This window comes from Sphaerotilus sp. (assembly GCF_034519685.1).
Lineage (GTDB): Bacteria > Pseudomonadota > Gammaproteobacteria > Burkholderiales > Burkholderiaceae_C > Sphaerotilus.
Window position 1 is genome coordinate 224,022 of record NZ_JAXHOF010000002.1, and the last position, 115,343, is coordinate 339,364.

The window sequence follows — 115,343 nt, forward strand, 5'->3', positions numbered from 1 at the left end:
GCTGTCGTCGGCGCGGCGGGTGGTCGGCTCGTCGTCTTCGTCGGTGCCTTCGACCGGGGGGATGTCCACCGGCGAGGGCATGAAGTCGATGAGCGCGTCCAGCATGCGCTGCACGCCCTTGTTCTTGAACGCGCTGCCGCACAGCATCGGCTGGATCTCGCAGGCGATGGTGCGCGTGCGGATGGCCAGCTTGATCTCGTCTTCGGTCAGCTCGCCCGTTTCGAGGTACTTGTTCATCAGGTCTTCGGTCGCCTCGGCGGCGGCCTCGACCATTTTCTCGCGCCATTCGTTGGCGACGGACACCAGCTCGGCCGGGATTTCCGCGTAGTCGAACTTCATGCCCTGCGAGGCTTCATCCCACAGGATGGCCTTCATCTTGAGCAGGTCGACCACACCCTTGAAGCCGTCTTCGGCGCCGATGGGGATGACGATCGGCACCGGGTTGGCCTTCAGGCGTGTCTTCATCTGGTCGACGACCTTGAAGAAGTTCGCACCCGTGCGGTCCATCTTGTTGACGAACGCCAGACGCGGCACCTTGTACTTGTTGGCCTGGCGCCAGACGGTCTCGGACTGCGGCTGCACGCCACCGACCGCGCAGTACACCATGCAGGCACCGTCGAGCACGCGCATCGAACGCTCGACTTCGATCGTGAAGTCGACGTGCCCGGGGGTGTCGATGATGTTGATGCGGTGTTCCGGCAGGGAGCGGTCCATGCCCTTCCAGAAGCAGGTCGTGGCAGCCGACGTGATGGTGATGCCGCGTTCCTGTTCCTGCTCCATCCAGTCCATCGTGGCCGCGCCATCGTGGACTTCACCGATCTTGTGGTTCACGCCCGTATAGAACAGGATCCGCTCGGTGGTGGTGGTTTTGCCGGCGTCGATGTGGGCCGAGATACCGATGTTGCGGTACCGCTCGATGGGGGTCTGGCGAGCCATGGTGTCACTCCAAATGCAAAGACTGCCCCAGACGGTCGATCGGACCGAAGAGGGCAGTCAGGGGGTTCAAGGTCGGATGGACCGGATCAGTCTTGGTTTCTGATGCTGAATCAGAAACGGAAGTGCGAGAACGCCTTGTTGGCTTCTGCCATGCGGTGCACTTCGTCGCGCTTCTTCATCGCGCCGCCGCGGCCTTCGCTGGCTTCGAGCAGTTCGTTGCACAGACGCTGTGCCATCGACTTCTCGCTGCGCTTGCGGGCAGATTCCTTCAGCCAACGCATGGCCAGGGCCATCCGGCGGACAGGGCGAACTTCCACGGGAACTTGGTAGTTCGCACCGCCGACACGGCGGGACTTGACTTCGACCATCGGCTTGACGTTGTTCAGCGCGGTCATGAAGACTTCGAGCGGCTCCTTGCCGGCCTTCTTCTCCACCTGCTCCAGCGCACCGTAGATGATGCGTTCGGCGACGGCCTTCTTGCCCGATTCCATGACGACGTTCATGAACTTGGACAGGTCAACGGATCCGAACTTCGGATCAGGCAGGATCTCGCGCTTGGGTACTTCGCGGCGACGTGGCATTTCAATTCCTTTCGAGGCTTCAGTTGGCTGCCGGTGCTCACAGAGCGTGTTGGCGGCCTCGGATGTCACTCACAGCCTGGACATCCACTTACTTCCGTCGGTCAGCTGGTCAGCTTGCGACCGAACGGTGACGATTTGACGACCGGACCGGTGCGTCAGACCACTGAGGGGCAGAAGGGCTGCAGGGCAGCTTACTTCTTGGCGTTCTTCGGACGCTTGGCGCCGTACTTGGAGCGCGATTGCTTGCGGTCCTTGACGCCTTGCAGGTCGAGGGAGCCGCGCACGATGTGGTAACGCACACCCGGCAGATCCTTCACACGACCGCCGCGCACGAGCACGACCGAGTGTTCCTGGAGGTTGTGGCCTTCACCGCCGATGTACGAGATGACCTCGAAACCGTTGGTCAGGCGCACCTTGGCGACCTTCCGCAGCGCCGAGTTCGGCTTCTTCGGGGTCGTGGTGTAGACGCGGGTGCAGACACCGCGGCGCTGCGGGCAGTTCTGCATCGCAGGCGACTTGGACTTCGTGACTTCGACCTCACGGCCTTGGCGCACGAGCTGGTTGATGGTGGGCATGGGTAACTTGTTCCCGTTTGAAGTTACGATGGTTCCCGGTCGTTCCGATGACCACTTCGCATGGCGATTTGCCAATGGCGAGCGCTCGGAAATTTCCGAAAAGCCTTCGATTGTACGCGCCTTCATGCAGCAGGGGCAATGCGCAGTGGCATTGGGTGCGACAGCGGCGCGACAGGGGGGCTTCCGCTAGAGTCCGGGCATGCCGTTTCCTGCCGCCCCCGCCGATCCTTCCGACGTCCGTTTCCCTTCGATCGAGGGTCTGCGTGCGTTCGAGGCGGTGGCGCGGCTGGGCTCGTGCGAGCGGGCGGCCGATGAGCTGGCGGTCACGGCCAGCGCCATCTCCAAGCGGGTGGCCACGCTCGAAGACCTGCTGGGCACCCCGCTGTTCAGCCGCAGCCTGCGCGCCCTGTCGCTGACCGCCGCTGGCCGCGAATACCTGGAGCAGGTGCGCATGGCGCTCGGGCTGCTGGCGGCCGTGCCGCTGCACCGCCGCCAGGCGCAGCGGGTGCAGCGCCTGCGGGTGAGTTCGCCGCCGACCTTCGCGCGCCAGATTCTGGTGCCGGCGCTGGCGGACTACACCGCAGCCCACCCTGAGGTCGAGCTGGAGATCGTGCTGTCGATCCCGTACATCGACGGCGGACAGGCCGACGCGGACGTGGAGATCCGCAATGGCGATGCCACGGCCGCCGGTGTCGATCCGCTGATGGACGATGTGCTGGTGCCTCTGGCCGCCCCCGGCCTGCTGGCACGGCTGGCGCCGATCACGGTGCCGGCCGATCTGGCGCGGGCGCCGCTGTTGCGCACGCCGCTGGAGCCGTGGACCCCGTGGTTCCGCGCCGCAGGACTGGACTGGCATGAGCCGACGCAAGGCCCGCGCCTCGTCGATCTGGGCCTGACGCTGGAGGCCGCCGTCTGTGGGCAGGGCGTGGCGCTGGCACGGCCGTCCCTGGCGCGCCACTGGCTGCGCAGCGGGGCGCTGGTGCCGCTGTTCCGCATCACGGCCCGGCCGGCGCATCTCTACTACGCGGTGGCGCACAGCGCGCACGAACCCGCCTTCGGCTTCATCGACTGGCTGGCGGCGGTGGCCACCGAACTGGCCGACGAGGCGACGCAGGAACTTCTTTCCCGCGCGGCCTGACGAATCCTCCGTGCACGGGCCACGGGGCTGGCCTACGATTCCCGTCGTGCCCGACCCACAACGAGGAGACCCGCCGCCATGACCGTCATCACCTGCATCGAAGACCTGCGCCAGCTCGCGGAAAAGCGCGTGCCGCGCATGTTCTACGACTACGCCGACTCCGGCTCCTGGACCGAGGGCACCTACCGTGACAACGAGCAGGCCTTCCAGCGCATCAAGCTGCGCCAGCGCGTGGCGGTCAACATGGAGAACCGCAGCACCGCGGTGAAGATGGTCGGCATCGACGCGAAGATGCCGGTGGCGATCGCGCCGGTGGGCCTGACCGGCATGCAGCACGCTGACGGCGAGATCCACGCCGCGCGCGCCGCCGAGAAGTTCGGCATCCCCTTCACGCTGTCCACGATGAGCATCTGCTCGATCGAGGACATCGCCCAGAACACCACGGCGCCGTTCTGGTTCCAGCTTTACATGATGCGCGACCGCGAGGCGATGGCCCGCATGATCGAGCGCGCCCGTGCCGCCAAATGCAGTGCGCTGGTGCTGACGCTGGACCTGCAGGTGATCGGCCAGCGCCACAAGGATCTCAAGAACGGCCTGACCGCCCCGCCGCGCCCGACGCTGAAGAACATCGTCAACCTGATGACCAAGCCGCGCTGGTGCTTGGGGATGGCCGGCACCCGGCGCCACACCTTCCGCAACCTCGTCGGCCACGTCAAGGGCGTCAGCGACATGCGCTCGCTGTCGGCGTGGACCAACGAGCAGTTCGATCCGCGCCTGTCCTGGGCCGACGTGGCCTGGGTCAAGGAGCGCTGGGGCGGCAAGCTGATCCTGAAGGGCATCCAGGATGTCGAGGATGCGCTGCTGGCCGCCGACAGCGGCGCCGACGCGATCGTGGTCAGCAACCACGGCGGCCGGCAGCTCGACGGCGCGCTGGCGAGCATCGAGGCGCTGCCCGCCATCGTCGAGGCGGTCGGCTCGCGCATCGAGGTCTGGATGGACGGCGGCATCCGCAGCGGCCAGGACGTGCTCAAGGCCTGGGCGCTGGGCGCGCGCGGCACGATGATCGGCCGTGCCATGGTCTATGGCCTGGGCGCCATGGGCGAGGCGGGTGTCACCCGGGCGCTGCAGATCCTGCACAAGGAACTCGACGTGACGATGGCGTTCACCGGCCACACCCAGCTCACCCAGGTGGACCGCAGCATCCTCGTGCCCGGTACGATTCCTCGGTAACTATTGGTTTCTGGTGCGGGCAGCCGACAGGGGCTGAACAGGGGCTGAACGTCTCGGTAGCATCGACCGCAGTCGATCCTGCCCTCCTGCGTGAGCCCCACCCGTGCCGTTTGCCACCTCCATCGAAGACCTGCGCGCCCAGGCGCAGCGCCGCATCCCGCGCATGTTCTATGACTACGTGGACGCGGGCTCTTGGACCGAGGCCACCTACCGCGCCAACACCGACCGTCTGCGCGACATCCGGCTCTGCCAGCGCGTGGCGGTCAACCTGGACGGCCGCCATGTGCGTTCGACCATGCTGGGCCAGCCGGTGGCGATGCCGGTGGCACTCGGGCCGGCCGGACTGGCGGGGATGATGCACCCGGACGGCGAGATCCACGCCGCGCGCGCAGCCGAGGCCTTCGGCGTGCCGTTTGCGCTGTCGACGATGAGCATCTGCTCGATCGAGGATGTGGCCGCGGCGACCACGAAACCCTTCTGGTTCCAGCTCTACCTGCTGCGCGACCGCGGCTTCTCGGCCAGCCTGATCGCGCGGGCCAAGGCGGCGCGCTGCTCGGTGCTCATCCTGACGCTAGACGCGCCCGTGCTGGGCCGGCGCTACAAGGACGTGCGCAATGGCCTGAGCACGGCGCCGCAGTGGTACCGGCCGCGGGTGCTGATGGACTTCGTGCGCCATCCGCGCTGGTGCCTGGACATGCTCAAGACTCGGCGGCGCGTGTTCGGCAACATCGTCGGCCATGCCCCCGGCGCCGACGACATCCACCGGATGTCCGACTGGAAACACCTCGAAGTCGACTCCAGCCTGTGCTGGGACGACATCGAATGGGTGCGCCGCCTGTGGGACGGGCCGCTGGTCCTGAAGGGCCTGATGGACCCGGCCGATGCCCGCCGCGCTGCGCAGATGGGCGTGGCGGCCATCGTCGTCTCCAACCATGGCGGTCGGCAGCTGGACGGCACCCCCACCACCATCGACGCCTTGCCGCAGATGGTCGAGGCGGTGCGTGCCGTGCCGGGGGCGTGCACCGAGGTCTGGATGGACAGCGGCATCCGCAGCGGTCAGGACGTGCTCAAGGCGCTGGCCCTCGGTGCGCAGGCCACGCTGATCGGGCGGGCCTACCTCTACGGTCTCGCGGCGCAGGGCCAGGCAGGGGTGACCCGCTGCCTGGAGATCCTGGCGGAGGATCTGGAGCTGTCGATGGCGCTGTGCGGCCATGTGCGGGTGGGCACGCTGGACCGCAGCGTGCTGGTCGCGGCGACCTGTCCGGTCTGAACCGCGCGTCCAACAGCACAGCGAAATCCGGCTTTCTCCGCCGCTGACTCCGGCGGCATCGCGGACAGACTCGCGGACATCCTGCCGCGAGTCCGTCCACCATGTCCGCCCTGAGCCGTCCTGCTGCCATTGCCCGCCCGGTGTCCCACGACCCGGGGGATGGCGCCGATGTGGCCGCCGCCGGCCGCACGGCACTGGTGCTGCAGGCCCTGCTGCTGGAATGCACCGGTGCCGACGAAGCCTGCCGGGTCGCGGTGCGCACGCTGGCACAGCAGCTCGGGTTCGACCGGGTCTCGCTGGCGCTGGTGCAGCACGGCGTGCTGCGGCTGGTGGCCGTCTCCGACGGCTCCGATCCGCGGGTCGCCACGCCGGTGCAGGCACAACTGCTGGCCGCGCTGGGCGAGACCATCGACCAGCAGGCCAGTGTCGTCTGGCCCGAGCCACGTGGCCAGGCCGGCGCACCGCGCATCACGCGGGCGCACCGGGCGCTGCTGTCTTCGCGGGGCGATGCGGTGGCCGGCGTGCCGCTGGTGCGGCACGAGGAGGTGCTGGGGGCGCTGTGCTGCGAACGCCATGGCGGGCTGTGCGTCGATGCGCAGGCGCTGGCGACGCTGGAGGCGCTGGCCTGTTTCATCGCCCCGACGCTGGCGCTGCTGCGCGAACGCGAGCGGCCCTGGTACCAGCGACTGCGCACAGCGACAGCGGCCCGGTCCGTTGCCTGGCAGCGGGTGTCGCTGGCCGTTGCCGCGGCGGCGGCGGTGGTGGTGCTGGCCTGGCCTGCCGCGCTGCAGCTGAGCGGACAGGCACGGCTCGAAGGCGCCGTGCAGCGGGTGCTGTCGGTGCCGGCGGACGGCTTCGTGCAGCAGGTGCACGCCCGGCCTGGGGACAGCGTGCGCGCCGGGCAGGTGCTGGTGGAGCTGGCGGACCAGGATCTGCAGCTGGAGCGCCAGCGCTGGCAGAGCCAGCTCGCCCAGCACCAGGACGCCTGGGCCACCGCCAACGCCCGTGCCGACCGTGCCCAGCTGGTGCAGAACCAGAGCCGCGCCGACGAGGCACAGGCACAGCTCGACCTCGTCGAGGCGCGTCTGCAGCGGGGCCGGCTGGTCGCGCCATTCGATGGGCTGGTGGTCCAGGGCGATCTCAGCCAGCAGCTCGGCGCGCCGGTGCGCCAGGGCGATGCGCTGATGACGCTGGCGCCCGGTGACCGCTTCCGCGTCATCGTCGAGGTCGACGAACGTGACATCGCCCGGGTCACCGTCGGCCAGACCGGCACCGTGGTGCTGACCGCCTTGCCCTGGCAGGCGCTGGCGCTGCAGGTGACGCGCATCAGCCCGGTGGCGCGGGCGGTCGAAGGGCGCAATGTGTTCGAGGTCGAGGCGACCCTGCTGGAGCGCCCCGCCGATCTGCGCCCCGGACTGCAGGGCCATGCCCGGATTGATGCCGGGCGGGCCTCCAATGGCTGGCGCTGGACACGCCGGCTGGTCGAATCCGCCCGGGTGGCTTTCTGGGCCTGGTGGGGCTGATGGCGCCGCACGGCATGGACGACGCCCCGCTGCTGAGCGCCCGCTGGTTCCGCATGGCGGGCCTGCGGCCCTTGCTGGACCCGCAGGCCACCGTGCAGCGCATGGCCGTGCGGGGCGCTGTCTGGCAGGTGCTGACCCGCCCGGACGGCAGCCGCAGCGTGCGGCTGAACGCCAGTGCCTGGGCGACGGTCGGCCGTTGCGATGGCCAGCACACCCTGCAGCGCCTGTGGGACATCACGCTGGCCGAGCTGCGCGACGACACCCCGACCCAGGACGAGCTGATCGGCCTGCTGGCACGGCTGCACCAGAGCGGACTGCTGCGCTTCGACCGGGTGCCGGACTTCGATGAGGCGCCCTCCGCCACGTCCGTCCACGACCACCTTGCCACGGACGGGCCGCGCCAGTCGCTGCTGGCCTGGCGGTTTCCGCTGGGGTGTCCGGATGTCTGGCTCGCCCGGCTCGCGCGCCGCCTGCGCTGGCTGTTCACGCCGGTGGCGCTGCTGCTGTGGCTGTCGGGGATGGTGGCCGTCCTGTTCGCGGCCTGGCCGCAGGCGGAGGCGCTGTCGGCGCAGCTCCGCGAGGGACTGGGCACGCCGCGCTGGCTGGCCTGGGCCTGGCTGGTCTATCCGGTGATGAAGGTGCTGCACGAGGCCGCCCACGGACTCGCGATCCGGCACTGGGGCGCGCAGGTGCCGCAGTGGGGGGTGACGCTGCTGATGGGCACACCGGTGCCGTATGTGGATGCGGGTGCGGCGGTCGCCCTGCCGAGCCGCTGGCAGCGTGCGGCGGTGGCGGCCGCCGGCATCGTGGTCGAGCTGACGCTGGTGGCGCTGGGGCTGGGGGTGGCGCTGGCCGTGCAGCCGGGGGCATTGCGCGATCTGGCGCTGGTGGTGGTGGCCATCGGCGGGCTGTCGTCGTTGCTGGTCAATGCCAATCCACTGCTGCGCTTCGATGGCTACCACCTGCTGTGCGACCTGGCCGACCTGCCGAACCTGGCGCCGCGCAGCAGTGCGCATTGGCTGCACGCAATGCGCACCCGGGTGCTGCGCGTCCCGGGTGAATCGCCGGTCGTGCCCTTGCCGGGGGAGGCGCCGTGGCTGTGGGGCTATGCGCCCGCTGCGCTGGTGATGCGCTGGAGCGTGGCGCTGGGCGTGCTGCTGTGGCTGGAGTCGGTCCAGCCGCTGCTGGCGGTGCTTGCTGCGCTGGTGCTGGGCTGGACGCTGGTCGGGCAGCCGTTGCGGGCCTTCGTGCGCTGGCTGGGTGGCGGCGCGCTGGAGGCCGCCGAGCGGCGCCGTGTGGCGTGGTCGGTGGCTGCGCTGGCGCTGCTGGTGGGGGGGCCACTGGTGGCCCTGCCGATGCCGGATGCGGCCTTGGCGCAGGGTGTGCTCTGGCCGCCCGAGGACGCGCTGGTGCGCAACCCGACGGCCGGCTTCGTGGCGGAGGTGCTGGTGGCCGATGGCCAGGCCGTGCCGTCCGGGCAGCCGCTGCTGCGCCTGGAGTCGCCTGCGCTGCAGGCCGAGCGCGAGCGGCTGGCGGGGCGGATCGAGGTGCTGCAGGCCGAGCGTTTCCAGGCCTTGCGGCTGGACAAGGCGCAGCTCGCCGCGGTCGACCATGCGCTGCAGGCCGCCCAGGCGGAACTGGACCGCACCGACGGCCAGCTGGCCGGCCTCTTGGTGCGGGCGCAGGTCGCCGGACGGGTCCACCTCACCGGCATGGCCGATCTGCCGGGTCGCTGGCTGGCGCGAGGCGCCTTGCTCGGACACGTCGAGACGGATGCGCCGGGCCGGGTGCGCGTGGTGGTGGCGCAGGGCGATGCAGCCCTGGTCACCGCGCACCGCGGGCCGGTCGAGGTCTGGCTGCTGGGCACGCACAGCCCGGCGCAGCGGGGGGCGCTGCTGGGCACGCCGTCGGGCGGTGGGGCGCCGCTGCCAAGCGCCGCCCTGGGCGAGCGCCACGGCGGCGGCATCGCGACCGATCCCGCCGACCCGCAGGGGCTGCGGCCGGCGCAGCCCGTGCTGCAGGCCGATGTGCAACTGGAGCACGCCATCGGCGAGCGCATCGGCGCCCGCGCCTGGGTGCGCTTCGAGCGGCCACGCACACCGCTGGCCTGGCAGGCCGTGCGGGCGCTGCAGCAGCAGCTGCTCCAGCACCTGGGCGCTGCGCCATGAACCGGCCCACTGCCACCGTCCTGCCCCGACCGGGGCCGCTGCTCGGCGACTACCCGATGCGCCGGGACACGCCGCGTGCGCCCTGGGCCGGCTGGTGGCCGCGGGTGGCCGTGGTGCGGCCGGATCCGGGGCCGCGCCTGGCGGCGGTCCGCACGCAGCAGGCGCGCTGGGCCGCCCTGAGCGAGCTGGAGTTCCACGCCCATCTGCGCCGCCTGCGCGGGCGGCTGGCGCGGGACGGGTTTGGCGGTGCGCACCGGGTCCGCGCGCTGGGGTGTGTGGCCGCGGTGGCGCAGCGTGTGCTGGGCCGCAATCCCTACGACAGCCAGCTGCGCTGTGCCGAGGCCCTGCTCGACGACCAGCTGGCCGAGATGGCCACCGGAGAAGGCAAGACGCTGGCCGCGGCGCTGGCGGCGGCGGTCGCGGCGCTGGCGGGCGTGCCGGTGCATGTGATGACGGCCAACGATTACCTGGCCGCCCGCGACGCCGCGCAGCTCGGCCACCTCTACGCCGCGCTCGGACTGCGCACGGGCGTGGTGCTCGGCGGCACGGCGCCGGATGAGCGCCGCGCCGCCTACGCCTGTGACCTGACCTATGCCACCGCCCGCGAGATCGCCTTCGACCACCTGCGCGACCGTGCCCACCTCACGGCACAGGGCAGTGCGCTGCAGCGCTGTGCGGCCCGGCTGGCCGGCGACGCGCCGCCGCCGCTGCTACTGCGCGGCCTGTGCATGGCCATCGTCGACGAGGCGGACAGCCTGCTGGTGGACGAGGCGACGATGCCGCTGGTGCTGGCCGAAACCCAGGACGATCCCGGCCACCGCGCCGCCTGCTTCCAGGCCCTGGTGCTGGCCCGGCGCCTGCTTCCCGGCGAGCATGTCCAGCTGGACGCCGAGCGCCTGTCGGTGGGCTGGACCGACGCTGGCGCCGAGCACCTGGAGGCGATGGCCGAAGGGCTGGGGGGTGCCTGGCTGAACCGTCGGCACCGGCAGGATCTGGTCGGCGCGGCCCTGGTGGCGCTGCACGGGCTGGTGCGCGACCGCCATTACCTGGTGCGCGAGGCCCGGGTGGAGCTGCTGGATGCCGTGACGGGCCGTGCTGCGCCGGGGCGTGTCTGGGCGCGCGGCCTGCAGACCCTGGTCGAGCTGAAGGAGGGCTGCCCCGTGACCCCGCCCACCCGCACCAGCGCGCAGACCAGCTACCAGCGTTTCTTCCTGCGCTATCTGCGGCTGTCGGGCATCAGCGGGACGCTGGCGGAGTGCCGGGCCGAACTGTGGGCGGTCTATGGTCGGCGCACCGTGGCGGTGCCGCTGCGCTGTCCGTCGCAGCGGGTGCTGCACGCCCCGCGGGTGTTCGCCACGGGCCGGGCGCGCGCCGAAGCCGTGCCGGCGCGTGTGCAGGCGCTGCTGGCCGAAGGGCGTCCGGTGCTGGTGGGCGTGGACAGCGTTGCCGAGGCGCAGGCGCTGTCGGGGCTGCTGCAGGCGGCCGGCATCGACCACCAGGTTCTGGATGCGCAGCACGACGCCGACGAGGCCGCCACCGTCGCCATGGCCGGGCAGGCGGGCACGGTGACGGTGGCGACCCGCATGGCCGGGCGCGGCACCGACATCGAGCTGGGCGCCGACGTGGCCGCGCGCGGCGGTCTGCATGTGCTGTGCTGCCAGGACAACCCCTCTGCGCGGCTGGACCGGCAGCTCGTCGGACGGGCTGCGCGACAGGGCGATCCGGGCAGCGCCGAGGTCTGGCATGCGCTGGATGCCTCGATCTGGCAAAGCGCCGGGCCTTCAGTCGGCCTGTTGCGGCGCCGACAACCGGATGAACACGGTGCGCTGCACGTGCCCGCTGCGCTCGTGAGCGCGTGGACCCGGCGCTTGCAAGGCCAACACCAGGAACAGGGCATGCGGCAGCGACGCCGCCTGCTGGAGCAGGACAGAACATGGCAGACACCACTCGAATCCACACAGTTGCACGCCTGAGCGTGCCGGCCCTCCTCGCGCTGCTGGCCGCGCTGGCCTCGCTGGGTCCACCCGGCGCGGCTCGGGCGCAGTCGCCGTCGGCTGCGCGCACCTTGCCCGTGTCGCCCGCGGCATCCGCGCCTGCGCCCGCTGCGCCGCGCTCGACCAAGTCCACGCTGGGCTGCCTGATCAGCCCGGAGCGGGTGGCCGATGTCGGCTCGCCGGTGGTCGGCGTGGTGGCGGAGATTACGGTGGACAACGGCACGTCCGTGCAGGCGGGCCAGCCGCTGGTCGTGCTGCGTTCGGATGTCGAGCAGGCGGGCCTGCAGGCGGCCCAGGCCCGCAGCGCCATTGAGGCCGATGTCCACGCCGCCAAGGCCAACCTGATGCTGGCCCACCAGCGCCATGCCCGTGCGGTCGAGCTGGTGGGCGAAGGTTTTGTCTCGCCGCAGGCGGTGGAGCAGGCCCGTGCCGAACGCGATGTCGCCGACCAGAAGCTGCAGCAGGCGCGTGGACAGCAGGAGGTGAGCCAGCAGGAGCTGCGCGTCGTGCAGGCCCAGCTCGGCCAGCGCACCGTGCGCAGCCCCTTCCGCGGCGTGGTGGTCGAGCGCTTCGTCAACGCCGGCGAGCGGGTCGAGGACAAGCCGCTGCTGCGGCTGGCGATGCTCGATCCGCTGCGGGTCGAGATCGTCATGCCGGCCAGCCGCTGGGGCAGCGTGGCGGTGAACCACATGCTGTCCGTGGTGCCGGAGCTGCCCGGCGCCGGCCCGATGGCGGCCCGCGTCACCCATGTCGACAAGATCATCGACGCGGCGAGCAACACCTTCCGCGTGCGGCTGTCGCTGCCCAATCCGGGCAACCGCCTGCCGGCCGGCGCGCGCTGCAGGGTCGACGAGCCGGGGCTGTCCGCCACCTCGCTGCCGGCGCGCGGCAGTCTCTGAGCAGGCAGGTCGACCCGTCCATGCCTGTGTCCACCACCCGCCTGCGTGCCCGCACCCGTGCCTTGCTGGAAACGCTGGAGCCACGCATCCTCTACTCTGCCGATCTGGCAGCGGTCGTGGGGGCCGTGGGGACGGGCGGGGTCGACACGGCGTTGATGCAGGGGCCGGTGCAGGTGCAGGAGCAGGTGCTGCGCCTGGAGAGCGGCACCAGCACCAGTACCAGCACCAGCACCACCGTGACGGCACCCACGGCCGCCGAGATCGCCTTCGTCGACCTGGGCGTGCCGGACGCCGGCGGCCTGGTCAGCGGCCTGCTGGCGCAGCGCGCACAGGGGCGGCTGATCGAGGTGGTCACCTTCACCGCTGCAGAAGACGGCCTGGCGCGCATCGGCCAGACCCTGGCCGAGCGGCAGGCCGAAGGGGCGCGCTTCGATGCCGTGCATGTGTTCAGCCACGGCAGTGCCGGCGCCCTGCAGCTCGGCAGCGCCACGCTCGACGCCGACAGCCTGCTGCGCCGGGCGGGCGAGATCGCGGGCTGGGGCGGTGCGCTGGGCGCGCAGGCCGACCTGATGCTCTACGGCTGCGATGTGGCCGACGGTGCCGACGGGCTGTTCCTGGTCGAGGGACTCGCCGCACTCACCGGCGCCGACGTGGCCGCCAGCGACGACACCACCGGCAGCGCTGCACGCGGTGGCGACTGGCTGCTGGAGCGGTTCACCGGGGTGATCGAGTCCACCGTGGCGATCGATGCGCCGGTCCAGCGCGACTGGGTCGGCACGCTGGGCAACGAGATCCAGGTCAACACCACCATGGGCGGGAACCAGAACACCGCCGCCGAGACCCGCGGCAGCCAGCAGGCCGTGACGCTGGACGCCGCCGGCAACTACACCGCCGTGTGGACCAGTCCCGAAGGGGGTGGCGGTGGCAAGGGTGTCTTCGTGCGCCGTTTCGCCTACGACGGCACGGCGCTGACGGGCGAGATCCAGGTCAACACCACCACCAGCAAGGACCAGGAGAATGCCCGCATCGTCGGCGACGGCACCGGCCAGTTCGCGGTCGTCTGGACCAGCCAGGACCAGGATGGCACCACCGCCAGCGTCTACTTCCGCCGCTTCGCCGCCGATGGCACCGCCCTGAGCGGCGAGGTCCGTGCCAACGCCAGCAACACCGGTGACCAGCTCAACGCGGTCATCGGCATGAACGGCAGCAACGGCGATGTGGTCGTGGCGTGGCAAGGGGATGGACCGGGGGGACAGTCGGTCTTCTTCCGCCGTTTCGCGCAGGACGGGACGGCCCTGGACGCCACCGACCGGGTGGCCGGCAGGCTCAACGGCGGGCTGAACCCCGCCGTGGCGATGGACGCGACCGGACGTTTCGTGGTGGTCTGGAACGAGGGATCGCACCTGTATTTCCAGCGCTACGACGCCAGCGGCGCAGCCGCCGGCGGCATCACCCAGGCCGACAACAATCTCTCCAACAGCGTCGGGCCAGCCGTGGCGATGAACGACCAGGGCGACTTTGTCATCGCCTACCGGGAGCAGGACACCATCCCGGGCATCTGGGGGCGCACCTACAACGCCGACGGCAGCCCCCGAGGCTTCTGGTTCAACGCCGACACCGGTGTCTCCACCAGTCCGTCGATCGGCATGGCCGCCGATGGCAGCGCGGTCGTGGTCTACCAGAAGACCGGCGATGGCGGCGGCCTGGGTATCTATGGGCGCAAGATCAATGCGGCCGGTGCCGTGCAGGGAACCCCCTTCCTCGTCAACCAGAGCACAGCCAAGGACCAGGTCGCCGCTTCGGTTGCGGTCCGGGACGCCGACCGGTTCGTCGTGGTCTGGAGCGGCGACTCGGCCGCCGACAAGGATGGTGTGTACGCCCGGACCTTCGAGCCCGCCAACACCGCCCCGCTGATCACCACCAACGGCGGCGCCAGCACGGCCGCCGTCTCGGTCGCCGAGAACACCACCGCCGTCACCACGGTCGGTGCGAGCGACGCGGACTGGCCGATCCAGACGGTCCAGTACGCAATCGTCGGCGGCGCGGACCAGGCCCGGTTCGCCATCGACAGCACCAGCGGTGTGCTGCGCTTCGTGGCCGCGCCAGACTTCGAGCGGCCGGTCGATGCGGGGGGCGACAACGTCTACGAGGTCACGGTGCAGGCCAGTGACCTGCTGTTGTCCAGCAATACGCAGACCCTGGCGGTCACGGTCACGGATGTGGCCGATCAGGTGGTGGCGGTGGCGGACACGGCCAGCACGCCCCACGCCAGCGCGGTGACGGTGGATGTGCTGGCGAACGACCGGCTCGGCACAGGCGGCAGCGCATTGACCCTGCTGGAGGTCAGCCAGCCCGCGCATGGCAAGGCCACGGTGGTCGGCGGTCAGGTGGTCTACACGCCGGATGCGGGTTTCGTCGGGACCGAGACCCTGCAATACCGGATCGTCGATGGCAGCGAAGGACTTGCCGTCCATGCCCCGCTCGGCGACGACATCGGCCGTCTGGCGGGCGAGCCCAGCGCCACCGCGGGTGTCTTCGGCCAGGCGCTGCAGTTCGATGGGGTCGACGACCGGCTGGGATTGACGGGCGTCACCTACACCCGCGAGTTCACGCTGTCCTACTGGTTCAAGCTCGCCAGCAACAGCGGCACGGGGTACCAGTATCTGTATTCCCATGACACGGCCGGCGCCCAGAACAGCCTGAACACCTATTTCATCCAGGAGGCCACTGTCACCACCTCCGGAATCAACAACGTGCTGCGCACGGCGCTGGTCGATGGCAACGACGCCAATACCGTTGCCGACTTGGCAAAACTTGACATCCCCGTCGCCGGTCTGGCCGACAACCAGTGGCACCAGTACACGCTGACCACGACAGCGGGTGCCGGCTCGGCGGTCTACATCGACGGCCAGTTGCGCGCGTCCAGCGCCACCCAGGGCGGTGATGCGATCGCACCTGCCGGCCCGGTCTACCTGGGTGCCCGGAACGATCTCGCCAGCGCCCGCTTCCTGACAGGCGCACTGGACGACGTGGCGCTCTACCACCGCACGACCCCGGCCGCCGCTGTGACCACCCTGTACCGCGACGCCGGCCCGGGCACCACCGGCACCCTGACGGTCACGGTCGTCCCCGTCAACACCGCAACACCGGTCATCACCTCGGATAGCGGCGGCGCCGTCGGCACGCCGGCCGTGACCGAGAACACCACGGCGGTCACTACCGTCACCGCCACCGATGCCGATGTCGGCGGCCCGGCGCTCACCTACTCGATCGTCGGTGGGGCGGACCAGGCGCTGTTCAGCATCGACAGCGCCAGTGGTGCCGTCACCTTCCGCAGCGCGCCGGACTTCGAGCGTCCCGACGATGCCGACCGCGACAACCTTTACTACGTCGACGTCCAGGCCAGCGACGGTCTGCACACCGACACCCAGACACTCAAGATCGAGGTCACCGACGCCAACGAACACGCAGTCAGCCCGATCACGGACGAGGACGTCACCCGCGACGAGGTGGACGAAAACGCCGCCATCGGCACCCGGGTCGGCCTCACCGCCCGCGCCACCGATGCCGACGCCAGCCTCAACACCGTCACCTACGCGCTGACCGACACGGCCGGGGGCCGTTTCGCCATCGACGCGAACTCCGGCGTGGTCACCGTGGTCGGCCTGCTGGACGCCGAGGCCGCCACCGCCCACCGCATCACCGTGCGCGCCGCCTCCAGCGACGGCAGTGTCGAGATGCTCGTCTTCGTGCTGACGGTGCGCGACCTCGACGAGTTCGACGTGGGCACCCCTGCCGATGCGGATGCGGCGGCCGACCGCGTGCAGGAAAGCGCCGCGGTCGGCACCACGGTCGGCATCACCGCCGTGGCAAGCGACGCCGACCTCGGCGACAGCAGCATCACCTACTCGCTCACCGACGACGCGGGCGGGCGCTTCGCCATCGGTGCCAGCAGCGGCGTGGTGACCGTGGCCCGCACGCTGGATGCCGAAACCGCCCTGAGTCACCGCATCACCGTCCAGGCCCGCTCGACCGACGGCAGCCTGTCCAGCCAGAGCTTCACCCTCCAGGTGGAGGACGTGGACGAGTCCGACGTCGTGCCCCCGGTCGATGCCGACACGGCCGCCAACACCGTCCGCAACATCGACGCCGTCGGCACGGCCGTGGGCATCACCGCCTCGGCCAGCGACGCCGATGTGGGCCTGAACCAGATCACCTACACCCTGTCCGACGATGCGGGCGGGCGCTTTGCCATCGACGCCGACACGGGCGTGGTCACGCTCGCTCGCGCCCTGACGGGCGACGCCGACACCACCCAGTCCCTGGTGGTGGAGGCCACCTCGGCCGATGGCAGCGTGGCGACCAGCAGCTTCTCGGTGGCGATCACGCGGGCCAACCTGTTCGCGCCCGTCATCGGCTCCGGCGGTGGCGGCACCACGGCGACCCTGACCGTGCAGGAGAACACCTCCGCAGTCACCACCATCGCCGCCACCGACGCCGATGCGGCCCCCGGCCCGCTGGTCTACACGCTGATCGGCGGCGCTGACCAGGCGCTGTTCACGCTCGACGCCGCCAGTGGCGCGCTGCGTTTCACCACGTCGCCGGACGCGGAAACGCCGCGCGACGCCGATCTGGACAACGCCTACACCGTGGTCGTTCAGGTCAGTGATGGCCTGCGCACCGACACGCAGACACTGACCATCACGGTCGCGGACGTCGACGAGTTCGCCCTCGGCCCCCTGGCCGACACCGATGGCGCGGTGGATGGCGTGCAGGAAAACGCGGCGATCGGCAGCACCGTGGGCGTGCAGCTGCGTGCCGTCGATGCGGACGCCACCAACAGCCGCACCACCTACCGCCTCGACGACTCGGCGGGCGGGCGTTTCGCCATCGATGCCGACACCGGCGTGCTCACCGTGGCCGGACTGCTGGACGCGGAAACCGCGCTGGTGCACACCGTCGTCGTGCGGGCCGTGTCGGACGATGGCAGTGCCAGCACGCTGACGGTGACGATTGCCGTGCAGGACGTGAACGAGCACGGGCTCTCCGCCATCACCGACCGCAACGCCGGTGCGGAGGTGGTCCGCGAGGACGACCCGGTCGGCACCCTCGTCGGCGTGACCGCGCAGGCGCAGGATCCGGACGCCACCGACCACGACGTGCGCTACACGCTGCTGGACGACGCGGGCGGGCGCTTCGCCATCCATGCCACCACCGGCGTGGTCACCATCGCCCGCGCGCTCGATGCGGAAACCGCGCAGAGTCACACCTTCGTCGTGCAGGCGGTGTCCAGCGATGGCAGCGCGCAGACGCAGTCGTACACGGTCGCGGTGACGGATGTGGACGAGTTCGACCTGACGGCCATCACCGACACGGATGCGGCGCCCGAGGTGCTGGCCGAAAACGTGGCGATCGGCACCCGGGTCGGGATCACGGCCCGGGCGGTGGACGCCGACGTGACCAACAACGCTGTCACCTACAGCCTGCTCGACAGCGCAGGCGGGCGCTTCGCCATTGACGCCAGCACCGGCGTGGTGACGGTGGCGGCGGCGCTCGATGCGGAAACCGCGCAGAGCCACACCTTCGTCGTGCGGGCGGTGTCCAGCGATGGCAGTGCGCAGACGCAGTCGTACACGGTCGCGGTGACGGATGTGGACGAGTTCGACCTCACCGCCATCGCCGATGCCGATGCTGCGCCCGACACCGTGGCGGAAGACGCCGCGGTTGGCACCAGCACCGGTCTGCGCGCCCGGGCGATCGACGCGGACGCCACCACCAACGCCGTCACGTACGCGCTGCTGGACGATGCGGGCGGGCGTTTTGCCATCGACGCCAGCACCGGTCTGCTCACCGTCGCCGCCGCGCTGGACGCGGAAAACGCCCTCGGCCACACCGTGGTCGTGCTGGCCACCTCGGTCGACGGGAGTCGCTGGACCCAGGCCTTCGCGGTGGCGGTGACCGATGTGGACGAGTTCGACCTGACGGCCATCGCCGATGCCGATGCTGCGCCGGACACCGTGGCGGAAGACGCCGCGGTTGGCACCAGCACCGGCCTGCGCGCCCGGGCGGTCGATGCGGACGCCACCACCAACGCCGTCACGTACGCGCTGCTGGACGATGCGGGCGGGCGTTTTGCCATCGACGCCAGCACCGGTCTGCTCACCGTCGCCGCCGCGCTGGACGCGGAAAACGCCCTCGGCCACACCGTGGTCGTGCTGGCCACTTCGGCCGACGGGAGTCGCTGGACCCAGGCCTTCGAGGTGGCGGTGACCGATGTGGACGAGTTCGACCTGACGGCCATCGCCGATGCCGATGCTGCGCCCGACACCGTGGCGGAAGACGCCGCGGTCGGCACCAGCACCGGTCTGCGCGCCCGGGCGATCGACGCGGACGCCACCACCAACGCCGTCACGTACGCGCTGCTGGACGATGCGGGCGGGCGTTTCGCCATCGACGCCAGCACCGGTCTGCTCACCGTCGCCGCCGCGCTGGACGCGGAAAACGCCCTCGGCTACACCGTGGTCGTGCTGGCCACCTCGGTCGACGGGAGTCGCTGGACCCAGGCCTTCGCGGTGGCGGTGACGGATGTGGACGAGTTCGACCTCACCGCGATCGCCGATGCCGATGCTGCGCCGGACACCGTGGCGGAAGATGCCGTGGTCGGCACGCCGGTCGGCCTCCAGGCGCACGCGGTGGACGCTGACATCGGCCTCAGCGCCGTCACCTACGCACTGCTCGACAGCGCAGGCGGCCGCTTCGCGATCGACTCGGCCACGGGCGTCGTCACCGTGGCTGCGGCACTGGACGCGGAAAACGCCCTGGAGCACACCCTGGTCGTGCGTGCCACCTCGGCCGACGGCAGCACCACGACCCGCGCCTTCACCGTGGCGGTGACGGATGTCGATGAAGTCGATCTGGGTCCGCTGAAGGACGCCGACGGCCGCGCCGATGCCGTGCTGGAGACCGCGGCGGTCGGCACGGCCGTGGGGGTGCAGGGCTGGGCGGTGGACGGCGACGCCAGTGCCAACACCGTCATGTATGCACTCGACGACTCCGCCGAAGGCCGCTTTGCGGTGGACCCGGCCACCGGCGTCGTGACACTGGCGCGCACGGTGCACGAAGAAGGCGTCGCCGCGCGCAGCCTGGTGTTGCGCGCCACCTCGGCCGATGGCAGCACGGTGACCCGCGCCTTCACGGTGGCGGTCCTGGCCGTCAACGACCAGGCGCCGGTCATCGGCTCGGACGGCGGCGGTGCCACGGCCGCGCTGACCGTGCCGGAGGGCAGCGACACCGCCGTGACCCAGGTGCGGGCCACCGATGCCGACCTGCCGGCCGAGACGCTGCGCTACACGCTGGCCGGGGGCGCCGACGCCGCGCTGTTCACGCTCGACGCGGTGACCGGCGTGCTGCGGTTCGCCCGTGCACCGGACGCCGAACAGCCACTCGACCAGGGCGCGGACAACACCTACGACCTCACCGTGCAGGTCAGCGATGGCCTGTACACCGATACCCAGGCCTTGCAGATCACGGTGCTGCCCCTGAACGACCACATTCCCGTCCTCACCAGCGACGGCGGCGGCATCACTGCCGTGCGCCATGTCGACGAGAACACCCTGGCCGTCACCCGTGTGCAGGCCCGCGATGCCGATCTGCCCGCCGACACCCTGACTTATGCGCTGGCCGGCGGCGCGGATGCTGCGCGGTTCACCATCGAGGCAACCACGGGCGAGCTGCGCTGGCGTCTGGCCCCCGACCACGAGACCCCGGGCGATGCCGACGCGGATGGCGTCTACGACCTCATCGTCCGTGTCAGCGACGGGCTGCACAGCGTCTCGCAGTCCCTCGCGGTCGTGGTGGACAACGTGGACGAGGCCCCGGAACTGCTGGCGAACACGCTGGCGGTGAGCGAAGGCGGCATGGCCGTGCCCGTGCTGCTCGCCCGCGATATGGACACCGACGCGGCGCGGCTGGTCTACCGCGTGCAGGATCTGGCCGGCGGGCGCTTCGAGACCGTGGCGACGCCGGGCGTGGCGATCACCCAGTTCACCCAGGCCGAGGTCGACGCCGGTGCCATCCGTTTCGTCGCCGACGGGGGCGAGGCAGCGCCGTCCTACCGGCTGGTGCTGGCCGATGACCGCAGCACGCTGGCGGCGCAGCCGGGCGTGGTGGCCTTCACGCCGGTGAACGACGCGCCGGTGGTGAACCGGGTCGACCTTGGCACGCTGGACGAGGACACCCCCCGCGTCTTCACGGCGGCGGAACTGCTCGCCGGAGCCACCGACGCCGAAGGCGACCCGCTGACCGTGACCGGCCTGCAGGCCGTGTCCGGCGCGGGTACCCTGACCGATCTGGGCGGCGGACGCTGGCGTTTCGACCCGGCCGCGGACTGGCACGGCGCCGTGGCGCTGGCGGGCACGGTGGACGACGGCCAGGCCAGCACGGCGCTGCAGGCTGTGCTGCAGGTGCGTGCGGTCAACGACGCGCCGCGCTTCGTCAGCGGGGGCGGGGCTGCCACGGTGGCGCTCGACCAGCTGGAAAACACCGCCGTGGTCGGCACCCTCGTCGGCACCGATGTGGACATGGGTCCGGACACCGATCCGGGCGCCGTCACGCCGTTGCGCTACGCGGTGGTGGGCGGGGCCGATGCGGCGCGTTTCGTGGTCGATGCGGCCACGGGCGTGCTGTCCTTCCGCCAAGCGCCGGACCGCGAGCAGCCGACCGACGCCGATGCCGACCACCGCTACGACGTGACGGTCCAGGTCAGCGACGGGGCCTTGACGGCGCAGCAGGCGCTGCAGATCACGGTGACCAATGTGGACGAGGCTCCGGTGGTCACGCGCAATGTGCTGCTGCTCACCGATGGTGTGGTGACGCTCGTGCTGCAGGCGCGCGATCCGGACACACCGGCTTCGGCGCTGACCTACCGGGTCGACGTGGTGGAGGGCGGGCAATTCGAGCGTGCCGTGCAGCCCGGACAGGCGGTGCAGGTCTTCACGCAGGCGGAGCTGGATGCGGCGCAGGTGGCCTGGGTGGCGCCCGTCGGCAGCACGTCGGCGCGCTACGCCCTGCGGCTGAGCGACGGGGTGTCGGACGTGCTGGTCGGCTCGCCCGGGGTGGAGCGCCAGACGGCGCCGCGCACGGCGCTGGAGATGGCGCCGGTGGCCTTGCTGTCGGGTGACCGGCCGTCCGCGTCGTCCGACAGTGCCGAGTCCGGTGTGGCCGAGGCGGCGGTGGCCGACACCCGCCGCGCTGCGTCGCCGCCCGCTGCCTTGTCCGACGGCGGGGGCGATGCCAGCCTCGGTCTGGGGCAGGGGGGCGAGACCACCGCGGGCTCCGGACGTTCTGCTGGCACGAAGGCGGCCGAGGTGGGTGCGGCGGTGTCGCGCTCGGCGGCGGCGCGGGCCGGGCTGACGCCGGTCGCCGAGCGGATCGAAGCCGCGCTGGACTTGCCCTCCGAAAGCGCTGAGGCCCCCAGGCGGCTGGTGACCGAACTCGACCTGTGGGGCAGCCGCTCGGGCACCTCGCTGGCCGAGCAGCTCGACCGGCTGCGCCAGGAAGTCGCCGACGCGCAGCAGGCCGGGATGGTCACGCTGGCCTCGACGGCGCTGGTCTCGACCGGCCTGTCGGTCGGCTATGTCGTCTGGCTGGTGCGTGGCGGGGTGCTGATGACCAGCCTGATGTCGGTCGTGCCGGCCTGGGCGGGCATGGACCCGCTGCCGGTGCTGGCGGAAATCCGCCGCGCCGAGGGTGCTGCCGCCGGGTCAGAGGACACCGGGGACATGGACAGCAGTGGCGCCGAGGAGGACGACCCGATCGAGAAACTCTTCAGCAAGGCCCGCCGCCTGCTGGTCCGTCCGGCCGCCGGCGCCGCCGATGCCCCTGGATTGCCGGAGACACCCGCATGAAGTTCCGCTTCCAACACCTGTCCTCGCGCTTCCATCTGGCGCTGGGGCTGAGTTCGCTGGTGGTCAGCGTGCTGCTGATGGCGCAGTTCGCCGGGCTGGTGCCCGACCGCGACAGCGCACTGCGGGCCGGCCGTGTCGCGCTGGCCGAGACCGTGGCGGTCAGCAGCATGGCGATGCTCGACGAGGAGGACCGCGGGCGCCTGCAGCAGGTGCTGGACTTCGTGGTGCAGCGCAACCCGGCCCTGCGGTCGATTCGCCTGCAGCGGGCCGATGGGGTGCTGCACCTGCAGGCCGGCACGCCCGTGGCCGACCCCGCCACCGACCCTCCCGCCGACCACCCGACCCAGACCCCCGCCTCCACCGAGACCCGTCTGCGCCTGCAGCTGGTGCAAGGCGGCGCCCCGTGGGGCGAGGCAGAGCTGCAGTTCGACCCGCTGCACGACCATGCCAGCGTGCGCGGCTGGCTCGGGTCGACCGAGCTGCTGGTGGCGGCCACGGCGCTGAGCTGTTTTGTGCTGTTCTATGTCTACCTGCGCCGGATGCTGCGGCACCTGGACCCCTCCCGGGTAATCCCGGGCCGGGTGCGGACCGCCTTTGACACGCTGGCCGAAGGGCTGATGGTGCTGGACCCGGCGGGGCGCATCGTGCTGGCCAACCGCGCGTTCAGCGAAGTGGTCGGGCAGGACAGCGATGCGCTCATCGGCCGCAGCGCGAGCGGGCTGGGCTGGTCGCAGCCGGAGCAGGCCGGGGTGGCGGGGACGCCGTGGCAGCAGGTCTTCACCGACGGGCAGGCGCGGCGCAATGTGCTGATGCACCTGACCGACGCGCAGGGCCGCGCCCGCACCTTCATGGTCAATGCCTCGCCCGTGCCCGGCCCGGGTGGCCAGCCCGCCGGCACGCTGATCAGCCTGGACGATGTGACGATGCTGGAGGAGCAGGAGGTCCAGCTCCGGCTGGCCCGCGACGCCGCCGAGGCCGCCAACCGCGCCAAGAGCGATTTCCTGGCCAACATGAGCCACGAGATCCGCACGCCGATGAACGCCATCCTAGGTTTTGCCGAGCTGCTGCGCCGCGGCTGGCAGAACAACCCGCAGGACACGCGCCGCCACCTCGACACCATCCTCGGCAGTGGTCGCCATCTGCTGGCCCTCATCAACGACATCCTCGACCTGTCCAAGGTCGAGGCCGGGCGGCTGGAGGTGGAGTGCGTGCCGTGTGCGGTCCACGCGGTGCTGCACGAGGTGATCGACATCATGCGGCTGCGGGCCGACGAGAAGGATGTGTTCCTGGCCATCGAGTTTGCCGAGGCACTGCCGGCCACGCTGTTGACGGACCCCGGCCGGCTGCGCCAGATCCTCACCAATCTGGTGGGCAATGCGCTGAAATTCACCCGCGAGGGCGGCGTCACGGTGCGGGTCTCGCTGCAGCGCGGCGCGCCGGAGAACCGGCTGTGCATCGACATCGCCGATACCGGCATCGGCATCCCGGCCGACAAGCTCGATGCCATCTTCGAGCCCTTCGTGCAGGCAGAGGCCTCGACGACACGCCAGTTCGGCGGCACGGGGCTGGGGCTGGCGATCAGCCGGCGCTTCGCCCGTGCGCTGGGCGGGGATGTGACGGTGAGCAGCGTGCCGGGGCAGGGCAGTACCTTCCACGTCACGCTGGAGACCGGGCCACTGGACGCGCTGGATCCGGACGAATGGCTCAGCCCGCAGGCACTGGCTGCGGTCGCGCGGCCCCGGACGGGCGGCGGCACGGTGCACTGGCAGTTCGACGCCGGCCGCGTGCTGGTGGTCGACGACGGCGCCGAGAACCGCGAGCTGGTGCGGCTGGTGCTGGAGTCGGCCGGGTTGACCGTGGTGGAGGCCGAGGACGGCGCGGTGGCACTGGACATGGTCGCCCGCGAGGCGCCGGACCTCGTGCTGATGGACGTCAACATGCCCGTCATGGACGGCTACACCGCCACCCGCACCCTGCGCGAGCGCGGCTGCACGCTGCCCGTGCTGGCGCTGACGGCGAATGCGATGAAGGGCTTCGAGGCCCAGATCGAGACCGCCGGCTTCTCTGGCTACCTGACCAAGCCGGTCGACATCGACGCGCTGCTGGCCGAGCTGGGGCAGCGCCTCGGCGGACGCCGGGTCGCCGGCATGGCGCCGGAGGCCGCGCCACGGTGGGCGGACAGCGCGTCGGCAGACCCGGCGCGCGACGACGACACCCCCATCGTCTCCCGGCTGGCCGACCATCCGCGCCTGTCCCGCGTGGTCCAGACCTTCTGCCGCACGCTGCCGGACAAGCTGGTGGCCATGCAGGGGGCGCTGGACGATCGCCGCCTCGACGACCTGGCCGATCTGGCGCACTGGCTCAAGGGCGCCGGCGGCACGGTGGGCTTTGACGTCTTCTTTGAGCCGGCCCGCGAATTCGAGCGCCTGGCCCGTGCCGGTGACACCACCGAACTGGAGCGCGTGATGCGCCAGATCCAGGCGCTCGCCCGCCGGATCGAGATCCCCCACGGCGAGGCGGCAGCCGCCGCCACCCTTGCCTGAGACCCTGCGCATGTCTGCACCGCACACACCCGCCCCGTCCGTCCCGTCGGCCCCGGCCATCCCCGCGACCCCATCCGAGCCGGGCCTGTCGGATGTGACCGTGATGATGGTCGACGACGAGCCGATGATGACCGACGTGGCCCAGGCGTATCTGGAGGATGCCGGCTACACCCGCTTCGTCGCCGTCCACGATCCGCGCCAGGCGATGGAGACCGCCCGCACGCACCGCCCCGGCCTGATCCTGCTCGACCTGATGATGCCGGAGCTGAACGGCTTCGACCTGCTGCGCCTGATCCGCCTGGACGAGCGGCTGCGCTACACGCCAGTGATCGTGCTGACCGCGGCCAGCGACCCGGCCAGCAAGCTGCGCGCACTGGAGCTGGGCGCGACCGAGTTCCTCTCCAAGCCGGTGGACGCCAGCGAGCTGAAGATCCGCGTGCGCAACAGCCTGGCCTTCAAGGTCTACCAGGACCGCCTGGCCAACGACGACCCGCTCACCGGCCTGCCGAACCGGCGCGTCTTCGTCGAGCAGCTCAAGGCGGGGCTGGTGCGCGCCCGCTACAGCCGCGGCACGCTGGCGCTGCTGCACCTCAACCTCGACCGCTTCCGCCAGATCAACGACACCCTGGGCCACGGCACCGGCGACCTGCTGCTGGTGGCCGTGGCCGAGCGGCTGCGCCAGACCACCCGCGCCAGCCACAGCCTGCTCGGCCAGCGCCTGGGGGACGCGCCCTTCCTGGCGCGGCTCGGGGGCGACGAGTTCGCGCTGCTGATGCCCGACATCCCGTCGCCCGAGGCGGCCAGCCGGGTGGCGCGCCAGGTGCTGGAGGCCTTGTCGCGCTCCTTCCATGTCGATGGGCAGGATGTCTACCTCACGCCCAGCATCGGCATCTCGATCTTCCCCGACGACGGCACTGACGACGCCTCGCTGCTGCGCAACGCTGGTGTGGCGATGCTGCATGTCAAGGCCAGCGGGCGCAACGGCGTCGAGTTCTACAGCGAGAAGATCAACACCGTCTCGGTCGAGCGGCTGCTGCTGGAGACGCAGCTGCGCGGCGCCATCGAGCGTGACGAGCTGGTGCTGCACTACCAGCCCAAGGTCGATCTGCGCACCGGTTTCATCGTCGGGGCCGAGGCGCTGCTGCGCTGGCAGCATCCGCAGATGGGGCTGGTGCCACCGGGGCGGTTCATCTCGATCGCCGAGGAGTGCGGGCTGATCGTCGAGATCGGCGAATGGGTGATCCAGCGCGCCTGTGCGCAGCTGGCGCAGTGGCGGGCTGAACACCGGCTGGCCGTGCGCGTGGCGGTGAATGTGGCGCGCCACAGCGTGGTCTCCGGCACGCTGCTCGACACCACCCGCAACGCGCTGCAGCGCCACCGCGTGCCGGCGAAGCAGCTCGTGCTCGAACTCACCGAGAGCATGCTGATGGACCGCGTCGAGACCACGGCCGCCAAGCTGCACGATCTGCGCGCGCTGGGGGTCGAGCTGTCGATCGACGACTTCGGGACGGGCTATTCCTCGATGAGCTACCTCAAGCAGTTTCCGGTGCAGGAACTCAAGATCGACCGCTCCTTCGTCAAGGGCACCCCGGCCGACCGGACCGATACCGCGATCGTGCGGGCGCTGGTCGTGCTCGGCCACAGCCTGGGGATGCGCGTGGTGGCCGAGGGCGTGGAAACCGAGGACCAGCGGGCCGCCATGCAGGCGCTGCACTGCGACTGCTACCAGGGTTTCCTGTGCAGCCCCGCCTTGCCGGCCGAGCAGTTCATCGCCAAGGTCCGTGCAGTGAACGGGACACCTGTCCGCTCCTGAGGAAATTCCTGGGTTAATATCAGCGAACAGCGATATTTGGATTCCTTGGCGGATCCGCAGGAGACGCGACATGAGTTCCCCCAAGCTTTCCCCCCAGCCGCTGACACGCCGCGGGGCGCTGGGCCGGATGGGTCTGGGCCTCGGCGGTGTGCTGGGGGCCGGGCTGGCCGTCTTGCCCGAGGCGCGCCTGCTGGCCGCACAGGCCGGCGATTTCCTGACCGGCCCGCCCGTGGCCGACGTGAAGCCGCGCCAGCTCAGCCCGCACGTCTGGCTCCTCTACGCCCAGGACGGCTTTCCCACCCCGGAAAACCGCGGCCTGATGGCCAGCATGGCCTTCGTCGTCACGTCGGCGGGGGTGGTCGTGCTCGACACGGGTGCTTCGCTGCAGATCGGCGAGATGGCGATCCGCATGATCCGGACCGTGACACCGAAGCCGGTGATCGCCGTTTTCAACAGCCACTACCACGGCGACCACTGGCTGGGCAACCACGCCTTTGCGCAGACCTTCGGCGCCGACCTGCCCATCCATGCGCTGCCGCACACGGTCGCGCAGATCCGGGGTGCCGAGGGCAGCCTCTGGCGTTCGCTGATGGAGCGCTGGACCAACCAGGCCACCGTCGGCACCGAGGTCGTCGTGCCCAACCGCGAGGTCACGCCCGGCCAGCGTCTGCGCTTCGGCGACGTGACGCTGGTGATGCACCACCACGGCACGGCGCACACCCCGTCCGACCTGTGCGTGCAGGTGGTCGAGGATGGTGTCACCCATGTCGGCGACATCGCCATGACCAACCGCATCGCCAACCTGGACGACGGCTCCTACGCGGGCACCTTCCGCTATTACGCGGCGATGCAGGCGCTCACCGGCCCGCAGCTCTGGGTACCCGGCCACGGCGAGCCGGCGCGTGACCTGCTCGACGCCTACGGGCGCTTTCTCGCCGGCATCTGGGAGCCGTGTGTGCAGGCGGTCAAGGATGGGCGGGACGAGGCCGCCGCCAAGGCCATGGTGCTGCGGGATCCACGTGTGGCGACCCGTGCCAAGACGATGGCCGGCTTCGACAGCAACATCGGCAAGTACGTCAGCCTGGCCTACCTGGAGGCCGAGAAGGAAGCCTTCTGACACTGCCCTGCAGACTTTGCTTGCCATTGCCTTGATCCAGATCATGTGCAGCGGCGTGCAGGTGTGGCGTCCAGGTTGCAGTCGCCGGTCGACTCCGTGTTTCTACCAAGGTCCGGAAGCAGCAAACCCCATAACATCCGTTTGTGCTTATATCTAAATAGTCAAACGGACGGCAGGACGGAATTTTGTGGGTGCTTCAGGAAATTCCGACAGTGACCGGGTCTTCGAGCTGGCGGCCGAGCTGTTCGGGCTGCTCTCGGCGCCCATCCGCTTGCGCATCGTCTGCGAGCTGCTGGATGGCGAACAGAACGTCGGGCAGTTGACCGAGCGGGTCGGCGCAAGTCAGCCCAACCTGTCGCAGCACCTGGCCACGCTCTACCGCTGCGGCATCCTGGCCCGGCGGCGGGTCGGGGCGCAGGTCTGGTACCGGATTGCCAATGACCGTGTGCAGGTGCTATGCGAGGCCGTGCGCGACGGACCGAAGATTTGAAGAGGAGCTTTTGCGTGTCGAGCGATCCATCCCAAGCGTCCGGCCGCCTGATCAAGGCGCCGGAAAACTTCCTCGATCCCGCCGGGGTCAGGACCGTGTTCCAGGAGGCCAAGGCTGGCCGGCGTGATTTCATCCGCCGTGCCTTTGCCGGGGCGGCGGCGGCAGGTGCTGCACCCCTGGTGCTGGCCCAGGCCAACCCGGTGCCGGCCGAAGGCGGTGATCCGAACATCCTGAACCTGCCCGAGCACACGGTCGGACTGGGCCAGGGTGTGGCCACCGAGGGCTACGGCAAGCCGTCGAAGTACGAGACCAACGTCCAGCGCCGCCAGAGCCCGGGTCTGACGCAGACCACGCAGGCTTCGGTGTCGTTCGCGCCGCTGCAGTCGCTGTTCGGCATCGTCACGCCCAGCGGCCTGCATTTCGAGCGCCACCACCAGGGCTGGTGGGACATCGACCCGAGCAAGCACCGCCTGATGCTCAACGGCTCCGACCCGACGCTGATGAAGACCCCGAAGGTCTTCACGGTGGACGAGATCATGCGGCTGCCGTCGGTGTCGCGCTTCCACTTCATCGAGTGCGGCGCGAACACGGCCGTCGAGTGGGGCAACGTCGCCGTGCCGACCGTGCAGTACACGCACGGCATGGTCTCCTGCAGCGAGTTCACCGGCGTGCCGCTGAAGATCCTGTTCGACCTGTGCGGCGTCGACTACAAGAAGGCGCGCTACGTGCTGGGCGAAGGCGCCGACGGCTCGTCGATGACGCGCACGATCCCGATGGAGCTGGTCGAGTCGGGCGAGGTCTTCGTCGCCTACGGGCAGAACGGCGAGATGCTGCGCCCCGAGAACGGCTACCCGCTGCGGCTGATCGTGCCGGGCATCCAGGGCGTGAGCTGGGTCAAGTACCTGCGGCGCATCGAGGTCGGGGACGCGCCCTACGGCGCCAAAGACGAGGCGGTCCACTACATGGACCTGATGCCCAGCGGCCTGCACCGGCAGTACACCAATATCCAGGAATGCAAGAGCGTGGTGACGACGCCCTCGGGCGGTCAGGTGCTGCTGGACAAGGGCTTCTACAACATCACCGGGCTGGCGTGGTCGGGCAAGGGGCGGATCAAGAAGGTTGACGTCTCGGTGGACGGTGGCCGCAACTGGCGACCGGCGCGCATCGAGGGGCCGGTGCAGAACAAGTCGCTGACGCGCTTCAACATCGACTGGGTCTGGGACGGCAAGCCCGCGCTGATCCAGAGCCGCGCCACCGACGACACCGGCTATGTGCAGCCGACCTACAAGCAACTGCGCGCCGTGCGCGGCACGCGCTCGATCTACCACAACAACGCCGTCCAGACCTGGCTGGTGCAGGAAAGCGGGGAGGTGAAAAATGTCCAGCTCTCGTGATGGGTTCCGTCTGATCGCTGCCGCGGCACTGGCGCTGATGTCCAGCGCGGCGCTGGCGCAGGCGGTGCTGCCTGGCATCGGCCGTCCGGCCACGCCGAAGGAAATCGCCGCCTGGGACATCGACGTGCGGCCCGACTTCAAGGGCCTGCCCAAGGGATCGGGTTCGGTCGCGATGGGCCAGGAGGTGTGGGAGGGCAAGTGCGCCCACTGCCACGGCGTGTTCGGCGAGTCCAACGAGGTGTTCAGCCCGCTGGTCGGCGGCACCACCGCCGAGGATGTGAAGACGGGCCGTGTCGCCCGGCTGACCGACACGTCCTATCCTGGCCGCACGACGCTGATGAAGGTATCCACCGTCTCGACGCTGTGGGACTACATCAACCGTGCCATGCCCTGGACGCAGCCGAAGTCGCTCAAGGCCGACGAGGTCTACGCGGTGACGGCCTATCTGCTGAACCTGGGCGGGGTGCTGCCGGACAACTATGTGATGTCCGACCAGAACATCGCCGAGGTCCAGGCCCGCATGCCCAACCGCAACGGCATGACGCTGGACCACGGCATGTGGCCCGGCAAGTCGCTGAAGACCGCCGGCAAGCCCGACGTGAAGGCGGTGGCCTGCATGACGAATTGCGAGGCCGAGCCGAAGGTGGCCTCCTTCCTGCCGGACTTTGCCCGCAATGCCCACGGCAACCTGGCCGAGCAGAACCGCCTGGTCGGTGCGCAGCGCGGGGCGGACACGACCCGTCCGGCGGGTGTGGCGGTCGCGGCGGCGGCCGTGGCAGCCACGGCTGCGCCGGCCAAGGCCGCGGACAGCTCGGCGGCGGTCACGGCGCTGCTGTCGAAATACAGTTGCACCGCCTGCCACGGCATGGACAACAAGCTGGTCGGACCGTCCTTCCGCGAGATCGCGAAGAAGTACGGTGCCCAGGCGGACGGTGCGGCCTACCTGGCCGGCAAGATCAAGGCCGGTGGCAGTGGTGTCTGGGGGCAAATCCCGATGCCGCCACAGACCCTCTCGGATACCGAGGCCCGTATGATCGGCCAATGGCTGACCGATGGCGCCAAGAAATGAATTCACCTAGGAGAATCACGATGCAAACCCGTCGCGAAATGCTCGGCCGCAGTGCTGGCGTGGCTGCCATGCTGGCTGGCCTCGGCCTGCTGCCCGCTGTGGCCCAGGCCAACTACGCCACCGCCGCCTTCGATGCCAAGACCATGGCCGACCTGACCAAGGCCCTGGGCATCTCCGCCCCCGTGGAGAGCAAGGACGTCACCATCACTGGCCCTGACATCGCCGAGAACGGCGCCGTCGTGCCGCTGGGCTGCTCGACCGCGCTGCCCGGTGTGAAGCGCATGCTGATCCTGGTGGAGAAGAACCCGGCCATGCTGTGCGCGGCCTTCGACGTGACCGATGCGGTCGAGGCGAACTTCAACACCCGCGTGAAGATGGGCCAGTCGTCCAACGTGATGGCCGTGGCCGTCATGAACGACGGCAAGGTGCTGTTTGCCCAGAAGGAAGTCAAGGTCACCCTCGGCGGCTGCGGCGGCTGACCGGACCTCCCACCCACACGCAAAGAAGGAGCAGAACATGGCAGATCCGATGCGCATCCGCGCACAAGCCTCCGGCGACAAGGCCACCGTGCGTGTCCTGATGAGCCACGAAATGGAAACTGGCCAGCGCAAGGACGCCGCCGGCAAGACCATCCCCGCCTGGTACATCCAGGAAATCACCGCTGCGCTCAACGGCAAGACCGTGATGACCGCGCAATGGGGACCGGCGGTGTCGAAGAACCCGTTCCTGCAGTTCAATCTCAAGGGCGCCAAGGCGGGTGACAAGGTCGCCGTGACCTGGGTCGACAACAAGGGCGACAAGCGCACCGACGAAGCGACGGTGAGCTGAGCGGGCAGACGTGTTCGCCCCCTGACCGTATCCATCGGCCCCCGGCATCCTCCGGGGGCCTTTGCCGTTTTGCAGTTCCTGTCTACAGACCCTGTCCAGAAGAACGAGGAGACCATGAACAAGACCCTCATCGCCAGCACACTGCTGGCCTGTGCCCTGCCGCTGCCGCTGCTGGCGCAACAGAAGTCTGCGGCCGACGGCATCGCTGAATACCGGGCGATGCTGGCCGATGGCAACCCGGCCGACCTGTTCGAGGCCAAGGGGGAAGCCCTCTGGAAACAGAAGCGCGGCCCGAAGAACGCGAGCCTGGAGCTGTGTGACCTCGGACAGGGACCGGGGGTGGTCAAGGGCGTCTTCGTCACGCTGCCGCGCTACTTCAAGGACACCGGCCGGGTGCAGGATCTGGAGTCGCGGCTGGTGAGCTGCATGGAGACGCTGCAGGGCTTCAACGCCGCCGAGATCGCCAAGACGCCGTTTGGCCGTGGCGAGCAGAACAACGTCACCGCGCTGGCGACCTGGATCGCGGCTGAATCGCGTGGCATGCGCTTCGCCTTGCCGCAGGAACACGCGCAGGAAAAGCGCATGTACGCCATCGGCGAGCGGGCGTTCTTCTACCGGGGCGGGGCGCATGACTTCAGCTGCGCCAGCTGCCACGGCGAGGAGGGCAAGCGCATCCGCCTGCAGGATCTGCCCCAGCTCACGAAGAACCCCGGCGACGGTGTCGGCTTCGCGGCCTGGCCGGCCTACCGGGTCAGCAACGGCCAGATGTGGAGCATGCAGCTGCGCCTGAACGACTGCTTCCGCCAGCAGCGTTTCCCGTACCCGGGCTTCGGCTCGGACCTGACCATCGCGCTGTCCACCTACATGGGGGTCAACGCCAAGGGGGCCGAGTCGGTGGCGCCCGCCATCAAGCGTTGAGCGCAGGAGAGACGACATGAAGACAGTCAAGAAGATGGCGTTCACGGTGGTGGCGCTGGCTGTGGCGGCGATCGGCGTGGGGTGTGCCACCGGTCCGTCGCCAGCGGAACTCGACCGCGAGGCGGTGCAGGTCATCCGCAGTGCCTTCCGCGACCAGGGCATCGTCAAGGTCGATCGCCTGGACCAGGATGCTGCCAACGAGGCCTGCTCCAAGGCCCTGGGCAAGGAGCCGCCGGCCGAGGTGGTCAAGGCCATCGAAGCCGCCAACCTCAAGACCATCAAGCCGCCCAGCGATGGCAAATACCTCGGCGACTGGAAACTCGGCGAGGTCATCGCGCAGAGTGGTCGCGGCCTGACCTGGACCGACGACGCCAAGACCGTCAATGGTGGCAATTGCTACAACTGCCACCAGATCAGCCAGGAGGAAATCTCCTTCGGCACCATCGGCCCGAGCCTGTACCAGTACGGCAAGCTGCGCGGCGTCACCGACCCGACCAGCCCCGCCGCGATGCCGATCGTCGAATACACCTGGGGCAAGCTCTGGAACGCACGGGCCTACAACGCCTGCTCGCAGATGCCGCGGGCTGGCCACATGGGCATCCTCGACGAGACACAGCTCCGCCATGTCATGGCGCTGCTGCTTGACCCGAAATCCCCCGTCAACCAGTAAGCCCCCTCGCCGCGCACCCACCGCGGCGCCCCCACGTCATGCCCGCGCAAGCGGACATCCACCCAAAATATCACCGTTCACTTATTCATGAGCCTCTCCAAACGCGATTTCATGCAGGTGCTCGGCGCCGCTTCGGTGGCCGGCATGGGTCTGGGCCGCTACGCCGAAGCGGACGCCGCGACGGCGCAGAAGGGGCTGTACGACCTGCCCACCTTCGGCAACGTCAGCTTCCTGCACATGACCGACTGCCACGCGCAGCTGAAGCCGATCCATTTCCGCGAGCCGAGCGTCAACCTCGGCATCGGGTCGATGCAGGGCAAGCTGCCGCACCTGGTCGGCGAGCACCTGCTCCAGCACATCGGCGTGCGCCCCGGCACCGCGCTGGCGCATGGCTACACCTTCCTCGACTTCGAGAAGGCGGCGCGCCGCTACGGCAAGGTCGGCGGCTTCGCGCACATGGCCACGCTGGTCAAGCAGTTGAAGGCCAGCCGCCCCGGGGCGCTGCTGCTCGACGGCGGCGACACCTGGCAAGGCTCGGCCACGTCGCTGTGGACCAACGCCCAGGACATGGTCGACGCCTGCAAGCTGCTCGGTGTGGACGTGATGACCGGCCACTGGGAGTTCACCTACGGCATGGAGCGCGTCAAGGAGATCGTCGAGAAGGACTTTGCCGGCAAGCTCGACTTCGTCGCGCAGAACGTCAAGACCAACGACTTCGGCGACCAGGTCTTCAAGCCCTATGTGATCCGCGAGGTCAACGGCGTGCCCTGCGCCATCATCGGCCAGGCCTTCCCGTACACGCCGATCGCCAACCCGCGCTACATGGTCGCCGACTGGGCCTTCGGGATCCAGGACGAGAACATGCAGGCGATGGTGGACGAAGCCCGCGGCAAGGGCGCACAGGTGGTGGTCGTCATCAGCCACAACGGCATGGACGTGGACCTGAAGATGGCCAGCCGCGTGCGTGGCATCGACGCCATCTTCGGCGGCCACACCCATGACGGCGTGCCGGTGGCGGTGCCGGTGAGCAATGCGGGCGGCAAGACACTGGTGACCAACGCCGGCTCGAACACCAAGTTCCTCGGCGTGATGGACTTCGACGTGAAGGGTGGCAAGGTGGTGGATTTCCGCTACCGGCTGCTGCCGATCTTCGCCAACCAGCTGAAGGCCGATCCGGCGATGGACGCGCTGATCACCAAGGTCCGCGCGCCGTATGAAGCGAAGCTGTCGGAAAAGCTCGGCGTCACCGACGGCCTGCTGTACCGGCGCGGCAACTTCAACGGCTCGTGGGACCAGCTGATCTGCGACGCGCTGATGGACGTGCAGGGCGCCGAGATCGCGTTCTCGCCCGGGTTCCGCTGGGGCACGACGCTGCTGCCGGGTGAGGCCATCACGCGCGAGCTGATGATGGACCAGCTCGCCATCACCTACCCCTACGCCACCGTGACCCAGATGAGCGGCGAGATGCTCAAGACGGTGCTGGAGGACGTGGCCGACAACCTGTTCAACCCCGACCCCTACTACCAGCAGGGCGGCGACATGGTGCGCGTGGGCGGGCTGCAGTACACGATGACCCCGGGCGAGAAGGCCGGCAACCGCATCAGCGACATGCGCCTGAAGGGCAAGATGGTCGAGGCGGGCAAGAGCTACAACGTCGCCGGCTGGGCGCCGGTGTCGGAAGACGCGGCCAAGGCGGGCAACAAGCCGGTGTGGGACGTGGTGGAAATGTGGCTGAAGGGGCAGGGCGGGCGGGTCAAGGCGCGCACGGTCAACACGCCGAAGCTGGTCGGGGTGGCGGGCAATCCCGGCCTCGCGGCCTGACGATCTGAGGCACCATGCGGTGGATTCAACCAGGAGACACTCGATGAAGTTCCACACGATGCTCGCCGCTGCGGCGCTGTCGCTGGCCAGCCTGGCTGCCGCCGCGCAGGACAAGGTGGTCTACCACGTCAATGACACTGCCACACAGGCGCTGGCGACGCTGCGCAACATCCGCAACCACCTCGACACCGACCCGACAGCCAAGATCACGCTGGTGGCGCATGCCTTCGGTGTCGATTTCTTGATGGAGGGCATGAAGGACCGCAGCGATGCGCCCTTCGATGCCACCGTCGCTGCGCTGAAAAGCCGTGGTGTGGTCTTCGAGATCTGCGAGATCACGCTGAAGAACCGCAACCTCAAGCGCGAGCAGTTCATCCAGGAGGCCGATTTCACCCCGTCCGGGGTCGTCCGGCTGACGAAGCTGCAACTGCAGGGCTACGCCTACATCAAGCCCTGACCGCGGGCCTCGGGTCTGTCCTGTGGTGTGCCGGCCCGCTTGGTGCCGGTGACCATGGACCAGACCAGGTTCTCGCGGTGTTTCAGGCTTTCGTAGACCGCGGCGGACACATGGACCGCCACGGCCAGCAGCGTGGCGTCGACCAGCAGCAGATGGACCGACTCGACGACCTCGTTGCCCCACCAGGCATCGGTGGTCATCATCCAGCCGGTGACGCCGATGCCGATCACCATCGCCAGCAGGAACAGGATCATCACCGCCGCGGCCGGGTTATGGCCGAGGAAGCGGCGTTCCTGTCCGCGCAGCATGTCGCCGGCGTAGGCGATGAACACCATCGGGCGTGGAACGAAGCTGGCGAAGCGGGCATGCCCGGCGCCGGTGAAGCCCCAGACGATGCGCGCCGCCACCAGCGCCAGCGCCGTGTAGCCGCTGGCCTCATGCAGCCAGCGCGGCCCGCCCATGGTGCTGAAATAGGCGGTGAAGAAACTCAGCACCAGGCTCCAGTGGAAGACCCGCACGAAGCGGTCCCACACCCGCACGCGGACCTGACCGGTCGCGGTGCTGGCACTGCTCAGCGCAAGGTCCATGTGGCGGGTGTCGGCGGACATGTCAGTCCTTCGTGTTGAGTTCGGCAATGGCCCCGGTGATGGGGTGGAAATAGATCTCCACCCGCTTGCCATTGCGGTCATGGCCGTAGATCTCCCAGCAGCGGCCCTTGGAGACGTGCAGCTTCTTGACGTCGTCCTTGTAGCCCAGATCCTGGAACTTCTTCGTCATCTGTTCGGCGGTGAGCCATTTGTCCTGTGGCTCGTCGGTGCATTGCGGGCCGGCCCAGGTGGCGGTGGCTGCGCAGAGCAAGGCTGCGGCGAGGGTGCTGTGTGCCAGCAGGGGGGTATGCATGGTGGGCACTCCTGGTCAGGTGTGGTTGGCACCGTCGTCCGAGCCACGGCCGCGGCGGCCCGAGCCCGAACCGTCGTCGCTGCCACGGCCACGGCGAGCGTGCTCGGTGACATCGCCGGCGTCATCGGTGCTGCTGCCGCGACGACCCTGGCCTGATGAACTGCTGCCGCTGTCGCTGCCGCGGCCCCGGCGGGCGTGCAGGGTGATGTCGTCGGTGCTGTGGCGGGAGACCACCACCGTCGGCTCCTGATCGGCCGGGGTCAGCGCCGGGGCGACACGGGCGGACACGAGCAGGCTGGTGGCGGCGAGCAGGGTGGCGAGGGCCAGATGGAGTGAAGTCTTGTGCATGAGGTGCTCCTGAGGTTGGTGGGGCGGGACTGCGCCCGCACCTGGTTCAATGCACACCCCATGCCCAATGGGAAAAATTGCTTCAATCAACTGCAAGTCGTTGATTTGTAATGTTTATTAAGCCATTCTTGGTTAATGAAATGGCAATTTTCCGGCTTGGATGACCCACCGACCGGGCCCGGGTGGGTGAAATCCCCCGGGGCAATTCCCCCGCACAGGTGTGTCGGTGGCCGGGATCAGGAGCCAAGATCGCCGAACTCCGTGTCGCGCAGGCCCAGCCGCTCCAGCCGGTAGCGCAGCGTGTCCCGCGAGATGCCCAGCAGCCGGGCGGCCTGCGTGATGTTGCGGCCGGTGCGCCGCAGGGCAGTCTCGATCAGGCGCCGCTCGGCGCGTTCGAGGTGGAGGTCAGTGTCTTCGGGCGTGGTGCCGCCCGGACCTGTTGCCGCGGCTTCGGGCACTGCAGCCGTCGGCTCGGGCGTGCTGGCGATGGCCCCCAGTTCCCGGCTGGACACCTCCGCGCCGTTGCTCAGCAGCACGGCCTGCTCGATCGCGTTGCGCAGCTCCCGCACATTGCCCGGCCAGGGATGCTGGCGCAGCGCCGCTTGCGCGCCCGGCGACAGGCGCATCTCGCCGCGCCGGTAGCGCCGCGCGTGCAGCGCCAGGAAATGCCGCGCCAGCCCGAGGATGTCCTCGCCGCGCTCGCGCAGCGCCGGCACCGGGATGTCCACGATGCGCAGCCGGAAGAACAGGTCGGCGCGGAACTGCCCCTCGCGCACGAGCTGCTCCAGCGGGCGGTGCGTGGCGCTGATGATGCGCACATTGACCTGCTGGTCGCGCAGCCCGCCCAGGCGCCGGAAGCGCTTGTCCTCCAGCAGCTTGAGCAGCTTGACCTGGGTCGAGGCATCGGCCTCGCCGATCTCGTCGAGGAAGAGCGTGCCGCCCTCGGCGGTCTCGACCAGGCCGGGCTTGCGCTGGCGGGCGTCGGTGAAGGCGCCTTTTTCGTAGCCGAACAGCTCGGCTTCGACCAGCTGGGCGGGCAGGGCGCCGCAGTTCAGCTCGACGAAGGGCTGCGCGCGCCGCGGCCCGCCGAAATGCAGCGCCCGCGCCACCAGCTCCTTGCCGGTGCCGGTCTCGCCCTGGATCAATACGGCCGGTGGCTCGGCGTCGGCGAGCTGCTGCTCGGCGTCGAGCAGGCGGCTGATGCGGGCGCGCAGCTGCTGCATGGCCGGAGACACGCCGATCAGCGTCTCCAGCCCGCTGCGCGTGGCCTCGCGCTGCTGGAAGTAGCCGACGGTCTGCTCCAGCCGCGCCTGGCCCGCTAGCCGGTCGAGCAGCAGCCGCAGCGCGCTCAGCGACACCGGTTTGCTCAGGTAGTCGGCCGCGCCCGACTTCATCGCCTGCACCGCCACCTCGACACCGCCGAAGCCGGTGACGAGCACCACGCGCGCCTCGGCGTCGAGCGTGCGCAGCCGCACCAGCGTCTCCAGCCCGCTGATGCCGGGCAAGTTGTGGTCGAGCAGCACGACATCGGGGCGGAACTGCGGGTAGAGCTGCAGCCCTTCCTCGCCCGAGGTGGCGACGCGGGCGTCGTAGCCGTGGCGCTCCAGGAAGGTGGCGATGTTGCGGGCCAGGGTCTGTTCGTCGTCGATGATCAGGACGGCTCGGTTCATGTCGTCGGTGTTCTGTTCAAGGGTCAGTGGTCAATGGTGGGCAGACGCAGGTGAACCGAGGTGCCCCGACCCTGGACGCTGTGGATGCGGATGTCGCCGCCCGCGCGCTGGGCCACCCGGCGTGCCAGGGCCAGTCCCATGCCAAACCCCAGCGGCTTGCTGGTGTGGAAGGGGCGGAAGACGGCCTCCAGCCGGGCCGGCTCGATGCCGACGCCGTTGTCGGTCACGCTGATGACCACCTTCGTGCCGTGTCGGCGCGCCTGCAGCCGGATGCGATCACCCGGCCCGGTGGCCTCGCAGGCATTGGTCAGCAGCGACTGCAGCACCTGCGTGACGAGCACCGGCTCGATGGCGACCTGGCCCGGATCCCCGTCCAGCGCCAGCTCCAGCCGCTTGCCCTGCTGGCGGATTTCCGGGGCCAGCCGCCCGGCCAGCGTGGCGAGCACCTCGTGCAGGTTGGCGCGGGTGCCCGGGGCGTCCGGGTCCGCGGCCGGGCTGGCGTAGGTGAGCATCGTGCGCACGAGGCCCTCGATGCGGTCGGCGTCGCGCATGACCTGCGCCTGCGTGCCCTGCGGGTCGCCGTCGATTTCACGCTGCAATTCTGCGGTGCTGCGGATCGAGCCGAGCGGGTTGCGGATGCTGTGGGCCACGGCGGCGGAAATCTCGCCGACCAGGGCCAGCGCGTCGGCCTCGACCAGGCGGCGCTGCTGCTCGGCCAGCGCGCGTTCGGTGTGGCGCACGAAGCCGATCAGGCACAGGAACAGGAAGACACCGCCGACCCCGGCCCCGACCCAGACCAGTCGTTGACCCGAATGGATGGCCTGGAACAGATCGACCGGCTGGCGGTACAGTTCGATCACACCGACGACCGCCTGGTGGTCATGGCCCAGCACGGGGATGTAGTTCTCGATGTACCGCGCCGTCGCGGTGTCGAGCAGCACATGCTCGGACTTGCCGGACGGATGCTGCTGGTTGTCACCCGTGGTGATGTCCACCACGACTTCGTTGCGCAAGGCGCGTTCCAGTTCCGGGTTGTCCTCGAAGCGCAGGCCGATGAGTTCCGGCCGGCTCGACCACAGCATGCGCCGCTCCAGCGTGTAGACGTTGATGCGCAGCACGTCCGGGATGGCGGCGATGTGGGTGAAGAACTCCTGCAGGCCAGGGTTGCGCTGCAGGTCACCGGCGTGCAGTGCGGCGGCGATGTTCTGGCTGTCGGCGATGCCCTGGACGAAGCCGCGGCTGACGGTGGCGTCCCGCGCCAGCAGGCTGCTCTCGATGAAATTCGACAGCGTCCAGGCCAGCACCGCACTGAACACCCCGATGGCCAGCGCCCCCGACACGACGAATCGGGGGAGCAACTTCAGCGTTCCCATGCACGGGCACCTCCTGCGGCCTGTGCGGCCATCATAGGACGGCCGGCGTGACCGTTCGGAGGCTGTTCAGGTGGTCGACAGGGTCGGCTCGTGGTGTGCGCGGCCTTCCAGCCGGAAGACGGACACGGCCGCGACCAGCTCCTGGGCCTGGACCTTCAGGGTGTTGGCGGCGGCGGCACTCTCCTCGATCATCGCCGCGTTCTGCTGCGTGACCGAGTCCATCTGGGTCACCGCCTGGCCGACCTGGCTGACGCCCAGGCTCTGCTCGCGGCTGGCGGTGCTGATCTCGGCCATGATCTGGTGGACCTGCTGGATGGAGGCCACGATCTGCGTCATCGTGCGGCTGGCTTCCTCGACCAGCGTGGTGCCCTGCTGCACTTGCTCGACGCTGCCGGTGACCAGTCCCTTGATCTCCCGGGCGGCGCTGGCGCTGCGCTGCGCCAGGTTGCGCACCTCGCTGGCCACCACTGCGAAGCCCCGGCCCTGCTCGCCGGCCCGCGCGGCCTCCACCGCAGCGTTGAGCGCCAGGATGTTGGTCTGGAACGCGATGCCGTCGATCACGGCAATGATGTCGGTGATGCGGTGCGAGCTGGTGTGGATGCCGTGCATGCGCTCGGACACCTGGGCCATGACCATGCCGCCCTGACCGGCGATGGTGGACGCTTCCTGGGCAAGCCGGTTCGCCTGCTGGGCATGGTCGGCGTTGTGGCGCACCGTGGTGCCGAGCTGCTCCATCGTCGCCGAGGTCTGCTCCAGGGCGCTGGCCTGTTCTTCCGTGCGGCGGCTGAGGTCGTTGTTGCCCTGCGCGATCTGCACGCTGGCGCTGGCGACCTGCTCCGCGCTGGCCTGCACGCCGGTGACGATGCGGCCCAGACTGGTCCGGATCTGCTGGATCGCCAGCTGCAGCTGCACGGCCTCGTCGCTGCCCTCGGGCGTGCGCTGTTCGGTCAGGTCGCCCTCGGCCAGCCGGTGCGCGGAGTCGATCGCCCGCGCGATCGGCTCGGTCATGTGACGCGCCAGCCACAGTGCAGTCCCGGTCGCGAGCACCGAGGCCAGCAGCAAGGCTGCCGCGATGCCCCACTGCGCACGCTCCACCTGCTGCCGCGCCGTGTCGGTGAGCCGGAGTCCGTCCTGCTCGATGGACTCCGACAGCGCGCCCATCTCCTGCTCCAGCACACCGAAGGCCTGCTGGAACTGCGCCGCGGCCGCCGAGGTCTCCTGGGCGTTCACACGGGCGGCCTGCAGCGTCTGGCGTGCGGCGGCCAGGTAGCGCACCACCAGTGGCTGCACCTTTTCCAGGGCTTGTCGGCTCTCTGCGTCCAGAGGCAGTGCCTGCAGCTGTGCCAGCACTTCCTGGAACTGCTGCGCATGGGCGTCCAGATCGCGCTGCGCTTCCTCGATCGAGGCCGGGTTCGATTGCAGGGCACCGAGCATGCCGAGCAGGGCATCGCCGCGCACGGCGTCGTGCATCATGTCCGCACGCTGGCTGGCTTGCAGCGCCGACCGGGCCGTGACCGTGGATTCGATGGTCTGGCTCAACCAGGTGTTGGCCATGAGTCCCGCACCGCCGACCAGCGTGGCCAGCGCGATGCCGGCCAGGCCGAGGGTGATGATCTGGGTGCGCATCTTCATGGAGAACTCCTGCTGGATCCTCCATGGTGACGGCTGGTGCGGCCCTCGTCGGGCCGATGACCGAGGCAAATCGGGTGCTTCCCTCGGCTTGTCGTCAGGGCCGTGCGTAGCTCGCGCTCAGTTCCGGGTCTCCGTGCGGGCTCATGGGCGGCACCGGCTGCGCGGCTTCCCTGGGCTGGTCGAGCAGCCGGTCGGTCAGCATCGCAGCCCCCCAGATCGCCGACAGCGTCACCCAGGAGGTCAGCGTGAACACCGCCGCTCCCGACACCCCGGCCCCCACGGCGCAGCCACCGGCCAGCATCCCGCCGAATCCCATCAGCACCGCACCGGCGATGTAGCGGCGCATGGCCTGCCCGCCCTGGAAACCTTCGAGCTTGAGTTCACGCCAGAGGAGCGCCGACAGGAAGGCCCCTGCCGCCACGCCTGGCACCAGGCCGAGGTCGAACTTCAGCGGCTGACCGGGCGGCGACAGCACCAGCATCAGCGTGTCGGCGGCCGGGCCGGTGAACGACAGGCTCTGCACCGGCACCACCAGGTCGAACGCCTGGCGCGAGACCATCCAGGTCAGCAGCCAGGCGCAGGCGACCATCACGCCGACCCCCATCGCGCCGAACCAGCTCCAGAAGCGCACCCGCTGGCGCCGCGCCCAGACGAGTGCCGCCACCAGCCACACCGCGCCGAACAGCAACGCGCCGGTGTGCCCGATGCCCGTGAGGGCCAGCAGATCCCGGGACGCCCCCCCTTCGACCGTCCACCAGCCGGCGATTTCCGTGCGCAGCGGCGACAGCAACCCGGACAGCGCCGACTGCGCCGTGACCGCGAACACGAGGCCCGACAGCAAGGCCCGCAGGTTGCCCTGCGCCGCCAGCACCAGCAGCCGGCTGGAGCAGCCGCGGGCCAGGATCATGCCGGCCCCGAACATCGCGCCGCCGATCACCGCCCCCGACAGGCTGCCCCGCGCCGCCAGCTGGCGCGCACCGCTGACATCCAGCCAGCCGAACTGGATGAAGGCCTGCGTCAGCAGCACCGCGGTGGCAAAGGTGAACAGCCACACGGTGAGCTTGCCCTCCTGCGTGCCGCGGGAGAACTCGATCACCGCCGAGCGCAGGCAGAACCGCGAGCGGTGCGCGAAGAAGCCGAACAGCATGCCGACGGCTGCGCCGACCAGCGTCACCGTCCACATCTCGCCCAGATGGGCCATGAGCGATTCCAGCATCGCCGTCTCCTGATGACCATCGTTGATGGCTGATATAAGACGGTGATGATGCAGTCCGGTGGGCTGGCCGGACTTGATGTGGGTCAGCTCCGGCGTCAGACGCGCGGCGTCACGTCAGCATGTCGGCCCAGATGTTGCGCGCCCAGGCGTCGGCATAGCGGCTTTCCAGATCGGAACGGGCGTCCGACACCCCACCCGAGCCGCCGATGGTGAAGAAGCTCTTCTTCGGCGCCTGGTACTCGTGGACGCTGGCCACATGGATGGCGTGGGTCTCGTCGACGAAGCTCATGCAGACATTGGTCAGCATCGGGTGCGGATTGACCTCCAGACCCTGCAGTTCGGCGACGATGGCCGCGGAGGCGACCTTGGCGTGCGAGTTGGCCATGTGGCCGGACTTGGGCATGCCCTGGGCGATCTGGATCGCATCGCCGATGACGTGGATGTCCTTGGCCGCTGTCGACTCGAAGTTCAGGAAATTGACGTGGCACCAGCGAGCGTTGGCGTTCGCCAGCCCGGTCTGCACCGCCAGGGCGCCTGCGCGCATCACCGGCAGCACGTTCAGCACGTCCGCCTTCACGTCGTCCTGGATCTCGAACTTGATGGTGCGGTTCTTCGCATCCACCGCCGTGACCTTGTGCTGGGGCCGGTACTCGACCATGTTGCCGTACAGCTCGTTCCAGGCGCGCTTGAACAGCGGGCCCTTGGAGGTCACGTCCGGGTTGCCATCCAGGATCAGCACCTTGGACTTCGGCTTGGCCTTCTTGAAGTAGGCCGCGATGACGCTGGCGCGCTCGTAGGGGCCGGGCGGGCAGCGGTAGGGCGCTTCGGGGATGGTGATGGCGTAGGTGCCGCCGTCGCGCATGGCTTCGAGCTGCTGGCGCAGGGCCATCGTCTCGGCGCCGGCCTTCCAGGCGTGCAGGATCTGGCCGGAGGCGTGGGCCGCCTGCAGTCCCTCGGTCTGGTCCCACATGAAGTCGATGCCGGGCGAGAGCACCAGCTTGTCGTACTGCACCACGGTGCCGCCGGCCAGCGTGGCGGTCTTCTTCACCGGGTCCACCGAGGTGACCATGTCGTGGACGATGCGCACGCCGTGCTTGCCGCTCAGGCCGGTGTAGGGGTTGGTGATGTCGGCCATCGTACGCTGGCCGCCGATCACCAGGTTCGACACCGGGCAGGACACGAACTGCCGGTTCGGCTCGACCATCATCACGTCGATGGTGTAGTCGGACAGCAGGCGGATGTACTTCGAGGCGGTCGCGCCGCCGTAGCCGCCGCCGATGACCAGCACCTTGGCCTTGGAAGCCGAGGTGCCGCCGAGCGAGGCACAGCCAGTCAAGCCGAGTGTTCCGCCCGCGATCAGGCCCTGGAGAAGATGTCTGCGTTGCATGGTGTGGGGCTCCTTCGGCTTACTTCAGGGCGGCGAAATACTTCGCCAGCGCTTCGAGCTGCTCCTGGGAGTAGCCTTTGGTGATCTGGTGCATGATCGTTGCCTTGCGCTCGCCCGAACGGAAGGCCATCAACTGGGACAGGATGTAGTCCTCTGGCAGCCCGGCCAGGCGGACCAGCGCCTCGCCTTCCACGGCACGGCCGTCGGTGCCATGGCACTGGGCGCAAGTGGCCGCCAGTGCACGCAGGCGCAGCAGCTCCGGATCCTTGGCGTGTGCCGTGGAGACGGACAGCAGGCCGGTGCTGCTCAGCAGCAGGCCAATCAGCCAGCGTAGGGCGACGGGGGATCGGAACATGGGGCTTTCTCCTCGGACTGGGACATGGATTTCCAATGGTGTAGTGTCTTGAATATCATTCCATACGAATTTAGTGTTTTCCCGGATGGTTCGGGGCGGAGAGGTGCATGACAAGGACGCACAGCGCACACAGACCTGATCCAGGGCGCCGCCGGGCATGTGCCCGCCTGCTGGCGCTGCCCTGGATGGCCGCACCGTTGCTGGCCCGGGCGACGCCGGTCGCTGTCGGCCAGTCGGTGCCCTGGCCGACGGTTCGGCTGCTCGACGGCCGCACGGTGGGGGCCGAGCAGCTCCGCGGGCGGGCCGTGGTGGTGACCTTCTTCTCCACCGACTGCGGCTACTGCCAGCGCCACAACCAGCGCCTGGACAAGCTGGCGCGGGCCACGGGCGATCTGCCGTTGACGGTGTTCGCCGCGGCGCTGGACCGCACCCCGGCGCCGGTCGAGGCCTATCTGGCGCGCCAGGGCTACAGTTTTCCGGTGACGATGGATGCCGCGCCCCTGCGGGCGGTGCTCACTGCGCGGCGCAGCTATCCGGTCACTTGCGTGACCGATCGCCAGGGCGTGCTGCGGGAGGTGATTCCCGGGGAGATGGCCGAGGAGGATGTGATGGGGCTCGTCAAGTGGGCCAGAACCTGAGGAATTGAAGAATCGAGGCGATCTGCTCTCAATGGGCGGTGGTGGTGGTCGATACAGAGGGTTCCTGCTTGAGGGTCGCCCCAGCTCTTGCCCTTGCCCATGTCCGCGTCCGCGTCCGCCACACCCCGATTCAGACTGCTGCGCTTCTTCTCGGTGACGAGCCTGATCGGCATTGTCGTGGTGATGGTCGGCCTGATGCTGGCCTACCGGGCGCTGACGATGCAGCATCTCATCGAGCATGAAAGCCGCGCCAACGCCAGCCTGACACGGGCTTTCGCCAACACCACCTGGGAGCGCTACCGCGATCTGGTCCTCACCGCGCCGGGCCGCGGGCGCGAGGCGCTGCTCGCCGATCCGCGCATGGCGATGCTGGAGGCCGAGATCCGCCAGCAGATGCAGGGCCTGCACGTCGTCAAGGTCAAGGTCTACACCCCGGACGGGCTGACCGTGTTCTCGACCGAAGCGCGGCAGGTCGGAGAGAGCAAGCAGGGCATGCCGGGCATCGTGGCCGCCCAGGCGGGCGAGGTGGTCAGCAGCCTGAGCCACCGCGAGAAGTTCAATGCCTTCGAGGGGATGATCGCCGACCGCGACCTGATGTCCTCCTATGTGCCGGTCGGCAGGGCCTCGGGTGGCGGACCGGAGGCCGTGTTCGAGATCTACTCGGATGTGACCGAACTGCTGGAGCACGAGCAGGAGGCCCAGTGGCAGGTGGCCGGGCTGGTGCTGGGCTTGCTGCTGTCCCTGTACGTCTTCCTGTTCTTCGTGGTGCGGCGGGCGGACCGCGTGATCGAGCGGCAGCGGCGCGAGCAGGTGGACCAGGAGCGGGCCATGCGCCACCAGGCCCACCATGACCATCTCACCGGCCTGCCCAATCGCCTCAGCTTCGGCAAGCGGCTGGAGCGGGCGCTGGTGCAGGCCACGCGGACGGGCCAGTCGGGGGCCTTGCTGTTCATCGATCTGGACCGCTTCAAGCAGGTCAACGACAGCCTGGGCCATGCCGCAGGCGACCAGTTGCTGCAGACCGTCGCCCGGCGGCTGAGGGCGGTGCTGCGTCAGGAGGACCGGCTGTTCCGCATGGGCGGGGACGAGTTCACCGTCATCCTGTCTGCGGTGGACAGTGCCCTCGAAGCCGCACGGCTGGCGGAGCGGCTGCGCCTGGCCGCTTCGCAGCCCGTGGTGATCGGGGGGCAGGAGGCCTCGGTCGGTGCCACGATCGGCATCGTGCTCTTTCCGGGCTCGGCCACCGGAGTCGGCACCGAGACCGCGGACGAACTGCTGCGCCGCGCCGACGCCGCGATGTACCGCGCCAAGGCCCAGGGGCGGGGCACCCACGCCTTCCATGGGGATGTGGTGCCCGGTGCGGTCGTCAGTCCTGCGGATCCGCCAGCCAGGGCCGGTCATGCGCGGCCAGATGTGTCTCCCCTTCTTCCAGGATGAAGTAGCGCAGCGCCTCGGCCGCCGGTGACAGCAGCCGTGAGGGCAGGTGGACCACATTCCAGGTGCGGATGACCGGCGTGTGCGCTGCATCCACCAGCGCGAGTTCCCCCGCACGCAGCTCCAGCCCGAGCGTGTGCAGCGACAGGAAGCTCAGGCCCATGCCGGCCATCACGGCCTGCTTGATCGTCTCGTTGCTGGGCATCTCCATGGCGATGCGCGGCGTCAGCCGGTGTTCATCGAAGAAGCGGTCCATCAGCGCGCGGGTGCCCGAGCCCTGTTCGCGCACCACCAGCGGGTGGTGGGACAGCGCGGCCAGCGCTTCCTGTGGTGTGTGGTCTTCGCGCAGGACCGGGTGACCCGGCGGGGCGACGAAGACATGCGGGTGGGCCGCGAAGGGCTCGGCCCGACAGGCCAGCTCGCGCGGCGGCCGGCCCATCACCGCCAGATCGACTTCGCCTGCCTCCAGCAGCCGCACCAGATCCTCCCGGTTGGCGCCCACGCGCAGCCGCAGCTCGACGCCCGGGTGCTCGTCGCGGAAGCGCGCCAGCAGCCGGGGCACGAAGTACTTGGCCGTGGCCACCAGCCCGATCGTCAGCAGCCCGGTGTCGAGGTGGCGCAGCCGCGCCATCGCCGTCTCGGCGTCCTTCAGTGTCGCCAGCACCTTGCGGGCATAGACCAGGAAGTATTCACCGCCGGTGCTCAGCGACACCTTGCGGCCCTGCCGGTCGAACAGCGGCAGCCCGACCGCCTCCTCCAGCTCCTTGACCTGCATCGTCACGGCGGGGGGCGTCAGGTGGAGCCGCTCGGCCGCCCGGACGAAGCTGAGTTCGCGCGCGACCTCGGCGAACACACGCAGCTGGCGCAGGGTCAGGTTCTTCATGGGCGCTCCGTGGTTCACTGATTCATTGATTCATTGATTCAGAAATCCTGAATCGAAAGCCAACAAGTCGTGAATTTACCTGAGTGATCGGGCTTCCTACAGTGCGGACATCCCCAACGCAGCCTGAGCGCTGCACCACAGCCGCCCCACAGCAGGAGACCGCCGCCATGAACCAGCCCGTCGATCCCGGTGTCATCACCGACGCGAAGAAGCGCTACAGCGCCGGCGTCCTCAAGTACCGCCAGATGGGCTACTGGGACGCCGACTACGTGCCCAAGGACACGGACACGCTGTGCCTGTTCCGCATCACGCCGCAGGACGGTGTCGATCCGATCGAGGCCGCCGCCGCCGTGGCCGGCGAATCGAGCACTGCCACCTGGACCGTCGTCTGGACCGACCGTCTCACCGCCTGCGACAGCTACCGCGCCAAGGCCTACAAGGTGGAGCCCGTGCCGGGCCGACCGGGCGAGTATTTCGCCTGGGTGGCCTACGACATCATCCTGTTCGAGGAAGGCTCGATTGCCAACATCACCGCCAGCCTCATCGGCAATGTCTTCAGCTTCAAGCCGCTGAAGGCCGCGCGCCTGGAGGACATCCGCATGCCGGTGGCGCTGGTCAAGACCTTCAAGGGGCCGCCGACCGGGCTGGTGGTCGAGCGCGAGCGGCTCGACAAGTTCGGCCGTCCGCTGCTGGGGGCGACGACCAAGCCCAAGCTCGGGCTGTCCGGTCGCAACTACGGCCGCGTGATCTACGAAGGCCTGAAGGGCGGCCTGGACTTCATGAAGGACGACGAGAACATCAACTCGCAGCCCTTCATGCACTGGCGCGACCGCTTCCTCTACGTGATGGACGGCGTGAACAAGGCGAGTGCGGCCACCGGTGAGGTCAAGGGCAGCTACCTCAATGTGACCGGTGCGACGATGGAGGACATCTACGAGCGCGCCGAGTTCGCCAAGGAGCTGGGCTCGGTGGTCATCATGGTGGACCTCATCATCGGCTGGAGCGCGATCCAGTCGATCGCCAACTGGGCGCGCCGGAACGACATGATCGTGCACATGCACCGCGCCGGCCACGGCACCTACACGCGGCAGAAGAACCACGGCGTGAGCTTCCGGGTGATGGCCAAGTGGCTGCGCCTGGCCGGCGTCGACCACCTGCACACCGGCACCGCGGTCGGCAAGCTCGAAGGCGATCCGATGACGGTGCAGGGTTACTACAACGTCTGCCGCGACTCGTATACGAAGCAGGACCTGCCACGCGGCCTGTTCTTCGACCAGGACTGGTGCGACATGAAGAAGGTCATGCCGGTGGCCTCCGGCGGCATCCACGCCGGGCAGATGCACCAGCTGATCGACCTGTTCGGCGACGACGTGATCCTGCAGTTCGGTGGCGGCACGATCGGCCATCCGGCAGGCATCCAGGCCGGTGCGGTGGCCAACCGCGTCGCGCTGGAATGCATGGTCAAGGCCCGCAACGAAGGCAAGGACATCCGCAACGAAGGCCCGGACATCCTGCGCAAGGCGGCCCAGACCTGCACGCCGCTCAAGCAGGCGCTCGACACCTGGGGCGAGATCTCCTTCAACTACACCTCCACCGACACCAGTGACTACGCCGTCACGCCGTCGGCCTCGAACTGACGCCGGCCCGCCGCACCGCACAGGAGCACTCCACCATGATGACCAACCCTACCGGCCGCGTGACGCAAGGCCAGTTCAGTTTTCTGCCCGATCTGACGGACGCCGAGATCACCCTGCAGGTCGAGTACGGCCTGCGCCACGGCTACGCCTGGAGCATCGAATACACCGACGACCCGCATCCCCGCAACACCTACTGGGAGATGTACGGCATGCCGATGTTCGATCTGCAGGACGCGGCCGGTGTGCTGCAGGAGCTGAACCAGTGCCGCCAGACCTTCCCTGGCCACTACATCCGGCTGATGGCGTTTTCCTCCGTGCGCGGGGTCGAGTCGATCACGATGAGCTTCATCGTCAACCGACCGGCCAGCGAACCCGGTTTCGGCCTGACACGCCAGGAAGTCCAGGGACGCTCGCTGCGCTACACCGTCCACAGCTACGCCACCGACCGTCCCGAGGCCGAGCGCTACGGCGCCTGAGGGAGCCCCCATGACCACCCCGGCCTGCATCGCCCCCTCCATCCTGTCCGCCGACTTCGCCCGCCTGGGCGACGAGGTGAAGAACGTGCTCGCCGCTGGCGCCGACTGGATCCACTTCGACGTGATGGACAACCATTACGTGCCCAACCTGACCTTCGGGCCGATGGTCTGCCAGGCGCTGAAGAAGCACTCGGTCAAGCCCGATGGCACGCCCGCCCCGATCGACGTGCACCTGATGGTGTCGCCGGTGGACGCGCTGGCGCAGGCGTTCTGCAAGGCCGGGGCGGACCTGGTGAGCTTCCACCCCGACGCCTCGACGCATGTGGACCGCACGCTGCAGCTCATCCAGGCCGAGGGCGTGAAGGCCGGCCTCGTGTTCAATCCGGCCGAGCCGCTGGACGTGCTGGAGTGGGTGATCGACCGGGTGGACCTGATCCTCATCATGAGCGTGAACCCGGGCTTCGGCGGACAGAGCTTCATCGACTCGGCGCTGCGCAAGATCGAGAAGGCCCGCAAGATCATCGACGCCAGCGGACGCGACATCCGGCTCGAAGTCGATGGCGGCATCAAGATCGACAACATCCGCCGCGTGGCCGATGCGGGCGCCGACACTTTCGTCGCGGGCAGCGCGATCTTCAACGCACCGGACTACCGCGCCGTGGTCGACGCGATGCGCCGCGAACTTGGGGCCGCGCGATGAGCCAGCCGCTGTACGCCATTCCCGGCCAGACCCGTCCGGTCGACACGGCGCCCGCCCCGACCGCCCCGACCGCACCGGCGCGCACCGTCGGCGAAGTGCTCGCGCAAAGCCAGGTCGAGGCGGTGTTCGACGAACTGGAGCACGACCTGATCGGCCTGCAGCCGGTCAAGCAGCGCATCCGCGACATCGCCGCGCTGCTGGTGATCGACCGGCTGCGCGCCAGCGTCGGCCTGAACGCGGCCGCCCCCAGCCTGCACATGAGCTTCACCGGCAACCCCGGCACCGGCAAGACCACGGTGGCGCTGCGCATGGCCCAGATCCTCCACCGGCTCGGCTACATCCGCAAAGGGCATCTCGTGGCCGTGACGCGGGACGATCTGGTCGGTCAGTACATCGGCCACACGGCGCCCAAGACCCGCGAGATCCTGAAGAAGGCGATGGGGGGAGTGCTGTTCATCGACGAGGCGTACTACCTCTACCGCCCCGAAAACGAGCGCGACTACGGCCAGGAGGCGATCGAGATCCTGCTGCAGGTGATGGAGAACCAGCGTGACGACCTCGTGGTGATCGTGGCCGGCTACCGCGACCGGATGGACACCTTCTTCCAGTCCAACCCCGGCCTGAGCAGCCGCATCGCGCACCACCTCGATTTCCCCGATTACGGCGCCGACGAGCTGCTGGCGATCGCCGACCGGATGCTGAAGGCGCAGCACTACCGCTTCGGCGACGGTGCCCGCGACACCTTCGCCCGCTACCTCGACCTGCGCCTGCAACAGCCGCATTTCGCCAACGCCCGCAGCGTGCGCAACGCACTCGACCGCGCCCGGCTGCGCCAGGCCAGCCGGCTCTACCGCGAGCCGGACCGCGTGCTCGACGCCGAGGCGCTGACCACGCTGGCCGTGTCCGACATCGCCACCAGCCGTGTCTTTGCCGCTGCGCCCGAAGAACACCGACATCCCTGATCCCCGAGCCCTGAGGAGACTGTTCCATGCCCTTGTCCAATCGGTCCACGCTGACCCAGTACCTGATCGAGGAGCGGCGCCGCTTCCCGACCGCCAGCGGCGCGCTGAACGCGCTGATCCTGGATGTCGCACTCGCCTGCAAGGCGATTGCGCGGGCCGTCGCCTTTGGCGAGCTGGGCGATGTACTCGGTGGCGCGGGTGGCGCGGCCGTGCAGGGTGGCGCAGTCAATGTGCAGGGCGAGGAGCAGAAGAAGCTGGACGTGCTCAGCAACGAGGTCTTCCTGCGCCGCAACGAGTGGTCAGGCTGCCTGGCCGGGATGGCGTCCGAGGAGATGGAGGCGCCGTACCAGATCCCCACCCAGCACCTGCGTGGCCACTACCTGCTGGTGTTCGATCCGCTCGACGGCTCGTCCAACATCGACGTGAACGTGTCGGTGGGCAGCATCTTCTCGATCCTTCGGGCTCCCCAGGACGTGATCGACAGCGGGCGCGATGTCGTCGAGGCCGATTTCCTGCAGCCCGGCGCAGCGCAGATCGCCGCTGGCTATGCGCTCTACGGCCCGACGACGATGTTCATGCTCAGCGTCGGCAACGGTGTCGCCGGCTTCACGCTGAACCCGAACCTGGGCGAGTTCATGCTGACGCACGCCAACGTCCGCGTGCCCGAGGACACCCGCGAGTTCGCGATCAATGCGTCGAACGCGCGCTTCTGGGAGCCGCCGGTCAAGCGCTATGTCGACGAGTGCCTCGCCGGGGCGACCGGTCCGCGGGGCCAGGACTTCAACATGCGCTGGATCGCCTCGATGGTGGCCGAGGCGCACCGCATCCTGATGCGCGGCGGCGTGTTCATGTACCCGCGCGACACCAAGGACGCCAGCAAGCCCGGTCGGCTGCGGCTGCTGTACGAGGCCAACCCGGTCGGCTTCCTGATCGAGCAGGCGGGCGGACGCGCTTCCACGGGCCGGCAGCCCGTGCTGGGTGTGGCGCCGTCATCACTGCACCAGCGCATCGGACTGGTCTTCGGCTCGAAGCACGAGGTCGAGCGCATCGAGCGCTACCACCGCGAGCCGCCGCCGCGCGAGCTGCACAACCCGCTGTTCAGCGAGCGCAGCCTGTTCCGCGATTGACACGAACCAGATCCAGGAGACCTCCCCATGTCCGAACGCCACCCCATCATCGCCATCACCGGCTCGTCCGGCGCGGGCACCTCGTCAGTGACGCGCACCTTCGAGAACATCTTCCGCCGCGAGCATGTGCGTGCCGCGATCATCGAAGGCGACAGCTTTCACCGCCACGACCGCAAGGCCATGCGCGCGCGCCAGGCCGAAGCTGAGGCCGATGGCAACAAGAACTTCAGCCACTTCGGCCCGGAGAACAACCTCTTTCCCGAGCTGGAGCAGCTCTTCCGCAGCTACGGCGAGACCGGCAACGGCATGCGCCGCAAGTACCTGCACGACCCGGTCGAGGCCGCGCCCTACCAGCAGGAGCCGGGCACCTTCACGGCCTGGGAGCGCCTGCCGGAGAACACCGACCTGCTGTTCTACGAGGGCCTGCACGGCGCCGTGGTCACGCCTGAGGTCAACATCGCGCAGCACCCGGACCTGCTGATCGGCGTCGTGCCGGTGATCAACCTGGAGTGGATCCAGAAGCTCTACCGCGACAAGAATGTGCGCGGCTACTCGGCCGAGGCGGTGACCGACACCATCCTGCGCCGCATGCCGGACTACGTGAACTACATCTGCCCGCAGTTCGCGCACACCCACGTCAACTTCCAGCGCGTGCCGGTGGTGGACACCTCGAACCCGTTCATCGCCCGCGACATCCCCTCGGCGGACGAGAGCCTCTGCGTGATCCGCTTCGCCAACCCGAAGGGCATCGACTTCCAGTACCTGATGAACATGGTCAAGGACTCGTTCATGTCGCGGGCCAACACGATCGTGGTGCCGGGCGGAAAGATGGAACTGGCGATGCAGCTGATCTTCACGCCCTTCATCTGGCGAATGATGGACCGCCGCAAGCGTGTCCTCCACGCCATCTGACCCGCCACCGCGCCCACCCCCCCCGTCATGCCCGCGCAGGCGGGCACCCACGCACCCCAGGCCTCTCCATGACCTCCCCCTCCACCCCCGCCGACATGGCCAACGCGCTGCGCGCCCTCTCGATGGACGCCGTCCAGCGCGCCAACTCCGGCCACCCCGGCGCCCCGATGGGCATGGCCGAGATGGCGGTGGCGCTGTGGTCGCGCCACCTGCGCCACGACCCGAGCGACCCGCAGTGGCCCGACCGCGACCGCTTCGTGCTCTCGAACGGCCATGCGTCGATGCTGCTGTACGCGCTGCTGCACCTGACGGGCCACGACCTCTCGATCGACGACCTGAAGGCCTTCCGCCAGCTCGGCAGCCGCACCGCCGGCCACCCCGAGGTCGGTCACACGCCCGGCGTCGAGACCACCACCGGCCCGCTCGGCCAGGGCCTGACGAACGCGGTCGGCTTCGCGCTGGCCGAGAAGCTGCTGGCGCGCGAGTTCAACCGCCCCGGCCACACCATCGTTGACCACCGCACCTACGTCTTCCACGGCGACGGCTGCCTGATGGAGGGCATCAGCCAGGAGGCGATCTCGCTGGCCGGCGTGTGGCAGTTGAACAAGCTGGTTGCGCTCTACGACGACAACGGCATCTCGATCGACGGCCCCGTGCAGGGCTGGTTCGCCGACGACACCGCGGGCCGCTTCCGCGCCAGCGGCTGGGACGTGATCGGCCCGGTCGACGGGCACGACATCGACGCGGTGGACGCCGCGCTGGCACAGGCCCGCCGCAGCGTGGACAAGCCGGTGCTGATCATCTGCAAGACCCGCATCGGCCAGGGCTCGCCCAACCGCGCCGACACCGCCAAGGCGCACGGCGAGCCGCTCGGTGCGGCGGAAATCGCGCTGACCCGCGAGGCGATCGGCTGGCCGCATGCGCCGTTCGAGATTCCCGACGCGGTGCGGCTGGCCTGGGACGGGCGTGAAGACGGCCAGGCGGCGCACCGAGGCTGGCAGCGTCGCTTCGACGCCTACCGCGCCGAGCACCCGCAGCTCGCCGCCGAGTTCGAGCGCCGCGTGATGCGCCGGGCACTGCCGGGGGACTTCGCCGAAACCGTTGCCGAGGCCTTGGTGCGCTTCGGTCCGTCCACCGAAAACGTCGCCTCGCGCAAGGCGTCGCAGAAGGTGCTGGCCCAACTCGCGCCGCGCATCCCCGAGCTGCTCGGCGGCTCGGCCGACCTGACCGGCTCGAACCTGACCGACTTCCCCGGCTGCGGGGCGGTGCAGGGCGGTCATGTCGAAGGGCGCCACATCCACTACGGCGTGCGGGAGTTCGGCATGGCGGCGATCATGAACGGCCTCGCGCTGCACGGTGGCTACATCCCCTATGGCGGTACCTTCCTGACCTTCAGCGACTACAGCCGCAACGCCATCCGCATGGCCGCGCTGATGAAACAGCGCGTCATCCACGTCTTCACGCACGACTCGATCGGTCTCGGCGAGGACGGCCCGACCCACCAGCCGGTCGAGCACGCCGCGAGCCTGCGCCTGATCCCGAACCTCGATGTCTGGCGCCCGTGCGACGAGGCGGAGACGGCGGTGGCGTGGTGCCACGCGCTGGGGCAGGGCGAGCGGCCGAGCGCGCTGCTGCTGTCGCGTCAGAACCTGCCCGCACAGCCGCGCACGCCCGAGCAGGTGGTGCAGATCCGCCGCGGCGGCTACGTGCTGAGCGATCGGGCGCAGGCGCGAGCGGTACTCCTGGCGACCGGCTCCGAGGTCGGGATGGCGGTGGCGGCGCAGCAGCGGCTCGATGCGCTGGGCGTACCGGTGCGCGTGGTGTCGGTTCCGTCGAGCACGGTGTTCGACCAGCAGGACGCGGCGTGGCGGCGCGAGGTGCTCGGCAGCGGGCAGCCGCGCATCGGGGTCGAGGCGGGGGTCTCGCGCTGGTGGGGCCAGTACGGCTGCGTGGCCGCGCTGGGCGTCGACCGCTTCGGCGAATCCGGTCCGGCGGCGGCGGTGTTCGAGCACCTCGGGCTGACGGTCGAGGCGCTGGTCGCGCTGGTGCAGCACACCCTGGCGGCGGAGGCCCCGTGAGCATCGACGCCGTCACCTTCGACCTGGACGGCACGCTGGTCGACACCGCGGCCGAGATCGCCGAGGCGGTCAACCGCACGCTGGTGGGCCTCGGCCTGGCGCCGCGTCCGCTGGCCGAGATCACCGACCTGATCGGCCACGGCCTGCATCCGCTGATGGTGCGGCTGCTGCAGCGCCTGCAGACCGAGCGGCCCGGACTCGTCGGGCGGCTGCTCGCGGACGAGGTGCTGCCGATGCTGGACCGCCACTACGCCGCCACGGTCGGCACGCAGGCCCGGCCGTACCCCGGTGTCGCGGAGGCGCTGGACGCGCTGATCGCCGACGGCGTGCGGCTGGGCTGCGTCACCAACAAGGAAGGGCGCCATGCCCGGCGTGTGCTGGAGGCGTGCGGGCTTGCGGATCGGCTGGCGCTGCTGATCGCGGGCGACACGCTGCCCGAGAAGAAGCCGCACGCCTCGGTGCTGCAGCAGGCGGCACAGCGTCTCGGCGTGACGCCGGATCGGCTGGCGCACGTCGGCGATTCGCGCACCGACATCGAATCGGCCTGCAACGCGGGCGTAGCAGCCTGGGCGGTGCCGTATGGCTACAACGGCGGCGAGCCGATCGAGGCCGCTCACCCCCAGCAGATCTTTGCCGGACTGGCCGAGCTGGCCGCCCATGTGATCGCCCTCAGGGGCAAGGAAAACAGGAGTCTTTCCCCATGCGCCGACTGAACGCTGTGCTCTGGGATGTGGACGGCACGCTCGCCGAGACCGAGCGCGACGGCCACCGTGTCGCCTTCAACCTCGCTTTCGAGGCCCTCGGCCTGCCGTGGCACTGGGACGTGGCGCGCTACGGTCAGTTGCTTGGCATCACGGGTGGCCGCGAACGTCTGCAGCACGACATGGCCAGCCGCTCCGACGCTCCCGCCACCGCCCGCGAGCGGCTCATGCTCGCCGAGGAGCTGCACCGGCTCAAGAACCACCACTACGCCGAGCAGGTGCGCAGTGGCGCTGTGGTGCTGCGACCCGGTGTGGTGCAGGTCATGGGTCAGTGTGCGGAGCGCGGCATCCGCATGGCGCTGGCGACCACCACCAGCCGCGTCAACGTCGAGGCGCTGCTGCGGGTGCAGCTCGGTTCGCGCTGGGCGTCGTGGTTCGAGGCCATCGTCTGTGGCGAGGACGTGCGCCACAAGAAGCCCGATCCCGAGGTCTACCGCCAGGTGCTCGCGCAGCTTGGCCTGTCGCCGCTGGAGACGCTGGCCATCGAGGATGCGCCCATGGGCCTGGCGGCGGCGCGGGCGGCCGAAGTGCCGGTGGTGGTCACCCGCAGCGCATATTTCGACAACGCCATCTTCGACGGTGCCATCGCCATCGGACCGGGTCTGCACCAGCGGCAGGGTTGGCGGCCCGCGTTGCCGAAGGCTGAAGGAGCGCCCATCGGCCTCGACGACCTCATCGACTGGCACGCGCAGATGGACTGCGTGTCCCAGTCCGTCTGATCCAACACTGCACCAACACTGCACCAACACGGCTCTCCGGAGATTTCCATGGCCCTCGTTTCCTTGCGCCAGTTGCTCGACCACGCCGCCGAGCACGACTACGGCGTCCCGGCGTTCAACATCAACAACCTCGAACAGGTCCAGGCCATCCTGCAGGCCGCCCAGGCCACGAACAGCCCGGTGATCCTGCAGGCCTCGGCCGGGGCCCGGAAGTACGCCGGTGAAGCCTACCTGCGCCACCTCGTGCTCGCCGCGGTCGAGACGCACCCGGACATTCCCATCGTGCTGCACCAGGACCATGGTGCCTCTGCCGCGGTGTGCGTGCAGGCGATCCGCTCGGGCTTCACCAGCGTGATGATGGACGGCTCGCTGATGGAGGACGCCAAGACCCCGGCGAGCTACGACTACAACGTGCGCGTCACGGCCGATGTCTGCCGCATCGCGCGGGCGGTGGGTGTGTCGGTCGAGGGCGAACTCGGCTGCCTCGGCTCGCTGGAGACGGGCGAGGCGGGCGAGGAGGACGGTGTCGGCGCCGAGGGCAAGCTGCGCCACGACCAGATGCTGACCGACCCGATCGAGGCGAAGGACTTCGTCGCCCGCACCGGCGTCGACGCGCTGGCCATCGCCATCGGCACCAGCCACGGCGCCTACAAGTTCACCCGCCCGCCCACCGGCGAGATCCTCGCCATCGACCGCATCGCCGCGATCCACGCCGCGATCCCGAACACGCACCTCGTGATGCACGGCGCGTCGAGCGTGCCGCAGGAGTGGCTGGCCATCATCCGCGAGCACGGCGGCGAGCTGAAGGAGACCTATGGCGTGCCGGTCGAGGAGATCGTGCGCGGCATCCGCAGCGGCGTGCGCAAGGTCAACATCGACACCGACATCCGGCTGGTGATGACGGGCGCGATGCGGCGCAGCTTCGTGCAGCAACCCTCGGAGTTCGATCCGCGCAAGGCCTTGACCGCGGCCACCAAGGCGGCGCAGGCGCTGTGCCAGCAGCGCTTCGAGGCGTTTGGCTGTGCCGGCATGGCGGGGCGCATTCGGGCAAACCCGGTTTCAATGGCCTGAAATATCCATGATTGCTGATATAACATCCGGCCCGTCGGCCACTGTGGCCCGCGTCCCACCGAGACCTGCTGATGCCCTTCTTTTCCGTTCAGGCCCGCTGGCCGCTGGCGATGACCGCTGCTTTGGTGCTGTCGGCCTGCGCTCAATCCGACCAGGCCCACCAGCACCACGCCGGGCGCATGGCCCACGCCGGTCATGCAGGTCATGCTGCGCCCACGACCCAGGCGCCTGCACCCGCCACCCTGGCCTTGCGCACCGTGGTCGAGGCGACGCCGCAGGAGATGGAGCATGTGCTGGGCGACATGCAGAAGCTGCTGCGCTCGGTGGGTGAGATCAACGGCGCGCTGGCGGCCCGTGACTGGACCACCATCGAGCGGGTGGCCAGCAGCCTGCGCCCCGAGCACACCATGGGCAGCCGCGATCCGGCGGCGGTCAGTTTCCATGCCAAGCTGCCGCCGGGCTGGTCGGGCTACGGTGCCCCGATGCACCAGGGCTTTGCCCGCATCGCCGACGAGGCCCGCGGCGAGCGGCGTGTGGACGAGGTGCTGCGCACGCTGGCCAGCACCACCCGGCAATGTGTCGCCTGCCATGCGCAGTTCCAGCTCCGCGCGACCGCGGTCGGCGCGGCGCGATGAGTCACCGGGCATGGCTGGCCGCCGGTCTGCAGAGGTGCCGCTGCGGAGAGCGCTCCAGCCGCGGTGTCCATCGGCTCGCGGAGGATGGCCACACCCGCGTCTACTCGGTGGTTGATGGTTTCGAGGGGGATTTGTCCAAGGCCGGACGCCGCGAGGTGAATGGCTGGAAAAATGCGAGCCTCGCCTGGTTCTGCCGGCTCGACAAGTCCCGCCTGTATTTCCCGCGCTGATGGCGCCCGTCTTGTCTGTCTTCTCTGTCTTGTCTGTCCCTGTCCCTGTTCAATGCCCTTTGGAGGCCTGCATGTCTGTTCGTTCGCTGATCGCTCTCGTTCCCGCTGTCCTGGTGCTCGCCGCGCCGCTGTCGGCCCACGCCAACCTCGACATGGCCAAGAAAAACGCCTGCATGGCCTGCCACGCGGTGGACAAGAAGCTGGTCGGTCCGTCCTACCTGGAGGTGGCCAAGAAATATGCCGGTCAGAAGGATGCCGTGGACGCCCTGGCGGCCAGCATCAAGAAGGGTGGTTCGGGCAAGTGGGGCCCGGTTCCGATGCCGGCGCAGGCTGCGCTGAGCGATGCGGATGCGAAGACGCTGGCGGCCTGGGTGCTGGGCGGAGCCAAGTGACATGGCGCTGCGTGCGGGTGTGCGCCGCGGGCTGACCGGGTTGTTGCTGGCGGGGGTCGGCGTGATGGGCTGGACCCAGACGCCGCCGTCCGCTGTGCCGGCCATCTTCCGGGATGCGGATCTTGCTTTGGGTGAGCGCCTGATCCGCGAGCACCGCTGCAGCGAATGCCACGCCCGGCGTGTCGGTGGCGACGGCAGCGACCTCTACAACCCCAAGGGCCGCATCTCCACCCCCGGGGCGCTGCGCGGCATGGTGGAGCTGTGCAACACCGAGCTGAACCTGGGCCTGTTCCCGGAGGAGGTCACCGCCGTGGCCGCCGTGCTGCAGCGTGACCATTACCGGTTTCCGCCCTGACCGCCATTCATGCGTTTATCCATGTGTACGCATACAATGGGGCTCACCTGAACCTGACTGTGAGCTTTCAACATGGACCGCGACGCGGAAGTCGACAAGGCGGACAACGTCTATGAATCGGTGGCCGAGCTGTTCTCGCTGCTGTCCACGCCGATCCGCCTGAAGATCATCGGCGCGCTGTGCAATGGCGAAAAGAATGTCTCGCAGTTGCTCGCCGAGATCGACACCACCCAGCCCAACATGTCCCAGCACCTCTCGACGCTCTACCGCGCCGGCGTGCTGGGCAAGCGGCGCGACTCCACCCAGATCTACTACCGGCTGCAGAGCGAGCGGGTCGCCACGCTGTGCCGCGCGGTCTGCACGCAGGTGGCGATCGAGCTGGATCCGGATGCCGAGGTCGAGCCCGCCGACCGGCTGCTGCCGGGCGGCGTCCGGTAGACCGTCGGCGTCCGGCCTTATTTCAGCCGGGCCCCCGTGCCGTCGTAGACCTCGACCGTGACGGGAATGCCCTGGCGGATGCTCTCCGTGACCGTGCAGAAGGCTTCGAACTGCGCCAGCACCCGGTCCAGGTGTGCCAGCGTGCCGGCCGGCACGCCCAGCGTCAGCCGAGCCGTCATGCCCAGCACCCGCAGCCGGTTCTCGGCGTTGCGACCCACCTCGGCTGCGATGTCGCACGACAGCGGCTCGGGCGCGAGCTTGTACTTGCGCATCGAGAACAGCAGCGACGCCGACAGGCAGTTGCCCACCGCCGCGCACAGCAGCTGCACCGGGGACGGGCCTTGCCCGTGTCCGAGGGGCGCGGGTTCGTCGGCCACCAGATCGGGCACGCTGTCGCCGAAATGGGTGTCGAACTGGTAGTCCTGGCGCTGGGTCAGGCGGATCGTGGTCAGTGCGGCGGCCATGGGGGGAATCCTGTCGAGGCGGTTAGAGGGCGAGGCCCGGTCAGCGCACCTTGCCCAGCAGCGTCTGCATGTCGTCCAGCATCGCGTCGAGCTGGGTGACACCGTCGGGCGGCAGGTCCAGGCGCTGCTTGAGTTCCTGCTGCATGAAGCACACCGTCATGCGCACGTAGGCGCTGTCGAGCGCCTTGCGCACGGCGGCCATCTGGCTGGCGATGTCGAGGCAGGGCTCGCCCGCCTCGACCATGCGCTGGATGCCGCGCAGCTGGCCTTCGGCGCGCTTGAGGCGGTTGAGCAGGTCGGTGCGGCTGGTTTCGTCTTGGAGCTGGGCCATGGTGCAAGCCTCTCGGGAGGGCTGTTCGAGCGTCGGAATGGCCATTGTCCCTGCTCCTGTGGGGTGTGGGTGTGGGGAGGTCCGATTCAGCGCGCGCAGGTCGCCACGCTTTCCGGCACGCCGAGCTTCTTGAGGAACCAGCCCAGCGGACACACGTTGGTGAAACCGAACTGCAGCAGGTTGGCGCCGACGAAGGCGGTGAAGGCCAGCGCCCAGTGGCTGACGAACAGCGGGCTGCCCTCGACGCCGAGCGCCAGCGAAATGAGGATGAAGCTGCCCGCGAAGATGCGGATGAGGCGGTCGATGGTCATGGTCAGGCTCCTTGGGGGGCGGTGGGTGCAGTAGGTGCAGTGGGTGCGTCAGGGACGTCGGGGTGACGCCCGCGGTAGACGGCGTAGTAGAGGACCGGGATCACGACCAGCGTCAGCAGCGTCGAGACCAGGATCCCGAAGATCAGCGCGATGGCCAGCCCGTTGAAGATCGGGTCGTCGAGGATGAAGAAGGCGCCGATCGTGGCCGCCAGACCGGTCAGCACGATGGGCTGGGCGCGCACGGCGGCGGAGTTCATCACCGCGTCCTGGAACGCCATGCCCTGCGCCACCTGCAGCTCGATGAAGTCCACCAGCAGGATCGAGTTGCGCACGATGATCCCGGCCAGCGCGATCATCCCGATCATCGAGGTGGCGGTGAACTGCGCGCCCAGCAGCGCGTGGCCGGGCATCACGCCGATCATCGTCAGCGGGATCGGCGCCATGATGATGAGCGGCGTCACGTAGCTGCGGAACTGCGCCACCACCAGCAGGTAGATCAGGATCAGCCCGACGCCGTAGGCCGCGCCCATGTCGCGGAAGGTGTCGTAGGTGATCTGCCATTCGCCGTCCCACTTGATGGCGTACTGGCGGTACGGGTCGCTGGGCTGGTGGATCCAGTATTCGCCCAGCTCACCGGTGCCGGGCAGGGCGGCGGCGGCCAGCTTCGGGCGGATCGCGAACAGGCCGTACAGCGGCGAATCCAGCTTGCCGGCCATGTCGCCGAAGACGTAGCTCACGCCCTGCAGATCCTTGGTGAACAGCGGCTTGTCGATGACCGCCTTCTCCACCCGCACCAGCTCACCCAGCGGCACGAGCTGCCCACTGGCGGCGCGCATTGGCAGCGCGAGCAGCGCGTCCAGCCCGACCTGCGCCTCGCGCGGCAGTTGCAGCCGCACGGGGACCGTGTACTTGCTCTGGCCGTCGTGCAGCCAGGCGGCGTCCAGGCCCGACAGCGCACCCTGCACGGTCTGCGCGACCGCGGCGACCGGGATGCCGAGCGACTCGGCGCGCTGGCGCTGCACGCGCAGGAAGGTGCGCGGTGCGTCTTCCCGGAGCGAGGTGTCGGTGCCGACGATGTCCGGCGTGGCGGCGAAGGCCTGGGCGATGCGGGCGGCGAGCTGCTGGCGGCCGGCCTCGTCCGGGCCGTAGACCTCGGCGACCAGCGGGCTCATCACCGGCGGGCCGGGCGGCACTTCGACGACCTTCACCCGCGCGCCGTGCGCGGCGGCGATCTTCTCCAGCGCGGGGCGGTGGCGCTGCGCGATGGCGTGGCTCTTGTCGCTGCGGTGGGCCTTGTCGACGAGGTTGACCTGCAGATCGCCTTGCTCGGCGTCGGCGCGCAGGTAGTACTGGCGCACCAGACCGTTGAAGGTGATCGGGCTGGCCGTGCCGGCGTAGCCCTGCAGGTTCAGCACCTCGGGCTGCTTCGCCAGGTACGCGCCCAGGTCCTGCAGCGTCGCGGCGGTGTCCTCCAGCGCCGAGCCGGCCGGCATTTCGAGCACGACCTGGTACTCCGACTTGTTGTCGAAGGGCAGCATCTTCAGCACCACCAGTTGCACCACGGCCAGCCCGACGCTCAGCAGCAGCGCGCCCAGGATGCCCGCCAGCAGCAGCCAGCGCTTGGCCGCGCTCTCCAGGAACGGCGACAGCAGGCGGCGGAACAGACCGGGCAGCTTCGCGGTGAGGCCGGTGGGTTCGGCGTGCGCGTGCGCGGCGTCCATCGGCTTCATCAGCTTGGCCGCGAGCCACGGCGTCACCGAGAACGCGATGGCCAGCGAGATCGCCATGCCGAGGCTCGAATTGATCGGGATCGGGCTCATGTACGGCCCCATCAGTCCCGACACGAAGGCCATCGGCAGCAGCGCCGCGATCACCGTGAAGGTCGCCAGGATGGTCGGGCCGCCGACCTCGTCGACCGCGCTGGGGATGATCTCCAGCAGCGGCTTGCCCGGGTGGAGCTGCTGGTGGCGGTGGATGTTTTCCACCACCACGATCGCGTCGTCCACCAGGATGCCGATCGAGAAGATCAGCGCGAACAGCGAGACGCGGTTCAGCGTGAAGCCCCAGGCCCACGACGCGAACAGCGTGGCCGTCAGCGTCAGGATCACCGCCGCGCCGACGATCACCGCCTCGCGCCGCCCGAGCGCGAAGCCGACCAGCAGGATCACCGAGCCGGTCGCGAACGCCAGCTTCTGGATCAGCTTGTTGGCCTTCTCGGCGGCGGTTTCGCCGTAGTCGCGGGTGATGGTCATCTCGACGCCGGCCGGCACCACGGTGTTGCGCAGCTCGTCGAGGCGGGCGCGGGCAGCCTGGGCGACATCGACCGCGTTCTGGCCGGGCTTCTTGGTGACGGTCAGCGTCACGGCCGGGTGTACGCCGCCCGCGCCAGAGGCGGCCACGCCGGGCGTGAACCAGACATGGCGCTGCGGCTGCGCGGCGCCGGTCTCGACCTTCGCGACCTCGCGCAGGTAGACCGGCTTGCCGTTGCTCACGCCGACCACCAGCTCGCCCACGTCCTCGGCCGAGCGCAGGAACTCGCCCGTCTCGATGGTGAGCATCTGCGCCGCGCCGTTGGGCATGGCGGCGTCACGGTTCACCACGCTGCCGGCCGGCATCGCGAGGTTGGCCGCGGCGATCGTCTGCTTCAGGCGCAGCACGTCAACACCACGCTCGCGCAGCCGGCTCGGGTCGAGCACGACCTGCACCGCCTGGCCGGGGCCGCCGATCGTCTGCACCTCGCGGGTGCCGGGCACGCGCTTGAGTTCGGCCTCCAGCGAGCGCGCCACGCGCTCGATCTCCAGCGCCGAGGCCTCGTCCCGGCTCCACAGCGTCACGCCGAGCACCGGCACGTCGTCGATACCCTTGGGCTTGACGATGGGGGGCAGGGTGCCCAGGTCGCGCGGCAGCCAGTCCTGGTTGGCGTTGAGCACGTCGTACAGCCGCACCAGCGCTTCGGTGCGCGGCACGCCGACCTGAAACTGCACTGTCAGCACCGCCACGCCGGGCCGCGCCACCGAGTACGTGTGCTCGATGCCGGCGATCTGGCTCAGCGCCTGCTCGGCCGGGCGGGCGACCATGTTCTGCACGTCCGCGCTGCTCGCCCCGGGGAAGGGGATCAGCACGTTGGCCATGGTCACGTTGATCTGCGGCTCTTCCTCGCGCGGCGTGACCAGCACGGCGAACAGGCCCAGCAGCAGCGCGACGATCGCCAGCAGCGGCGTGATCGCGTTCGACTGGAACATCGCGGCCATGCGGCCGGCGATGCCGAGCGTCGGGGTGTCTGTGGGGTGGTTCACGGCCGGGCTCCCGCCAGACCGGCCTTGACCGCGTCGGTGGCGATGCGCTCACCGGCTTTCAGGCCGGCCAGCACTTCGGTCGAGCCGCCCTGGGCCGCGCCGGCGCGGATGGCGCGCAGCACGAAGCGCTGCTCCTGCGCCACGTACACGGCGGTCAGCTCGCCGCGCCGCAGCACGGCGGCCTCGGGCACGCTCAGCGTCGCCGCCTTCGGATCGACCCCGGCGGCAGCGTCCGCAAAACGCACCCGCACCGTCTGGCCCGGCATCAGCAGCGCGCTGTCGGCGCCGCTCAGGTCGAGCCGCCATTCCACCGTCTGCGATACCGCGTCGGCGGTGGGCAGGTCGGTCTTCTTGATGGGCGCCACCCAGCGCTGGTCGGGCAGTTGGACCTCGATGCGCTGCGCAGCGCGGGCGACCACCGCCTGCGAGGCCGGCACCTGCACGACCGCCCGCAGCGCGCCCGGCGCGTAGACGGTGACGATCGGCCGGCCCGGCGCGGCGAGGTCGCCGGTGTCGAGGTGGGTGGCGAGCACGGTGCCGTCGAAGGGCGCGTGCACGCTGGCGAAGCCCTGCGCCAGCGCCGCCTGGCTGCGCCCGGCGCGGGCCTGGGCGACGGCGGCTTCGGCGGCCTTGAACTGGTTCTCGGCGTTGTCGAGCGCGGACTGGCTGATGTAGCCCTGGCCGCGCAGTTCGCGGGTGCGGTCGAGCTGGGTGCGGGCGTTGCGCAGGTTGGCGTCGGCCTGGGCCACGCCCGCGTCGCTCTGCGCCACGCCGGCCTGGGCCACCCGGGCGTCGAGCTGCGCCAGGGCCTGGCCCGCCTTGACGCGGTCACCGGCCTTGACGTTCAGCGCGAGCACGTTGCCCGCCGTCTGCGCTGACACCGTCGCCTGCCGGACCGGCTGGATCGCCCCGTCCAGGGCCAGGCTGCGGCCGACCTGGCCGGCCTGCACCACCGTGGTCGGCACTGCGAGGTCGGCGGCGAGGGCCGGCACGGCCGCGCCGATCAGCAGCCACGACGCCGCCCACACCAGCGGCAGCATCTTCGTCGGAGGGGCAGAAACAGGGGAACGCATGGGGAGACTCCTTGATACCCTGTATGGTATATCAATAGGGGTGGGGGTATCAAGAGGTTTGCCGTGCGCGGGACAATCAGGGCTGAACCATCCTCGGAGCCCGACGCCCATGACTGCTGCCCTCCTGACCGGCATCACCACCGCCCGCCTCGACGCGATCGACCCGGCCCGACTGCCCGCGCTGCTGCGCCGCATGCCCAAGGCCGAGCTGCACATCCACATCGAAGGCTCGCTCGAACCCGAGCTGATCTTCAAGCTCGCGCAGCGCAACGGCGTGGCGCTGCCGTACCCGAGCATCGAGGCCCTGCGCGCGGCCTATGCCTTCACGGACCTGCAGAGCTTCCTCGACATCTACTACGCCGGGGCCAGCGTGCTCCTGAAAGAGGAAGACTTCTTTGACATGGCGTGGGCCTACCTCGAAAAAGCTGCCGCCGACAACGTCGTCCACACCGAAATCTTCTTCGACCCGCAGACCCACACCGCGCGCGGCGTGCCGTTCGAGACGGTCATCAAGGGCCTGAACCACGCCGTCCACCGGGCGCACACCGGGCTGGGCGTCAGCGCCAAGCTGATCCTGTGCTTCCTGCGCCACCTGAGCGAGGAAGAGGCGTTCGCGACGCTGGAAGCAGCGCTGCCGTGGCGCCACCACTTCATCGGCGTGGGGCTGGACAGCAGTGAGGTCGGCCACCCGCCGAGCAAGTTCGAGCGGGTGTTTGCCCGCTGCCGCGAACTCGGGCTCCACGTTGTCGCCCATGCGGGCGAGGAAGGCCCGCCGGCCTACATCCACGAAGCCATCGACCTGCTAAAGACCGAGCGCATCGACCACGGCGTGCGCTGCCTCGAAGACGCCGAGCTGGTCGAGCGGCTGGCCGAGACCCGCATCCCGCTGACGGTGTGCCCGCTGTCGAACACCAAGCTGTGCGTGTTCCCGACGATGGCCGACCACAACCTGCCCGCGCTGCTCGACGCCGGGCTGTGCGCGATGGTGAATTCAGACGACCCGGCCTACTTCGGCGGCTACATCAACCAGAACTTCGTCGAACTGTTCGCCGCGCTGCCGCAACTGACGGCGCGCCACGCCTACCAACTGGCGCGCAACAGCTTCGAGGCGAGCTTCGTGGACGAGGCGCACAAGCGCGCCTGGACGCACCAGCTCGACGCGGTGTTCAACGCGGGCTGAGCCCGGCCGCCCCAGGGCGGCGCCCGACTCTGCGACAATCCTGCCCCTGCCGCCTGCGTGCCCGACGCGGGCGGCTTTGTTTTGTCCGCGCCTTGTCGCCTTTCTTTTTTTCGGGCCATGTCGAGGACCACCATGTACAAAAACCTCCTGCGCGCCGCCGTGGCCGCCTGGATTGCCATTCCCCTGACCGCAACGGTCGCCGCACCGGCCACACCGGCCAAACTCCCGCTCAAGGTCGCCTTCGTCTACGTCAGCCCGATCGGCACCGCCGGCTGGACCTACCAGCACAACATGGGCCGCCTGGGCCTGGAGAAGAACCTGGGCGGCGCGGTGAAGACCACCTTCGTCGAGAACGTCGCCGAGGGCGCAGACTCCGAGCGCGTGATGCGCGACCTGGCCTCGCAGGGCCACAAGCTGATCTTCGCGACCAGCTTCGGCTACCTGGAGCCAGCCCTGCGGGTGGCGCAGGAGTTCCCCGACGTCGCCTTCGAGCACATGGGCGGCTACAAGACCAGCGCCAACGTCAACATCTACAACGCCCGCTTCTACGAGGGTCGCTACCTCGCCGGCATGGTCGCCGGCAAGATGAGCAAGACGGGCACGGCGGGCTATGTCGCTGGCTTCCCGATCCCCGAGGTGGTGCAGGGCATCAATGCCTTCGCGCTCGGCATGCGCGCCGCCAACCCGAAGGCGCAGGTCAAGGTCGTCTGGCTCAACACCTGGTTCGACCCGGCCAAGGAGCGCGAGGCCGCACAGAGCCTCATCAACGACGGCGCCGACATGCTGACCCACCACAGCGGCTCGACCGCCATTCCCCTGCTGGCCGAGGAGAACGTCGCCAAGGGCGTGCGCCTGCTCGGCTACCAGAGCGACATGCGCCCCTTCGCCCCGAAGGCGCAGCTCACCAGCGTCACCCACCACTGGGAAGCACGCTACACGGCGGTGGCCAAGTCGGTGATCGCCGGGACGTGGAAGCCCAAGCCCTTCATCGGCGGTGTGCGCGAACGCATCATCCAGATGGCGCCGTACTCGGACGAGGTGCCGCGCGACGTGCAGCGCCAGTTGAACGAGGTCGAACGCGCGATGGCCGCCGGGCGGGTGCATCCGTTCTCGGGCCGGCTGGTCGACCAGGACGGGCAGGTGCGCCAGGCCAAGGGCGTGATGGGCGACGAGGCGCTGGCGAAGATGGACTTCTTCGTGCAGGGGGTGGTGGGGCAGATGCCCAAGCGTTGATATGTGAGATCTGACCCTCGCCAGAGGACGTTTGACGGGCTATGTCAATGATGTACTGGCGTACACTGAATTCCAGATTTTGGAAATCTTGACGCCCATGAACATCTCGCCAGACAGCATCCTGACCGTCCAGGATGTCGCAGACTACTTGAGGGTCAACCAGCGGACTGTCTATCGTCTGGTGGTGGACGGCAGGCTTCCAGGCTTCAAGGTTGGTGCTGCCTGGCGGTTCAAGCGCGTTGACATCGATGCTTGGATCCAGGCTCAGAGCCAACCTGCGCGTGGAGGCGAGGCGACTTGATCTCCGCACACCACGCCAAGTATTACGCCCATGAGCTGACCTGCCGTCATGCGTCTGACGGTGTAGACCGTTTGTCCCAGTCACTGTTCGATGCTGGCGTTGATCTGAATCCGCATCAGATCGACGCTGCATTGTTTGCTCTGCGCAATCCGCTGCAGCAAGGCGTGCTGCTGGCTGACGAGGTGGGTCTGGGCAAGACCATCGAAGCTGCCCTGGTGCTGTGCCAGCTATGGGCCGAACGGCGGCGTCGGCTGCTGGTCATTTGTCCTGCCAGCCTGCGCAAGCAGTGGGCGCAGGAGCTGCACGACAAGTTCGCCGTGCCCAGCGTCGTGCTCGATGTGGTAGCCCTGCGCAAGCACCGTGCAGGCGACCTGTTGGCGACTGTGCAAGCCTTCGCTGGCAAGCAGGTGGTCATCATGTCTTACCAGTTCGCCGCCAAGCTGGAAGCTGAGTTGCGCGCGGTGCCGTGGGACGTGGTGGTCATCGACGAAGCCCACAAATTGCGCAATGCGCACCGCACCAGCAACCGCACGGGTCAAGCTCTGCGCCGGGCGCTGGACGGTCGCAAGAAGCTGCTGCTGACTGCTACCCCGCTGCAGAACACGCTGCTGGAGCTGTACGGCCTGTCCACCCTCATCGACGAACACCTGTTTGGCGACGAGGCGGCCTTCCGCAAGCAGTACATGGCCAATGGCGGCAATCTGGATGAGCTGCGGAGCCGTCTGGCCACCTTCACGAAGCGCACCCTGCGGCGCGATGTGCTGGAGTACGTGAAATACACCGAGCGCAAGGCGCTCACCCAGCCCTTCAACCCGACCGATGACGAGCAGTCGCTGTACGAGCGCATCTCGGCCTTTTTGCAGAGCGAGGATTCATTCGCTTTGCCGAAGAAGCAGCGTCACCTGACTTCCCTGATTCTGCGCAAGCTGCTGGCCTCCAGTTCGCACGCCGTGTCGGCCACGTTGGACACAATTCGCGCTCGGCTTCAGCGCATGCTGGATGGCGAGGACGTGGGCGATGGCCGGGATCTGGTCGAGCAGCTTGTCGAAGAAGACGATCTGGAAGAAGACATCCTGGAAGAGCAGGCTGAAGATTCGGTGAGTGATTCGGTCGATGGCCTTGCCGACCCCGCCCCAGCCAGCCTGGACCCAGGCACCGAGGCCGAAACGTCCAAGCGTGCCGCCATTGGTCGGGAGATTGCCGAGATCACCGCCTTCATCGACGCGGCCACGGCGCTGACCACCGACACCAAGGCCCAGTCGCTGCTGCGCGCCCTGGAGCTGGGCTTCGCCAACATGGCGCAGATGGGCGGCCCCCGCAAAGCCATCGTCTTTACGGAGAGCAAACGCACCCAGGAGTACCTGCACCGCTTCCTCAGCGCCAACGGCTACGTCGGGAAGCTGGCCATGTTCAGCGGCACGAACAGCCACGAAGAACAGACTGCCATCTATCAGACCTGGCTGGAGCAGTACCAGGGCACCGACCGGGTCACGGGCTCGCCGCAGGTAGACCGCCGCACCGCCCTCATCGACCACTTCCGCAAGGACGACGGCAGTGGCGCCGACATCATGATCGCGACCGAGGCTGCCGCAGAGGGCGTGAACCTGCAGTTCTGCGCGCTCATCATCAACTACGACCTGCCTTGGAACCCGCAGCGCGTGGAGCAACGCATTGGCCGCTGCCACCGCTACGGCCAGCGGTATGACGTGGTGGTCATCAACTTCCTGAACACTCGCAACCAGGCAGACCAGCGCGTGCTGGAGCTGCTCACGCAGAAGTTCAACCTGTTCTCGGGCGTGTTCGGTGCGTCTGATGAAGTGCTTGGCCGCATCGAGGGCGGCATCGACTTCGAGAAGCGCATCCTGCAGATCTACGACACCTGCCGCCGCCCGGAGGACATCGAAGCCGCCTTCAACGCGCTGCAGACTGAACTCGAAGAGTCCATCAACAGCCGCATCCGAGACACCCAGGCGCAGCTGCTGGAGACCTTCGACGAGGACGTGCACGACAAGCTGAGGCTGCGGCTGGACGAGGCCGAGGCCAGGCTGGACAAGATCGGCCGCTGGTTCTGGGGCGTCACGCGCTATGCCCTGGCCGGTCACGCCAAGTTTGACGAGCAGCACTACGCCTTCTCGCTCACCAACCCACCGCCAGCATGTGCCGCGGGCGCCCCCGCCGGCCGCTACCAGCTGATGCGCGGCGGGGCCCAGGCTGACATGCTCGCCCATGCCTATCGGCTGAGCCATCCGCTGGGCGAGTGGAGCATCGACACTGCTCGCAGCGCAGCCACACCACCGGCCGCTGTCAGTCTGGACTACTCCAAGCACGGCACGCGCGTTTCGGTCATCGAGCGTCTGCAAGGCAAGTCCGGCTGGCTGCGCTTGGTGCGCCTAGTGGTCACTGCCTGCGAGACCACCGAAACCCTGCTGTTCTCGGGTACCTGCGACGACGGCTTCACGCTCGACCAGGAGGCCTGCGAGCGTTTGATGTCGATTCAGGCTGCTGGTCGCCCGGCATCACTGACCGGCGCAGCCACAACCCCGCCAGACGTGCTGACCACCAACAGCACTCGGCAGGTCGAGGCCACCATCGCGGCAATTCTGGAGACCAACCAGCGCCTCTTCACCGAAGAGCGCGACAAGCTGGAGAAGTGGGCCGACGACAAGCTGATGGCCGCCGAGGAACAGCTTCGCAACACCAAGGCACGGATCGCGCAACTCAAGCGCGACGCCCGGAGGGCCGCCACGCTTCAGGAGCAGTCCAGCATCCAGCAGGAACTCAGCGCGCTGGAGCGCCAGCAGCGCAAGCAGCGACAAGACATCTTCGCCGTCGAGGACGAGATCATCGAACGCCGTGACGCTCTCATCCAGGCTCTGCAAGAGCGCCTCAAGCAGACCACCGAGGAAGAGCACCTGTTCACCTTGCGCTGGAGCGTCGTCTGACCGGCCGTCAAGGCACGCCTCCAACGCCACCCATACCGACAAGAACCCCTGCCCCAATCTGTCATGAGCAAGCACATCGAACTGGTCACCAAGCTGCGCGAAATCTTCCAGATCGACCGCCCCGACTTGGACTTCGGCATCTACCGCATCCTCAACACGCGAGCCGCCGAGATCAACGCCTACCTGGAGCAACGCCTGCCGGAGAAGGTGAGGGCCGCGCTGGCCCAAGGCGGCGCAGCCCAACAAGAACAGGTCGCCCGCGAGTTGCAGGAGAAGGAAGCCCAGTACCAGGCCGACGGCGTTGACCCGGGCACCGTGCCCAAGGTGCGCGAACTGCGCGAGAAGCTGGCGCAGTACCAGGCTGGCGCGTCCGAGCATGAGAACGCCGTGTTCTCGCACCTGCTGGCCTTCTTCTCCCGCTACTACAAGGACGGCGACTTCATCAGCCAGCGACGCTACAAGGGTGACACCTACGCCATCCCGTATGCAGGCGAAGAGGTGATGCTGCACTGGGCCAACAAGGACCAGTACTACACCAAGAGCGGCGAGAACTTCGCCAATTACGGCTTCAAGCTAGACGACGGCCGCACCGTTCACTTCCGCCTAGTTGCCGCTGACACCGCCAAAGACAACCGCAAGGACAACGACAAGGAGCGGCGCTTTGCCCTGGTGGTGGCCAAGACCGTCACCAGACTGGATGAAAACGGCGACGAGTACGAAGAGGAACTGGTGCCCGCGGAGGAAGCATTGGGCAGTGACGGCAACAAGGAGCTGATCATCCGCTTCGAGTACATCGTCCAGCCCAAAGGTACCAAGCAGGAGGCGCTGGTCACCAAGGCTGTAGAGGCAGTGCTGGCGGACGCAGCCGTCAAAGCCCGCTGGCTGGCCCTGGGCAACCGCGCGCCGACGGAGAAGAGCCCGCAGCGCACCCTGCTGGAAAAGCACCTGAGCGACTACACCACCAAGAACACGGCGGACTACTTCATCCACAAGGATCTGGGTGGCTTTCTCCGGCGAGAGTTGGACTTCCACATCAAGAACGAAGTCATGCATCTGGATGACGTGCAGAACGCGGGTGCGTTCGCCGACATCGAGAAGAACCTTCGGATGATCCAGTGCCTACGAGCCATCGCGCGGGAACTGATTACCTTCTTGGCCCAGCTTGAGAACTTTCAGAAGAAGCTGTGGCTGAAGAAGAAATTCGTTGTTTCCAGCCACTACTGCATTACGCTGGATCGAGTACCGGAAGCGTTGTGGCCGGAAGTAGTCGCAAACGAGCAGCAATGGGCGAGGTGGAAACAACTTGGGCTGTGGACTGGAAACGCTCCAGGATCGATTAAAGATTTGCAAGCAAGCCTATTTCGGACGGTCGACACTAGCCTATTCGAAGATCATTTCAAGAATCGCCTTCTCTCCGCCATTCATGATTTGGATGAAAAAACTTCCGGGCTATTGATTAATTCAGACAACTTTCAGGCGCTGAGTTTGCTGGGCGCAGGAAAATGCTCGCTTGTAGACTTTGTTTATATTGACCCGCCATACAATGCAAAATCAAGCGAAATCCTTTACAAGAACGCCTTCAAGCATTCATCTTGGCTATCGCTTATTCATAACCGGCTAAGTGCAGCTCGGACTATTATGCGGGACGATGCGCCCATTGCGGTCGCCATCGACGAGAATGAACAGGAGAATTTAGGGCTATGCTTATCGAATATATTTCAAGAGCACCACAAGGCATTGATTACGGTTATTCACAACCATAAGGGCATTCAGAGTCAAAACTTTAGCAACATAAGTGAGTTCTGCTACTTTGTTTTCCCAACAAACAAAAGAAGATATATATCCACAAAAAAGCGAGATGGGTACTCGATGGCCAATCTCAATTTGAGAGATAAAGGCAATGAGTCTCTTCGCTCGGACGCTAAGACTTGTTTCTATCCATTCCTTGTAAATCAAGAAGGATTTATTGTGGGCGTAGGGAATGTGCCCGCCGATGATTTTCACCCATCCGCGCAAACAGAGGTCGGGGCAGACGATTTTCGCCGCGTGTGGCCGATCGACAGAAATGGAATTGAGCGGAAGTGGAGATATGCCCAATCTTCATTCGAAAGGATCAAGGACATCATCAAAGCAGAGCCCGGCGGAGCTGGTCTCGAAATAAATATATACAAAGAGGAGGAAAATTACAAAACAGTTTGGGATGACAGTAAATTTAATGCGGGCCTGCACGGGACGCGAATATTGAACAATTTAATCCCCAATGCACCATTTGACTTCCCCAAATCTCTTCACTTGGTTTATGAGTCGTGTAAGGCCGGCTTAAACGGGAAACAAAATGGGGTTGTTTTGGACTTTTTTGCTGGCTCCGGCACAACTGCACATGCAGTAATATCTCTAAATAGGGATATGCAAGGTGATCGAAAATATATCCTTGTTGAGCAGGGCGACTACTTTGACACCGTCCTAAAGCCAAGATTGCAAAAGATTGTATATTCGTCAGAATGGAATGGCGGCGAGCCTTCAGTCCTCGAAACAGGCGTTTCCCACTGCTTCAAAGTCCTCAAGCTCGAAAGCTACGAAGACACCCTGAACAACCTGCAACTGAGCCGCACCGCCGCGCAGGGCGATCTGCTGAACACACTGCCGCAGCAGGCCAAGGACGACTACCTGCTCAACTACCAGTTGGACGTGGAGAGCCGTGGCTCGCTGCTGTCGGTGGATGACTTCAAGAAGCCCTTCGACTACACCCTCAACGTGGCCGTGGATTCGGCGGGCGCGTTTGAGCCGGGCAAGATCGATCTGGTCGAAACCTTCAATTTCCTGATCGGCCTGCGGGTAAAGCACATCGATGCCCAGCCGCAGCGCGGCTTCGTCACGGTCACCGGAACCCTGCCCAGCAATGAAACCTGCCTCGTGCTGTGGCGCGATTGCGATGTGCTGGACTACGAAGGCATCAGTAAGCTCTGCGACAAGCTGGCCATCAACCCGGCGGACAACGAGTTCGACGTGGTCTACATCAACGGCGACCACAACATTCCGACCGTGCTGACGCAGACCGCGGAGGAGGGCGGCGCCACGCGCGTGCTCAAGCTGCGGCAGATCGAGCCAGAGTTCCTGGATCGCATGTTCTCGACGGAGGACGTTTGAATGACCGAAGCCAAACAGCCGACCAGAGCCAACCGCATCCGTTCGGTCACGATTGAGGGATTCCGCAGCCTGAAAAACATTCAGAGCTTGGAGCTGCCACAGCTGACGGTGCTGATCGGCGCCAATGGCGCGGGAAAGTCCACCCTGATTCGGTTCTTCGAGATGCTGAGCTGGATGCTCAAGGCGAAGAACCTGCAGGAGTTCGTGCTGCGCCACGGCGGGGGCGACGACCAGTTCTTCATGGGCGCGCGCAAGACACCGCGCATCCATGCAGAGCTGTGTCTGGATACCGAGAAGGGTCAGAACGACTACTGCTTTGACCTGACCCACATTTCGGCCGGCGACACGGTCATGGTCATGAATGAGGCTTATCGGTACTCGGCGCATGACATCCCGAGCAAGGCCAAGTGGACTGAGATCGAAGCGGTGGGCAAGGAGTCCAGCCTCCTGGAAAAAAAGCAAAAGACTGCACAGACCATCGTCAACTTGCTTCGGCAGTGCTCCACCTACCAGTTCCATGACACGTCGATCAACTCTGCGATCCACAACCGCTGGGATGTGACCGAATCGTTCCGGCTGCGCTCTGACGGCGGCAACCTGGCCGCCGTGCTGCTGGACCTGCGCAAGACGGACAGCAAGCGCTATGAATTGATCGTCAAACAGATCACCCGCGTGCTGCCCGCGTTCAAGGACTTCGTGCTGGAGGAGGCGGCCGGCAAGGTGCTGTTGCGCTGGGTGGGCCGGCAAAGCGACAAGGTCTTTGGCTCGCATCTCACGTCAGACGGATCGCTGCGGCTGTTCTGCCTGTTGACGTTGCTGAACCTGCCGCCGGACCGGCTGCCAGACGTGATGTTCTTCGACGAGCCCGAATTGGGTTTGCATCCGCACGCCATCACCTTGGTGGCTGAGATGTTCAAGCGCTTGTCGAAGAAGCGGCAGATTTTCGTGGCCACCCAGTCGCCCTACCTGGTGGACTGCTTCGAGCTGGAAAACATCATCGTGGCCAGTGCCAACAATGGCGAGACTGTGTTGCGCAACCTGCCGCATGACCACTATCAACGCTGGCTGGACGAGGAGTACCAGCTTTCTGACATCTGGTTGCAGCAGGCCACGGGTGGCGTGGCTTGGCTGGGTGATACGCAACCCGTTCAACGGGAAGGTTCGGCAGGCACGGAGCAAGTCGAATGATCCGGGTCTGCATCATCTGTGAGGGGGCCACCGAGGTGGAGTTCGTCAACCGTTGCTTGGAGCCTTACCTGCAACCCAGCGGCGTCAGTGCCTACGGCACCGTGTTGAGCGCCAGGTCAGGTCGCCATCGCGGTGGCCGTGTCACGGTGGAGAGGCTGGCCCAGAAGATCTCGCTGCATTACAGCGAGGCCGACCGCATCACGACTCTGGTGGACTTCTACGGCTTTCAGGACCGTGATGGCCGTCCCCGCGCCCAGTTGGAAGCTGACATTGCCGCCGCCACCCGAGCCATCACGACAGGCTACGACGCTCGTTATGTGCTGCCCTACGTGCAGATGCATGAGTTCGAGGGGTTGCTGTTCACCGACCCCGCGAACTTTGAGTGGGCAGAGGACGGCTGGAACGAGGAGGTGAAAGCTCAGTTGTGGGCCGTGGCACAGGCTTTTCCGAACCCGGAAGACATCAATGACAGCCCCGAAACTGCACCGTCCAAACGGATCCTGAACATCTTTCCGGATGGGATCTATTCCAAGCCGGAACATGGCCCGCTGATCGCCGAAGCGACGGGCGTCGCTGCGATTCGGGCGAAGTGCCCAGCGTTCAACGAATGGGTCGGCAAGTTGCAAGCCTGGGGAGGCACTGTCTGAAATGGCTACGAAAAAGCAAGCCGGACGACCGGCCGCCAAGAAGCGCAGCTTCCACCAGGAACTGGTGCTCAACCGCTGGATGCTGGGATTTTTCCAAGGGGGCAACCTCGCTGCACTCAAGCAGCGGCTGGGAGAAGACCGCTTCGAAGGCATCGACGAGGATGGGCAGACCCAGTTCTTCCACGAGCTGACACGCAACCTGTTCAATGTGGACCGCATCAGCGAAGCCGACCTGCGCCGCTATGACCTGACCATCGTCGCCCATTGGCAGAGCATCACCTCCCAGCGCAACAAGCTGGAGGGGCATGAGCTGCACATGAAGTACTTCCAGTACCTCTCGTTGCTGTTCACCGAGATCTACCTGGACTGGTACTTCAACCATCGGCAAGACCTGCTGGACGGCCTGAATGCGGAGATGGTTCGCTACCGGGCCGAAGCCGGTGCCGAGCCCTTCAAGGACTTTGACGCCGACGACTTGAACAAGGTCGCCTTCTGGAACGCCACGGGCAGCGGCAAGACGCTGTTGCTGCACGTCAACATCAAGCAGTACCTGCGTTATTACCAGGCGGGCAAGGGCGAGCATTACCCGGACAAGATCATCCTGCTGACGCCCAACGAAGGTCTGTCGCGCCAGCACCTGGAAGAGCTGCACCTGTCGGGCTTCGGTTTCGCACAACACTTCAACAAGGCCCAGACGCCCCCGCGCGGCACCATCGAAGTCATCGACATCAACAAGCTCGGCGACGAGATGGGCGACAAGACGGTTGCCGTCGAGGCTTTCGAGGGCAACAACCTCGTGCTGGTAGACGAAGGCCACCGGGGAACGGGTGAGGTAGCCTGACTTCCGTGGACACCCACTTGACCCGGTGACACGACGAGAAAGACGATGAAGAAGAACCAAAGCTACACAGCAGAGTTCAAGGCGGAAGCGGTAAAGCTGGTGCTGGAACAGAAGCTGTCACACCAGGAAGCAGCCCAGAGAGTGGGCATTCCGAAGGGCTCGCTGAGCAACTGGGTGGCGAGCAGCCAGCGCCGGGGAGCGCAGGCGCTGAAGGCGGCCGAGCCTTCGGTGGCGGAACTGAAGGCCGAGGTCAGCCGGCTGCGCCGGGAACTGGCGCGGGTGGAGATGGAGCGCGAAATCGTAAAAAAAGCGGCCGCGTACTTTGCGAGGGAGTCGCTGCAAGGTACGCGGTCATGAAGGAGCTGCAGGCTCGACACGACTATCCGGTGGCGGTGCTGTGCTCGGCGCTGGGGGTCTCGCGCAGCGGGTACTACGCCTGGTGCGAGAGGCCAGCCTCGGCCCGTCAGCGCGACGACGAGCGGCTGAAGGTGGCCATCCGAGGGGTGCATGCGGCCAGCCGCCAGACCTACGGCACGCGCCGGGTGCTGGCGGAGTTGCGGGCGCAGGGCTTCGAGGCCGGGCGGGACCGTGTGGACCGACTGCGCCGCACGATGGCGCTGCGTTGCCGGCAGAAGCGCTGCTTTCGCGTCACCACGGACTCCGAGCACCTGCTGCCCGTGGCCGATAACCTGCTGCTGCAGGACTTCACCGCCAGCGCCCCTGATCGGATCTGGCTCACCGACATCACCTACATCCGCACCGACGAGGGCTGGCTCTACCTGGCCGGACTCAAGGACATGTGTACCCGAGAGATCGTCGGCTATGCGATGGACGAGCGCATGACCCAGCAGCTCTGCCTGCGCGCGCTGGGCCACGCCCATGCCCGGCGCCGACCCCCGCCCGGGCTGATCCACCACTCCGATCGGGGCAGCCAGTATTGCGCTCGCGACTACCGTCACGCACTCGATGCACTGGGCATGCGAGCGTCGATGTCACGTCGCGGCAACTGCTATGACAACGCCCCGATGGAGAGCTTCTGGGGCAGCTTGAAGAACGAACTCGTCCACCACCGGCGCTTTGCCACCCGCGCTCAGGCCATTGCCGAAATCACCGAGTGGATCGAGGTCTTCTACAACCGCCAGCGTCGCCACAGCGCCATCGGCAACCTCCCGCCTGCCGTCTTTGCTCGGCAGTTCTATCAACAACTGCGCTCTGCGCATTAACTTCGACTGTCCACGGTTGACAGGACACCTCAGGGAACGGCGGCCGGAGCATGGATGAGCCGGCGTGATGCGCTGGTGCGCGGAGGCTTCGCGTTCGAGTATTCGGCTACGTTCGGTCAGGCCGTGGCCAAGGGCCTGACGGTGGAAGCCGCCGAGGAGGAGATTCAGAAGCGCCGAGCCAAGATGCTGTTCGAGACCACGAGCCTGAAGAAACTTGATTCGGACCAGCGAGCCCAACTGGTGCTGAGCACCGAAGAAAAGCGCCGGGCCAAGGTCACCGCCACACGCGAGATCTACGCCAAGTGCATCCTGTTCGACTACTCGTACAAGTTCTTCTACGAGGACGGCTACGGCAAGGAATCGCTGATCCTGAACGTGGACGGCAAGACCTATGAGGAAGCCGAGAACGCCTATAAGTACCTCGCCGCCTGCCTGCTGTCTTTCTATCAGCAGCTCTGGCTATGGAATCGCCATCGGGGACAGGTGACGGACTTCAACATCGAGAAGCCGCTGTGCGTCTTCGTCGGCAGCAAGGTTTCCGGCGAGGAATCAGATGTTCTGGAAGTGCTCACCTTTCTCGCGGATTTTCTGAACCACGATGACCTGATCAAGACTTGGCTGGCGGATTTCGTCAACGACCGCGCGCAACTGCTGGATGGCAAAGGCAACGACGTATTTCGTGGGCGTTTCACCCCATTGATGGCGTTTGCTTCTGATGTCGAGGGGCTCTATGCGGACATCCTGCGCCGTGTGTTCAACGCGCCCGCCCGGCAGCGTCTGAAGCTGGTCAACATCAAGAACTCCAAGGGCGAGCTGGCATTGCGGGTCGGCGACAGCGACCCCTTCGGTGTGATCAACATTGGTGACGATGCCCAGTTTTTCCAAGATGTACAGGAGTCGGATGCTTTCGACACCGAAAAGGATGAATTTGGCGGGTCGCTGTTCGGTTCACTGAACGCCAAGGATTCCGCCGTCCAGGTGCTGATCGGTTCGCGCAAGTTCACCGAGGGCTGGAGTAGCTGGCGCGTGTCCACCATGGGCCTGCTGAACATGGGCCAAGGCGAAGGGTCACAGATCATCCAGCTCTTCGGCCGCGGCGTCCGCCTGAAGGGCAAGGGGTACTCGCTCAAACGCACCCTGCCGCAGGACCGGCCCAAGGGCACGCACCTGGACAAGCTGGAGGCGCTGAACATCTTCGGCGTGCGTGCCAATTACATGGCTACCTTCAAGGACTACCTGCGCGAAGAGGGTGTCACGCCCAGTGACGAGGTGCTGGAGCTGAACTTCCCCACACGTGCCAACCTGCCTGCGAGCAAGCTGAAGACCTTGGCGCTGAAGGACGGCTACAAGGACAACCAGAAGCTGGGCTTCAAGCGCATACATTTTCCCTGGCTGTACGAAGTGCCAACTGCCTTCCAGGGCAAGATCAAGCTGCCCCATGTGGTGCTGGACCTGTACCCATCCCATTACACACAAGTCTGTCCGGTGAGGTGACGGGGAGACGTGAGGGAAACTGTCGGGATGACGAAGTGGGCGCAAGAAGAACTGAGGACGCTGTCGCTGGGCGACGCGAGGCTGGACAAGCGAGCGGTGCTGCTGGCGGAGCAGTTGGCGCAGAGCCCTGGGGCGAGCATTCCGAAGGCGTGCGGGGACTGGGGCCAGACGCAGGCGGCGTACCGGTTCCTGGGGCACGAGGACACGAGCGGGGAAGCGGTGCTGCAGGCGCACGCGCAGGCCAGCGTTCGGCGCATGCAGGCGCAGGCGGTGGTGCTGTGCTTGCAGGACACGACGGAGCTGGAGTTTGACGGGCAGAGCGCGCAGGGGCTGGGGAGGCTGAACTACGAGGCGCGGCGGGGGCTGTACGTGCATCCGACATACGCGGTGACGCCGCATCGAGAGCCGCTGGGGCTGGTGAATGCGTGGAACTGGGCCCGGCAGCCCAAGGGGCAGGACGGGCAGATCGACGAGGGAGTGCGCTGGGTGGAGAGCTACGCGCACCTGGTGGGGCTGGCAGAGGGGCTGCCCGAGACGAGGCTGGTGTGCGTGGGGGACCGGGAGTCGGACACGATGGCGCTGTTCGAGCGTGGACAGTGCAGCGGCTGGGCGGTGGACGTGCTGGTGAGGGCGCAGCATGACCGGGTGCTGCCGGGCAAGCAGGCGGGCAAGCTGTGGTCCAAGGTGATGGCAAGCGAGTCGCTGGGCACGGTGGTGTTCGAGATGCCGGCCGGGCGAGGGCGCAAGGCGCGAGTGGTGCAGCAGGAGCTGCGGGCGCAGCGCGTGGTGCTCAAGGCGGCGGGGCCGGACAAGGCCGGTGAGCCGGGGCGGCCAGCCATCGAGATGACGTGCGTGATCGCCAGCGAGGTGAATGTGCCGGTCGGGGCCAAGCCGGTGATCTGGCGGCTGCTGAGCAACCGAGCGGTCCAGACGCTGGAGCAGGCGGCCGAGATGGTGGAGTGGTACCGAGCCCGCTGGGAGATCGAGCTGCTGTTCCTGGTGCTCAAGGAGGGCTGCCGGGTCGAGCGGCTGCAGCTCGGTCACATCGATCGGCTGGAGACGGCCCTGGCGATGTACCTGATCATCGCCTGGCGCATCAACCGGCTGATGCGGCTGGGCCGGCAGTTGCCCGAGTTGCCGGCCGAGCTGTTCTTCGAGGACATCGAGTGGCAGGCGGCGTTCATCCTCAACCGCAAGAAGCCCCCGAAGGAGCGCCCGAAGCTCAACACCGTGGTGCGCCTGATCGCTCAGCTCGGCGGCTTCCTGGGGCGCAAGCATGACGGTGAACCCGGTGCGAAGACCCTCTGGCTGGGCATGCACGAGGTCAACACCTGAGGTGTCCTGTCAACCGTGGACAGTCGAAGTTAATGCGCAGAGCGCAGTTGTTGATAGAACTGCCGAGCAAAGACGGCAGGCGGGAGGTTGCCGATGGCGCTGTGGCGACGCTGGCGGTTGTAGAAGACCTCGATCCACTCGGTGATTTCGGCAATGGCCTGAGCGCGGGTGGCAAAGCGCCGGTGGTGGACGAGTTCGTTCTTCAAGCTGCCCCAGAAGCTCTCCATCGGGGCGTTGTCATAGCAGTTGCCGCGACGTGACATCGACGCTCGCATGCCCAGTGCATCGAGTGCGTGACGGTAGTCGCGAGCGCAATACTGGCTGCCCCGATCGGAGTGGTGGATCAGCCCGGGCGGGGGTCGGCGCCGGGCATGGGCGTGGCCCAGCGCGCGCAGGCAGAGCTGCTGGGTCATGCGCTCGTCCATCGCATAGCCGACGATCTCTCGGGTACACATGTCCTTGAGTCCGGCCAGGTAGAGCCAGCCCTCGTCGGTGCGGATGTAGGTGATGTCGGTGAGCCAGATCCGATCAGGGGCGCTGGCGGTGAAGTCCTGCAGCAGCAGGTTATCGGCCACGGGCAGCAGGTGCTCGGAGTCCGTGGTGACGCGAAAGCAGCGCTTCTGCCGGCAACGCAGCGCCATCGTGCGGCGCAGTCGGTCCACACGGTCCCGCCCGGCCTCGAAGCCCTGCGCCCGCAACTCCGCCAGCACCCGGCGCGTGCCGTAGGTCTGGCGGCTGGCCGCATGCACCCCTCGGATGGCCACCTTCAGCCGCTCGTCGTCGCGCTGACGGGCCGAGGCTGGCCTCTCGCACCAGGCGTAGTACCCGCTGCGCGAGACCCCCAGCGCCGAGCACAGCACCGCCACCGGATAGTCGTGTCGAGCCTGCAGCTCCTTCATGACCGCGTACCTTGCAGCGACTCCCTCGCAAAGTACGCGGCCGCTTTTTTTACGATTTCGCGCTCCATCTCCACCCGCGCCAGTTCCCGGCGCAGCCGGCTGACCTCGGCCTTCAGTTCCGCCACCGAAGGCTCGGCCGCCTTCAGCGCCTGCGCTCCCCGGCGCTGGCTGCTCGCCACCCAGTTGCTCAGCGAGCCCTTCGGAATGCCCACTCTCTGGGCTGCTTCCTGGTGTGACAGCTTCTGTTCCAGCACCAGCTTTACCGCTTCCGCCTTGAACTCTGCTGTGTAGCTTTGGTTCTTCTTCATCGTCTTTCTCGTCGTGTCACCGGGTCAAGTGGGTGTCCACGGAAGTCAGGCTACCTCAACCTTCGTGCGGGGCGTGCGCTTCGCTAAGGAGATGGGGGCTTGTGTGTAATGGGATGACCTGTACCCGCGGGTCGAAGCTCTGTCCACGCAAAAGGGTGTCGCCACTTCGTCTGCTGAAGCCCGACATCAGGGCAAATTGAACAGTGATCTGTTCTGCCTGTTTGATTGGGACCGCATCTACCTGTCCCTGCAGAACCACAAGATCCAGCGCAGTTGGAGCAACCTGCGCCTGGACCGCCAGCGCCTCATCGACTTCTGTAATCGCGACTCTGGCTGGTACACGCTCTTCGTGCCGAAGGCAGAGCTGGCGGTGAACAGCTTCGCCGACGTACGCAAGCAGGAGGACATCCTGCTGCGCCTTCTGACCGACTACACCGATCGCTTCTACAAGGCGCTGAAAAGCGGTTACGAGGGGCAGTACTACGACGTTGTCCACATGGATGCGGACCATGGCTCGATGCTGAAGCACTACCAGTTCGAGATCGACAACAACGGCGATGGTCAAGCGTATCTGGAGCGTCTCGAAGTGTTGAAGAAGCTGGTGGCCGAAGGCAATCTGGGTGAGGCCAGCAAGTGGAACGCGCCGCACATGGTCGCCATCAGCTTCGATCGGCATCTCTTCTATCCGCTGTTTGCCTTTGAACGCGATGCTGACAAGGAGCTGGTTCCGCTGAAACTCCGTCCTCTGGGACTGGGAGCGCCCAGCGAAATCCAGTTTGTGCAGGACTTGAAGGCTTTCCATGACTCACCAGCCGGCAAGGCGGCGATCGGCAAGCGCAGCCTCTACTTGCTTCGAAATGCAGACCGTGGAGAAAAGGGTCTGGGGTTCGCGCTCGCTGGCAATTTTTACCCCGATTTCTTGCTGTGGCTGGTCGATGACGCCACTGGCGAGCAGTGGCTGACCTTCGTCGATCCGAAAGGCCTGCGCAACATGGACCTGACTCACCCCAAGCTGGGGCTGTACAAGGAGGTCAAGACGCTGGAGGCCACATTGAACAAGCAGGCCAAGACTGGCGAACCGAGGTTGGTTCTCAACGCTTTCGTATTGTCGCCAACCAAGTTCTCGGACCTGCTGAATGTCGGCGATGCCACCAGGAAGCAAGAGCTGGAGGACCGGCACGTCCTATTCATGGAAGACGGCTGGGACCGCTATCTGGGAGGCATGTTCAGGCGAATTGTCTGAAAGCCGATTTGGCTTGTCGCCAAGCACTGAGACAATCGCCCCCTCACTCCCTGGACCTCCATGCCATTCGCTTCCCTAGGCCTGAACGCGGCGCTCGTCCGCGCCGTCCGTGAACTCGGCTTCACCGCGCCGACGCCCATCCAGGCCCAGGCGATTCCCGCCGCGCTGTCCGGCCACGACGTGCAGGGCGCGGCGCAGACCGGCTCGGGCAAGACGCTGGCGTTTGCGCTGCCGCTGCTGCAGGCGGACATGGCCGTACGCCGCGAGTGGCCGCGTTCGCCGCGGGGGCTGGTGCTGGTGCCGACACGCGAGCTGGCGATCCAGGTGGGCGAGGTGCTGCGCGAGCTGGCCCGCCGGCTGCCGGATCCGCCACGGGTGGCGGTGCTGTTCGGCGGCGTGTCGATCAACCCGCAGATGATGGGCCTGCGCGGCGGCACGGAAATCGTCGTCGCCACGCCCGGCCGGCTGCTCGACCTGGTGGACCACAACGCGCTGCGGCTGGACGCGATCCGTCTGCTGGTGCTGGACGAGGCCGACCGGCTGCTCGACCTGGGCTTCGCGGACGAGCTGAACCGGGTGCTGGCGCTGCTGCCGGCCAAGCGGCAGAACCTGCTGTTCTCGGCGACTTTCCCCGAGGCGGTGCAGGCGCTGGCCGACGGGCTGCTGCATGAACCCACGCGCATCGACATCAGTGCGTCGGTGGCCGAAGCCGGGGGCGACGAGGCCCACCCCGACATCGTCGAGCGGGCCATCTCGCTCGACGCTGGTCGGCGCACGGGCGTGCTGCGGACCCTCATCAAGGAAGGTGGCTGGGACCGCGTGCTGGTGTTCGTGGCGACCCGCTACGCGACGGAGCTGCTCGCGCACAAGCTCGGCCGCGAGGGCCTGCACGCCGCGCCGCTGCACGGCGAACTCAGCCAGGGCACACGCGCCGAGGTACTGAACGCCTTCCGCGCTGGTCAGGTGCAGGTGCTGGTGGTGACGGACCTGGCGGCACGGGGCATCGACATTCCGCGGCTGCCGGCGGTGGTCAACTTCGACCTGCCGCGCTCGGCGGATGACTACACCCACCGCATCGGCCGCACCGGCCGCGCCGGCGAGCCGGGCACGGCGGTCAGCTTCATCACGGCGGCGACCGAGGCGCATTTCCGGCTGATCGAGAAGCGCCAGGGCCGGCGCGTGCCGCGTGAGCAGATCCCCGGCTACGAACAGGTCGAGACGGCCACGCCCGACCAGGCCGCCGGCGGCATCAAGGGCCACCGCATGAGCAAGAAGGACAAGCTGCGGGCCGCAGCAGCGGCGGCTGCTGCGGTGGCGGACGGTTCACGGGACGGCGAGTAGGTTCCGGCCATCGAGCGGGCTGTCGATGTCGGCATGACGGTGGGCAAACCAGCGGTTTTCCGGGCACCACAGTGGTGCCATCTGGGCAGGATGCAACGTCTGATCGTCCGATTCAAGTCGCCACCGCCGCCTGCCCATGTCCTCTGCCGCCACTCCCGCCGCGCTTGCGCCGTCCAGGTCGCCTGCGCCCTCACCTGAGCAGGCATCAGGTTTTTTTGCCCACCACGGACTCTGGGCGCCCGGTGTTCGGCTGTTCCGGCGCATCAGTTTTTCGATCAAGGCATTGATCATTTCGGTGGCGCTGACGTTGCCGCTGCTGGCGTTGCTGGTGCTGCAGTTGCGCACCCAGTACACCGAAGCGCTGGACTTGACCGCGGCGGCGACCCGGCATCAGGTCGAGACCGCACACGGCGTCGTGGCCCTGTTCCATGCGCAGGAGCGGGCAGGTGTGCTCACCGGCGATCAGGCCCGACAGGCCGCCCGCCAGGCGATCGCCACGCTGCGTTACGGCGATTCAGGCTATTTCTGGATCAACGACCTGCAGGCCCGCATGGTCGTCCACCCGATCCAGCCCAAGCTGGACGGGCAGGACGTGAGCGGCATGCGCGATCCGGACGGGGTGGCGATCTTTCCGCTGTTCGTCGACACCGTTCGCCAGCATGGTGAAGGTGTGGTCCGCTACCAGTGGCCCAAACCGGGGCAGGACAGGCCGGCGGAGAAGCTCTCCTACGTCAAGGGATTCACGCCCTGGGGCTGGGTGATCGGGTCCGGGCTGTACATCGACGATGTCCAGGCGCGCATGCACCGACAACTGGTGTGGGATGCCGTGATCATTCTTGTGTCGCTGGCCGTGGCGGCTTACCTCTTCACCAGTTTCTACCGGGTCATCAACGGTGGCCTGCTTGAAACCCGCCGTCACCTGAAAGCCATGACCGAGGGCGACCTGACGACGACACCCCGGCCCTGGGGCAAGGACGAGCCGGCGGAGCTGATGCACGACCTGAAGGCGATGCAGGAGTCGCTGCGCCACATGGTCCAGCGGGTGCGCCACTCCAGCCAGGAGATCGTGCATTCCACCGTGGACATCGCCACTGGCATGGCCGACCTGTCGAGCCGCACGGAGCGGGCGGCGGTCAGCCTGGAGCAGTCGGCCGCCTCCATGGAGCAGATCACGGCCACCGTCAGCCACACCCTGTCCAACACCGAGACGGCGGCCCAGGTGGCACGGCAGAACGCCGACATCGCCAGCGAGGGTGGTCGGGTGATGGAGGAGGTCGTCTCGACGATGGAGGAGATCCGCTCGGCTTCGGCCCGCATCGGCGAGATCATCAGCACGCTCGACGGCATCAGCCTGCAGACCAACCTGCTGGCGCTCAATGCCGCGGTCGAAGCGGCCCGTGCGGGCGAGCAGGGGCGGGGGTTTGCAGTGGTCGCCGGCGAGGTGCGCCTGCTGGCGCAGCGCAGCACGCAGGAAGCGCGCGAGATCCGCGCGCTGATCGCCAGCAGCGTCAGCCAGGTCGAGACCGGCACGGCCGTGGTCCGCAAGGCCGGAGCAGCGATCAGTGCCATCGTCGCGTCCTCGCGCCAGGTCAATGAACTCCTGGACGGCATTGCGGCCAGTGCCCGCGAACAGAACATCGGCATCACGCAGATCGGCCAGGCGGTCCACGAACTCGACCGGGCCACGCAGCACAACGCCGCGCTGGTCGAGGAAACCGCCTCCGCGTCGACGGCCATGCGCCAGCAGGCGCAGGTGCTGTTCGAGGAGGTCGCGCAGTTCCAGTTGCCGGCCGGGTTGGCGCAGATCCAGGGGGCGGCTGCGCAGGACGTCGGCGAATTCGATTTCTCCAGCGCCATCGATGCGCACCGCAAATGGAAGGTGCGCCTGCGCGCAGCGATCGCCGAGCACGGCAAGCTGGATGTGCAGACCCTGTGCCGGGACGACAAGTGCCCGCTGGGCCAGTGGCTGCACGGCCCGGGTGGCGCCCGCTGGGGCCAGCGTCCGCTGTTCGTCGAGCTGGTGGAGCGCCACGCGGTCTTCCACCGCACCGCAGCCGAGGTCGCGCAGACCATCAACCGCGAACAGTACGACGAAGCCGAGCGCCTGATCGGCCCCGGGTCCGCCTTCACGGAGGTCTCGACCGAGGTCGCCTCGCTGCTGACCCGCGCCAAGCGGGAGCTTTGACGGCGGGGCAGGATCAGCCGTTTCAGCCGTTTCAGCCGTTCTGGGCGCGCAGGCGTCGGGCGGCGTCTTCCGCGCGGGCGTCGTCGATCTCGCGGACCACGCTGCCCAGGTCAACCGGGCCCTGCTTGATATGGAAGCGGCCGGTCAGCGGCGTCTCGGTGCGCAGCAGGCCACGTTCGTACAGCGCCCAGAGTTCGTTGCCGTAGTCGCTGCGCAGCAGCTCCGGCGCGAAGCGGCCGAAAAAGTGGCGCAGGTTCTCGACGTCGCGCAACAGCATCCGCTTGGCGTGGTTGTTGCCGGCGGCGTCCACCGCCTGCGGCAGGTCGATGATGACCGGCCCGTCCGCGCCGAGCAGGATGTTGAACTCCGACAGGTCGCCATGCACCACGCCTGCGCCGCACAGCATGCGTACCACCTCGGCGATCAGCGTGGCGTGGTGGCGGCGGGCGTCTGCGGGGGTGAACTCGACGTCGTTGAGGCGCGGGGCGGCGTCGCCGTTGGCGTCCGTGACCAGCTCCATCAGCAGCACACCGTCCAGGAACAGGTACGGCTTCGGCACGCGCACGCCCGCTGCGGCAAGCCGGTAGAGCGCATCGACCTCGGCGCTCTGCCACGCGGCTTCCGTTGCCTCGCGGCCGAAGCGGGTGCCCTTGGCCATGGCGCGGGCCTGGCGGGTGTTCTTGACCTTGCGGTTTTCGGTGTAGTCGACGGCCTGGCGGAAGCTGCGGTTGGTCGCTTCCTTGTAGACCTTGGCGCAGCGCGTCTCGTCGCCACTGCGCACGACATAGACCGTGGCTTCCTTGCCGCTCATCAACTGGCGCACGACCGTGTCGATGAGCCCTTCCTCGACCAGTGTCTGCAGTCTGCTGGGTGTTTTCATGGGTCGATTTTGCGCTACCCGTGCCACAGGCGCCGCAGCACCTCGCCCGCCCAGTCGGTGAGGGCACCCGAGGCGGGAGTCCACGGCTCGGCGAGCGTGTACTCGTCACCGTCGATCACCGCGCTGTGCGTCAGCGCACCACGGCCGTTCACGCACAGCGTGACCCAGCCGCGTTCGCCCGCATCCCAGTCGAAGTGAACCGCACCGTCAGGCTGGACCTCGATCTCGGCGGGCGGCCATGCCGGTTTGGCGGCCAGCAGCGCCAGCAGGTGCGCGGCTTCGGCCTGCGTGGCGGGCGTGGGTGGGGTCCACGGGCGGTCGGCGCCGAGGAGGCGGGCTTCATGGAGTGCGGCGGCGAGTGCGGCGGCGAGTGCGGTGGAGGACATGCAGCGTAGGATATCTCTCCATGGCCGGCGCGTTGCCGGTCCATGACCCCACCCTGTATCCACCGGAGACCACCATGCCCAAGGGCCAGCGCAGCAGCAAGGAAGCCAAGAAACCGAAGAAGGACACGTCGCCTCCCAAGCCGATGTCCCTCGACCCGGTGCGACCGACCGTCACGACCGTGGTGCCGGATCGCTCGAAGAAGAAGGCGTGATCGGCTCGGCGGCGGGCGCTGCGGGCAGCGCCTCCGCCCGCAGCGCCCGCAGCAGGCGCTGACCCGCGCGGGCATTGACCTCGTGCCCCAGCCTTGCCTGTTCCATGCGCACCGCGGCCTTGCTGCGGTCACCGAGCATGCCGTCGATCTCGCCGATGTCGTGTCCACGTGCCGACAGCAGCGTCTGCACCTCGCGGCGCTCGGCGCGTGACAGGCCGGCGTCGTCTGTCGGCCACGGCGTCGCGAACGGCCCGCCGCCGCGCAGCCGGTCCGACAGGTGCGCGATCGCCAGCCCGTAGCTCTCGGCGGCGTTGTAGCTGTAGAGCGCATCGAAGTTGCGCGTCACGAGGAAGGCCGGGCCGGTCGCGCCGGCCGGGGTCATCAGCCCTGCGGGCTCGGTGCCGGCCGGCAAGGGCGTGCCATCCGCGAGCCGCAGCCCGGCGGCGGCCCAGGCGGACAGCGGCTGGCGGACCTTGCGGCCCTGTCCGGCGACCGAAAACCCCGCTGGCAGCCGCACTTCCCAGCCCCACGCCCGCCCGTCCTGCCAGCCCGCCCGGGCCAGGAAGTTCGCGGTCGAGCCCAGCGCGTCCGGCACGCTGTCCATCAGGTCGCGTCGACCATCGCCGTCGAAGTCCACCGCCAGCCGCTCGAAGGTGCTCGGCATGAACTGCGTGTGCCCGAAGGCGCCGGCCCATGAGCCGACCAGCCGCTCCGGCGCGATGTGGCCAGCCTGCAGGATGCGCAGCGTGGCAAACAGCTCACCGCGGAAATACGCCTGCCGCCGCCCGATGCACGACAGCGTGCCCAGCGCCTGCACCAGCGGGTACTTGCCGAAGGTCTGCCCGAAGTTGCTTTCCACGCCCCACACCGCGACGACGGTGGCCGGATCGACCCGGTAGCGCGCCTGCACCTGCGCGAGCACCTCGGCGTGCTGCGCGAGCAGGGTGCGGCCTTGCTCGACCCGCTCCTCGTCCACCAGCCCGGCGAGGTAGTCCCAGATCGGCGTCCTGAACTCGGGCTGGAAGTTCAGCTTGTCGATCACCGTCAGGTCGGCGGCGAGACCCTGGGTGTGGCGGTCGAAGGTGTCGCCGCGCACACCCGCGGCCTGCGCGGCGGGTTTCAGGTCGGCCAGACAGCGAGAGAACTCGTCGGTCTGGGCCAAGGCGGTCGAACAGGCCAGCGCGAGGGCCGCGGCGGTGCAGCAGGTGGGCAGGGTCATGGGGCGGGATCGTGGGCAGGGGCAGGGGCGGGGGCAGGGGCGGGGAGGTCGTCGTCCAGTTCGATGTCGCAGTCGCAGCCGACACCGGCGGCGATCATCCGCCGTGCGCTGCGTTGCAGCAAGCCGCCCAGTGGCCGCCAGCCGGCCGGCAGCACGTCGCGCCGGCCGACCAGCACGCCGCAGAGGTAGCGCCCCTGCGCGTCATCCCACACCAGCGCAGTGCAGGCGCCCCGGCGTTTCCCGCTGAGCAGCATCCCGATCGGGCACGGCTCGCTCAGGCAGCACACGCCGCAGCCGTTGCACGGCGCGCCCCAGTCCGGCTTGGGCGGTGCGTCGGCGTGGATGGCGATGACGCGCAAGGCGGTGGTCATGGGGGCGGCCTCAGCGCTCGCGGAAGGACTCGTCGAGCGTGCGGATGATCGGGTACAGGAAGTACGAGATCACCCGGCGCTCGCCCGTGATGACCTCGCCGCGCATCGTCATGCCGGGCAGCAGGCGCGGCGGCTCCTTCAGGCCGTCCAGGCGCGTGTCCACCAGCGCGACGCGGGCCAGGTAGTAGTAGTCCGGGCTGCCCAGCGGGCTCTGGCGGCTGAAGGCGTCGGCGCTGACGCTGGTGACGCGGCCGGTGGCGGTGCCGTGTTTCTGGAACGGGTAGGCGTCGAACTTCAGCCGCGCGGTGTCGCCGAGGCGGATCTCGGCGATGTCCTCGGGGCGGATCTCGACCTCGGCCTCCAGCGTCTGCCCGATCGGCACCAGCGTCAGCAGCGGCTCCGATTCGCGCACCACGGCGCCCACCGACACCTTGCCGATCTCCAGCACCACCGCGTCCTGCGGCGCCACCAGCGTGACCAGCGACGAGCGCAGCCGCGCCTTGTTGGCCTGCTCGGTGACCTCGTCGCGCTCCTGCACGGTGGTGGAGAGCTTCTCCATTGCCTCCTGCCGCCAGGCCTTGCCGAAGGTGGTGCGCTCGGCCTCGACGGCGGCGATCTCGCGCAGGATCTCCTGCTCGCGGTTGATGGCCTGCGTGCGGTCGCGCTGGACTTCGAGCCGCTTGTCCTGGATCTCCAGCCGCTGCGCCTTGGAGACGTACTGGCTGGCTTCGAGGTCGGACTGCATGCGCTCCAGCTCCTCCAGCGCCGCGACCCGCCGGGCCAGCGCGGCCTGGTCCTGCCGGTTGGTCTCCAGCGTGGCCTTCAGGCGGGCGATGCCTTCGTCGAACTGGCGCATCCGGGCGGCGAAGGTGGCCTGCCGCTCGGCCAGCAGCTGCGACTGCAGCGCGCGCTGGCCGGTGTCGGTGGCCGCGCTGCGGGCGCCGGGGGTGGGCGTGCGGGTGCCGTCGACTTCGCGCTGCAGGCGCTGCGACTGCAGCGTCAGCGTCTCGCGGCGCGAATCGAGCTGGCGCGCGTCCGAGCCGGCGAAGGTCTGGTCGAGGGTGGCCAGCACCTCGCCCTGGCGCACGACCTGCCCGACACGCACGTTCAGCGTGCGCAGCACGCCGCCTTCCAGCGGCCGCACGGTCAGGTTGGCCACCGGCGTCACCAGCCGGCCGGTGCCGGTGACGAGGCGGTCGATCCGCGACACGCTGGCCCAGACGATGGCGCTGGTGAGCAGGGCGAGCAGGGCATAGAGCGTCCAGCGGCCGCTGGCGGGCGGCTCCTGCAGTTCGATGGCGCGCGCTTCGGGCACGAAGTCGCGCAGGAGCTGGTCGACCTGGGCGGCGGTGGGTGGATTGGTCGTCATCGTCGTGGTCCCGTCACAGGCTCTGCATCTGCTGGCGCCACAGCAGCTGATAGATCTCGCAGCGCTTGACCAGCTCCTCGTGGCGGCCGGCGTCCACGATCAGGCCGCGGTTGAGCACCATGATCGCGTCGGCCTTGACCAGCGTGGACAGCCGGTGCGACACGATCAGCACGGTGCGCCCGGCGGCGATGCGCGAGAGGTTGCCCAGGAAGATGGCCTCGGATTCGGGGTCGAGCGCGCTGGCCGCCTCGTCGAGGATCAGGATGCGCGGCTGCAGCAGCATCGCGCGGGCGATCGCCAGCCGCTGGCGCTGGCCGCCGGAGAGGTTGGTGGCGTTTTCCTCCAGCAGCGTGTCGTAGCCCTGCGGCAGGCGCTCGATGAACTCGTCCGCGCCGGCGATGCGGGCCGCCTCGACGATCTCCTCCAGCGCGGCGCCGGGCTTGGCGACGGCGATGTTGTCGCGCACCGAGCCGCGGAACAGGAAGTTCTCCTGCAGCACCACGCCGATGCTGCGGCGCAGGTGGGCGAGGTCGATCTCGCGGCTGTCGACGCCGTCGAAGCGGATCACGCCTTCCTGCACCGGGTAGAGGCCCTGGATCAGCCGCGTCAGCGTCGTCTTGCCCGAGCCGCTGCGCCCGACCACGCCGACCACCTTGCCCGCCGGCAGCGTGAAGCTCAGCCGGTCGAGCGAGGGCGGGGCGTTTGGCGCGTAGCGGAAGGTCACGCCGTCGAACTCGATCTTGCCGGTCAGCGCCGGCTCCAGCCCGCCCGAGGCGCGCATGCCCTCGGCCGGTCGGTTCATGATCTCGCCGAGCATCTTCACCGACAGCGCCGTCTCCTGGTACTCGTGGACCAGCGAGACGATCTGCACCAGCGGCGCCACCACCCGGCCCGACAGCATCTGGAAGGCGATCAGCGCGCCCACCGTCATCGTCTGGTCGAACACCGCGTGCGCCCCGACGGCGATCACCGCCACCGGCATCAGCTTCTCCAGAAAGCCCATCACCGCCTGCGCGGTCATCGAGATGCGGCCGACCTTGAAATGCAGGCCGATGGTGCGCGCCGAGCGTTCCTCCCACTCGCGCCGGCGCTGCGGCTCGATCGCCATGGCCTTGACGGTGCGCATGCCCTGGATGGTCTCGACCAGCATCGCCTGGCGGTCGCCGTCGGCGGTGTAGAGCGCCTGCAGCCGCGCCCGGAAGGCGGGAATCAGCGCGAACACCACCGCCCCGATCGCCAGAGCAAACGCCACCACGATGCCCGTGAGCGTTGGCGAGTAGAAGAACAGCATCGGCAGGAAGACGATCAGCACGCTGGCGTCCAGCAGCGTGAAGAACATGCGCCCGGTCAGGAACTGGCGGATCTTCTCGGCCTGCTGCATGTGGCGGGTGATGACGCCCGCGGTGCCGGTGTCGAAGAAGGTGATCGGCAGCTTCAGCAGGTGCGCGAAGGTCTTGCGCGCGAGCTGCATGTCGATGCGGTTGGTCGCGTGCAGCAGGTGGTTCTGGCGCAGGTACGTGAAGATGGCGTCGAACAGCAGCGCCAGCACGATGCCGGCGGTCATCACGTACAGCGTCGAGTAGCCGCGGTGGACGATCACCTTGTCCACCACGAGCTGCATGAAGATCGGCATCGCCAGCGCCAGCACATGCAGCACCAGCGCGCTCACCGCCACATCGCGCAGCAGGTGGCGCTGGCGCAGCATCTCGGGGATGAACCAGCGCAGGCCGAAGGGTTGGTGTTCGTCGCTCAGGGCGTATTCCCGCTTGACCAGGATCACGTCCCCGGACCAGGCCGCCTCGAAGCGTTCCTTGTCCAGCAGGAAGATCGCGTTGGGCGGCTGCGCCAGCGGATCCAGCACCGCGACGGCCGGTCCCTCGGTCGTCTCCTTGCGCGCCACGATCACCACGAAATGCCCGTTCGCCAGCACCGCGATCATCGGCAGCGTGTCCTGCAGCTTGTCGAGATCGGCCCACTGGAGGCGCGTGCGTCGGGCCTTCAGGCCGAGCGATGCGGCGGCGGACAGCAGTTGCGCGGGCGCAGGTGTCTGCGCGGTCACGCCGTCCAGATGCGAGCGGCGGATCTGCTCCTCGGAGGTGGACAGGCGGTGGTGGCGGGCCACGGCGACCAGGCACTGGAGGCCGGTGGCGAGAGGGGCGCTGTCGTGGGGAGGTGGGGTGGCCAAGGCGGATCAGTCCGGGGGAAACCGATAGCATATCTGCTGGTTCAGGCAGGGGCCGCCCCGGTTCCAGGGCCCGCCTCCACCACCTGCCGGTGCAGCCACCGTTGCGCCGGATCGATGTCATGCCGCCGGTGCCACACCATCTGCAACTGCAGCGGCGCCAGCTTCACCGGCAGCGGCCGGCACACCAGATCGTCCGCCGCCCCGGTGACCGCCAGGAAGGCGCGCGGCATGACGGTCAGCAGGTCCGTGCGCGCGACGACCCGCCCGGCGGTGAAGTACTGGTTCACCGCCAGCACCACCCGCCGCTGCCGCCCCAGCCCGGCCAGCGCTTCATCAACCTGGCCATGCGCCCGCCCCGAAAAGCTCACCAGCAGGTGCTCGGCGGCGCAGTAGTCGTCCATCGTCAGCTCGACCGCTTCCAGCGGATGCCCGCGCCGCATCACGCAGACGTGTTCGCTCTCGTCGAGCCGCTGGTGGCGCAGCGGGGCGTTGGCGCCGAGGGTCACCTGGCGCGAGACCAGGTCGGGAAAGTGCCCGATCGCGAGGTCCGCTTCGCCCCGGTCAAGGAGCGGCGTCGGGTCGCGGGTGGTCAGCGGCAGCACGCGCAGATCCGCCAGCGCCCGCTGCATCTGCAGGCGCTGCACCAGCGGCGGCAGCAGCAGCGCCGAGGCGGCGTCCGCCATCGCCAGCGCGAAGGTGCGTGGCTGGTGGACGGGGTCGTAATCGGTCGGCTCGAAGACATGCCGCAACTGCGCCAGCGCCGTGCGCACCTCGGGCCAGAGCGCGTCGGCTCGGGCGGTCGGCACCACGCCGAAGGCGGCGCGGGTGAACAGCGTCTCGCCCACGGCGTCTTTCAGTCGGCGCAGCGCGTTGCTCACGGCGGGCTGCGTCATCGCCAGCCGGTCGGCGGCGCGGGTGAGGTTGCGCTCGGCCATCACGGTGTCGAAGACGCGCAGCAGGTTGAGGTCCAGGGTGCGGAAGTTCATCCGTGCATGATGCCGCGGAAATCCCTTGACATTCACCATACGAATATCAAGGATTCACAGAACCATCTAACAGCATATCTAGGGTTTACCCCATACTCCGGTTCACCAAGGGTTAACCCTAAGGAGTCTGAAATGTCGATGGTTCTCGTTCCCGCTTCCAACACCACCACCGCTCGCTCGTTCGCGGTGTTCCTCGTCGACGCCATGGCCGACGCCCTGTACAAGCTGTCCACCCGCATCGCCGAAGCCGGCCAGCCCTATGAGCCGCGCACGGCCGAAGAGCTGATCGAATGGGCCAACAGCTACGAGGCGACCCAGCCGTCGTATGCGGCCGACCTGCGCGCAGCAGCCCTGCATGCCCAGGAAATCGCCGGCGGCGCGAAGTACAACTGAGACAACTGAGATAACCGAGACCGCTGAGACAGCGGCTCCGGACGCAAAAAAGCCGGGCACACCGGCCCGGCTTTTGTTGCGGTCAGGCGCCTGAGGTCGGGCGCCTGGCGCTGGATCAGCAGCGCTCGAAGATCGCCGCGATGCCCTGGCCGCCGCCGATGCACATCGTGGCCAGCGCGTAGCGGCCGTTGATGCGCTGCAGTTCGTACAGGGCCTTGGTCGTGATGATCGCGCCGGTGCCGCCGATCGGGTGGCCGAGCGAGATACCCGAGCCGTTCGGGTTGACCTTGGCCGGGTCGAGGTCGAGTTCCTTCGACACGGCGCAGGCCTGTGCGGCGAAGGCTTCGTTCGCTTCGATCACGTCCATGTCGCCGATCGACAGGCCGGCGCGCTTCAGCGCGATGCGGGTCGACGGCACCGGGCCGATGCCCATGATGGTCGGGTCCACGCCAGCGTGCGCGTAGGTCACCAGGCGGGCGATCGGCTTCAGGTTGTGGGCCTTGACCGCTTCAGCGCTGGCCAGCACGACGGCGCCGGCGCCGTCATTGATGCCGGAGGCGTTGCCGGCGGTGACCATGCCGTCCTTCTTGAAGGCCGGGCGCATCTTGGCCAGGCTTTCCATCGTGGTGTCGGCCTTGACGTGTTCGTCGGTGACGAACTGGACCACGCCCTTGCGGGTCTTGATCTCGATCGGCACGATCTGGCTGGCGAAGCGGCCTTCGGCGATGGCCTGCGCGGCGCGGCGGTGGCTCTCGACCGTCAGCTCGTCCATCATCTGGCGCGTGATGCCGAACTTCTCGGCCACGTTCTCGGCCGTCAGGCCCATGTGGATCTTGTGGAACGGGTCGTGCAGCGCGCCGACCATCAGGTCGATCACCTGCGTGTCGCCCATGCGCGCGCCCCAGCGGTTGGTCGGCAGCAGGTAGGCGCCGCGGCTCATGTTCTCGGCACCGGCGCCGATCGCCACTTCGCAGTCGCCCAGCAGGATGGCCTGGGCCGACGAGATGATGGCCTGCAGGCCCGAACCGCACAGGCGGTTGACGTTGAAGGCCGGCGTTTCCTGCGAGCAGCCGGCGTTCACGGCGGCCACGCGGCTCAGGTAGCAGTCGCGCGGCTCGGTGGTGACGACGGTGCCCATGGCCAGGTGGCCGACGGCGTCGGCCGGCACGCCGGCGCGTTCGATGGCGGACTTGACGACGGTCGTGGCCAGGTCGGCCAGCGGCGTGTCCTTGAGCGTGCCGCCGTAGGTGCCGATGGCAGAACGGGCGGCGCTGACGATGAATACTTCGCGGGTCATGTTTGTCTTCCTCCAGGGGATGGATGGGGATTTGGGGTCGCGACGCAAACGGTACTCCGCCTACGCTACAGATTGCTGACGAACCGTCCGCCATGCGGTCATGAACGGATGCGAGGGCGGTGTCGTTGCGTCAGACTCCGGGCATGAACGAAGTGTCCACGCCCCCCGACTGGGCGACCGTACAGGTCGCGAGCTGCAACCTGCTCAACCTGGCGTTGCCGGGGCGGGTGTTCTATCCCAACCAGGAGCCCTATGGCGCCAGCGAGCACGAGCGCAAGCTCGACTGGCTGGGCGGCATGTTCCGCCGCCTGAACGCCGATGTGATCGGCGTTCAGGAGGTTTGGGACGAGGCGGCGCTCAAGGCTGCCGTGGCCCGCAGCGGCCTGCGTCCGCCCAAGGTGCTGGTGCCAGGGGCCGAGTCCGGTGCCGAGGGCACGCCGCGTGTCGGTCTGGTCACGCGGCTGGAGGTGGAGTCGGTGCGCAGCGTGGCCGATTTTGCGCCGGGCGAGGCGGTCGAGGTGCCCGAGATCGGGCTGCACACCCGCTTCGAGCGCCCCGTGCTGCACGCCGTGTTGCGCACGAAACGCGGGCAGCGCCTGCATGTGCTGGTCACGCACCTGAAGTCCAAGCGCCCCAAGTTCCTGCAGGATGCCGCTGGCACCGAGCTGGAGGACCGGGACGATCCGCGTGTGGTCGCCCGCGCCTCGCTGCGCTCGCTCATCCTGCGCGGCGCGGAATCGGCCGCCTTGCGCGGGCTGGTGACCGACCTCATCCACCGCACGCGCGACCCGCTGGTGCTGCTGGGCGACATGAACGACGGACCGCAGTCGGTGACCAGCCAGCTCATCGCCGCCACCCAGGCCGTGGCCTACGACCGCAAGGCGCGCGATGTCGCGCTGTTCCATGCCTACGACGTGCAGAGCGAGCCGGCCCTGCGCCGCGACCTGGCGTATTCGCATGTGTTCCAGGGCTGGCCGGATCTGCTCGACCAGATCTGGGTCAGCGAGGAGCTGGTGGGTAGCGCAAAATTCGCCATCGGCGATGTGCGGCGGGTCGAGTATTTCAACGACCACCTGCACGAAGGCCGCGACCGCACACGCAGTGACCATGGCTTCGTGCGGGCGCTGCTGCGCTTCAAGTCCCCGCCCCTGTCCCTGCCTCTGCGACAAGCGGAACAACCCGCTGCACAACAAGAACCCTGACAAGATGAAATCGGCCCTCTTCGTGGATTTCGACAACGTGTATTCGGGCCTGCGCAAGCTTGACCCGATGATTGCCGAGCGTTTCGGCCGCCAGCCGCTGGAGTGGGTGAACTGGCTGGTGCGCGACCTGGCGCTGCCGGACGGCGTCTCGGCCGAGGCCCGCCGCCGGCTGCTGGTTCGGCGGGTCTACCTCAACCCGCAGGTCTACCAGCGCTTCCGTCCCTCGTTCAACCACGCCGGCTTCGAGATCGTCGACTGCCCGGCGATGACCAGCGAAGGCAAGACCAGCACCGACATCCACATGGTGCTCGACATGGTCGACCTGCTGCAGCACCAGGTGCACTACGACGAGTTCATCGTCTTCTCGGCCGACGCGGACTTCACTCCCGTGCTGCGCAAGCTGCGCCGCTGGGACCGGCGGACCACGGTGCTGGCGGTTGGCTTCCCGTCGGCGGCCTACCGTGCGTCGGCCGACCTGCTGATCGACACCGACCTGTTCGTGCGCGAGGCCATGGGCATGGGCGTGCGCGAGCTGGACGAGCCACCGCTGCCGGTGATCACGTCGTCGGAGCTGCTGGTCTCGGCGCCTCCTGCGGCCTCCGCGCCCGCGTTCACGGTGTTGTCCAGCCCACCGGTGCCGTCGGAGCTGCCACCGGGTCCGGCCGCGCAGATGCCGGTCCTGCCGAGTGCCGACGCACTGGTCGAGCGCATCCGTGCCGATGTGCAGCGGGCGGACTTGCCGGTGCCGTGCGCGCGGCTGGCCTCGCGGCTGATGCATGACCACCCGGGCTTGGCCCCGGATTGGCTGGGTCAGGGCGGATTTCGCCGCTTCATGGAATCGCTGGACCTCGCGCCGCTGCAGCTCGACTGGAGCGCGTCGGGTGGCCACCTCTACGATCCGGCCCGCCATGTGCTGCGCGCGCCGTCGCCGGTGCGCAGCGGCTTCGACGCCACCGACTGGGGGATCGACCCGGCCCTGCTGGCGCTGATCCGCCAGGTGCACGACACGACGGGTGTGCCGCTGTTGTCGCCACGGGATTTCCGTGCGCTGTTCGAGGCGGTGGCGGCCGATGTCGCCGCCCAGCCTTTCCAGCTCAACGACACCGGCAAGCGTGTGCGCGACCAGCTGCGCGAGAACGGCCACGACGTCAGCCGCGAGTCGGTCAACTGGGTGCTGCGCGGGCTGCTGCTGTGCGGCCACGAGTTCGGCCGCGGCGAGGACGATGTGCCGACGCTGTCCTACCGGCTGGTGGGCAATCTCATCAACCTGTGCCGGCGTGAACAGCTCGTGATGGACGACAGCGCGCCAGCGCAGCTGCAGCGCTGGATCACCGACCGTGTCGCGGAGGCCTGACGTGATGTGGCGGTCTCGACAAGGCGTGTTGCGCGCAATGACCGCGGGCTTGCTGGTCGGCCTGCTGAGTGGCTGCGGCACGCTGCGCGCCGTGGCCAACCTCGAAGACGGTGCCGGCCCCGAAGCCCTGCGCATGTGGGAGCGCTGGGTGGACAGTGGCGGGGACATCGCCTCGGCCACGACCTGGGAGCGCAAGGTGGCCCCCGGCGTGACGGTCGAGCAGATCGAGCAGTCGCTGGCCAGCATCGCGGCCGAATACAACCTGCGTGCCGTGGGGGAGCTGTCGCCGGCCAAGGATCTGCCGCTGCCCGCGGGCCAGCGGCCACGTTTCCTCAAGGTCTACAGCTACTGCAGCCCGACCATCGCGCTGCGCATGCTGGAGTTCTCGCCGGCGATGGCCGCCTACCTGCCGTGCCGCGTGACGCTGATGGAGCGCGAGGACGGGCTGTGGCTCTACACGCTCAACATGGACATGATGACCCGCATGGGCCGCAAGCTGCCGCCCGAGCTGAAGGCCGAGGCGGGGCGGGTGCGCGACGGGATCTGGGCGATGCTGGACCGGGGCTCGACAGGCGAGTTCTGACCGCATGCGGTGTCCGGATGTGCCGTCCTCTGCCCGGAGGATGACACCCGCGCCAAGGGGCGGTACCGTGCAGCCATGCTTCGATCCTGGCGAGGTGCACGATGGACTCCGAATCCGCTGTCGGCCGCAATCTGGTGGTGTGCTGTGATGGCACGGGCAATCTGTGGCGTCCTGGAGTCTGCGACACCAATGTGGTCCGGCTCTTCATGGCCCTGCCGCGCGACGACCCGCAGCAGCTCGGCTACTACGACCCGGGGGTCGGCACCCCGGACGGTCTGGTCGGCACCGGGGGACGTGCGGGACTGTTCTCGCTGGACACGCTGCGCCGGGTGGCCGGGCTGGCCTGGGGCGATGGGGTCTGGGACAACGTCGCGCAGGCCTACCTCTTCCTGTGCCACCACCACCAGCCGGGCGACCGCATCTACCTCTTCGGGTTCTCGCGCGGGGCGTTCACGGTCCGGGTGGTGTCGGGGCTGATCCACCTGTTCGGACTGCTGCGACCGGGACATGAGCACCTGATGTCCACGCTGCTGCGGCTGTACCGCCACCCGGTCGATCCCGACCATCCCACCCCGGAGGAGGTTGCGGCCGGCATCCGCGCGTTCGGCGACCGCTTCTGCCGGTCTGGCGTGGAGGTGCATTTCATCGGGGTCTGGGACACGGTCGAGACGGTGGGCATGTCGCAGATGTTCGGGGTCGGCTCCAGCAACCCGCGCAATACGCAGGTCAAGCCCAGCTACCGCCATGTGCGCCACGCGCTGGCGCTGGATGAGTTGCGCTGGACCTTCCTGCCGCGGCGCTACACCCTGCCGGCGGAGTCGCTCGATCCGGGACAGACCTTCCGCCAGGTCTGGTTCCGCGGTGCCCATTCGGACGTGGGCGGGGGGTATGCCGAAGCCGGCTTGTCCACCATCGCCCTGCAATGGATGGCGGGACAGGCCCACGACCTGGGGTTGCGGCTCGACCTGTCCGTGCTGGCGCGCTGGCAGGGTGACCCCTGCGGCACTCTTCACAGCGAGGTGACGCTGTGCCCGACCTGGGCGCTGGTCGGGGTGTTCCAGCGCGAGGTCGATCTGCGGCAGGAGACGGTCCACGCCTCGGTCTTGGTGCGGGCGGCGGTCCACGGCCCGGAACGCATTGCGCTGCCCCCGCAGGTACGGGTCGAGCCGGCGCACGCCCTTGAACGCTGGTCGGCGGGGGCTTGCGGTGACCGCGACCGATGGCAGCGTCCACCACGCTGGATGCTGCCGGTCTGGATCTTGTGTCTGCTGCTGCTGATCACCCGGCTGCGCGACAGCCTGACCGGGCAGGGCCTGGCCCTGGCCTGGGAGCAACAGCTCGGGCTGGCCCGCACGCACTGGTGGGATCTGGGGCGGTCCCTGCTGGAGTGGTCCGGTCAGCAGTGGCCGCAGGTGGTGGCATTGCTGCGTGGCGACCAGGTGTTCGTGCTGGTCTACACGGCGGTGCTGATGCTGACCGTGGCGCTGTGGCCGCAGGTGCCCGCAGCGCGCTATCCACAACGCCGATCGGGCGGGCCGCTGGCGCGGGTGATGCTGCCGCTGGCGGGTGTGGACCTGCTGGAGAACCAGGGCACTCTGTGGGCGCTGGCCTTGTCCACGCCACCGGCGGTCACGCCGGGCTGGTGGTCGCACGAGGTGCTGGTCGGACTGGTGGCCGGCGGGGTGGCGCTGCTGTCGGCGCTGAAGTTCGTGCTGCTGGCGGCTGTGCTGGTGCTGCTGGTGCAGATGCTGCTGGCATGGCGTCCCCCGCGTGCTGTGCCAGGGACTCGGTCGGGCTAAGCTGTCCGCCTCGTTCCCATCGCCAGGCTGACCCATGACCACCACGCTGGATTCGCTCCGTCTGTCCCCATTCCACCTGGACGACACGGGCATCGCCTGGGTCGCCGGCCATCTGCGCACGCTCACCCCCGAGCAGAAGGTGCGCCAGCTCTTCAACGTCGCGGCCCATGGCGATGACGAGGCGCAAGTGGCCGCCCTCGCAGCGCTCGGCGTTGGCGGCGTCACCCGCTTCGGCGGCACGGATCTCGACGCGAGCTGGCGCGCCACCCGGGCGCTGATCGAGCGCAGCGAGATTCCGCTGCTCATCAGCGGCGACATTGAGGGCGGCGCGATCGGCCTGCCGTTCGGGACTGCGCTGCCCAACCAGCTGGGATTGGCCGCCACGGGGTCGACCGCACTGGCGGAGGAGGCCGTCACCGTGCTGGCGCGCGAAGCGCGGGCGATGGGCTACAACTGGACCTTCACCCCCGTCACCGACCTCAACGCCGCCTTCCGCAGCGCCATCGTCGCCACGCGCTCCTATGGCGCGGATGTGGACACCGTGCTCGCGCAGGCCCGCGTCAACGTCGCCACCTTCCAGCGCCACGGCATCGCCGCCACCGCCAAGCACTGGCCGGGCGAAGGCTTCGACGACCGCGACCAGCACCTCGTCACCACGATCAACCCGCTCGACATGCCCGCGTGGCGCGAGCGCTTCGGGCGGATCTACCGCGGCCTGATCGACGACGGGCTGATGACGGTGATGTCGGCGCACATCGCGCTGCCGGCCTACGCGCGTGAACACGGCGCGGCCGGGCTGGAGCTGTGCCGACCGGCGTGTGTGTCGCGTGGCCTGAACGAAGACCTGCTGCGCAGCGAACTCGGCTTCAACGGCCTGATCGTCTCGGACGCTAGCGGCATGGCGGGGTTGTCGGCCTGGGCGGACCGTGCCGAGTGCATCCCGGAGGTGATCGCCAACGGCTGCGACATGCTGCTGTTCCCGAGCCCGTTCGAGGTGGATTTTGGCCACGTCATGCGCGCGCTGTCCGATGGCCGGCTGACGGAGGCGCGTGTCGAGGAGGCGGTGACCCGCGTGCTCGGCCTGAAGGCGGCGCTGGGGCTGCACCGCAAGACCGTGGACGAGCGGCTGCCGCCGCTGGAACAGACGCGCGCCGTGGTCCGCCAGCCGGCGCACCTCGATGTGGAGCAGCGCGTGGCGAGCGCCAGCGTGACGCGGGTGAAGGACGTGCGCGGGCTGCTGCCGCTGAATGTCGAGCGCCACCGCCGCATCGTCGTCGTCACCGACCCGGAACGCGGCGGCTTTGCCGGGCAGGCGGCCAGACCGCTGGAGGTGCCCGCGCTGCTGGCGGCGCAGGGCTTCGAGGTCCGCGCCTTCGACCCCGCGCAGCCGCCCACGCCCGCCGACACCGACCTCGTGCTCTACCTGCTGGCGCAGGAGTCGCTGCTGGTGCGCTCGCACATCTACCTGGACTGGGCCCGCCTGCACGGCCACTGGACGACGGCGATGCGCCGCTACTGGCACGACATCCCGTGCGCGCTGGTGTCGTTCGGGCATCCGTACTACCTCTACGACGCGCCGCGCATGCCGTGTGTCGTCAACGCCTACACGGCGGCCTCGCCTGTGCAGCACGCGGTGGTGCGCAAGCTGCTGGGCGAGGAGGCGTTCACGGGGGTGAGCCCGGTGGATGCGTTCTGCGGGTTGCCGGACGCGGCGTACTGAGCGTGCGTCGGACGTCTCAGGCGGGGCGGGGCGGATCGAGCCGCATGCCGCGCCGGAAGGTTTCCGTGATCAGCATGCGCGGGCCTTCCGGTGTCACGATGCAGTAGGTGCGGGTGGCCTCGGCGTCGGGCAGGCCGACCGCGCCCCACAGCCGCGCGCCCAGCGCCGGGGGCGTGCGGTCGAGGAAGGTGCGGCGCACCCACAGGTGCGCCAGCAGGTGGCCGATCGGGATCCGGCCACCGTCCAGCGCGCGCCGCAGCGCGGGGGCCAGGCCGTCGAGGGCGATGTACGACAGGTTGTCCATCATCACCTCACCGTGGGCGTGCAGGCAGGTGATGCGCTCGATGAACGCTGTGCCGGGCAGGTGCCTGCGTACTTCGGGCGGCACCTGCTCGACGGTCTTCTGGTCCAGCAGCTGCAGCGAGACGGGGCCGGCAGCGACCACCTCGCACAGGCGGGTGGCCGAGCCGTCCTGCGCCAGCAGCAGCCGCAGTTCGCGTTGCGCGAGTGCAGCCACCGCTGGCGCATCGGCCGGCGCGTGGAAGGTGTGACGCTGCAGCGCCGGAAGGGGAGTGACAGGCATGGGCGGACTTCGGGTGAGGCGACACCGCCTGGCCGGGGGCGGCGATGCGGTGGACGGCCGCACTGTAGCGGCCGCCCGGGGCCTCACGCGATCAGCACCGCCCGGAAGTCGTTCACGTTGGTGCACGTCACCCCCGGCGCCAGCGCGCCAGCCGCTCGCACACCGCCTGCGTCACGGCGGCGGTGGTGGCCGTGCCGCCCAGGTCGCCGGTGTGCAGCGCGGGGTTGGCGGTGACCTGCTCGATGGCCGACATCAGGCGCTGGGCCGCTTCCGGCTCGCCGATGTGCTCCAGCAGCATCACGCAGCTCCAGAACGTGCCGACCGGGTTGGCGAGTCCCTTGCCCATGATGTCGAAGGCAGAGCCGTGGATCGGCTCGAACATCGACGGGTAGCGGCGCTCCGGGTCGATGTTGCCGGTCGGGGCGATGCCCAAGCTGCCCGCCAGCGCGGCGGCGAGGTCGCTGAGGATGTCGGCGTGCAGGTTGGTGGCGACGAGGGTGTCGAGCGTGGCCGGGCGGTTGACCATGCGCGCGGTGCAGGCGTCCACGATCTCCTTGTCCCACTTCACGTCGGGGAACTCCAGCGCGACCTGCGCGGCGATCTCGTCCCACATCACCATCGCGTGGCGCTGGGCGTTGCTCTTGGTCACGACGGTCAGCAGCTTGCGCGGGCGGCTTTGCGCCAGCTTGAAGGCGAAGCGCATCACGCGCTCGACGCCGACGCGGGTCATCATCGTCACGTCGGTGGCGGCCTCGATCGGGTGGCCCTGGTGGACCCGGCCGCCGACGCCGGAGTATTCGCCTTCCGAGTTCTCGCGCACGATGACCCAGTTCAGGTCTTCGGGCCGGCAGCGCTTCAGCGGGGCGTCGATGCCCGGCAGGATGCGCGTCGGGCGCACGTTGGCGTACTGGTCGAAGCCCTGGCAGATCTTCAGGCGCAGGCCCCACAGCGTGATGTGGTCGGGGATCTGCGGGTCGCCCGCCGAGCCGAACAGGATCGCGTCCTTGCCGCGCAGTGCGTCCAGACCGTCGGCGGGCATCATGACGCCGTGCTGGCGGTAGTAGTCGCCGCCCCAGTCGAAGTCCTCGAAGTCGAAGCGGAAGGTGTTGCCATTGCCGGACTCGGCCAGGGCCTGCAGCACCTGCTGGCCGGCGGGCACGACTTCCTTGCCAATGCCGTCGCCGGGGATGGTTGCGATCGAGTAGGTCTTCATGGGGGTGTCCTGTGGGCGTGCGGTGGGCGCGCTGTGGGTGGAGTGGCCGCACTGTAGGCACTGGAAACCCCGCTAATTCGGGGCTAAAGTGAAACCATCCTTCACCTGGATTCAACAATCTCTTGGATCACCACCATGCCGTGGCGCCGAAGGTGGGTGAGGTAAGGTCGGGGGTAAGGGTGTGTGCTGTGGATGAACGGAGCGAGTGATGCTGCAAATCGTGGTTGAAGTGCCTCAGAACTATCTGGACGTCCTGCACCAGATGCCAGAAGACTTTGCCCAGGAAGCCAAGCTGGCGATGGCCGCCAAGCTGTATGAGATGAAGCGTCTGTCATCCGGCATGGCCGCCCAGCTCATCGGCATGGATCGGTTGACATTCCTGGCGCAACTGCCGCGTTTTGGCGTGCCGCTGATCGACCTGTCCGAGGATGAGCTGGCGGGGGATGTGGTCCATGCCTGAGTCGGAAAATCGGGTGTTGGTGACCAACACCACGCCCTTGATTGCCTTGACTGCAGCGACGGGTGGTCTGGAAATCTTGCGCCATCTGTATGCGCGGGTCGTGGTGCCGCTGGAGGTGGCACAAGAAGTGCGCGTGGGTGGCGCGCAGGCATTTGGCGTCGAGGTGTTCAACGCGGCGGCGGCGTGGCTGGATGTGCAGCCCGCACCCGTGCGCATTCAGCCTTGGCTTCAGAACTCGCTCGACAAGGGCGAGGCTGCCGTGATCCAGACGGCGCTGGATCTGGGGCTGCCGCTGGTCTGCATCGACGAGGCCGCCGGCCGCCGGGTCGCACGCTTGTGCGAGCTGAACCTGACCGGCTCCATCGGCCTCTTGGTCAAGGCCAGGCAGACGGGATTTGCCGTAGATGTGCCGCAAGCCTTGGTGCGCATGCGGCAGCACGGCATATGGCTGAGCGACCGTGTCATGCAGTTCGCGCTGTCGCATTGACATGGACGCCATCCAGCCCGCCGACCTGGGCTTCTTCTCCACGCTGGCCAGCGCCGGCAGCCTCAGCGCCGCTGCCCGCGAGCTGGGCATCACCACGCCGGCGGTGAGCAAGCACCTGGCGCTGATGGAGTCGCGCCTGGGCGTCGTGCTCGTCAACCGCACGACGCGGCGCATGGGCCTGACGCCCGAGGGCGAGCGTTACCTCGAACACGCCCGGCGCATCCTCGGCGAGATCGGCCACATGGAGGAGGAGCTGGGCGTGTCGCGCTCGACGCCGACGGGGCTGCTGCGGGTCAACGCCACGCTCGGCTTCGGCCGCAGCCACGTCGCGCCGCTGATCTCGCGTTTCCTGCGCCAGTACCCGCAGGTGGAGGTGCAACTGCAGCTCTCGGTCAACCCGCCGCCGCTGACCGAGGACGCCTTCGATGTCTGCATCCGCTTCGGCGCGCCGCCGGACAGCCGCGTCATCGCGCAGCGGCTGGCCCCGAACCGGCGGCTGCTGTGTGCCTCGCCTGCCTACCTCGCCCGCTTTGGGTCGCCCAAGGTGCCGCACGACCTGACGCAGCACAACTGCATCGGCATCCGCCAAGGGGAGGAAGCCTACGGGTTGTGGCGGCTGTCGAGCGGGCGGGGCGGGGCCGTGACCACCGAGGCGATCAAGACCCGCGGCAACCTCACCACCAACGACGGCGAGATCGCGGTGCGCTGGGCGCTGGACGGCCACGGCATCCTGATGCGCGCCGAGTGGGACATCGCGCGTTACCTGCGGGACGGCCGGCTCGTGCAGGTGCTGCCGCAGTGCTGCACGCCGGACGCCGACATCTACGCGGTGTACCCGCAGCGGCACCGGCTGGCGGCGCGGGTGCGGGCGTTCGTGGGCTTCGTGGCGCAGTCGTTCGCTGCCCCGGAATCGGCGCACAATCCAGCTTGTGCCATCAAGTAGCGGTAAATTTTTCCCACATCGCCCTGGCCAAACCGTCCTGAAAATCCAGAAGGTGCCCCATGCAGACGTTTTCCGTACGCGACCTGCGCGACCGCACGGGTGAACTCATCCGCGAGGCCGAGGCCGGCCACCTCAGCGTGGTGGCCAAGCACGGCCAGCCCGTGTTCGTGGCCGTGCCGCTGGACGAGCCGATGCTGCAGCACGGTGTCCGGGTCGCGCTGGCGATGAAGCTGTTCCAGGACGGGGTGCTCAGCCTGGCCAAGGCGGCGCGGTTTGCCGAGCAGGACAAGTTCCGCTTCATGCAGCAGCTCGCCGATGCCGGTGTCCCTGCGGTGGATTACCCGGCAGAGGAGCTGGACCAGGAGCTGGTGGCACTGGACACCCTCGGCCCGCGCGGATGAAGGCCCGTCCCGCTGCCGTGGTGCTGGTGGCCGACAGCAGCCCGTTGAGCGTGTTCGCTCGGGTGGAACAACTGGCCGTGCTGTGGGGGGTGACGGGCGGGGTGGTGGTGCCGCGCACCGTGTGGCGCGAATGCACGGAGACCGGCGATCGGCCCGGTGCGCCCGCCTTGCAGCAAGCCCAGGCGCAGGGCTGGATCCGGGTGCTGAACGATGCGCCTGCCCTGTCCGCGCTGCGTCCGCTTGCCTCACTGGACGCGGGAGAAACGGCCGCCATCGCGCTGGCGCTGGAACTCCGGGCCACGGTGCTGATGGATGCGCGACTGGGCCGAGAGGTCGCCCAGCGTCGAGGGCTGGCGGTCGTGGGCAGCGCTGGCGTGCTGCTGCAGGCCAGGCGCAAGGGCTTGCTGCCGGCGGTGGCGCCCGTGCTGGCGCGCATGAAAGCCGAGGGATATTTCCTGTCGGATGTGCTGGTGCGCGAGGTGCTGCGGCGGGCGGGCGAAGCCGTCTGACCGCTCAAGCGTCGAAGTCGATCAGCACCTTCATCGCCCGCCGCCGATCGCTCGCCAGCTCGAACGCCTCCCGCGCCTGCGCCAGCGGGTAGGTGCGCGTGACCATCGGCCGCAGATCGACCCGCCCCTCGTTGATGAGCCGCACCGCCAGCGCGAACTCGGCGTGGAAACGGAACGACCCGCACAGGCTCAGCTCCTTGGCGACGATCAGGTTCTGCGGGATGTTCACGTCGCCGCCCAGTCCGAGCTGCACCACCACGCCACGCGGGCGCATCACGTCCAGCCCCGCCCGCAGCGCCCGCTCGTTGCCCGAGCATTCGATCATCACGTCGAAGGTGCCCTTGTCCGGGCTGTAGCGGGCGACCCAGTCGGTGTCGGTCGCGACGTTGATCGTGCGGTCGGCGCCCATGGCCTTGGCCACCGCCAGCGTCTCGTCGGTCACGTCCACCGCGACGATCTCCGCCGCGCCATGCACCCGCGCCGCCGCGATCGCCAGACAGCCGATCGGCCCACAGCCCGACACCAGCACCCGCTTGCCCAGCAGCGACCCGGCCCGCGACACCGCGTGCAGCCCGACCGAGAACGGCTCCGCCAGCGCCGCGAGCATCAGCGGCACCTGCGGCGCCACCGCCTCGCACTGCACCGCGTTGCACACCAGCAGCTGCCGGAATGCGCCCTCGACGTGCGGATCGCGCATGGCGCTGCCGTAGAAGCGCATCTCCAGGCACTGGTTCGGCAAGCCCTCCAGACAGAACCGGCACGCCCCGCACGGCCGGCTCGGATTCACCGCCACCCGGTCGCCGACCTGCACCCGCGTCACGTCCGGCGCGACCGCGATCACCGTGCCGGCGACTTCATGCCCGAGCACCATCGGCCGCTTGATGCGCACGGTGCCGAAGCCGCCGTGGTGGAAGTAATGCAGGTCCGAGCCGCAGATGCCGCCCATGCCGACCTGCACCGTCACCTGTCCCGGGGCCATCTCGCCCGCGTCCTGCTCCTCGATGCGCAGGTCGTCCGGCGCGTGGATCAGCAGGCAGCGACAGCGCAGGCGCAGCGGGCGGCCGGTCATGTCATCGGCGATGTCATCGGTCATCGGATCTCCTCGGAATGTGCGGGCCACTATAGCGAGGCTTGGCAGGGGAACAAGCCGGGTTTCGCGGGTTGACCTTTGCGGGCGATGCCGCTACTTTCGTATGATGAATAAACACCTCAGTTTCGACCTCACCGGCCGCATCGCCCTCGTCACCGGCTCCAGCAAGGGCATCGGCCTGGCGCTGGCGTGTGCACTGGCCTCGGCCGGTGCCCGCGTGGTGCTCAATGCCCGCGACGCCGAGCGGCTGGAGGTGACCCGTGCGGCGCTGGCCGGGCAGGGCGTCGACGTGCGGGCCTTCGCGTTCGACGTGACCGACGCCGACGCGGTGCAGGCCGGCGTGGCGCGCATCGAGGCGGAGGTCGGCCCGATCGACATCCTCGTCAACAACGCCGGCATGCAGCACCGCGCGCCGTTCACCGAGTTCCCGCTCGACGCCTGGCACCGCATCACCACGACCAACATCGACAGCGTCTTCCTCGTCGGGCAGGCGGTGGCGCGCTGCATGGTGCCGCGCGGGCGGGGCAAGATCATCAATGTCTGCTCGGTCCAGAGCGAACTCGGCCGCCCCGGCATCGCGCCCTACACCGCCACCAAGGGCGCGGTGAAGATGCTCACCAAGGGCATGGCGATCGACCTGGGCAAGTTCGGCATCCAGGTCAACGGACTCGGCCCCGGCTACTTCAAGACCGAACTCACCAGCGCGCTGGTCGCCGACCCCGCCTTCACCGCCTGGCTGACCGCGCACACACCCTCGGGCCGCTGGGGCGACGTGGAGGAGCTAGGCGGGGCGGCGATCTTCCTGGCGTCGGATGCGGCGAGCTTCGTGAACGGGCACATCCTGTATGTGGACGGGGGGATCACGGCGAGTCTCTGAGCGGACTGCGGACCGCGAACCATAGCGCAGGGATTCACGGCGCTGTCACGTCCGCCGCCTACTGTCACGGGTTGACCTTGTTTCATCACCCCGTGCAGAAGGAACCCCGCCATGTCTTTCCCCACCCTCCGCCAGACGGCCGTTGCCTTGGCCGCGTCGATGCTGATGACGCTGGCCGCCTGTGGCGGCGGTGATGACGCCCCCAAGGCCGACACCGTCCAGGCCTCGACACCCGATGCGACGATGCATTTCAACCGGGTGTCGACCTTCACCATCTGCGCCCAGGCGGGCTCTTCCTGCGAGTCGGCGACCCCCGTGAACGCCGAGATCGTCGCGGCCAGCACCGACGGCATGACGCTGGTCTACACCAGCGGCCTGAGCCAGCAGATCGGCTTCGTCGACATCACCGACCCGGCCGCGCCGGTCGGGCTGGGCGCGCTGACGCTGGACGGCGAGCCGACATCGGTGGCCGTGGTCGGCTCGCATGCACTGGTGGCCGTGAACACTTCGGCGTCGTTCACCGCGCCGACCGGCAAGTTGGTGGTGGTGCACATCGCCACGCGCACCAAGGTGGCCGAGCTGGACCTGGGCGGCCAGCCGGATTCGGTGGCGGTCAGCAAGGACGGCCGCTACGCCGCGGTCGTGATCGAGAACGAGCGCGACGAGAGCGTCAACGGCGGAGCGATCCCGCAACTGCCCGCGGGCCGCCTGGCCATCATCGACCTGGTGGGTGCCCCGACCGCCTGGACCCGCCGCGATGTGGCGCTGACCGGTCTGGCCACGCTGTACGGCACCGACCCGGAGCCCGAGTACGTCTCGATCAACGAGGACAACATCGCTGTCGTCACGCTGCAGGAGAACAACCACCTCGCGCTGGTCGACCTCGCCACCGGCAAGGTCAGCGGGCATTTCTCCGCCGGCAGCGTGACGCTGACCGATGTCGACCTGACCGACGAGCGGCCGAACCTCATCCAGTTCAACCAGACCCAGGCCGACCGCCTGCGCGAGCCCGACGGCGTGACCTGGGTGTCGAAGGCCCGCTTCGCCACCGCCAACGAAGGCGATCTGAACGGCGGCAGCCGCGGTTTCACCATCTTCAACACCGACGGCAGCGTGGCCTTCGATGTCGGCATGGACCTGGAATACCGCCTCGCCCGCATCGGCCACACCAACGACCGCCGCAACGATGCCAAGGGCAACGAGCCGGAAAACGTCGCCTTCGGCCGCTTCGGCAGCACGGACTACCTGTTCGTCGCGTCCGAGCGCTCCAGCGTGGTGGCCGTCTACGACATGAGCCAGCCGACGGCACCGGTCTACAAGCAGGCGCTGCCCGGTGCCCTCAGCCCGGAGGGTTTGGTGACGATTCCGTCGCGCGGCCTGATGGTGTCCGCCAGCGAGGTGGACGACCGCGGTCTGCCGGCCCGTGCAGCGCTGAACCTCTACAGCTACCAGAAGGCCGCGGCCCAGTACCCGACGATCCAGTCCGCCGACCGTGCCGATGGCAAGCCGATTCCGTGGGCGGCCTTGTCCGGCCTGGTGGCGGCGACCAGCGGCAACACGGTGTACGCGGTCGATGACAGCTTCTTCCGCGCCAACCGCATCTTCTCGGTCGATGTCGGCGTCACGCCCGCCGTCATCCGCAGCGAGCTGCGCATCACCGACGCCAACGACGTGCTGAAGACCTTCGGCGCCACCCTGCCGGCCGCCAGGGACAACCAGGCCTTCGACCAGACCGACGTGGCGGCGATGGTCAACGCCGACAAGACGGTCAACCTCGACCCCGAGGGCATCTCGCTGGCGAGTGCCGGGGGCTTCTGGATCGCCTCGGAAGGCGCGGGCTCGAAGACCGCCTACGAGACCGGCCGCAACATCACCTCGGCCAACCTGCTGCTGCGGGTGTCGGCGACGGGGGTGATCCAGGAGGTGGTGGCCTTGCCGGACGCGGTCAACGCGCTCCAGGCCCGCTACGGCTTCGAGGGCGCGGCCGAGTCGAACGGCAAGCTGGTCGTGCCGATCCAGCGCGCCTGGCTGGGCGAGACGATGCCGCGCATCGCGGTGTACGACCTGGCCGCCAAGACCTGGCAGTTCCATTTCTACCCGCTGGACGCGGCGACCTCGCCCAACGGCGGCTGGGTGGGTCTCTCGGAAATCACCGCGCTGGGCAACAACCGTTTCCTGGTGGTCGAGCGCGACAACCAGAACGGCCCGGATGCGCGCATCAAGCGCCTCTACCGCATCGACCTGAGCGGCGCGACCGACGGTGGCACGCTGAGCAAGACCCTGGTGCGCGACCTGATGCCCGACCTGCGGGCCACCAAGGGGCCGGTGCTGGAGAAGATCGAAGGTCTGGCGGTGCTGGCCAGCGGCGAGGCCATGTTTGTCACCGACAACGATGGCGTCAACGACAACAGCGGCGAGACCCAGCTGGTGCGGCTGGGCAAGATCCTGAACTGAGAGAAGGTGGAAGCCGGGCGGCTGTCTGCGCGCAGCTGCTCCAGACAGAGGCACCGTTCTGCAGGTGCTGGTTTGCGGGGAGCCTCAGAAAAGAGGAATCTTGCGGGTCTTCATGTTTATAAAATGTGTTTCATTTTGTAAACATCGGCCAGCCAATGATCCGATCCTTCCCATTCCCTTCGGGCCTTCACTGGATCGCAGCCTGCGACGCCTTGCGGATGTGGCTGGCCATGGCGCTGATCGGTGTGGCGGTGTGGTCTGGGCCGGCGGCCGCGAAACCGCCCGCCGACAGCCGCCCGGTCGGCAGCTTCTATTCCAACTTCCAGGGTGCCCGGCTGATCGACCAGGACGGTCGGCCCTTCGACGCCGCGCGTCTCGACGGGCACATCGTGCTGGTCAACTTCATCTTCACGGGCTGCTCGACCGTCTGTCCGCTGCAGACGCGGGCCCTCGCCGAGGTGCAGCGCCAGTTGTCGCCTGCGCTGCGCAGCCGCGTGCGGCTGCTGTCGGTCTCGCTGGATCCGCTGGGCGACACGCCGCAGGCGCTGAAGCGCTTTGCCCGGTACATGGAGGTCGACTTGTCGGGCTGGGCCTTCGTCACCGGCCGCCCGCAGGACATCGAGCGCATCAGCGATGCGCTGCGCCTCTACCGCCCCGAGAAGGACGTGCGCAAGCCCGATGACCACAGCACGGCGCTGTGGCTGCTGGACCCGCAGGGGAGCTTGCGCATTCGCTACAACGGGTCGCCCCCTGATGTGAACCGGCTGGTGCGCGAGATCGGCGCGCTGGACGCGCTGCTCCAGGCGCCGAAGTCGTAGACCCGCCCGCGTAGACCCGCCCACCCGCCATTTCCGTAAGTCCCGGAATCTCAGGAAGAGTCGCATGAGGGATGCCCACATGAACAAGCTGCGCGTCGCGCAACACGCGGGGCGGTTCACCCGCACCGCCTCGGCCTTGGCGGTGACGCTGGCCCTGCTGGTGGCCGGGTGCAACAGCGATGGCGAGGGCCACTCGCCGGCCACGCCGGCCGCCGCCAGCGGCGACCGGGCCCGTGCTCTGGCCGCAGCCCTCAATCCGGCGGGCTGGGTGGCCGTCACGGAGCCCGGCGACGCGCTGATGCAGAACCTGGCCATCCCGGCCGACGCGCCCGCCCGCGGCATGTGGTCGGCGGTGGGGCGGTGGCCGATGCTCGGCTTGCACCAGGCGGTGCTGCCCAGTGGCAAGGTGCTGACATGGGGCACCACGCCCGATGGCAATGCCCAGAACGGCCGCACCTTCGATCTCTGGGATCCGAACCTGGGCCTGTTCAACGCGGCGGCCCACCAGACCTCGACCGATCCGAACCGCCAGGACAGCTTCTGCGCCCCGTCGGCCTTGACCGCGGATGGCCAGTTGATGATCACCGGCGGCAATGCCAGCGGCGGCATCGGCAACCAGCTCTACGCGCCGGCCACCAACTCCTTCTCGCGTGGCGCGAACACCGCCGATCAGCGCTGGTACGCCGCCATGGTCACCATGGCCGACGGCCGGGTGATGGTGCTGGGCGGCATCAACCCCTACACCGAAGGCCAGTACAACGATGTGGCCGGCGCCTTGACGCGCGGCGAGTCGGCGATGACGCCGGAGATCTACGAGAACGGGGCCTGGCGCACATTGTTCGGGGCGCAGAGCCGCACCGCCTTCGGGCCGGACTTCCTGCGCGCCTCGCTGCCCAAGGTCTGGCTGGCGCCCGACGGCCGGGTGTTCGGCATCGCCACCGACCAGATGTACTACGTCGACGCCAATGCCGGCGGCGGCAACGGCGCGATCACGATCGCCGGTGCCTACAAGACACCGCCGCAGGCCGGCGCGCTGAACGACACCGCGCCCAACGTCGGCCCCACCATGTCCGGCGTGATGTACGCGCCCGGCAAGGTGCTGGCCGTGGGCGGCAATGCGTACCACAACGGCGCCGGCTTCTGGGGCAGCCGCATGGCCACCTCGATCGACCTGAACGGCGGCGGTGCGGTGATGACCGAGATGGCCCGGATGGCCAATGCCCGCGTCTTCGCCAACCTGATCGTGCTGCCGGACGGCAAGGTGCTGGCCACCGGCGGCGAAATCCGCGCCAACAACGACCCGGCCCTGGGCGTCTATGCCGGCGAACTCTGGAATCCGGCGACCAACACCTGGACCACGCAGGCCAGCTCCACCGTCTTCCGCGGCTACCACTCGCAGTCGGCCCTGCTGCCCAATGGCACGGTGCTGGTCTCCGGCGGCGGCAACCCGGGCCCGGTCCAGCTCACCGCCGATGTCTTCTATCCCCCGTACCTGTTCCGCACGGTCAACGGCGCGGCCCAGCTCGCGCCGCGTCCGCGCCTCGTCGGCATCAGCGGCCTGAAGCACGCCCACGGCGCGCAGCTGCAGTTCGACCTGTCGGGCAATGCGGCCATGTCGGAGGTCGCGCTGATCGGCCTGAGCATGGGCACGCACTCGTTCAACTCGGGCCAGCGGCGCATTCCGCTGAGCTACACGCAGGACAACTTCCGCATCACCGCCACGGTGCCGAACGCCAATCTGGCGCCGCCGGGCTACTACCAGGTGGTTGCGGTCGACGCCGCAGGCGTGCCTTCGCGCGGCACCATCATCGCGGTGGGCGCCAATGTCGCGCCGCCGCCCGCCACGACCAGCGCCTACCTGCCGCCGGACACCGGCACTGGCGGAGGCACACCGCCCGCGCCGCCGCCCGCCGGCCCGACGCCGCCCGCCACCGCCACGGCCTGCAGCGCCGAGGGCCAGACCTGCACCCTGCCGGCCGGCAGCACCGCCACCGTGTGGTTCGGCGCCGACACGCGCTGGGTGTCGCGCACCGGCGTGACGGGCGCGCCGGCCTGCGATGTGGCCACCTTCGGCGATCCGGCGGTGGGCACCGTCAAGGCCTGTCGCTACGAGGTGACGTCCACCACGACGCCTGTGCCCCCCGGGACGCCCAACGGCGCGCGCGGCGCCTGGAGCTTCGACATCCTCTCCGGCAACACCGCTGCGGACAGCTCCGGCAACAACCGGCCCATCACGCTGTCCGGCACCACGTCGGTCGTCGGCAAGGTCGGCCAGGCCGTGCAGTTCAACGGCGCGAACGCCAGCGGCTCCACCGCTGCGGCCGTGCTGGACACCGCGGGCAGCTTCTCGGTGGCGACCTGGGTGCGGCTGGACGCGCTCACCGGCTGGCGCACGATGGTCAACCAGGACGGCGCGGCCATCAGCGGCTTCTGGCTGCAGTACAGCGAGTTCGTGGGCCGCAAGTTCCTGCTCTCGATGCACGATGCCGACACCACCACCAGTGCGCCCTTCCGAGCCGTCGGCACCACCACCCCGGTGGCGGGCCAGTGGTACTACGTGGTAGGCGTGCGCGACAAGGCCGCGGGCACGATGAAGCTCTACGTCAACGGCCGCCTGGAGGCCACCACCGCCTACGCTGGCGGGTGGGCGGCCAATGGCACGCTGAACATCGGGCGCGGCAAGTTCGGCGCGCCGAACGACTGGCTCGCCGGTGCGCTGGACCAGGTCAAGGCCTTCGGGGCCGCGCTCTCCGACGCGGACGTGGCGGCGCTGTACGCCGCCGACAACACGCCGGTCACCCCTCCGCCGTCGGGCCCGATCGTGGTGCCCGCGGTCAATGCCCCGCTGATCGCTGCCGGCGGCACCGCGACCTACACCGTCGCCGCCACCGCCGGCCTCACC

General features: G+C 68.4%; 98 protein-coding genes (2 of these 98 cut by a window edge). 67 read left to right on the forward strand and 31 right to left on the reverse strand.

Translation table 11 applies throughout. The annotated features are described in order from the left end of the window. The 3 genes from fusA to rpsL all read right to left on the reverse strand — a co-directional run. Window positions 1-936, reverse strand: the 5' end (the start) of a protein-coding gene (gene fusA / locus U5O44_RS01540) for an elongation factor G (protein WP_322586702.1). It extends 1,167 nt beyond the left edge of the window; only the first 936 of its 2,103 coding nucleotides appear in the window; the start codon lies at window positions 934-936; the stop codon falls past the left edge of the window. Between the two features lie 110 nt (window positions 937-1,046). Continuing rightward, window positions 1,047-1,517, reverse strand: a complete 471-nt coding sequence (gene rpsG, locus U5O44_RS01545; protein ID WP_322586703.1) for a 30S ribosomal protein S7 — start codon at window positions 1,515-1,517, stop codon at window positions 1,047-1,049. A 191-nt stretch (window positions 1,518-1,708) separates the two neighbouring features. Next, a complete protein-coding gene (rpsL, locus tag U5O44_RS01550; protein WP_322586704.1) occupies window positions 1,709-2,092 on the reverse strand; it encodes a 30S ribosomal protein S12 in 384 nt (127 codons plus the stop codon). Window positions 2,093-2,291: 199 nt separating this feature from the next. Here rpsL and U5O44_RS01555 point away from each other — a divergent pair, with 199 nt between their 5' ends. From U5O44_RS01555 to U5O44_RS01650, 20 genes are all read left to right on the forward strand, one after another. Then, on the forward strand, window positions 2,292-3,230 hold the full coding sequence (locus tag U5O44_RS01555) for a LysR substrate-binding domain-containing protein (protein ID WP_322586705.1): 939 nt from the start codon (window positions 2,292-2,294) through the stop codon (window positions 3,228-3,230). A gap of 78 nt (window positions 3,231-3,308) precedes the next feature. Continuing rightward, entirely contained in the window at window positions 3,309-4,460 is a 1,152-nt protein-coding gene (locus U5O44_RS01560; RefSeq protein ID WP_322586706.1) for an alpha-hydroxy acid oxidase, read from the forward strand. Window positions 4,461-4,563: 103 nt separating this feature from the next. After that, window positions 4,564-5,730: an alpha-hydroxy acid oxidase gene (locus tag U5O44_RS01565; RefSeq protein ID WP_322586707.1), complete on the forward strand. Its 1,167-nt coding sequence runs from the start codon at window positions 4,564-4,566 to the stop codon at window positions 5,728-5,730. Window positions 5,731-5,831: 101 nt separating this feature from the next. Next, on the forward strand, window positions 5,832-7,253 hold the full coding sequence (locus U5O44_RS01570; RefSeq protein ID WP_322586708.1) for a GAF domain-containing protein: 1,422 nt from the start codon (window positions 5,832-5,834) through the stop codon (window positions 7,251-7,253). A gap of 14 nt (window positions 7,254-7,267) precedes the next feature. After that, complete coding sequence (locus U5O44_RS01575; RefSeq protein WP_322586709.1) at window positions 7,268-9,421, forward strand: biotin/lipoyl-binding protein; 2,154 nt, start codon at window positions 7,268-7,270, stop codon at window positions 9,419-9,421. Next, a complete protein-coding gene (locus tag U5O44_RS01580; RefSeq protein WP_322586710.1) occupies window positions 9,418-11,394 on the forward strand; it encodes a preprotein translocase subunit SecA in 1,977 nt (658 codons plus the stop codon). The genes U5O44_RS01575 and U5O44_RS01580 overlap by 4 nt, the downstream gene beginning before the upstream one ends. Further along, on the forward strand, window positions 11,355-12,314 hold the full coding sequence (locus U5O44_RS01585; protein WP_322586711.1) for an efflux RND transporter periplasmic adaptor subunit: 960 nt from the start codon (window positions 11,355-11,357) through the stop codon (window positions 12,312-12,314). Before U5O44_RS01580 ends, U5O44_RS01585 begins: the two co-directional genes overlap by 40 nt. A 20-nt stretch (window positions 12,315-12,334) precedes the next feature. Beyond that, the gene (locus U5O44_RS01590; RefSeq protein WP_322586712.1) at window positions 12,335-22,219 is read left to right on the forward strand and encodes a cadherin domain-containing protein; all 9,885 of its coding nucleotides are present in this window, start codon (window positions 12,335-12,337) and stop codon (window positions 22,217-22,219) included. Further along, window positions 22,216-24,762: a hybrid sensor histidine kinase/response regulator gene (locus U5O44_RS01595; RefSeq protein WP_322586713.1), complete on the forward strand. Its 2,547-nt coding sequence runs from the start codon at window positions 22,216-22,218 to the stop codon at window positions 24,760-24,762. The genes U5O44_RS01590 and U5O44_RS01595 overlap by 4 nt, the downstream gene beginning before the upstream one ends. A 10-nt stretch (window positions 24,763-24,772) precedes the next feature. Next, a complete protein-coding gene (locus tag U5O44_RS01600) occupies window positions 24,773-26,575 on the forward strand; it encodes a putative bifunctional diguanylate cyclase/phosphodiesterase (protein WP_322586714.1) in 1,803 nt (600 codons plus the stop codon). A gap of 70 nt (window positions 26,576-26,645) precedes the next feature. Next, window positions 26,646-27,692 (forward strand): MBL fold metallo-hydrolase, encoded by a 1,047-nt coding sequence (locus tag U5O44_RS01605; RefSeq protein ID WP_322586715.1) that lies wholly within the window; start codon window positions 26,646-26,648, stop codon window positions 27,690-27,692. Window positions 27,693-27,879: 187 nt separating this feature from the next. Then, on the forward strand, window positions 27,880-28,182 hold the full coding sequence (locus tag U5O44_RS01610; protein WP_322586716.1) for an ArsR/SmtB family transcription factor: 303 nt from the start codon (window positions 27,880-27,882) through the stop codon (window positions 28,180-28,182). A 14-nt stretch (window positions 28,183-28,196) separates the two neighbouring features. Then, a complete protein-coding gene (gene soxC, locus U5O44_RS01615; protein ID WP_322586717.1) occupies window positions 28,197-29,576 on the forward strand; it encodes a sulfite dehydrogenase in 1,380 nt (459 codons plus the stop codon). Next, window positions 29,560-30,645, forward strand: coding sequence for a c-type cytochrome (locus U5O44_RS01620; protein WP_322586718.1), 1,086 nt, complete (start codon window positions 29,560-29,562; stop codon window positions 30,643-30,645). Before soxC ends, U5O44_RS01620 begins: the two co-directional genes overlap by 17 nt. A gap of 20 nt (window positions 30,646-30,665) precedes the next feature. Further along, a complete protein-coding gene (gene soxY / locus U5O44_RS01625) occupies window positions 30,666-31,124 on the forward strand; it encodes a thiosulfate oxidation carrier protein SoxY (protein ID WP_322586719.1) in 459 nt (152 codons plus the stop codon). A gap of 37 nt (window positions 31,125-31,161) precedes the next feature. Further along, entirely contained in the window at window positions 31,162-31,473 is a 312-nt protein-coding gene (soxZ, locus tag U5O44_RS01630) for a thiosulfate oxidation carrier complex protein SoxZ (protein ID WP_322586720.1), read from the forward strand. Window positions 31,474-31,587: 114 nt separating this feature from the next. Next, entirely contained in the window at window positions 31,588-32,391 is an 804-nt protein-coding gene (gene soxA, locus U5O44_RS01635) for a sulfur oxidation c-type cytochrome SoxA (protein WP_322586721.1), read from the forward strand. A gap of 16 nt (window positions 32,392-32,407) precedes the next feature. After that, window positions 32,408-33,061 (forward strand): sulfur oxidation c-type cytochrome SoxX, encoded by a 654-nt coding sequence (soxX, locus tag U5O44_RS01640; protein ID WP_322586722.1) that lies wholly within the window; start codon window positions 32,408-32,410, stop codon window positions 33,059-33,061. Window positions 33,062-33,148: 87 nt separating this feature from the next. Beyond that, on the forward strand, window positions 33,149-34,882 hold the full coding sequence (soxB, locus tag U5O44_RS01645) for a thiosulfohydrolase SoxB (protein ID WP_322586723.1): 1,734 nt from the start codon (window positions 33,149-33,151) through the stop codon (window positions 34,880-34,882). Between the two features lie 43 nt (window positions 34,883-34,925). Next, complete coding sequence (locus U5O44_RS01650) at window positions 34,926-35,339, forward strand: DsrE family protein (RefSeq protein WP_322586724.1); 414 nt, start codon at window positions 34,926-34,928, stop codon at window positions 35,337-35,339. On the opposite strand, the gene U5O44_RS01655 is transcribed toward U5O44_RS01650, so the two are convergent. The 9 genes from U5O44_RS01655 to U5O44_RS01695 form a co-directional block, all read right to left on the reverse strand. Beyond that, on the reverse strand, window positions 35,324-35,947 hold the full coding sequence (locus U5O44_RS01655) for a cytochrome b/b6 domain-containing protein (protein WP_322586725.1): 624 nt from the start codon (window positions 35,945-35,947) through the stop codon (window positions 35,324-35,326). The genes U5O44_RS01650 and U5O44_RS01655 overlap by 16 nt on opposite strands. A gap of 1 nt (window position 35,948) precedes the next feature. Next, window positions 35,949-36,239: a PepSY domain-containing protein gene (locus U5O44_RS01660; RefSeq protein ID WP_322586726.1), complete on the reverse strand. Its 291-nt coding sequence runs from the start codon at window positions 36,237-36,239 to the stop codon at window positions 35,949-35,951. Between the two features lie 15 nt (window positions 36,240-36,254). Further along, on the reverse strand, window positions 36,255-36,587 hold the full coding sequence (locus tag U5O44_RS01665) for a hypothetical protein (protein WP_322586727.1): 333 nt from the start codon (window positions 36,585-36,587) through the stop codon (window positions 36,255-36,257). 236 nt (window positions 36,588-36,823) lie between these two features. Continuing rightward, a complete protein-coding gene (locus U5O44_RS01670) occupies window positions 36,824-38,257 on the reverse strand; it encodes a sigma-54-dependent transcriptional regulator (protein ID WP_322586728.1) in 1,434 nt (477 codons plus the stop codon). Window positions 38,258-38,280: 23 nt separating this feature from the next. Beyond that, window positions 38,281-39,630 (reverse strand): sensor histidine kinase, encoded by a 1,350-nt coding sequence (locus tag U5O44_RS01675; RefSeq protein WP_322586729.1) that lies wholly within the window; start codon window positions 39,628-39,630, stop codon window positions 38,281-38,283. A gap of 66 nt (window positions 39,631-39,696) precedes the next feature. Next, window positions 39,697-41,262 (reverse strand): methyl-accepting chemotaxis protein, encoded by a 1,566-nt coding sequence (locus U5O44_RS01680; RefSeq protein ID WP_322586730.1) that lies wholly within the window; start codon window positions 41,260-41,262, stop codon window positions 39,697-39,699. A 94-nt stretch (window positions 41,263-41,356) separates the two neighbouring features. Further along, on the reverse strand, window positions 41,357-42,478 hold the full coding sequence (locus U5O44_RS01685) for a YeeE/YedE family protein (protein ID WP_322586731.1): 1,122 nt from the start codon (window positions 42,476-42,478) through the stop codon (window positions 41,357-41,359). A gap of 109 nt (window positions 42,479-42,587) precedes the next feature. Then, window positions 42,588-43,865 (reverse strand): FAD/NAD(P)-binding oxidoreductase, encoded by a 1,278-nt coding sequence (locus U5O44_RS01690; RefSeq protein WP_322586732.1) that lies wholly within the window; start codon window positions 43,863-43,865, stop codon window positions 42,588-42,590. A gap of 19 nt (window positions 43,866-43,884) precedes the next feature. Next, complete coding sequence (locus U5O44_RS01695; RefSeq protein ID WP_322586733.1) at window positions 43,885-44,220, reverse strand: c-type cytochrome; 336 nt, start codon at window positions 44,218-44,220, stop codon at window positions 43,885-43,887. Between the two features lie 185 nt (window positions 44,221-44,405). On the opposite strand from U5O44_RS01695, the gene U5O44_RS01700 reads away from it, so the two are divergent. Both U5O44_RS01700 and U5O44_RS01705 read left to right on the forward strand, forming a co-directional pair. Then, complete coding sequence (locus U5O44_RS01700; protein WP_322586734.1) at window positions 44,406-44,858, forward strand: TlpA disulfide reductase family protein; 453 nt, start codon at window positions 44,406-44,408, stop codon at window positions 44,856-44,858. A 99-nt stretch (window positions 44,859-44,957) separates the two neighbouring features. Further along, entirely contained in the window at window positions 44,958-46,295 is a 1,338-nt protein-coding gene (locus U5O44_RS01705; RefSeq protein ID WP_322586735.1) for a GGDEF domain-containing protein, read from the forward strand. On the opposite strand, the gene U5O44_RS01710 is transcribed toward U5O44_RS01705, so the two are convergent. Next, entirely contained in the window at window positions 46,225-47,175 is a 951-nt protein-coding gene (locus U5O44_RS01710; protein ID WP_322586736.1) for a LysR family transcriptional regulator, read from the reverse strand. The two genes, U5O44_RS01705 and U5O44_RS01710, sit on opposite strands and share 71 nt — an antisense overlap. Window positions 47,176-47,342: 167 nt before the next feature. On the opposite strand from U5O44_RS01710, the gene U5O44_RS01715 reads away from it, so the two are divergent. From U5O44_RS01715 to U5O44_RS01785, 15 genes are all read left to right on the forward strand, one after another. Beyond that, window positions 47,343-48,812, forward strand: a complete 1,470-nt coding sequence (locus tag U5O44_RS01715) for a form I ribulose bisphosphate carboxylase large subunit (protein WP_322586737.1) — start codon at window positions 47,343-47,345, stop codon at window positions 48,810-48,812. Between the two features lie 35 nt (window positions 48,813-48,847). After that, a complete protein-coding gene (locus U5O44_RS01720) occupies window positions 48,848-49,288 on the forward strand; it encodes a ribulose bisphosphate carboxylase small subunit (protein WP_322586738.1) in 441 nt (146 codons plus the stop codon). Between the two features lie 10 nt (window positions 49,289-49,298). After that, complete coding sequence (gene rpe, locus U5O44_RS01725; protein WP_322586739.1) at window positions 49,299-49,988, forward strand: ribulose-phosphate 3-epimerase; 690 nt, start codon at window positions 49,299-49,301, stop codon at window positions 49,986-49,988. After that, window positions 49,985-50,950: a CbbX protein gene (gene cbbX / locus U5O44_RS01730; RefSeq protein WP_322586740.1), complete on the forward strand. Its 966-nt coding sequence runs from the start codon at window positions 49,985-49,987 to the stop codon at window positions 50,948-50,950. Before rpe ends, cbbX begins: the two co-directional genes overlap by 4 nt. Before the next feature lie 26 nt (window positions 50,951-50,976). After that, window positions 50,977-52,077, forward strand: coding sequence for a class 1 fructose-bisphosphatase (locus U5O44_RS01735; protein WP_322586741.1), 1,101 nt, complete (start codon window positions 50,977-50,979; stop codon window positions 52,075-52,077). A gap of 27 nt (window positions 52,078-52,104) precedes the next feature. Further along, window positions 52,105-52,989 carry a phosphoribulokinase gene (locus tag U5O44_RS01740; RefSeq protein ID WP_322586742.1) on the forward strand — a complete coding sequence of 295 codons (885 nt, stop codon included), beginning with the start codon at window positions 52,105-52,107 and terminating at the stop codon, window positions 52,987-52,989. 68 nt (window positions 52,990-53,057) lie between these two features. Continuing rightward, window positions 53,058-55,067: a transketolase gene (tkt, locus tag U5O44_RS01745; protein ID WP_322586743.1), complete on the forward strand. Its 2,010-nt coding sequence runs from the start codon at window positions 53,058-53,060 to the stop codon at window positions 55,065-55,067. Next, complete coding sequence (gene gph, locus U5O44_RS01750; protein ID WP_322586744.1) at window positions 55,064-55,780, forward strand: phosphoglycolate phosphatase; 717 nt, start codon at window positions 55,064-55,066, stop codon at window positions 55,778-55,780. The genes tkt and gph overlap by 4 nt, the downstream gene beginning before the upstream one ends. Next, the gene (locus tag U5O44_RS01755) at window positions 55,768-56,547 is read left to right on the forward strand and encodes an HAD-IA family hydrolase (RefSeq protein WP_322586745.1); all 780 of its coding nucleotides are present in this window, start codon (window positions 55,768-55,770) and stop codon (window positions 56,545-56,547) included. The genes gph and U5O44_RS01755 overlap by 13 nt, the downstream gene beginning before the upstream one ends. 48 nt (window positions 56,548-56,595) lie before the next feature. Further along, the gene (gene fba, locus U5O44_RS01760; protein WP_322586746.1) at window positions 56,596-57,618 is read left to right on the forward strand and encodes a class II fructose-bisphosphate aldolase; all 1,023 of its coding nucleotides are present in this window, start codon (window positions 56,596-56,598) and stop codon (window positions 57,616-57,618) included. A 71-nt stretch (window positions 57,619-57,689) separates the two neighbouring features. Continuing rightward, a complete protein-coding gene (locus U5O44_RS01765) occupies window positions 57,690-58,253 on the forward strand; it encodes a hypothetical protein (RefSeq protein ID WP_322586747.1) in 564 nt (187 codons plus the stop codon). Continuing rightward, window positions 58,250-58,483 carry a rhodanese-like domain-containing protein gene (locus U5O44_RS01770; RefSeq protein WP_322586748.1) on the forward strand — a complete coding sequence of 78 codons (234 nt, stop codon included), beginning with the start codon at window positions 58,250-58,252 and terminating at the stop codon, window positions 58,481-58,483. The genes U5O44_RS01765 and U5O44_RS01770 overlap by 4 nt, the downstream gene beginning before the upstream one ends. Window positions 58,484-58,554: 71 nt before the next feature. Next, on the forward strand, window positions 58,555-58,875 hold the full coding sequence (locus U5O44_RS01775) for a c-type cytochrome (RefSeq protein WP_322586749.1): 321 nt from the start codon (window positions 58,555-58,557) through the stop codon (window positions 58,873-58,875). Window position 58,876: 1 nt separating this feature from the next. Beyond that, window positions 58,877-59,230, forward strand: coding sequence for a hypothetical protein (locus U5O44_RS01780; RefSeq protein WP_322586750.1), 354 nt, complete (start codon window positions 58,877-58,879; stop codon window positions 59,228-59,230). Window positions 59,231-59,302: 72 nt separating this feature from the next. Next, the gene (locus U5O44_RS01785) at window positions 59,303-59,668 is read left to right on the forward strand and encodes an ArsR/SmtB family transcription factor (protein WP_322586751.1); all 366 of its coding nucleotides are present in this window, start codon (window positions 59,303-59,305) and stop codon (window positions 59,666-59,668) included. A 17-nt stretch (window positions 59,669-59,685) separates the two neighbouring features. On the opposite strand, the gene U5O44_RS01790 is transcribed toward U5O44_RS01785, so the two are convergent. The 5 genes from U5O44_RS01790 to U5O44_RS01810 form a co-directional block, all read right to left on the reverse strand. Continuing rightward, window positions 59,686-60,132 carry an OsmC family protein gene (locus U5O44_RS01790; protein ID WP_322586752.1) on the reverse strand — a complete coding sequence of 149 codons (447 nt, stop codon included), beginning with the start codon at window positions 60,130-60,132 and terminating at the stop codon, window positions 59,686-59,688. Window positions 60,133-60,172: 40 nt separating this feature from the next. Then, window positions 60,173-60,463 carry a metal-sensing transcriptional repressor gene (locus U5O44_RS01795; RefSeq protein ID WP_322586753.1) on the reverse strand — a complete coding sequence of 97 codons (291 nt, stop codon included), beginning with the start codon at window positions 60,461-60,463 and terminating at the stop codon, window positions 60,173-60,175. A gap of 86 nt (window positions 60,464-60,549) precedes the next feature. Continuing rightward, on the reverse strand, window positions 60,550-60,774 hold the full coding sequence (locus tag U5O44_RS01800; protein ID WP_322586754.1) for a YgaP family membrane protein: 225 nt from the start codon (window positions 60,772-60,774) through the stop codon (window positions 60,550-60,552). Between the two features lie 2 nt (window positions 60,775-60,776). Further along, complete coding sequence (locus tag U5O44_RS01805) at window positions 60,777-64,025, reverse strand: efflux RND transporter permease subunit (protein ID WP_322587097.1); 3,249 nt, start codon at window positions 64,023-64,025, stop codon at window positions 60,777-60,779. A 41-nt stretch (window positions 64,026-64,066) separates the two neighbouring features. Continuing rightward, complete coding sequence (locus U5O44_RS01810) at window positions 64,067-65,143, reverse strand: efflux RND transporter periplasmic adaptor subunit (RefSeq protein ID WP_322586755.1); 1,077 nt, start codon at window positions 65,141-65,143, stop codon at window positions 64,067-64,069. A 109-nt stretch (window positions 65,144-65,252) separates the two neighbouring features. On the opposite strand from U5O44_RS01810, the gene U5O44_RS01815 reads away from it, so the two are divergent. The 11 genes from U5O44_RS01815 to U5O44_RS01865 all read left to right on the forward strand — a co-directional run bounded on the left by U5O44_RS01815 (window position 65,253) and on the right by U5O44_RS01865 (window position 80,674). Next, window positions 65,253-66,323 carry an adenosine deaminase gene (locus tag U5O44_RS01815; RefSeq protein WP_322586756.1) on the forward strand — a complete coding sequence of 357 codons (1,071 nt, stop codon included), beginning with the start codon at window positions 65,253-65,255 and terminating at the stop codon, window positions 66,321-66,323. Between the two features lie 132 nt (window positions 66,324-66,455). After that, a complete protein-coding gene (locus U5O44_RS01820; RefSeq protein ID WP_322586757.1) occupies window positions 66,456-67,556 on the forward strand; it encodes a BMP family ABC transporter substrate-binding protein in 1,101 nt (366 codons plus the stop codon). Window positions 67,557-67,653: 97 nt separating this feature from the next. Continuing rightward, window positions 67,654-67,857, forward strand: coding sequence for a helix-turn-helix domain-containing protein (locus U5O44_RS01825; RefSeq protein WP_322586758.1), 204 nt, complete (start codon window positions 67,654-67,656; stop codon window positions 67,855-67,857). After that, window positions 67,854-70,799 (forward strand): SNF2-related protein, encoded by a 2,946-nt coding sequence (locus U5O44_RS01830; protein ID WP_322586759.1) that lies wholly within the window; start codon window positions 67,854-67,856, stop codon window positions 70,797-70,799. The genes U5O44_RS01825 and U5O44_RS01830 overlap by 4 nt, the downstream gene beginning before the upstream one ends. Window positions 70,800-70,862: 63 nt before the next feature. After that, the gene (locus tag U5O44_RS01835) at window positions 70,863-73,946 is read left to right on the forward strand and encodes a DNA methyltransferase (RefSeq protein ID WP_322586760.1); all 3,084 of its coding nucleotides are present in this window, start codon (window positions 70,863-70,865) and stop codon (window positions 73,944-73,946) included. Continuing rightward, window positions 73,947-75,134 (forward strand): AAA family ATPase, encoded by a 1,188-nt coding sequence (locus tag U5O44_RS01840; protein ID WP_322586761.1) that lies wholly within the window; start codon window positions 73,947-73,949, stop codon window positions 75,132-75,134. After that, the gene (locus U5O44_RS01845; protein WP_322586762.1) at window positions 75,131-75,781 is read left to right on the forward strand and encodes a DUF4276 family protein; all 651 of its coding nucleotides are present in this window, start codon (window positions 75,131-75,133) and stop codon (window positions 75,779-75,781) included. Before U5O44_RS01840 ends, U5O44_RS01845 begins: the two co-directional genes overlap by 4 nt. A 1-nt stretch (window position 75,782) precedes the next feature. Next, window positions 75,783-76,622, forward strand: coding sequence for a DEAD/DEAH box helicase family protein (locus U5O44_RS01850; protein ID WP_322586763.1), 840 nt, complete (start codon window positions 75,783-75,785; stop codon window positions 76,620-76,622). Window positions 76,623-76,667: 45 nt separating this feature from the next. Further along, a protein-coding gene (locus U5O44_RS01855; RefSeq protein ID WP_322586503.1) for an IS3 family transposase occupies window positions 76,668-77,845 on the forward strand; the annotation gives its coding sequence in 2 pieces (ribosomal slippage) (window positions 76,668-76,935 and window positions 76,935-77,845; 1,179 coding nt in all). 54 nt (window positions 77,846-77,899) lie between these two features. Then, window positions 77,900-79,339: a hypothetical protein gene (locus U5O44_RS01860; RefSeq protein WP_322586764.1), complete on the forward strand. Its 1,440-nt coding sequence runs from the start codon at window positions 77,900-77,902 to the stop codon at window positions 79,337-79,339. Window positions 79,340-79,348: 9 nt separating this feature from the next. After that, on the forward strand, window positions 79,349-80,674 hold the full coding sequence (locus U5O44_RS01865) for an IS4 family transposase (protein ID WP_473964705.1): 1,326 nt from the start codon (window positions 79,349-79,351) through the stop codon (window positions 80,672-80,674). Window positions 80,675-80,703: 29 nt separating this feature from the next. On the opposite strand, the gene U5O44_RS01870 is transcribed toward U5O44_RS01865, so the two are convergent. Then, window positions 80,704-81,881, reverse strand: a protein-coding gene (locus tag U5O44_RS01870; RefSeq protein ID WP_322586503.1) for an IS3 family transposase whose coding sequence is annotated in 2 segments (ribosomal slippage) — window positions 80,704-81,614 and window positions 81,614-81,881 — 1,179 coding nt in all. Because the reading frame shifts where the segments join, the coding sequence is not laid out codon by codon here. Between the two features lie 196 nt (window positions 81,882-82,077). Here U5O44_RS01870 and U5O44_RS01875 point away from each other — a divergent pair. Continuing rightward, on the forward strand, window positions 82,078-83,124 hold the full coding sequence (locus U5O44_RS01875) for a hypothetical protein (protein ID WP_322586766.1): 1,047 nt from the start codon (window positions 82,078-82,080) through the stop codon (window positions 83,122-83,124). Between the two features lie 60 nt (window positions 83,125-83,184). Further along, window positions 83,185-84,465 carry a DEAD/DEAH box helicase gene (locus tag U5O44_RS01880; protein WP_322586767.1) on the forward strand — a complete coding sequence of 427 codons (1,281 nt, stop codon included), beginning with the start codon at window positions 83,185-83,187 and terminating at the stop codon, window positions 84,463-84,465. Here U5O44_RS01880 and U5O44_RS01885 read toward each other — a convergent pair. Next, window positions 84,448-84,756: a hypothetical protein gene (locus U5O44_RS01885; protein ID WP_322586768.1), complete on the reverse strand. Its 309-nt coding sequence runs from the start codon at window positions 84,754-84,756 to the stop codon at window positions 84,448-84,450. The genes U5O44_RS01880 and U5O44_RS01885 overlap by 18 nt on opposite strands. A 4-nt stretch (window positions 84,757-84,760) precedes the next feature. Here U5O44_RS01885 and U5O44_RS01890 point away from each other — a divergent pair, with 4 nt between their 5' ends. Further along, window positions 84,761-86,650: a methyl-accepting chemotaxis protein gene (locus tag U5O44_RS01890; protein WP_322586769.1), complete on the forward strand. Its 1,890-nt coding sequence runs from the start codon at window positions 84,761-84,763 to the stop codon at window positions 86,648-86,650. A 31-nt stretch (window positions 86,651-86,681) separates the two neighbouring features. Here U5O44_RS01890 and U5O44_RS01895 read toward each other — a convergent pair whose 3' ends face one another. Together U5O44_RS01895 and U5O44_RS01900 are read right to left on the reverse strand one after the other, a co-directional pair. Then, complete coding sequence (locus tag U5O44_RS01895; RefSeq protein ID WP_322586770.1) at window positions 86,682-87,530, reverse strand: PA4780 family RIO1-like protein kinase; 849 nt, start codon at window positions 87,528-87,530, stop codon at window positions 86,682-86,684. Between the two features lie 14 nt (window positions 87,531-87,544). Then, the gene (locus U5O44_RS01900; protein ID WP_322586771.1) at window positions 87,545-87,916 is read right to left on the reverse strand and encodes a hypothetical protein; all 372 of its coding nucleotides are present in this window, start codon (window positions 87,914-87,916) and stop codon (window positions 87,545-87,547) included. Between the two features lie 20 nt (window positions 87,917-87,936). On the opposite strand from U5O44_RS01900, the gene U5O44_RS01905 reads away from it, so the two are divergent. After that, complete coding sequence (locus U5O44_RS01905) at window positions 87,937-88,128, forward strand: hypothetical protein (protein WP_322587113.1); 192 nt, start codon at window positions 87,937-87,939, stop codon at window positions 88,126-88,128. On the opposite strand, the gene U5O44_RS01910 is transcribed toward U5O44_RS01905, so the two are convergent. Genes U5O44_RS01910 through U5O44_RS01930 form a run of 5 tightly spaced genes read right to left on the reverse strand, consistent with a single transcriptional unit; the run spans window position 88,088 to window position 94,258 of the window. Beyond that, on the reverse strand, window positions 88,088-89,347 hold the full coding sequence (locus U5O44_RS01910; protein ID WP_322586772.1) for a lytic murein transglycosylase: 1,260 nt from the start codon (window positions 89,345-89,347) through the stop codon (window positions 88,088-88,090). The two genes, U5O44_RS01905 and U5O44_RS01910, sit on opposite strands and share 41 nt — an antisense overlap. Beyond that, window positions 89,344-89,718, reverse strand: coding sequence for a hypothetical protein (locus U5O44_RS01915; protein WP_322586773.1), 375 nt, complete (start codon window positions 89,716-89,718; stop codon window positions 89,344-89,346). Before U5O44_RS01915 ends, U5O44_RS01910 begins: the two co-directional genes overlap by 4 nt. A 10-nt stretch (window positions 89,719-89,728) precedes the next feature. Further along, on the reverse strand, window positions 89,729-91,087 hold the full coding sequence (locus tag U5O44_RS01920) for an HlyD family type I secretion periplasmic adaptor subunit (protein WP_322586774.1): 1,359 nt from the start codon (window positions 91,085-91,087) through the stop codon (window positions 89,729-89,731). Window positions 91,088-91,100: 13 nt separating this feature from the next. Then, window positions 91,101-93,272, reverse strand: a complete 2,172-nt coding sequence (locus U5O44_RS01925; RefSeq protein ID WP_322586775.1) for a peptidase domain-containing ABC transporter — start codon at window positions 93,270-93,272, stop codon at window positions 91,101-91,103. A 41-nt stretch (window positions 93,273-93,313) separates the two neighbouring features. Beyond that, a complete protein-coding gene (locus tag U5O44_RS01930) occupies window positions 93,314-94,258 on the reverse strand; it encodes a LysR family transcriptional regulator (RefSeq protein WP_322586776.1) in 945 nt (314 codons plus the stop codon). A 132-nt stretch (window positions 94,259-94,390) separates the two neighbouring features. Here U5O44_RS01930 and U5O44_RS01935 point away from each other — a divergent pair, with 132 nt between their 5' ends. Further along, window positions 94,391-94,651 carry a hypothetical protein gene (locus U5O44_RS01935; protein WP_322586777.1) on the forward strand — a complete coding sequence of 87 codons (261 nt, stop codon included), beginning with the start codon at window positions 94,391-94,393 and terminating at the stop codon, window positions 94,649-94,651. A 115-nt stretch (window positions 94,652-94,766) separates the two neighbouring features. On the opposite strand, the gene U5O44_RS01940 is transcribed toward U5O44_RS01935, so the two are convergent. After that, window positions 94,767-95,948, reverse strand: a complete 1,182-nt coding sequence (locus tag U5O44_RS01940) for an acetyl-CoA C-acyltransferase family protein (RefSeq protein WP_322586778.1) — start codon at window positions 95,946-95,948, stop codon at window positions 94,767-94,769. 143 nt (window positions 95,949-96,091) lie between these two features. Here U5O44_RS01940 and U5O44_RS01945 point away from each other — a divergent pair, with 143 nt between their 5' ends. From U5O44_RS01945 to U5O44_RS01965, 5 genes are all read left to right on the forward strand, one after another. Further along, complete coding sequence (locus tag U5O44_RS01945; protein ID WP_322586779.1) at window positions 96,092-97,150, forward strand: endonuclease/exonuclease/phosphatase family protein; 1,059 nt, start codon at window positions 96,092-96,094, stop codon at window positions 97,148-97,150. 4 nt (window positions 97,151-97,154) lie between these two features. Continuing rightward, on the forward strand, window positions 97,155-98,504 hold the full coding sequence (locus tag U5O44_RS01950; protein WP_322586780.1) for an NYN domain-containing protein: 1,350 nt from the start codon (window positions 97,155-97,157) through the stop codon (window positions 98,502-98,504). 37 nt (window positions 98,505-98,541) lie between these two features. Further along, a complete protein-coding gene (locus U5O44_RS01955; protein WP_322586781.1) occupies window positions 98,542-99,087 on the forward strand; it encodes a DUF302 domain-containing protein in 546 nt (181 codons plus the stop codon). Between the two features lie 101 nt (window positions 99,088-99,188). Next, window positions 99,189-100,886 (forward strand): DUF2235 domain-containing protein, encoded by a 1,698-nt coding sequence (locus tag U5O44_RS01960; RefSeq protein WP_322586782.1) that lies wholly within the window; start codon window positions 99,189-99,191, stop codon window positions 100,884-100,886. 34 nt (window positions 100,887-100,920) lie between these two features. Further along, window positions 100,921-102,606: a glycoside hydrolase family 3 protein gene (locus U5O44_RS01965; RefSeq protein WP_322586783.1), complete on the forward strand. Its 1,686-nt coding sequence runs from the start codon at window positions 100,921-100,923 to the stop codon at window positions 102,604-102,606. A 16-nt stretch (window positions 102,607-102,622) separates the two neighbouring features. On the opposite strand, the gene U5O44_RS01970 is transcribed toward U5O44_RS01965, so the two are convergent. After that, the gene (locus U5O44_RS01970; RefSeq protein ID WP_322586784.1) at window positions 102,623-103,189 is read right to left on the reverse strand and encodes a chorismate--pyruvate lyase family protein; all 567 of its coding nucleotides are present in this window, start codon (window positions 103,187-103,189) and stop codon (window positions 102,623-102,625) included. Window positions 103,190-103,316: 127 nt separating this feature from the next. Continuing rightward, on the reverse strand, window positions 103,317-104,402 hold the full coding sequence (locus U5O44_RS01975; RefSeq protein ID WP_322586785.1) for a tartrate dehydrogenase: 1,086 nt from the start codon (window positions 104,400-104,402) through the stop codon (window positions 103,317-103,319). Window positions 104,403-104,610: 208 nt separating this feature from the next. Here U5O44_RS01975 and U5O44_RS01980 point away from each other — a divergent pair, with 208 nt between their 5' ends. From U5O44_RS01980 to U5O44_RS02000, 5 genes are read left to right on the forward strand one after another with little or no spacing between them, the layout of a single operon-like run. Then, window positions 104,611-104,862 (forward strand): UPF0175 family protein, encoded by a 252-nt coding sequence (locus tag U5O44_RS01980; protein ID WP_322586786.1) that lies wholly within the window; start codon window positions 104,611-104,613, stop codon window positions 104,860-104,862. Then, window positions 104,855-105,349, forward strand: a complete 495-nt coding sequence (locus tag U5O44_RS01985; RefSeq protein WP_322586787.1) for a PIN domain-containing protein — start codon at window positions 104,855-104,857, stop codon at window positions 105,347-105,349. The genes U5O44_RS01980 and U5O44_RS01985 overlap by 8 nt, the downstream gene beginning before the upstream one ends. Before the next feature lies 1 nt (window position 105,350). Then, on the forward strand, window positions 105,351-106,292 hold the full coding sequence (locus tag U5O44_RS01990) for a LysR substrate-binding domain-containing protein (protein WP_322586788.1): 942 nt from the start codon (window positions 105,351-105,353) through the stop codon (window positions 106,290-106,292). 59 nt (window positions 106,293-106,351) lie between these two features. Then, complete coding sequence (locus U5O44_RS01995) at window positions 106,352-106,693, forward strand: type II toxin-antitoxin system prevent-host-death family antitoxin (protein ID WP_322586789.1); 342 nt, start codon at window positions 106,352-106,354, stop codon at window positions 106,691-106,693. Next, window positions 106,690-107,202, forward strand: a complete 513-nt coding sequence (locus tag U5O44_RS02000) for a PIN domain-containing protein (RefSeq protein WP_322586790.1) — start codon at window positions 106,690-106,692, stop codon at window positions 107,200-107,202. The genes U5O44_RS01995 and U5O44_RS02000 overlap by 4 nt, the downstream gene beginning before the upstream one ends. A gap of 4 nt (window positions 107,203-107,206) precedes the next feature. Here U5O44_RS02000 and U5O44_RS02005 read toward each other — a convergent pair whose 3' ends face one another. Next, the gene (locus U5O44_RS02005; RefSeq protein WP_322587098.1) at window positions 107,207-108,256 is read right to left on the reverse strand and encodes an L-idonate 5-dehydrogenase; all 1,050 of its coding nucleotides are present in this window, start codon (window positions 108,254-108,256) and stop codon (window positions 107,207-107,209) included. A 142-nt stretch (window positions 108,257-108,398) separates the two neighbouring features. Here U5O44_RS02005 and U5O44_RS02010 point away from each other — a divergent pair, with 142 nt between their 5' ends. The 4 genes from U5O44_RS02010 to U5O44_RS02025 form a co-directional block, all read left to right on the forward strand. Further along, a complete protein-coding gene (locus U5O44_RS02010; protein ID WP_416222106.1) occupies window positions 108,399-109,169 on the forward strand; it encodes a glucose 1-dehydrogenase in 771 nt (256 codons plus the stop codon). A gap of 111 nt (window positions 109,170-109,280) precedes the next feature. Further along, entirely contained in the window at window positions 109,281-111,623 is a 2,343-nt protein-coding gene (locus tag U5O44_RS02015; protein WP_322586792.1) for an esterase-like activity of phytase family protein, read from the forward strand. 155 nt (window positions 111,624-111,778) lie between these two features. Then, complete coding sequence (locus U5O44_RS02020) at window positions 111,779-112,441, forward strand: SCO family protein (protein ID WP_322586793.1); 663 nt, start codon at window positions 111,779-111,781, stop codon at window positions 112,439-112,441. A 79-nt stretch (window positions 112,442-112,520) separates the two neighbouring features. Further along, a protein-coding gene (locus U5O44_RS02025) for a PA14 domain-containing protein (protein WP_322586794.1) crosses the window boundary here: on the forward strand, window positions 112,521-115,343 show its 5' portion. It continues 2,715 nt past the right edge of the window; the window shows 2,823 of its 5,538 coding nt (coding positions 1-2,823); the start codon lies at window positions 112,521-112,523; its stop codon lies beyond the right edge, outside the window.

What these genes read in the sequence shown, in the direction of transcription:
- U5O44_RS01665 (WP_322586727.1), bottom strand. Translation starts at nt 36,587, where the DNA reads ATGCACAAGACTTCACTCCATCTGGCCCTCGCCACCCTGCTCGCCGCC.
- U5O44_RS01910 (WP_322586772.1), bottom strand. Translation starts at nt 89,347, where the DNA reads ATGACCCTGCCCACCTGCTGCACCGCCGCGGCCCTCGCGCTGGCCTGT.
- fba (WP_322586746.1), top strand. Translation starts at nt 56,596, where the DNA reads ATGGCCCTCGTTTCCTTGCGCCAGTTGCTCGACCACGCCGCCGAGCAC.
- U5O44_RS01885 (WP_322586768.1), bottom strand. Translation starts at nt 84,756, where the DNA reads ATGATCAATGCCTTGATCGAAAAACTGATGCGCCGGAACAGCCGAACA.
- U5O44_RS01835 (WP_322586760.1), top strand. Translation starts at nt 70,863, where the DNA reads ATGAGCAAGCACATCGAACTGGTCACCAAGCTGCGCGAAATCTTCCAG.
- tkt (WP_322586743.1), top strand. Translation starts at nt 53,058, where the DNA reads ATGACCTCCCCCTCCACCCCCGCCGACATGGCCAACGCGCTGCGCGCC.
- U5O44_RS01880 (WP_322586767.1), top strand. Translation starts at nt 83,185, where the DNA reads ATGCCATTCGCTTCCCTAGGCCTGAACGCGGCGCTCGTCCGCGCCGTC.
- rpsG (WP_322586703.1), bottom strand. Translation starts at nt 1,517, where the DNA reads ATGCCACGTCGCCGCGAAGTACCCAAGCGCGAGATCCTGCCTGATCCG.
- U5O44_RS01690 (WP_322586732.1), bottom strand. Translation starts at nt 43,865, where the DNA reads ATGCAACGCAGACATCTTCTCCAGGGCCTGATCGCGGGCGGAACACTC.
- U5O44_RS01985 (WP_322586787.1), top strand. Translation starts at nt 104,855, where the DNA reads ATGCCTGAGTCGGAAAATCGGGTGTTGGTGACCAACACCACGCCCTTG.
- U5O44_RS01895 (WP_322586770.1), bottom strand. Translation starts at nt 87,530, where the DNA reads ATGAAAACACCCAGCAGACTGCAGACACTGGTCGAGGAAGGGCTCATC.
- U5O44_RS01755 (WP_322586745.1), top strand. Translation starts at nt 55,768, where the DNA reads ATGCGCCGACTGAACGCTGTGCTCTGGGATGTGGACGGCACGCTCGCC.
- U5O44_RS02020 (WP_322586793.1), top strand. Translation starts at nt 111,779, where the DNA reads ATGATCCGATCCTTCCCATTCCCTTCGGGCCTTCACTGGATCGCAGCC.
- U5O44_RS01980 (WP_322586786.1), top strand. Translation starts at nt 104,611, where the DNA reads ATGCTGCAAATCGTGGTTGAAGTGCCTCAGAACTATCTGGACGTCCTG.
- U5O44_RS01650 (WP_322586724.1), top strand. Translation starts at nt 34,926, where the DNA reads ATGAAGTTCCACACGATGCTCGCCGCTGCGGCGCTGTCGCTGGCCAGC.
- rpe (WP_322586739.1), top strand. Translation starts at nt 49,299, where the DNA reads ATGACCACCCCGGCCTGCATCGCCCCCTCCATCCTGTCCGCCGACTTC.
- U5O44_RS01905 (WP_322587113.1), top strand. Translation starts at nt 87,937, where the DNA reads ATGGCCGGCGCGTTGCCGGTCCATGACCCCACCCTGTATCCACCGGAG.
- U5O44_RS01900 (WP_322586771.1), bottom strand. Translation starts at nt 87,916, where the DNA reads ATGTCCTCCACCGCACTCGCCGCCGCACTCGCCGCCGCACTCCATGAA.
- U5O44_RS01790 (WP_322586752.1), bottom strand. Translation starts at nt 60,132, where the DNA reads ATGGCCGCCGCACTGACCACGATCCGCCTGACCCAGCGCCAGGACTAC.
- U5O44_RS01710 (WP_322586736.1), bottom strand. Translation starts at nt 47,175, where the DNA reads ATGAAGAACCTGACCCTGCGCCAGCTGCGTGTGTTCGCCGAGGTCGCG.
- U5O44_RS01965 (WP_322586783.1), top strand. Translation starts at nt 100,921, where the DNA reads ATGACCACCACGCTGGATTCGCTCCGTCTGTCCCCATTCCACCTGGAC.
- U5O44_RS01785 (WP_322586751.1), top strand. Translation starts at nt 59,303, where the DNA reads ATGGACCGCGACGCGGAAGTCGACAAGGCGGACAACGTCTATGAATCG.
- U5O44_RS01945 (WP_322586779.1), top strand. Translation starts at nt 96,092, where the DNA reads ATGAACGAAGTGTCCACGCCCCCCGACTGGGCGACCGTACAGGTCGCG.
- U5O44_RS01820 (WP_322586757.1), top strand. Translation starts at nt 66,456, where the DNA reads ATGTACAAAAACCTCCTGCGCGCCGCCGTGGCCGCCTGGATTGCCATT.
- U5O44_RS01560 (WP_322586706.1), top strand. Translation starts at nt 3,309, where the DNA reads ATGACCGTCATCACCTGCATCGAAGACCTGCGCCAGCTCGCGGAAAAG.
- U5O44_RS01670 (WP_322586728.1), bottom strand. Translation starts at nt 38,257, where the DNA reads ATGAACCGAGCCGTCCTGATCATCGACGACGAACAGACCCTGGCCCGC.
- U5O44_RS01740 (WP_322586742.1), top strand. Translation starts at nt 52,105, where the DNA reads ATGTCCGAACGCCACCCCATCATCGCCATCACCGGCTCGTCCGGCGCG.
- cbbX (WP_322586740.1), top strand. Translation starts at nt 49,985, where the DNA reads ATGAGCCAGCCGCTGTACGCCATTCCCGGCCAGACCCGTCCGGTCGAC.
- U5O44_RS01735 (WP_322586741.1), top strand. Translation starts at nt 50,977, where the DNA reads ATGCCCTTGTCCAATCGGTCCACGCTGACCCAGTACCTGATCGAGGAG.
- U5O44_RS01825 (WP_322586758.1), top strand. Translation starts at nt 67,654, where the DNA reads ATGAACATCTCGCCAGACAGCATCCTGACCGTCCAGGATGTCGCAGAC.
- U5O44_RS01955 (WP_322586781.1), top strand. Translation starts at nt 98,542, where the DNA reads ATGACCGCGGGCTTGCTGGTCGGCCTGCTGAGTGGCTGCGGCACGCTG.
- U5O44_RS01590 (WP_322586712.1), top strand. Translation starts at nt 12,335, where the DNA reads ATGCCTGTGTCCACCACCCGCCTGCGTGCCCGCACCCGTGCCTTGCTG.
- U5O44_RS01995 (WP_322586789.1), top strand. Translation starts at nt 106,352, where the DNA reads ATGCAGACGTTTTCCGTACGCGACCTGCGCGACCGCACGGGTGAACTC.
- U5O44_RS01570 (WP_322586708.1), top strand. Translation starts at nt 5,832, where the DNA reads ATGTCCGCCCTGAGCCGTCCTGCTGCCATTGCCCGCCCGGTGTCCCAC.
- U5O44_RS01850 (WP_322586763.1), top strand. Translation starts at nt 75,783, where the DNA reads ATGGCTACGAAAAAGCAAGCCGGACGACCGGCCGCCAAGAAGCGCAGC.
- U5O44_RS01705 (WP_322586735.1), top strand. Translation starts at nt 44,958, where the DNA reads ATGTCCGCGTCCGCGTCCGCCACACCCCGATTCAGACTGCTGCGCTTC.
- U5O44_RS01620 (WP_322586718.1), top strand. Translation starts at nt 29,560, where the DNA reads ATGTCCAGCTCTCGTGATGGGTTCCGTCTGATCGCTGCCGCGGCACTG.
- U5O44_RS01695 (WP_322586733.1), bottom strand. Translation starts at nt 44,220, where the DNA reads ATGTTCCGATCCCCCGTCGCCCTACGCTGGCTGATTGGCCTGCTGCTG.
- U5O44_RS01920 (WP_322586774.1), bottom strand. Translation starts at nt 91,087, where the DNA reads ATGACGACCAATCCACCCACCGCCGCCCAGGTCGACCAGCTCCTGCGC.
- U5O44_RS01765 (WP_322586747.1), top strand. Translation starts at nt 57,690, where the DNA reads ATGCCCTTCTTTTCCGTTCAGGCCCGCTGGCCGCTGGCGATGACCGCT.
- soxA (WP_322586721.1), top strand. Translation starts at nt 31,588, where the DNA reads ATGAACAAGACCCTCATCGCCAGCACACTGCTGGCCTGTGCCCTGCCG.
- U5O44_RS01675 (WP_322586729.1), bottom strand. Translation starts at nt 39,630, where the DNA reads ATGGGAACGCTGAAGTTGCTCCCCCGATTCGTCGTGTCGGGGGCGCTG.
- U5O44_RS01960 (WP_322586782.1), top strand. Translation starts at nt 99,189, where the DNA reads ATGGACTCCGAATCCGCTGTCGGCCGCAATCTGGTGGTGTGCTGTGAT.
- U5O44_RS01720 (WP_322586738.1), top strand. Translation starts at nt 48,848, where the DNA reads ATGATGACCAACCCTACCGGCCGCGTGACGCAAGGCCAGTTCAGTTTT.
- soxZ (WP_322586720.1), top strand. Translation starts at nt 31,162, where the DNA reads ATGGCAGATCCGATGCGCATCCGCGCACAAGCCTCCGGCGACAAGGCC.
- U5O44_RS01575 (WP_322586709.1), top strand. Translation starts at nt 7,268, where the DNA reads ATGGACGACGCCCCGCTGCTGAGCGCCCGCTGGTTCCGCATGGCGGGC.
- U5O44_RS01660 (WP_322586726.1), bottom strand. Translation starts at nt 36,239, where the DNA reads ATGCATACCCCCCTGCTGGCACACAGCACCCTCGCCGCAGCCTTGCTC.
- U5O44_RS01950 (WP_322586780.1), top strand. Translation starts at nt 97,155, where the DNA reads ATGAAATCGGCCCTCTTCGTGGATTTCGACAACGTGTATTCGGGCCTG.
- U5O44_RS01770 (WP_322586748.1), top strand. Translation starts at nt 58,250, where the DNA reads ATGAGTCACCGGGCATGGCTGGCCGCCGGTCTGCAGAGGTGCCGCTGC.
- U5O44_RS01595 (WP_322586713.1), top strand. Translation starts at nt 22,216, where the DNA reads ATGAAGTTCCGCTTCCAACACCTGTCCTCGCGCTTCCATCTGGCGCTG.
- U5O44_RS02015 (WP_322586792.1), top strand. Translation starts at nt 109,281, where the DNA reads ATGTCTTTCCCCACCCTCCGCCAGACGGCCGTTGCCTTGGCCGCGTCG.
- U5O44_RS01700 (WP_322586734.1), top strand. Translation starts at nt 44,406, where the DNA reads ATGGCCGCACCGTTGCTGGCCCGGGCGACGCCGGTCGCTGTCGGCCAG.
- U5O44_RS01940 (WP_322586778.1), bottom strand. Translation starts at nt 95,948, where the DNA reads ATGACCCGCGAAGTATTCATCGTCAGCGCCGCCCGTTCTGCCATCGGC.
- U5O44_RS02010 (WP_416222106.1), top strand. Translation starts at nt 108,399, where the DNA reads ATGAATAAACACCTCAGTTTCGACCTCACCGGCCGCATCGCCCTCGTC.
- soxX (WP_322586722.1), top strand. Translation starts at nt 32,408, where the DNA reads ATGAAGACAGTCAAGAAGATGGCGTTCACGGTGGTGGCGCTGGCTGTG.
- U5O44_RS01930 (WP_322586776.1), bottom strand. Translation starts at nt 94,258, where the DNA reads ATGAACTTCCGCACCCTGGACCTCAACCTGCTGCGCGTCTTCGACACC.
- U5O44_RS01845 (WP_322586762.1), top strand. Translation starts at nt 75,131, where the DNA reads ATGATCCGGGTCTGCATCATCTGTGAGGGGGCCACCGAGGTGGAGTTC.
- U5O44_RS01810 (WP_322586755.1), bottom strand. Translation starts at nt 65,143, where the DNA reads ATGCGTTCCCCTGTTTCTGCCCCTCCGACGAAGATGCTGCCGCTGGTG.
- U5O44_RS01555 (WP_322586705.1), top strand. Translation starts at nt 2,292, where the DNA reads ATGCCGTTTCCTGCCGCCCCCGCCGATCCTTCCGACGTCCGTTTCCCT.
- U5O44_RS01990 (WP_322586788.1), top strand. Translation starts at nt 105,351, where the DNA reads ATGGACGCCATCCAGCCCGCCGACCTGGGCTTCTTCTCCACGCTGGCC.
- U5O44_RS01800 (WP_322586754.1), bottom strand. Translation starts at nt 60,774, where the DNA reads ATGACCATCGACCGCCTCATCCGCATCTTCGCGGGCAGCTTCATCCTC.
- U5O44_RS01775 (WP_322586749.1), top strand. Translation starts at nt 58,555, where the DNA reads ATGTCTGTTCGTTCGCTGATCGCTCTCGTTCCCGCTGTCCTGGTGCTC.
- U5O44_RS01655 (WP_322586725.1), bottom strand. Translation starts at nt 35,947, where the DNA reads ATGTCCGCCGACACCCGCCACATGGACCTTGCGCTGAGCAGTGCCAGC.
- U5O44_RS02000 (WP_322586790.1), top strand. Translation starts at nt 106,690, where the DNA reads ATGAAGGCCCGTCCCGCTGCCGTGGTGCTGGTGGCCGACAGCAGCCCG.
- U5O44_RS01780 (WP_322586750.1), top strand. Translation starts at nt 58,877, where the DNA reads ATGGCGCTGCGTGCGGGTGTGCGCCGCGGGCTGACCGGGTTGTTGCTG.
- U5O44_RS01600 (WP_322586714.1), top strand. Translation starts at nt 24,773, where the DNA reads ATGTCTGCACCGCACACACCCGCCCCGTCCGTCCCGTCGGCCCCGGCC.
- U5O44_RS01680 (WP_322586730.1), bottom strand. Translation starts at nt 41,262, where the DNA reads ATGAAGATGCGCACCCAGATCATCACCCTCGGCCTGGCCGGCATCGCG.
- U5O44_RS01975 (WP_322586785.1), bottom strand. Translation starts at nt 104,402, where the DNA reads ATGAAGACCTACTCGATCGCAACCATCCCCGGCGACGGCATTGGCAAG.
- U5O44_RS01795 (WP_322586753.1), bottom strand. Translation starts at nt 60,463, where the DNA reads ATGGCCCAGCTCCAAGACGAAACCAGCCGCACCGACCTGCTCAACCGC.
- U5O44_RS01915 (WP_322586773.1), bottom strand. Translation starts at nt 89,718, where the DNA reads ATGACCACCGCCTTGCGCGTCATCGCCATCCACGCCGACGCACCGCCC.
- U5O44_RS01935 (WP_322586777.1), top strand. Translation starts at nt 94,391, where the DNA reads ATGTCGATGGTTCTCGTTCCCGCTTCCAACACCACCACCGCTCGCTCG.
- soxY (WP_322586719.1), top strand. Translation starts at nt 30,666, where the DNA reads ATGCAAACCCGTCGCGAAATGCTCGGCCGCAGTGCTGGCGTGGCTGCC.
- U5O44_RS01715 (WP_322586737.1), top strand. Translation starts at nt 47,343, where the DNA reads ATGAACCAGCCCGTCGATCCCGGTGTCATCACCGACGCGAAGAAGCGC.
- U5O44_RS01685 (WP_322586731.1), bottom strand. Translation starts at nt 42,478, where the DNA reads ATGCTGGAATCGCTCATGGCCCATCTGGGCGAGATGTGGACGGTGACG.
- U5O44_RS01805 (WP_322587097.1), bottom strand. Translation starts at nt 64,025, where the DNA reads ATGGCCGCGATGTTCCAGTCGAACGCGATCACGCCGCTGCTGGCGATC.
- U5O44_RS01815 (WP_322586756.1), top strand. Translation starts at nt 65,253, where the DNA reads ATGACTGCTGCCCTCCTGACCGGCATCACCACCGCCCGCCTCGACGCG.
- U5O44_RS01860 (WP_322586764.1), top strand. Translation starts at nt 77,900, where the DNA reads ATGAGCCGGCGTGATGCGCTGGTGCGCGGAGGCTTCGCGTTCGAGTAT.
- rpsL (WP_322586704.1), bottom strand. Translation starts at nt 2,092, where the DNA reads ATGCCCACCATCAACCAGCTCGTGCGCCAAGGCCGTGAGGTCGAAGTC.
- U5O44_RS01840 (WP_322586761.1), top strand. Translation starts at nt 73,947, where the DNA reads ATGACCGAAGCCAAACAGCCGACCAGAGCCAACCGCATCCGTTCGGTC.
- U5O44_RS01580 (WP_322586710.1), top strand. Translation starts at nt 9,418, where the DNA reads ATGAACCGGCCCACTGCCACCGTCCTGCCCCGACCGGGGCCGCTGCTC.
- U5O44_RS01585 (WP_322586711.1), top strand. Translation starts at nt 11,355, where the DNA reads ATGGCAGACACCACTCGAATCCACACAGTTGCACGCCTGAGCGTGCCG.
- U5O44_RS01605 (WP_322586715.1), top strand. Translation starts at nt 26,646, where the DNA reads ATGAGTTCCCCCAAGCTTTCCCCCCAGCCGCTGACACGCCGCGGGGCG.
- U5O44_RS01970 (WP_322586784.1), bottom strand. Translation starts at nt 103,189, where the DNA reads ATGCCTGTCACTCCCCTTCCGGCGCTGCAGCGTCACACCTTCCACGCG.
- soxB (WP_322586723.1), top strand. Translation starts at nt 33,149, where the DNA reads ATGAGCCTCTCCAAACGCGATTTCATGCAGGTGCTCGGCGCCGCTTCG.